This is a genomic window from Nocardioides silvaticus, assembly GCF_003160695.1.
In the GTDB taxonomy this organism is placed as follows: Bacteria; Actinomycetota; Actinomycetes; order Propionibacteriales; family Nocardioidaceae; genus Nocardioides; species Nocardioides silvaticus.
The window spans coordinates 108,309-219,482 of sequence record NZ_QGDD01000006.1 but is presented as its reverse complement, the minus strand read 5'-3'; the positions used below and the strand labels follow the sequence as shown (position 1 = coordinate 219,482).

Genomic DNA, 111,174 nt, shown 5'->3' with positions numbered 1-111,174 from the left:
CCAGCTCGAGGACATGCTCCGCAAGGCCGAGGTCGGCGAGACGCCCCCGGACGACGGCGTCGTCGAGCCCGGCATGGTCGTGACCTTCAAGTTCGAGGGCGATGCCGACGACGAGGCGATCACCTTCCTGCTGCTCGGCGCGCGCGAGGTCGAGCCCGAGGGTCTGACCGTCTACACCCCGCAGTCGCCGCTCGGCGAGGCCATCAACGGCCGCAAGAAGGGCGAGACCGTGACCTACGAGGCCAACGGCAAGCCGCAGACGGTCGTCATCCTCGACGCGAAGCCCTACACCGGCTGAGCGATCGGGGCGGTCAGCCCCGGTCCACGACCTTGTAGCCGTGCTCGCGGAGGCGGTCGATGACCGCCTCGGCGTGCGGCTCGCCGCGCGTCTCGAGCTGGAGGTGCACGTCGACCTCGTCGAGCAGCAGGCTCGGTGAGATCCGTTCGTGGGCGACCTCCATGACGTTGGCGCCGGCGGCCGCGACCTCGGCGAGCATCCGCATGAGCCCGCCGGGAACGTCGGGCAGCGTGACCTGCAGGTTGAGGTAGCGCCGGGCGGCGGCCATGCCGTGCCGGATCACCTTGCCGAGCAGCAGCGGGTCGATGTTGCCGCCGGAGAGCACCACGACGACCGGACCGGTGAAGCGATCCGGCTCCACCGCCAGCGCGGCGGCGGCGGCCGCACCCGCCGGTTCGACCACCAGCTTCTCCCGCTCGGCCAGCGCGAGCAGCGCGCGGGACAGGTCCTCCTCGGAGACGGTGATGAGGTCGTCGACGTACTCCTTGACCAGGCGGAACGTCAGCTCGCCCGGCCGGCCCACCGCGATGCCGTCGGCCATCGTCGCCATCTGCGGCAGCCGCAGCGGGCGGCCCTCGGCGAGCGACGGCGGGAACGCGGCCGCGCCGGCGGCCTGCACCCCGACCAGACGGACGTCCGGGCGCAGCGACTTCACCGCGATGGCGACCCCGCCGAGCAGTCCGCCGCCGCCGGTCGGCACCATGACCGTCGCCGCGTCCGGCACCTGCTCGACGACCTCGAGGCCGAGGGTGCCCTGCCCGGAGACGATGTCGCAGTTGTCGAACGGGTGGATGAGGACGGCGCCGGTCTCCTCGGCGAACTCCGTCGCCGCGGCGAGGCAGTCCTCCAGCGTCCCCTTGCGGAACCGCACCTCGGCGCCGTAGCCGCGGGTCGCCCGCTCCTTGGGGATCGGCGCGCCCTCCGGCATGAAGACGGTGGCCGGGATGCCGTGCTGCTGGGCCGCGAGCGCAACCCCTTGCGCGTGGTTGCCGGCGGACGCGGCGACGACGCCACCGGCGCGCTCCGCCTCCGAAAGCCGGGCGATCCGCACGGCCGAGCCGCGGACCTTGAACGACCCGGTGCGCTGGAGGTTCTCGCACTTGAGGTGCACCGGGTAGCCGGCGACGGTCGTGAGCCAGCGCGACTCCACCATCGGCGTCCGCAGCGCCACCTCCTCGACCAGCGGCCGGGCGGCCTGGATGTCCTCGAGGGTGACGGTGGCGAGCTCCTGCTCGGGCTGATCGGGCTGCTCGGGCTGGTCAGGCATGGCTCGTCTCCTCCGGTGGCACGATCACTTCGTCCTCCAGCTCCTCGGCGGCCTCCTCGACCGGCATCTGGGCCAGCTCGGCGAGGTGCAGGACCACGGCGTTGGCGGCGGCGGCGAGGGGTACGGCGACCAACGCGCCCACCACGCCCGCGACCAGCACCCCGCCCGCGATCGCGAGGATCACGCCGAGCGGGTGCAGCGCCACCCAGCGGCCGAGCAGGAACGGCTGCAGGACGTGGCCCTCGAGCTGCTGCACGCCGATGATCACGGCGAGCATGATCAGCGCCTCGACCGGGCCCTGGTCGACGAGCGCGACCAGCACCGCGACGGTGCCGGCGATCGTCGCACCGATCAGCGGCACGAAGGCGCCGAGGAAGACCAGCACTCCGATGGCGAGCACGAACGGCACGTTCAGGATCGCGGCGCCGATCATCACGCCGACCGCGTCGACGGCGGCGACGATCACGGTGGCGCGCACGAACTGGACCAGCGAGATCCAGGCGACCTTGCCCGAGCTGTCGACCCGCTCGCGGGCGGCGCGCGGGGCGAGCCGCACGACCCACGACCAGATCCGGTCGCCGTCGGCGAGGAAGAAGTAGGTCGCGAAGAGGGTGATGAAGAACCCCGCCACCACGTGGCCGACGGCCGAGCCCACCTCGGTCACCCGGCCGACGATCTCCCCGTCCTGGGACCGCTCGGTGATCATGTCCTGGGCGTTGCCGATCCAGTCGTTGATCTGGGAGTCGCTGGCGTTCACAGGCCCGTCGCGGAGCCACTCGCGGATCTCCTCGAGCCCCTGCACCGTGGAGTCCGCCAGGTCCGAGGCCCCGGTCGCGACCTGCTGTCCGGCGAACGTGAGCAGCGCCCCGACCGCTGCGAGCCCACCGAGCACGACGAGCAGGGCGGCGAGGCTCTTGCGGATGTGGAGCCGGGTGAGCAGGTGCACCAGCGGCCACGACAGCGCGCTGATGAGCAGCGCCACCGCGATCGGGATGGTGATGACGGAGAAGTAGCCGACCAGCCACAGCGTCAGGTAGCCGGCGGCCGCGATGACCAGGAACCGCCAGGCCCAGGCCGCGGCGAGGTCGAGCCCCCACGGGACCTCGGCCCGCCCGGTCCGTGACGGACCGGTCAGGATCGGCGCCGGGCCGCCCCGCCGCTCCTCCCGCACGAGCGCCCACTGGTGGGCGAACCGCTGCAGCACCGTCTCGACCTCGGAGTCGAGCTCTTCCTCGCTCCCTCGACGCCGCCGTGGGAAGCGGTGTCGACGGTGCTCGTCCTGCGGCCCCTCCGGTGGCCCGGCGGACGGCGCTGCCGGCTCTTCGGCGGGCGTCTCCGTCGACGCCTCGGCCGGCGTTCCCTCCGGCTCCCCGACCGGGTCTTCCTCAGTCACGCGCCCACCCTAGGACCTGCTCCCGGCCAGCGACATCGCCAGCCGGTAGGCCACGTCGGGATGATCCCGGGCGAGCAGCCCGACCGCCATCAGGAGGTACTGCTCGTCCACGACGATCCGGGCCCGCTCCGGCAGCTGCCAGCCCTCCGGGTCGTCAGCCGTCACGATGCCGCCGAGCACCCGCTCGGCCACCCCCGGGCGTCCGTGGCGGAGCACCCCGCCACTGCCGATGACCAGCGCGACCTCGCGAAGGTCGACGCCGCTGCGCTCGACCACCCGCCCCTCGGGGGAGAGGACGACGCGGGAGCGGCCCGCGTGGCGTCGTACGGCGGTCGCGGCTGCGGTGCGGGCGATCTCCTCGTCGGCGGCGTACTCCTCGTCGGTCCCGGGCACGAAGGACGGCGGTAGTCCCGCCGACTCCCGCATCCCGAGGTCGGCCTCGACCGTGCGCGTCGCCGCGGTCGGTGCGACCACCTCGTGCGCCAAGCCGTCGTCGGAGCGCTCGGCGTCGAGGGTGACGACGGAGTAGACGTCGGTCGTGGCCCCCCCGACGTCGACGACGGTGACGTCGCCGATGCCCGGGCGCGCGTCGTCGATGCCGTAGGCGAGCATCTCCACCCCGGCCAGCACCACGTCGGGCGTCGGCCCGTGCACCAGCCGGGCCAGCTCGTCGCCGCGCGCGGTCAGCCCTTTTCCGGCGATCACGTGCTGCAGGAACTGGTCGCGCACCGCCGCCCGCGCGCTCTCCGGTGCGAGCACCCCGATCCGCGGCACCGCGTTGTCGGCGAACACGTGCGGCACCCCGGCCAGGACCGCCGCGACCTCGTCGCGGGCGTCGGCGTTGCCGGCGACCACGACCGGTCCGGTGAACCCGGACCCCGCCACGACCCGCGCTCCCCCGACCAGCGCGTCCCGGTTTCCGCCGTCGGTCCCGCCGGTCAGGAGCACCAGGTCCACGCCCGCGCGAGTCGTGTGCCCCGCGACGTCGGACATGGCGTCCTCAGGCACCCGACCCGCCGTCGCGACCACCCCGACCACCTTGCCGCCGCTGGACAGGGCGACCCGGCGGCCGGCCTCGGCCGTCACCAGCGCTTCGAACCCGACCACCGCGATCCGCAGCCCACCGCCCGCGCTCGAGCAGGCCAGCACCGCGGCATCCGCAGCCCGCGGATCGGTGGCGGCCAGGTCGGCCCGGCAGCCGTCGACGGCGTCCATCACGTCGCCCGTGGCGAGGGTCGGCCGTTGTGCGCCGGCGACCACGGTCGCGGTGGTGAGGTCGACCAGGAGGGCCTTCGTGTAGGTCGAGCCGATGTCGACGCAGAGGACGACGTCGGCCCCGGACCGGTCAGCCAAGCGCCTGCTCCAGGTCGGCGACCAGGTCGTCGGCGGTCTCGATGCCGACGCTGAGTCGCACCAGGTCCGCGGGCACCTCGAGGTCGGTGCCGGCGACGCTCGCGTGCGTCATCCGGCCGGGGTGCTCGATGAGCGACTCCACTCCGCCGAGCGACTCCCCGAGCGTGAACACCTCGGTCCGGTCGCACACCTGCAGTGCGGCCTCCTCTCCCTCGGTGCAGCGGAAAGACACCATGCCGCCGAAGCGCTTCATCTGCCGCTGGGCGACCTCGTGCCCGGGGTGCGTCTCCAGCCCGGGGTAGATCACGTCGCCGACCTTCGGGTGGCTGGCGAGGAAGTCCGCGATCCGCTCGGCGTTGTCGCAGTGCCGGTCCATCCGGACCGCCAGCGTCTTGATGCCGCGGTGGGTGAGGAAGCTGTCGAACGGCCCGGGCACCGCGCCCATCGCGTTCTGGTGGAAGGCGACCTGCTCGGCGACCTCGTGGTCGCGCACGACGAGCGCTCCGCCGACGACGTCCGAGTGGCCGCCGACGTACTTGGTCGTGCTGTGCACCACGACGTCGGCGCCGAGACGCAACGGCTGCTGGAGGTAGGGGGAGGCGAACGTGTTGTCGACGACCAGCAGCGCGCCCGCGTCGTGGGCGACGCCGGCGAGCGCCTCGATGTCGCCGATCGAGAGCAGCGGGTTGGTCGGGGTCTCGACCCACACGACCTTGGTCTCACCGGGGCGGATCGCGGCGCGGACCGCGTCGACGTCGTCGACCGGCGCCGGGCTGTGGTTCAGCCCCCACGGCACCGCGACCTTGTCGAAGAGGCGGAAGGTGCCGCCGTAGGCGTCGTCCGGGATGACCGCGTGGTCACCGGGCCGGCAGATCGCTCTCAGCAGCGTGTCCTCGGCGGCGAGCCCGGAGGAGAACGCGAACCCGCGCTCCCCCTCCTCCAGCGCCGCCAGCGCCCCCTCGAGGGCGGTGCGGGTCGGGTTGGCGCTGCGGCTGTACTCGTACCCGCCGCGCAGCCCGCCGACCCCGTCCTGCTTGTAGGTCGACGTGGCGTAGATGGGCGGGATCACCGCTCCGGTCGTCGGGTCCGGCTCGTACCCCGCATGGATGGCGCGGGTCTCGAAGCCGCCTTTGGCTGAGTGCTCCTGGCTCATCCGGCGAGCCTAGTCCGGCGGCTTGGCGCGGAATACCCGGCCGACCGGGTATCCCGCGGGTTGTCAGCCGTTGCAGAGGCGGACAACCCGCGGGAGAGGCGGACAACCCCGGGCAGGACCCCGCGTCGTAGCCGTTGGAACCCGTTCTCGTTGGACCCTGATGTGACGTCCTTGCTGCGTGCTGTCCTCGGGTTCCTCCTCGCCCTGGTGCTGGCCGCCGTGCCGCTCTCCCCGGCCTCGGCGGAGGACCTCGGCAACCCGAGCTACCCCGACGACCCGGACCCGCTCCGCGGCCTGGTGCTCCCCCCGCTCGATTCGCTGATCGGGCTGCTGCCGCCGCTGCCGGTGCCCGGGGCGGAGTACGCCGGCGACCTGTGCCGCTCGGGCGGTGACGAGTGCATCGACGAGGTGATCGAGCGGATGGAGGCGCGGCTGGACCGGCTGGTCAGCACCTGCTCGCACAGCGCCGTCTTCTCACTCGCCTACCTGCGGGTGACCGAGAACGTGCGCGACGCCGTCCGCTCCGGCTACTTCGACGACGCGAAGTGGCTCAACCGGGTCGACACCGTCTTCGCGGACCTCTACTTCGACACCACCAGCGACTGGGAGGCCGGCCGCCGGGCGAACATCCCGGCCGCCTGGCGGATCGCGCTGCAGGCCGAGGACGACCGCGCCGTCAGCGGGCTCGGCAACTTCATGCTCGCGATGAACGCCCACATCAACCGCGACTTCCCCTACGTGCTCGCCAAGGTCGGCCTGACCGACCCCGACGGCACCAGCCACAAGCCCGACCACAACGCCTACAACCAGCGCCTCGACAGCCTCTACGCGCCGGTCTTCGCTGAAGAAGCCGCGCGGTTCGACCCGACGTTCGACGACGTCAACTTCGGCACCCTCGAGGAGACCGCGGCCGGCGTCATCATGCGCGGCTGGCGCGAGATGGTGTGGCGGCACGCGGAGCTGCTCGCGCTGGCCAAGGGCCCGGTCCAGCGGTCGCTGGCGCAGAAGCAGGTGGAGACGTACGCCGCGCTCCAGGCGCTCGGGATCCGGCAACTGTTCCAGGTCCAGAGCAGTGAGCGACGCGACGCCTGGTGCGCCCTGCACGGGGCGGGTTGATCGCCGTACCGACGCCGGGTTAAGAAGTCCCTGAGAGGGGCGTACCGCTTGCGCGCCGGGGGAGAATGAAGGCATGTTCACCTCCCGCCGCAAGACCGAGATGGTCGACCCTGCCGAGGCGTTGCCCGGCCGCCCGCAGCCCGGGTTCACGCTGCCCGAGAAGCATGCCGTGCTCGACGCGCCGATCGTCACCGACGACGTCCCCGACGGCCTCGAGGTCGCCGAGTTCGGCCTGGGCTGCTTCTGGGGCGCGGAGGAGATCTACTGGCAGCTCCCGGGGGTCTGGTCGACCTCGGTCGGCTACTCCGGCGGCGTCACCCCGAACCCGTCGTACGAAGAGGTCTGCAGCGGCCGCACCGGCCACACCGAGGCCGTCCGCATCGTCTTCGACCCCGACCGGGTCTCCTACGCCGACCTCGTCAAGAAGTTCTTCGAGGTGCACGACCCGACCCAGGGCATGCGCCAGGGCAACGACGTCGGCACCCAGTACCGCTCCGCGATCTACTACCACTCACCCGAGCAGGAGCAGACCGCCCGCGAGCTGACGAAGATCTACGGCGACGAGATCGCCCGCCGCGGGTACGGCGAGATCACCACCGAGATCGCCCCCGCCGGCGAGTACTACTACGCCGAGGCACACCACCAGCAGTACCTCCACAAGAACCCCTACGGCTACCGCTGCCACGCGAACACCGGGATCCCCTTCCCGGGAACGTCCTAGCCGGACACGGCTGCCAGGAGTGCGACGTCGAGCAGGGCGATCGCGATCGCTGCGTGGAAGGGAGCCTTCCCTCGACCTGCGAGCGTGACGGCCGCCAGCACGAGAACCACGCCGAGGGCTGCCCACGTCCCCGCCGAGGGGCGGCCGGGCGCGCCGATGACCGCGACCGCGGAGGCGGCGACCAGCAGGAACGTCGCCAGCACACGGGTGACCCTCGCACCGAGTCGGTGGGGCAGTCCCTGGATGCCCGTGGCGGCATCGGCGGCGAAGTCGGGCAATGTGTTCAGCAGGTGTGCTGCGACACCCAGTCCGGCTGCGGCGCTCACCATCCACCAGGGCGGAGCGTCCGGAGTGGAGCCGGCCAGCGTGACGGCGGCCGGGAGCGACCCGAACGCGACCGCGTACGGAAGCCAGGAGAAGACAGTGGCCTTCAGGCCGAGGTTGTAGGCGTGGCCCGCTGCCACACCGAGCAACAGGTGCACCAGACCACTGCGCCAGCCGGCGGCCAGCGAGAGGGCCACGCAGGCAGCGCCGGCCACGACCAGGCAGGCTGCTACCAGGGCCGGCGACAGCTCGCCGGTCGCTACTGGCTTGTCGGTACGACCCACCAGCCGGTCCCGCCCAGCATCCAGCAGGTCGTTGCCCCAGCCGACCGTGAGCTGTCCGGCGAACGCGCCCGCGGTGAGGAAGACCGCCGTCGCTGCTGACAGGTCGTGAGCCGCGGAGAGCACGCCGACCACGGTGGTCACCGCAAGACCGGGTCCGATGTGAGCCGCGGTCAACAGGGCCACCGGCCTGAACCCGACGCCAGGTCCCGTCGACTGCGTGGTCATGCGACGGTTCTGGTCCTCAGGGCTGCTCCTGGGTCCTCACCGGACCCTGCCGGAGAGCGGTGCGCAGCTGCACGGCGGCCGAAGGTGGTGGCTACCCGCATGATCCCTCCGCCCCAACGCGACCGGTTGCCGATACCCGGATCCGCGTGCCCCAGACCTCGTCGGACGTCCCTCGGCTGCTCCTACCGCTACCGCTGCCACGCGAACACCGGGACCCCGTTCCCCGCGACCAGCTGACCGCGCCTGCTCGAGGCCGTGCTGCCGAACGACGCTACGCGCTGATGAGCGTCCTGTTCGGTCCCGCGTCGTCGCGCAGGCGGATCGAGGACTCGCGGCGCGCGCGCAGGACCGGCCAGGCCGAGTGCAGAGCAGCGCCTGCCCAGACCAGGTTCGCCGTGACGCTGGGCCACGCGCCGTACGCAGCGCTACCGGCGGCGCACAGCAGGCCGCCGATGACGTTCATCGCGCTGTAGCGGAGCGACGCCGCGTGCCAGTGGCCGCGGGTCAGCATCAGATAGGCACCGATCGTTCCAATCGTGCCGATCCACCCCAGGGCCGCTGCAAGCATGTGACCAATCCTGGGTTGTCTCTGCGATTAGCACAATCGCACTCTCATACACTCTGGGTTTAGCATTGCTGAATGGACGTGGACCCCCGCCGATTGCGGTTCCTCCTTGCCGTCGCGCGGTACGGCGGCGTCCTCGCGGCAGCCGACGAGCTGCGCGTCACGGCCTCGGCGGTCTCCCAGCAGATCGCGCGACTCGAGGACGAGGTGGGCCGGTCGCTGATCACCCGCACGCCGACCGGGAGCGTGCTGACGCCGGCAGGGCTGGCGCTCGCCGAGGCCGCCGAGGACGTCGAACGCGCCCTCGCCGTGGCACGCACCCGACTGCTGCAGGACGAGGAAGGCGTGTCCGGCACCGTCCGGGTCGGCGGCTTCCAGTCCTTCCTGGCCTCGATCCTGGCGCCGGCCCTCCCGAGCTGGCGCGAGCGCCACCCGGGGCTGCGGATCGAGACCTTCGAGGCCGAGGAGGACGACCTGATGCGGAGCCTGCGCGCGGGCCAGCTCGACGCGATCGTCGTCGAGCTCGACGCCGACGCCGACGCGTTCAGCGCTCCTCGCGGCACTCTCGACACCCCGCTCCTCGACGACCCGTGGAAGCTCGTGGTCCCGTCCGGCGCGCTGCTCTCGACCGAGGTGATCGACTTCGGGCGGATGTCCCTACCCTGGTTAGGGGTCGACCCCAAGGCCGCGAACGCCCAGGCCATCGGGCGCGTCCAGGCGGTCCTCGGCGGCGAGAGCTCCGCCGCCCACACCTACTACAGCTTCGACTACGGCCTGGCGCTGGTGCGGGCCGGCGTCGGCGTCACCCTCGCGCCTTCGCTCGCGCTCGAGCGACTGACCACCGAGGGCATCGACATCTTCGACATCCCTGGCCTGGGCTCGCGCCGCATCGTGCTCCGGACCCTCAAGCGTGCTTCCGGACGCACCGTGGACACGGTCGTGGCGATGGTCCGCGAGACGTCTGCGTCGTTCTCCAGGGAGACCGACTCCTGAGCGGAAAGCCCTGTCGGCGAGCCCCTGGCAAGGCGCGCACGCGGGTGCGATCCTTCAGCGATGAGCCACGTGAACGACAAGGTCTCGTCCCTCACCGACCTCACCGGGGACCTGGCGGGCACCTACCCCCGCACGGCCAGCAGCGGCGCGGCGGTCGACGAGGACGTCGTACGCACTGACCTGGCGGCGGTCGAGCGGGACGGTTACGTGATCCTGCCCGACCTGCTCTCGTCGGCGGAGCTGGACGCGATCCGGGCGGACGTGACGCCGCTGCTCGACCGCACCGGGCGCAACAACTTCGAGGGGCACACGACGCAGCGCGTCTACAGCGTGCTCAACAAGACGCGCACCTGCGACGTGATCGCCGACCACCCGCGGGTCCTGGCCCTGCTGGACCGGCTGTTCCTGCCCAACTACCTGCTCTCGATGCTGCAGGTCATCAACATCCTGCCGGGCGAGCAGGCGCAGCTGCTGCACACCGACGACAGCTTCTACCCGATCCCCCGGCCCCGGGCGCCGCTCGGCGCGGCGACGATCTGGGCTATCGACGACTTCACCGCCGAGAACGGCGCGACCGACGTCGTCCCCGGCAGCCACACCTGGGACGACCGCGTCCCCGACGAGTCCGTACGACGGGAGCCCGTGGTGATGAGCGCCGGGTCGTGCGTCTTCTTCGTCGGCACCCTCTGGCACGGCGGCGGCGCCAACCGGTCGGACGCCCCTCGTCTCGCGCTCACCGCCCAGTACTGCGAGCCGTGGCTGCGGCCGCAGGAGGCGTTCACCCTCTCCACGACCCGCGACACCGTACGCGCGGTGTCGGAGGACATCCGCCGGATGCTCGGCTACAGCATCCACCCGCCGTTCATCGGTCAGGTCGACGGCATGCACCCCAAGCGGCTGCTCGAGCCGGGAGCCCCTCCGGTCTGAACCACCGACGACCACCCGGCGAGAAAAGTTGGTGAGACGTCACCTATCTCGGGTACGCTCTCCCTGTGGAGGTGCAGGTTCTCGGACCCGTCGAGGTCCGTGACGACGAGAAACCGGTCGCGCTGGGTCCGCCCAAGCAGCGCGCGATCCTCGCTGCCCTCGCGCTCTCGCCCCGGACCGTCGTCCCGATCGACCGTCTCGTCGACCTGGTCTGGGGCGATGCGATGCCGGCCGCCGTGGTCCCCTCCGTCCAGTCCTACGTCTCCCGGCTGCGCCAGGCGCTCGACCCGCTCCGCCCCGACCGCGTGAGCCGGCCCGTGCTGGTGACCCGGACCGGTGGCTACCTCCTCGACCTTGCCGACGACGAGCTGGACGCCCGCCGTTTCGAGGCCGAGGTGACTGCGCTGCACGACGTCGTCCGGTCGCTCCCGGAGTCCGGGCCCCCGCCGCTCACGGCGGAGGAGCTGGCCGCGGCCGAGGCCCGGCTCGTCGGGGCACTGGGTCGCTGGCGCGGCATGCCGTACGCCGACCTCGGCGACTCGACGACGGCCTCGGCCGAGCGCGGCCGGCTCGCCGACCTGCGCGACCTCGCCCTGGAGGACCAGGTCGCGCTCTGGCTGGCCCTCGGCGACCACCGCCGCGCTGCTCTGCAGCTCTCCTCGCTGACGACGACCCACCCGCTCCGGGAGCGGCTGTGGGGCCTCCGCGCCATTGCGCTCACGCGGGACGGCCGCCAGGCCGACGCGCTCGACGTCCTCGCCGTGCTGCGACGGACCCTGCGCGAGGAGCTCGGGATCGAGCCGTCGCCGGAGCTGCAGCGACTCCAGGCCGCAGTGCTGAGGCAGGAGGAGTGGCTCAAGTGGACGCCCCTGCGCCAGGCGGTCGCCGCGGTCGCGACGGGAACACCGGCACCGACCACCGCCGCGCCGGGGATCTGGCCGGCCTTCGAGCGGGAGCGTCACGCCGCCGACCTGGACGCCGCCCTCGCGCTCGCCGCCACCGGGCAGACCACGTTCGCGGCGGTGACGGGCGAGGCCGGCATCGGGAGGACGCGGGTGCTCACCGAGCTCGCAGTGCGCGCCGAGGCGGCGGGGTTCCGCGTGGGGTGGGGCCGGTGCTCCCAGGACGAGGACGCCCCTCCCCTGCACCCGTGGCAACGGCTGCTCGCCGACCTCGGGCTGCCCGACGACCCGGAGCCGACGAAGGCCGACCCGTTCGACCGCTGGGGTCACCTCGTCGACGTCGTCCTCGACGCCGCGGCCGAGCAACCGCTGCTGCTGGTCCTCGACGACCTCCACTGGGCCGACGGGCCCACCCTGCGCGTGCTCCGCCTCCTCGCCGAGGCTCCCGACCCGCGCCCCCTGCTGGTGGTGACGTCGTGGCGCAGCCCCCACGCGCGGCCGACGAACGCCCTCGGCGACCTGGCAGCCAATCTCGGCCGCCGCCACGCACTGCGCATCGAGCTCGAGGGGCTGTCGGCCGACGGCACCCGCGCGCTCTGCGCTGCGGTCGCGGGGCGACCGGTCACGTCCGCGGAGGGCCGCGCGGTGCACGCGCGGACCCACGGTGTGCCCTACCTCGTCGTCGCCTACGCCCGGGAGGCGGCGCGCACGGGAGCCTCCTTCACCGACGTGGTCGCCTCCGTGCCCACCCCGGTCGCCGAGCTCGTGCGGCGACGGCTGGCCCTGCTGCCGCCGGAGACCTGGGACGTCCTGGCCGTCGCTGCAGCGCTGGGTGAGGCCGACCTGGCGCGGGTCGCCGACGTGGTCGGCAGCGGGCCCGACGTGGTCCTCGACCGGCTCGAGCCGGCGCGGGCCGCAGGAATCGTCCAGGAGATGGAGTTCGACCGGGTCACTTTCACCAGCGCGATCGTCCGGGACATGCTCCGTCAGCAGGTCCCCGCGTCCCGCGCGGCCTGGCGGCACGGCCGGCCACGGCTCGCGGTCGCTCACGCGTAGCGGAACGCCCGCGCCTCGCGACGCGCAAACCGCCCACGCGTCAGTCGCCACAGCACCTTGAACGCGGCACCTCCGGGCGCCGCGAAGACTCGCTCCCGCACGTCGTCGGGCACCCCGTCCAGGGCCCACGGGACGACCACCAGCACGTCGGTGAGCCGAGACTCCTTCCGCAGCTCCTCCTTCTCGAGGCGCCGCCACTCCTCGAGGGGGATCCGGCGCTGGATCACCGGGATCGCATCGGTCTCCTCGTGCCCGAGGTGCTCCCCGAGCACGTTGCGCGCGGCTTCGAGGGTCGCACGCAACGCCGTACGTCGCTCCTCGCTCGCGGCCTCGGTCATGCTCTCGAGCCCGTGGCGGCAGGCGGCCAGCAGCGGGTCGATCCGGCCGTGCTCGGCCTCCATCTCCGCCAGGACCCGCCGCTCGGCGTCGTCCACGCGGCCGGCGAGGTAGGGCCAGATGTACCTGTCCTCGCTGCGGTGGTGATCGTGCAGCGCCTTGGCGAAGACGTCCCAGCGCCGCACGAGCCGGTGCCAGGTGCGCCGGTCGTCGGCCGGGGTGCGGGTCGCCGCGGCGACGAACCGGTCCAGGTCGCGCCGGAAGGCGTGGTGCATCAGGTACATCGGGTACATGTCGATCGGCCCGTCGGGCGCCGCGGCCTGGCCCGGCAGCCGCACCTGGTCTGGATGAGGGGTTGTGGTCATGGCTAGGGCTCCGTGGGTGTCGTCTCGGCTCGGACCCGCCCACCATGACCCTTCGCCCTTGGCGCCCGCTTGTTGCCGCCGCACGCAGCGAGCCGTGCAACGCCAAGGATCCGCCAAGCCCGTTCGGCCACCCTGGGAGCTCGAGCAACGAGCCCAGGAGGTCCGCATGAGAGCCGCCGTCACCAACGTCGATCCCGCCGCCCCGCCCGTCGAGGTGCGGGAGGTGCCGCCGCCGAGCCCCGCACCGGGGTGGGTGACCGTGCGGCTGCAACGGGCGGCCCTCAACCGGCTCGACGCGATGCTGCTGGCGGCCCGCACCGAGGAGAAGCCCGACACGGTGTACGGCGCCGACGGGGCCGGCCTCGTCCATGAGGTCGGACCCCCGGTCGCCGGCCACGACACCGACGTCGCTCCGGGAGACCGGGTCATCATCTGCCCGTCGTTGCACTGGGGCGAGGACGAGCAGGCCCCCGGCGCCTCCTACGAGATCCTCGGCTCCCCCACGGACGGGACGCATGCCGAGCTGGTCGCCGTACCCGCCGCCAACGTGCACCGGGTGCCGGCTCACCTCTCCTGGGAGGAGGCGGCAGCGCTGCCGCTGGCCGGCCTCACCGCCTGGCGCGCGTTGGTGACCCGCGGTCGGCTCAAGGGCGGCGAGACGGTCGTCGTGGGCGCGGCCTCCTCCGGGGTCGGCAGCATGGCCGTCCAGCTGGCCCACGCCCACGGGGCTCGGGTCGCCGCGGTCACCTCAGGACCCGCGAAGGCCGCGGCTGCGTCGGCCCTGGGCGCGGACGCGGTCGTCGATCGCAGCCGCGGCGCCGTCGCCGAGCAGCTGCGCGCGCTGGTGCCCGAGGGCGCCGACCTCGCGCTGGACCCGACGGGGGCGCTGTGGCAACCGTTCGTCGACGCGCTGCGCCCCGGCGGCCGGCTCGTGGCGGTCGGCAAGATGGCCTCCGCCACCGCCGAGCTCCGGGTGCAGTCGGTCTACTGGAAGCAGGTCGACGTGCTCGGCTCGTCCATGGGCAGCCCCCGCGACTTCCGCGACCTGCTGCGCCACGTCGAGGAGCACCGCTGGGCTCCCCTCGTCGACTCGGTGTTCGGACTCGGCGACGTGGCGGCGGCGTACGCGCGCCTCGACGCCGACGACCGGATCGGCAAGGTCGTCCTCGACACCACGCGCTGACGTCGTCAGCGCGGCCGCTCGTCCTCCTCACGAAGGCGGGAGACGAGCCCGGAGAGCACCTCGCCCAGCAGGGCGACCTCCCGCGCGCTCAGCGGCTCGAACATCAGCCGCCGGACGGTCCGCGCGTGACCGGGCGCCGCTCGCTCGATCGACCGTCGTCCGCCCGCGGTGACCACCACCTGGGCGCCGCGGCCGTCGCTCGCGCACTCCTCCCGCCGCACCAGACCGCGCGCCTCCATCCGCTTGACGTGGTGGGAGACGCGGCTGCGCTCCCACTGCAGGGCTCGCGCGAGGTCGCCCACCCGCATCTGTCTGCCCTCGACCTCCGAGAGCTCACTCAGCACCTCGAAGTCCGGGAAGGACAGGTCGGAGTCGGCCTGCAGCTGCGCGTGCAGCGCGACGGGCAACAGGGCGGTCGCCTGCAGCCAGTCGCGCCAGACGCGCTGCTGCTCATCGGTCAACCACGGGCTGTCAGCACTCATGCGAACGATCTTAAGCGAAGTGATTGACACATCACCAATCTTGGGTTCACGATGTACGTGACACATCACCAATCATGGAGGTTCCCATCATGACCACCCTCTCCACCTCACCGGACCTCGCCGGCCTGCAGGGCGACTACGTGCTCGACGCCGACCACACCCGGATCGGGTTCGTCGCCCGGCACGCGATGGTCACCAAGGTCCGCGGCGCGTTCACCGCATTCGAGGGTCGCGCTGCCATCGCCGGCGACGACCTGTCCGGGTCGCGCGTGGCGCTGACCATCCAGGCGGCCAGCATCGACACCCGCAACGCGCAGCGCGACGAGCACCTGCGCAGCAACGACTTCCTCGCGATGGACCAGTTCCCGACGATCACGTTCGTCTCCACCGAGGTACGCCGGTCCGGCCCCACCACCGTCGCGATCACCGGCGACCTCACGATCAAGGACGTCACCCGCTCGGTCACCGTCCCGTTCGAGTTCGGCGGCGCGGCGACGGACCCCGACGGTGACTTCAGGATCGGGTTCGAAGGGTCGGTCGTGATCAACCGCAAGGACTTCGGCATCACCTGGAACGCGGCGCTGGAGACCGGCGGCGTCCTCGTCGGCGACAAGATCGTCCTGGAGCTCGACGTCGCTGCGGTCCGCACGGCCTGAGGGAGGTGCGGCGGTGAACAGGCACCAGCTGGACCGGCGTCGGATGGAAACGGCGCGGTCCGAACGCCTGGTCGTGGCCGGCGTGACGCTCAGCATCGCTCCGCTCGAGCACGGCGACGTCGCCACCGTCCGGGCGGTCTTCGACCAGCTCGGCGAGCTGAGCCGCACCCGCCGCTACCTGAGCCCGGTGCCACGGCTCACCACCGCTGCCGCCACCGCCCTCGCGGACGCCGACGGGTTCCGGCACCACGCCGTCGTCGTCCGCGAGGGTCCGGGCCGGCCGGTCGCCCTCGGCCGGCTGGTGCGCACCGAGGCCCGACGCGCCGAGCCGGCCCTGGAGGTGGTCGACGACTGGCAGGGTCGCGGCCTCGGCCGGCTGCTCCTCCGCCGGCTGCTGGCCGACGCCCGGGAGCTCGGGATCGCGTCGCTCGAGGGCACCGCGAGCGCGGACAACCGCCCGGTCCTGCGGCTGATCCGCCACGAGCTGTGCCCCAGCGAGATGACGTACGACGACGGCGTCGTCTCGTTCACCGCCTGGGTGCCGTCCCGGGCTCACCACACCCCGTGCGGGGAGCGCCATATCGCGTGAACAGCTTGCTGCGAGCGCCCCCGCCGGGTTGGTGCGATCGGCGAGAATGACGCCATGGCCGACCTCCCACGGACCGCTGCTGCACGCACGGCACGACTCGCCGCCCTCCCCCTCGGGTACGCCGGTCGCACCGCGCTCGGGTTGGGCAAGCGGCTCGGCGGCAAGCCCGCCGAGACGGTGATGACCGAGATCCAGCAGCGCACCGCCGAGCAGCTCTTCCGCACCCTCGGGGAGCTCAAGGGCGGGGCCATGAAGTTCGGCCAGGCACTGTCGATCCTCGAGGCGGCACTGCCGGAGGAGATGGCGGCGCCGTACCGCGAGCACCTGACGAGGCTGCAGGACTCCGCGCCGCCGATGCCGACCCAGACCGTGCGCGACATCCTCGCCGCGGACCTCGGCCCGGACTGGAAGACGAAGCTGGTGTGGCTCGACGGTGGGCCGAGCGCGGCCGCCTCTATCGGGCAGGTGCACAAGGGCCGCTGGCACGACCCGGAGACCGGGCAGTCGCGCGAGGTCGCGGTGAAGGTGCAGTACCCCGACGCGGGCGCCGCGATCGAGTCCGACCTCAAGACCCTCGCCCGCGCAGCCCGCACGATCGCGCCGCTCATCCCAGGCGTCGACATCAAGCCGCTCATCGAGGAGGTCCAAGCCCGGGCCAAGGAGGAGCTCGACTACCCGCTCGAGGCCGAGGCGCAACGCACGTTCGCGGCCGCGTTCCACGGCGACCCGGAGATCGTCGTACCCGAGGTCGTGGCGGTAGGACCGCGCGTCCTCATCACCGAGTGGCTCGAGACGCCGGCCTCGCTGGCCTCGATCATCACCAACGGCACGCGCGAGGAGCGCGACCACTACGGCGAGCTCTACGTGCGCTTCCTCTTCTCCGGCCCGGCGCGGACGGGGCTGCTGCACGCGGACCCGCACCCCGGCAACTACCGGATCATCCCGAACGCCGACGGGTCGCCCGGCCGGCTCGGGGTGCTGGACTACGGCGCGGTCGCGCGGCTGCCCGAGGGCGGCCTGCCACGGCCGTTGGGGCGGTTGGTCCGGCTCTGCGCGGACGGCGACAGCGAGGCGCTGCTGACCGGCATCCGCGAGGAGGGCTTCATCAAGGACAAGATCCGGATCGAGCCCGAGCTGCTGATGGACTACCTCAACCCGTTCGTCGAGCCCAGCCGGCACGAACGGTTCCGGTTCACCCGGGCGTGGATGCGCGAGCAGTTCCAGCGGATCAACAACCCGAAGGACCCGACCTACACGGTCACGATCAAGCTCAACCTGCCGCCGTCGTACGTGCTCATCCACCGCACCTGGCTCGGCGGGGTCGGCGTGATGAGCCAGCTCGAGGCGGAGGCGCCGTTCCGGGCGATCATGGAGGAGTTCCTGCCCGGCTTCGCCGACACGGAGGGCTAGTCGCCGACCTGCCCGTCGATCGACTCGCGGATGAGGTCGGCGTGGCCGTTGTGCCGGGCGTACTCCTCGACCATGTGCAGCAGGATCCACCGCAGGCTGTAGGCGTTGCCGGAGCGACGGCTGGTGCGGACCGAGAGCGTGTCGAGCCCGTTCGGCCCGGCGAGCGCCGCGTCGATCAGCTTGTCGGAGCGAGCGACGGCCTCGTCGAAGAGCGCGAGCAGCTGCTCGGGGGTGTCGTGGACGGCGGAGTCCCAGTCCCAGTCGCGGTCGGCGTCCCAGTCGATCGCATCGAACGGCGGCATCATCAGCTCCGCGCCGTCGAGCACGACCTCGAACCAGTTCGACTCGACGAGCGCGAGGTGCTTGACCATGCCGCCGAGGGTCATCGTGCTCGGCGGGAGGGTCCGGGCGAGCTCCTCCTGGGTGAGTCCGGAGACCTTCCAGCGCAGGGTGTCGCGGTGGTAGTCGAGGAAGGCGCGAACGGTCGTCGCCTCGTCGGCGGCCAGCGGTGTGTGGGTGCGGGCGTCGGGGTCCATGCCGGCGACGCTAGTCCGTCGGCGGCTTCGGAGGCACTCCGGTCTCGGGGTCGCGGTCGGTGATGCAGTAGCGGCGTCCGAGCGGGTCCGTCAGGACCGTCCAGTGCTCACGCACCTCCTGCACGGTCGCGCCGACCGCGACGTGCCGGTCGGTCTCGGCGGGACGGTCGGTCGTCGCCCAGTCGAGGTGGGCACGGACGGTGCCGGACTGCTCGCCGAGGCGTTGGAGGAGCAGCCGCACCGGCTGACCCTCGGGCCGCACCAAGGACGAGAACTCCGGCGAGACCGACGACTCCCGCTGCTCCCAGCCGGTGAGGTCGCGCCAGAACGCCCGCTCGCTGTCGTACGACGACGCCGGGATGTCGATGCAGACCTGGTCGGCCAGCGAGGAGTGCCCGCCGGGCCAGGCCGTCGGCGCCGGCCGGACGCCGGCCGGGTGGTCGACGAAGCAGAGCTCGAACCCGCCCGGGGACCGCATCACGACGTAGCCGTCGTCGGCGAAGTCGGCGACCTCGGTGGCGCCCAACCCCACGGCGCGGTCCGCGGCGGAGCGGGGGTCGGACACGTGAAGGTCGAGGTGGATCCGGTCCTCCCCGTCCCTGAGCCGCTGGACGCGGAGGAACGCGTCGCCGTCGCGCGGCACGAGGGTCGCGAACTCGCCGACCTTGCCACGGCGCGGACTGACGTCGTACGTCGTGAGGGCTGACCAGAAGCGCAGCCCGTCGTCGAAACCGTCGGCGCTGAAGTCGAGGAACGCGGTGATCCAGAAGGGGCTCACGCCCCCACGATAGGGCTCACCACACCCCGAAGACGTCGCCACCGATGCGGACGATGAACGCGGACACCACGACGATGAAGAAGACGCGGACGAACTTCGCGCCCTTCTCCACCGCCGTGCGGGCGCCGAGGTAGCCGCCGGCGAGGTTGCACACGCCCATCACCAGACCGACCTGCCAGAGCACGGCGCCCGTGGGGATGAAGAGCAGCAGCGCGCCGAGGTTGGTGGCCCAGTTGGCCAGCCGCGCCTTGGCCGAGGCCTCGAGGAAGTCGTAGCCGAGCAGCCCGACCAGGGCGAACACGAGGAAGCTGCCGGTGCCGGGACCGAGCGCGCCGTCGTAGAACCCGATGACCGCGCCCACGGCCATCGCCGCAGCGAGGTGTTGGCGCCCGGCGAACCGCAGCAGCGTCTTCTCGCCCACCTCGGGCTGCAGCACGACGTAGGCGCCCAGGACCACGAGCACCACCAGCACGATCGGCTCGAACGCCTCGCGCGGGATCTGCGAGGCGACCAGCGCACCGGCGAACGACCCGACGAGGGCACACACCATCAGCGGCCCGAAGGTGCGGGGATCCGGCCGGACCCGCCTGTAGTACGTCGCCGCGGCCGCCGACGTGCCGCAGATCGACGCCACCTTGTTGGTCGCGAGGACCTGCACCGGCGTCGCGCCGGGCAGCCCGATGAGCAGCGCCGGCAGCTGGATCAGGCCGCCGCCTCCGACCACCGCGTCCACGAACCCGGCTGCCAGCGCGGCCAACCCGAGCAGGACCAGGACGGTCAGGGTGGGCTCGGACATCGCCTCCATTGTCCCCACTACTGTCGGGACGTGCGGATCGTGTCCCTGCTGCCCTCCACCACCGAGATCCTGTTCGCCGTCGGTGCTGGCGACGACGTGGTCGGCGTGACCTTCGAGTGCGACTACCCCGCCGACGCCCGGCAGCGGCGCGTCGTCTCCACGTCCGCGATGCCGGAGGGCCTGACCCCGCACGAGATCGACGAGTACGTCGCCGACGCGATGCGTCGCGGTGAGGATCTCTACCACCTCGACGCCGGTGCCCTCGCCGACCTCGACGCCGACCTGGTGGTGACCCAGGACCTCTGCGCCGTCTGCGCGGTCGACGTGTCCGTCGTCGACGACGCGCTGGCCCACCTGGGCTGCACGGCCGAGGTGCTCACCTGCGACCCCCACACCCTCGACGAGGTCCTCGACTCGATCCTGCTGCTCGGCAAGGCGGTCGGGCGGGAGGCGGTTGCCGAGGAGCTGGTCGCCTCGCAGCGGGCCCGCCTCGAGGCGGTGGCCTCACGGGTCGCCGGACGGCCGCGGCCCCGCGTCCTCCTGCTCGAGTGGACCGATCCGCCGTTCGCGCCCGGCCACTGGATCCCCGAGATGGTCGAGCTGGCCGGCGGACACTGCGTGCTCGGCACCGCCGGCGAGAAGTCGGTCCGCACCACGTGGTCCGACGTCGCGGCCGCCGAGCCCGACCTGGTCGTCGTGGCTCCCTGCGGCTACGACCGGCCGGCCGCCCAGGAGCTCGCCGACGACGTCGTACGACGTGGGCTGTTGCCCGCCGGTGTCCCCGTCCACGCCGTCGACGCCAACGCCTCTTGGGCCCGCCCCGGCACCCGCCTCGTCGACGGCGTCGAGGAGCTGGCCGGCGTGCTGCACGGGTCGTCATTGCCAGCGTGAACCATCGCCCTCGCTGGCAAGGACGACCCCACTGACGAGGCTGGTCAGCCCCAGCTTCCCCTGGCCATCGGCGATCTCGCGCTCGATGCGGGCCGCGACGGCGTCCAGTCCGCCGGCCCCGAGGCTGGACTGCCCGCGCACGGCGACCAGCTGCTCGAGCATCACGAGGTGCTCCACGAGCGTTGCCGGACCAGGCGGGAACACACCAGCTCGAACCTCGCCGACGACGTGGGTCACTCCACGCGGGACGTGATCGAGCTGGGCGGCCACCAGCTCCGCGAACTGGTCGATGTCGACGCCCGCGGTCCGCACCAGCTCGAGTGCCCGGAGCAGGCCGAGCTGCGCGTCGTACCAGGCGCCGTAGAGCGCGAGGTCGAGGGTGGCCGCTGCGTCCGGCTCCTCACCGATGAAACGCGGCGTGCCGAGCAGCTCCAGCGTCGGGGCGTGCTCGGCGAACGCCGACGCGGACCCGGAAAGCAGGAGCGTCGCCGCGGGCGTGCCGATCGATTCCGGCGAGGCGTGGATCCCGCCGTCGAGGTAGGACGCACCGGTCGTGCCGACGCGGCGGGCGGCGGCACGGGCATCCTCCGGAGAACCGGTCACCAGCGCGACGACCGCGCGGCCGGCGAGGTCGGTGCTGATCGATGCCTCCAGGAGGGCGTCGACCGCCACGTAGTCGGTGAGGGTCAGCACCGACAGCGGCGCAGCGGCCAGCGCCTCTGCCGCCGTGGCCGCTCGGGCGGCACCGGCGTCCACGAGCGGGTCAGTTCTGGCGGCGGTGCGGTTCCACACGATCACCGGTCGCCCGGACCCGAGCAGCGCGCGGGTGACGGCACTCCCGATCGCACCGGTGCCGAGGACCGCGACAGGATCATCACTGGTAGCCATGCCTCCACCCTGCGACTTCAAGTGCGGTTGAGATCAAGCTCGGGCGCGGTCGTCATTGCCAGCGAGGTCCATCGGCCGCGCTCGCCATGACGACCTAAGCGGCCGGGACTCCGAGCCTGCGAAGGTCGGCGGCCACTGTCCCCGGCTCGTCGCGCAGTTCTCGGGAGGTACAACGGACGACCAAGCGGCCCGGCGTGGTGAGGGCGCGCTGCCGCGCGAGATCGTCCTCCCAGTGCTCGACCTCCATGTGGAAGCCTCCGTCGACCTCGAGAACGAGGATCCTCCCGTCCGGGAGCCGCCACTCGCAGTCGGTGAAGTGCACGCGACCTGTTGCGTCCCGCCGCTTCACCTGACGGAACGGCGGCGCGAGGGAGTAGCGCCGGCACATCCGCCTGACGTCGATCTCCGACACCGACTGAGCTCCGCCCGCGATGTCATCCAGCACGCCCTTGAAACGCTTGGACCATCGGAGCGGCTTCATGCGGTCGACCCAGTTCGAGAGCGACTGCGGACTCGTCAGTCGCTGTTGCACGACAGCCGCGAGGACGCCCTCGGCAGTCCGGGTCGACCGCTGGTAGGCCGCGAAGCGGAGCACGGCAGGCTCGACCATCGCTACCGGGAGGTGGGATCCGCGGTGGCGGAGCTGGGCAAGCGGTCGCCTCGTCTCCACGAACCGGACTCCTGGGATCGGTTCGTCTCCCACGTCGAGCCCCCGTCGCACGAGCACCGTCACCTCGTCCCGGTGCCAGTTGCGCAGCCCGTGCACCTCGGCGGCCGTCAGGTCGCCCACGATCGAGTCACCGCCTGCGTGCAGGACCCCGAGCCACATCTGCTGCTCGCGCGTGAGGACACCGGTCGTCGTGCTGACCACGGTGGAGCTGAGACCGCGCCACCGCTCTGTCGCGATCCGGTGATTGACCGCCCACCTCTCGAACCCGAGCCCTCGCAGCTGCAGCCGGGTCAACAGACCCGCCTGTTCGGCTGCTCGGCGCCGCCACCGTTCGTCCTGCACCCGAGGAGAATGCCCGCGGCGAGCCGATCACGGGCCCGTCCTCCACAGGGACGAGAGTCGTCATTGCCAGCGAGGGCTATGGACCACGCTGGCAATGACGACCGCGGCTTCAGCCGACCCAGAAGCCCCGGCCGCCGAAGAAGTCCCCGTACGAGCCGGCGCCGAAGCGGCTGCGGGGGCCGCGGGAGCCGAGGTAGGAGCCGACCACGGCGGCTCCGAGGTCGTCGGACTCGGGGGCGATGACGGTGCCGTCGGCGCGACGGGCCATGGAGTCGATGAAGCGGGCTAGGCCGGGGTCCTCGCCGAGGCGGAAGAACGTCGTCTGCGCGCCGAGACGGCGGGCGTTGTCGAGCTCGCGTACGGCGAGCGCGATGGTCATCGGGTGCGGCGGGTAGTCGAAGAACACCTCGCCGTTCGGCTCGAGGTGGGAGGTCGGCTCGCCGTCGGTGACGATCAGCAGCACCGGCTGGGCGTTGGGGTGCTTGCGGAAGTGGCGGTTGGCGAGCAGCAGGGCGTGGTGGAGGTTGGTGCCCTTGGCCCAGCGCGCGTCGAGCGCGGTGAGCTGCTCGATGTCCATCGTCTCCGCGTGCCGGCCGAAGCCGATCAGCTCGAGCGAGTCACCGCGGAAGCGGGTGCCGATCAGGGTGTGCAGCGCCAGCGCGGTGCGCTTCATCGGCACCCAGCGTCCGTCCATCGCCATCGAGAAGGAGGTGTCCACGCACAGCGCGACGGCGGCCTGGGTGCGGGCCTCGGTCTCGGCGACCTCGACGTCCTCGATGGACAACCGCGGCCCCGACGGGTCGCCCGCCCGGCGGAGCACGCCGTTGAGCATGGTGCGCGGGATGTCCCACGGCTCGGTGTCGCCGAACTGCCACTCCCGGGTCGCACCCGACAGGTCGCCCGCAGCACCGGCCTGGCGCAGCTCGCGCTGCCCCTGCCGGCCGGACAGCCGCTGGGCGACGTCTCGCAACAGCGCCTTGCCGAGCTGGCGCATCGCCTTCGGGGTGAGCCGCAGCTCGCCGTCGAAGCCGCGCTCCATCGCGCCGGACTTCCTCAGCGCCCGCTCCAGCTCCTGGAGCCGGCGCGCGTCGACCGCGGCCTGGTCGCCGAGCTGGCGGGCCAGCTTGTCGAGGTCGACGTCGTCGAGCCGGGCGCCGCCGTACGACTGCGAGAGCTGGTCGGCCAGCGCGTCCAGCTCGGCGAGGTCCTGCAGCATGCCGGTGCCGTCACCGAGGCCGACGCCCTGGTCGCCCTGGAAGCTCTCGCCACCGCCCCAGTCCTCGCTGGGTCGCAGCGACTGCAGGTTGGCGTCCATCCGGGCGAGCTGCTCCATCAGCTGCGGCGAGCCGAACGCCTGGGCGGAGAGCTCCATCAGCTCCTGCCGCTGCTCCGGCGTCATCGAGTTGAGCATCCGCTGCGCCGCAGCGGAGCGCTGCGCCATCGCGTCGATCAGCTCGTCGACGGATTGCGGGTTCTCGGGGAAGAAGTCCCCGTGCTTGGCCATGAAGTCGTCGAAGTCCTGCTGGGTGTCCTCGCCGCGCGCGTGCTTCTCGAGCAGCTCGTTGAGGTCCGAGAGCATCTCCTGGATCGCGGCGCGGTCCTCGTCGGTCGCCCCCTCCAGCGCCTGCTTCATGCCGGCGAACCGCTGGTCCAGCAGCTCGCGGCCGAGGAGGTCCTTGATCTGCTCGTAGGCCTCGCGGGCCTCCGAGGACTGCCAGTCGTAGTCGGAGAGCTCGGTGACGGCGGCCGCGGTCGAGTCGGGGAGGTTGTCGAGCCGCATCTCGCGGAACGCCCGGTCGCCGTCGTCCATCATCGCGTCGCGGGCGAGCTGCTTCCGTTCTTCGAGTACGGCGCGCTCGAGCAGCTCGCGCACCTCCGTGAGCGTGCCGTCGAGGTTGTGCCGTTGCAGGATGTCGCGCCGGCGCTCGGCCACCCGCCGGGCCAGGTCGTCGAGCCCGGCGCGGTCCTCGCCACCGCGGCGGAGGAACTCGCGCATCGCCCGCTCCGGGCTGTAGCCGGCCATGACGTCCTCACCGATGGCGTCGAGGGCCTCGGCGATGTCGACGGGCGGCGCGAGCGGGTCGCCGCCGTCGTACTTCCGATAACGGCTGCTCATCGGTGATCGAGCCTGTCGAGATCAGCCATAGATCGTCTCGCTCCCGTCGGAGTCCTTGCCGATCTTGCGGGCGAGGAACAGGCCCTCGAGGGCGAGCTCGATCGCGCAGGCGCGCTCGCCGTCGGTCTGCCCGCCGCCGGGGCCGAGCACCCGTTCGCAGACCTCGTCGTAGAGCTCCGACTCCCCCAGCACCGGCAGCCCGGCCAGCACGTCGCGCGCCGAGACCGCGGCGCCGGTCACGACCGTGGCGCCGCCCTCGATCGCGTCGACGAGCAGCGCGAAGTCGAGGCCGCGGAAGTGCTGCCGCACCGTCTCGGCCGTGGCCGTGCGGAGCAGGTGAGTCAGGATCTCCTCCTCGCGGCCCTCCTCACCCGACTCGAACTCGATCTTGCCGCCGAGCACGTCGACCGCCGTCTCGAGGTCGACGACGCGGGCCACGGCCCGGTCCTCGCCGAGCACCGTCGCCCGGCGCAGCGCGGAGGCGGCGATGGTCTCGGCGCCCGCGATGGCGAACCGCGCGGAGACGCCGGAGCGCTGGTCGACCGCGGTCGACTCGCGCAGGTTGCGCGTGAACCGCGCCAGCACCTCGAGCAGCGGCTCCGGCACGTCGGCGACGAGGTGCGCCTCCTGCCGGATGACAGCCATCTCGGCCTCGAGCTCGGACGGGTAGTGGGTGCGGATCTCCGCGCCGAACCGGTCCTTCAACGGCGTGATGATCCGGCCGCGGTTGGTGTAGTCCTCGGGGTTGGCCGACGCCACGACGAGCACGTCCAGCGGCAGCCGCAGCACGTAGCCGCGGATCTGGATGTCGCGCTCCTCCATCACGTTGAGCATCGCGACCTGGATCCGCTCGGCGAGGTCGGGCAGCTCGTTGATCGCGACGATGCCGCGGTGGCTGCGCGGGATCAGGCCGAAGTGGATGGTCTCCGGGTCGCCGAGCGAGCGGCCCTCGGCGACCTTCATCGGGTCGACGTCGCCGATCAGGTCCGCCACCGAGGTGTCGGGCGTCGCGAGCTTCTCCGCGTAGCGCTCGGTGCGGTGCCGCCACGAGATCCGCAGGTCGTCGCCGTGCGCGGCCACGGCCGACTGCGACGCGACGGTGATCGGCTCGTAGGGGTGCTCCCCCAGCTCCGAGCCGGAGATGACCGGGGTCCACTCGTCGAGCAGGCCGACGATGGTGCGGAGCAACCGGGTCTTGCCCTGCCCCCGCTCCCCGAGCAGTACGACGTCATGGCCGGCCAGGAGCGCCCGCTCCAGCTGGGGCACCACGGTGTGCTCGAAGCCGTGCAGCCCGGGCCAGGGGTCCTCCCCCGCCGCGAGCATGCTGAGCAGGTTGTCGCGGATCTCCTCACGCAACGTCTTCTGGACGTGCCCGGAGGCACGCAGCTCGCCGAGGGTGGACAGGGTGGGAGCGCCGATTTCGTTGGCCACCCCATCACGCTACTCACTTCATCAATACAGTGACGGCGTGACGATCGTGCTGGGTGCCCTGTGCGTGGTGCTCCTGGGCGTGGTGGCAGGCCTGGCGGTCGTCGTACGCCGTCAGCAGGCGGAGCTCGCCACCGCCGAGCAGCACGTCGCGGAGCTCGAGGCGGACCTGGCCACCGCGCTCCGCCCGCCGCCGGCGCAGAAGCCGGCCGAGCGCGCGATCAGCCGGGTGATCCGTACGGCGAGCAGGGTGCGCGAGCAGGGCATCACCGGTCTGATCCAGAGCACCCTGGAGGACCTCTCGGCCTGGGCCAACGAGGAGCAGGCCGAGATCGTGCACATGGCGGCCCCCGACGGCACCGTCACCTTGTTCTTCTCCGACATCGAGAACTCCACCCACCTCAACGCCCGGATGGGCGATCGCAACTGGGTGCGGGTGCTCGAGGCCCACGACCAGGTGCTGCGGAACCGGGTCACGCAGTACCGCGGGCAGGTCGTCAAGACCGCCGGCGACGGCTTCATGGTCGCCTTCCGCGACGCCGAGGCGGCCTGTCGCGCGGCGGTCGCGATCCAGAGCGACCTGCGCCGCCCGACGGAGCAGCTCCGGCGGCACGGGAAGATCCGGGTCCGGATCGGGATCCACACCGGTCAGGTCGTGGCCAAGGACGGCGACTACTTCGGCGAGAACGTCGCCATGGCGGCCCGGGTCACCGACCTGGCGTCGGGTGGCGAGGTGCTGTGCAGCGACGCCGTCCGGGCCGCCCTCGAGGACGACGCGCAGGTCCGGCTGGTCGACCCGACCGACCCGATCGAGCTCAAGGGACTTCCTGGCACTCATGTCGTCTGGCGTGTGGTGCCTCCGGTGTGAGGCGTGGTGCCACCTTCTAGGATCGGCGGCATGCTGAAACGACCTCTGGCGCTCCCCCTGGCCTCGCTCCTCCTCGTCGGCTCCCCGCTCCTCGCCGCGTGCAGCGGCGACGACGACAGCGGGGACGGCGACGGGGGGAACGGCTCCGGCGAGGCCGTCGAGGGTGTCGGCGCCAAGCCGGGCGAGGAAGGCGTGCCGGGGCCCGATGAGCCCAACGAGCTGCCGGCATCGTGCCCGTTCGGCGAGAAGGCGCTGAACGAGGAGCTCGGCACGCAGTTCGAGCTGGAGAAGAACTCGTGCGTGTTCGCGTCCAAGGACGGCGCCCGGATCTCGGTCAGTCTCGCCCCGGCGGTCGACAACAAGACCTACGAGGAGACCCGCGCGTCCTACGAGGAGACCGCGGACCAGTTCGCCACGCTCGAGGTGCCCGGCCAGGCGTACGCCGCCTGGAGCGAGGACGAGCTCAACATCACCGTCGGCTACCTCGACAACGCCGGTGAGTACCGCTTCGAGGTGCGGGCCCTGCTTCCCACCGACGCCGGCGCCGAGAGCGTCGAGGACCTCGCCGAGAGCCTCGTCTCCCTCACCGTCGACAAGCGCGACGAGGGGTAACGGGCGCGCTCGGCGCCCCGACGCGCCACGCCAGAGTGGTGGTCGATCTGCATCGACCCGCCGACTCGTGGTGGAATACCCGTGGCACGGTCCGGACCAGTCATCTCGCAGCGACAGGAGAGTTGGCCCGGACCGTGTCCCTTTTGCTGGTCGAGCCTGTCGAGACCCGCTCAGCGCAGACGCAGGACCGGTGACCGCCCAGCGTTGGTGCTAGCCGTCCTGGCGACGACTGCCCGGTAGCGCGTGATCCCGCGACCGTTGCGGTCCTTCACCGCGAACGTCGCCCTGCCGCTCGGGCTGAGCACGCGGTCACGCTGCCGCTTCAGCTCGACCCACCGCCCGTCCCGAAGCGCCTTCAGGTGGACCGGCACCCCTCCGAGCGGGTGGATCGAGGTCGCAGCGACGGTCACGATGTCGCGGTCGCCGTCGGTGGAGTTCGATCTGTTCAGGGACACCGAGACCGCGCATTTGTTGAAGGGGATGGTGGTCATCAGCACGTCCATGACCGGACCGCTCGCGCTGCTCCGGACGACGGCGGTGACGGTCTCTTCCTCCCCGCACTGCTCGTCGGTGCCCTGGAACACATACTGCGCTCGGCCATTCTCCTCGGTGGCGGACGTGTGTGCGTTTCCGGTGTCGGACGCGCGGACGAAGGTGACGGAGAAGGCCGCGAGCGGGTCGCCCTTCCAGTCCATTCCCTCCACCGTCAGCACGATCGGCTCTCCCACCGGCACCGGGGCGCTCGGGTTCAACGGGTCGATCGTGAACCAGCAGCATTCAGGCCAGCCGACGTCGTAGAACGCCTGCTGGAAGCGGGTGGTCGGATCTGCCGGGCTCGGCGTCAGCGAGTCGTCGTACCTGCTGGTGGCGGGGGCGAGGGTCTTCGCGGCGTACTCGAACGTTCCGGCTTCGTCACTGTGGACAACGGCGTCACCGAGGTCGTCCAGGTCGGACGTGGCGATGACCGCGACCGACGGATAGTCGCACAGCTCGTCGTCACCGAGCTCCAGCACGCACTCGATCTCGACATCGACCCCCGCTGCCGGGTTGCCGAACTGGTCCCCCGCGACGATGTCGAATAGGACGCCGCCGAGCGGCACGGGAGAAGGATCCAGCTCGCCGGGGGCGCGGACCACGCTGATCTCGCTCACGTTCAGCGGGTCCGACGAGTCCCACACGAGCGAGTCGCTGGCGTGGAGTCCGTCGAGCTCCGCGTGCACGACCTGGGTGGCGAAACCGTCGTCGTCGAAGCCCAGGTCGCGGCCGATGGTGGTGGTGAAGTCCGCGCTGCCCGCGGCGTCGGTCGACACGGTGATCGTGGCGCCCGAGTCCTCCGGAGTCGGCACGTAGTCACCCATTGCGGGGGCCTTGTCGCCGTTCGAGAAGAACCCGGTTCCGAGAAAGAGCTCGACCTGGACGCCGGCGACGGCATCCCCGAAGGCGTCCTCGACGTGGACGGCGCCGGACTGGTGGGTGCCGGCTGGACCTGCTGTGGCGTTGTCGAAGCTGATGTCCAGTGTCGCGGGGTCGGTGGCCCGGTCCGGGGCGACTGCCGCCCCAGCTGGCGGACCGCTCAGAGCAGCGAACGCGACGACGATCGCCATGATCGGGACGGTTGCAGTGCTGCTCCTCATCGGATACCTCCGGAGCCAGGATCACGGCCCGGGCCCGGGTTGTCACGAGATCGCCCCAAAAACCGGGGCGGTCCGGACCAGGTCATCTCGCAGCGACAGGAGAGCTGGCCCGGACCGCGTCCAGGTTGCACCGGGGTGCAGGTGGAACCTGCCCCGGGTGGCCCGCTAGCTCATCGGGTCCACCCGGGACGGTTCCTGTTGTGACTAGCGGCGCCGCAGGACCTGCGACTGCGCCGAGGCGGTCTTGCTGCCCTCGTCGACCACCGCGCGGTACTTCGTGACCTTGTTGCCGTTGGTGTCCTTCACCGAGAAGGTCGCCGTGCCGGCAGCGGTCAGCACGCGGTCGGCCTGCGGGGTCAGCTCGACCCACTTGCCGCCCTTGCGGGCCATCAGGTGGACACCGACGCCGGTGAGCTTCTGCTCAGCGGTGGCGGTCACCTTCAGGACGTCGCGCTTGCCGTTCTTGGAGTTCGAACCCTCCAGCGAGACGTCGACCTCGCACTTCTCGAAGGTGATCTTCGTGACGAGCGTGGTCACGACCGGACCGTTGACGCTCTCCCGGACGACGGCCGTGACGGTGTCGTTCTCACCGCACTGGTCGTCGCGACCCTCGAACACGTACTGCGCGATGCCGTCCGCGTCGGTGACGAACGTCTGGTCGTTGTCCGAGTCAGAAGTCCGGACGAACTGGACGAACAGCCCCGAGAGGGGGTTGCCCTCCTGGTCATCGGCCTCGACCGTCACCGTGATCGGCTCGTCGACCGGCACCGGGGTGCTCGGGTTCTCCGGGTCGATCGTGTAGGTCGCGCCCTCGGCCGGGTTGACCTTCGGCTCGTACCAGGTCTCCTGGAAGGTGAACGTCGGGTTGTCGTTCACCAGCACCAGGCTGTTGTTGTAGACCTGGGTGTTCGGGCTGGTCGCCTCGGCGAGGTACTCGAACGTGCCCGGCTCGTTGCTGACGAGCAGAGCGTCGCCACCGTTGTCGAGGTCGGACTCGGTGATGATCGGAGCGCCCGTCGGGCACAGGTCGTCGTCACCGAGCTCGAGCGTGCACTCGATGCTCACGTCGACACCCCGCACCGGGTTGCCGAACTGGTCCCACGCGTAGACGTCGTAGAGCACGCCGCCGTTGGTCGGGGCGGGGTCGAGCTGCCCAGCAGTGCGGGTCACCTCGATCTCACTGACGTTCAGCGGGTTGGCCGCGTTCCAGTCGATCGAGTCGCTGTCGGTGGCGCTGTCCGCCTCACCGGTCACCGTCGCGATGACGTGGTTGTCGTCGTCGAAACCGTTGTCACGACCGATCGAGCCCTGGAAGTCGGCGTTGCCGTTGGCGTCGGTCGACACGATGATCGAGTCGCCCAGGCTGTCCGGGGTCGGGTCGTAGTTGCCCGCCGCCGGACCCTCGTAACCGTCGGTGAAGAAGCCGTGGTCCAAGGTCAGCTCGACCTGGACACCGGCGAGGTCGTCACCGAAGGCGTCCTCGAGGTGGAGGTCGCCGTTCTGCAGGTTGCCCGCCGGGCCACCCGTGGTGTTGTCCCACTCGACGTCGAGCACCGCACCGTTCGGGACCTGGGTGGTCACGAAGTCGAGGAAGTGGTCGAACGGACCGTCGTTCCAGTCACCGTCGGGGCTCGGGCCGGCCGCCGGGAGCGACGTGGCGCGGAGGCGAGCACCGAGCTCGGACTCGCTGAGGTCGGTGGACAGGTCCTCGATCTGGGCGCTGAACGAGCCGCCCGCACCGGTCGTCACCTGGTCGTTGCTGACCAGGACCGCGTCACCGGCACCGGTGGGGCCGTCCTCGTCGTACTCCGTGCCGGCGTTGACGTCGAGCTGGATCCGGCGACCGACCAGGCCGGTGCCGTCCTCGAGCACGAGGTTGCCGTTGACCGTCGGGGTCGAGCCGATCTCGGCGACCGTCTTGGCGACGTCGTACTCCACCGCGGCCTCGCCGGCCTTGACGGTCAGCACTCGCTTGGCCGCCACCGGGTGACCCGTGCCGCCGTCGCTGAGCGAGGCCCACAGCTCATAGGTGCCGCTCGGCAGCTGGTTGTCCGGGAAGTCGGCCGGGTCCAGCACCGGGATGTCGAAGAGACCGTTGGCCTCGTTCGCCACCACGTGGCTGTCGCCGTCCTCCGGCTCGACGCTCGGGTCGAACGGGATCCGCTTCCAGAAGTAGGTCAGGTCCTGGTTCACGGCCTGGACGTCGAAGTTGTTGCCGCCCTGGTCCTTGACCTGGACCTTGATGTCGTTGGCGTCGTTCTCGTCGAAGTCGAACGCGAGACCGTCGTTGGACGAACCGGTCAGGTCCGAGGCGAAGCCCGCACCCAGCGTCAGCGGGGTCAGCAGGTCGTTCAGGCCCGGGTCGTAGGCGAACTGGTTGCCCGCGGCGACGTTGGCCACGTACTGCACCGTGCCGTCGTTGACCGACTGGTTGGTGGTCACCTGACCATTGGCGTTCGTCACACCCGTGTTCGTGAAGGTGCCGGGGGCGAGCAGCTCGTCATCGAGGATCCGCACGCCCGCGATCGGCTTGTCGAACTGGTCCAGCGCCGTGACCGTCACCGGAACGTTCTGGTTCGGGTCCGCCGGGTTCGTCGGGTTCGCCGTCACCGTCAGCTTCGTCAGCACCTGGTCGTAGAGGGTGATCGCCTCGGTGTCGCCTGCCGTCGGGTTGGCGTTCGAGGTCGTGGCGCTCAGGACCAGCTCGTCAGGAGCGTTGTACTGGAAGTTCGCCGAAGACATCACCGGAGCGATGTTGTAGACGGTCTTCCACTCGCCACCGGCGATCGGGACGTTGGCCACGTTGATCCGGGTGCCGGTGACCGGCTCGCCCACACCGAGGGTGCCGTTGCCGTTGTAGGAGGCTCGGCCGTTCACGATGATGTTGTGCGCACCGCCCGCGGCCTTCCAGACGCCCACGTCGGTCAGGGGCGCGATGGACATGACGTCCTGGGTGTTGGTCAGGGTGACCGGGACGCCGGCGCCCGGGTGGTTGTTGCCGTCCAGGGTCGAGTGGCCGTTTGCCCGCACGAGCAGGCCCGCCGTCGGGATGCTCAGCCCGGAGTCGGCGACCGGGTTCCACTCACGCGCGAAGGTGCCATCGGCGTTGGGCGAGGTGATGACGCCACCGATGTTGATCCACGTCGCACCGCCGTCAGTGCTGTACTGGAAGCGCATCGTGTCGATGTCGGACGTCCCACCGGCCTCGAGGCCGACGGTCGTGTTGTAACCGTCGTTCTTGACCGTGATCTGGTCCGCGCCGGGGTGGGGACCGTAGAGGGTCACCTTCGCCCCGGCGGGGAAGGCGCTGTCCATCTGATCCATGATCTCGTTCGCGTTGGCTGCCAGTGGCGCCGCCACCGCGACCAAGGCGGAGACGGCCGCTACGGCCAGTCCGCGCCTGATGCCGCTGCTGTTCATTGATTTCCTTTCGCTTCCGCGTTGTTGCGCACGGACGAAAGGGCCGGACCTCGAGGCCGGCTCTTCCCTCCCCAAGGGGAACTCCCTGATCCCCTCGCCGACGGGACATGAATGTCCCGCGCACGGTCGCGATCCTTCGGGATCCGGAGGGGGTCCCGCTATTTGTTGCGAGTTTCTTCCGAGCACTGAATCAATGCACGGCCGACTCAGTTATCAGAGTTGGAAACGCGGCGGCGCGCGCCGGCCGGTGAGCCGATCGACGCGCGCCGAAAACGAGAGCGGTCCGGGCCAAGTCATCTCGCAGCGACAGGAGAGTTGGCCCGGACCGCGTCCGAGTTGCACCAGGTGTGGAGCTGGCCCCCCAGCCGGCCCAGACGCCTGGTGCGTACGCCCAGGGCTGACCGACAGGTCTACCGAGAATGGGGGGTCATGAGTGGGGGACCCCTGACGGGGTCAGGCAAGGACCCTGTCCCGGGTGACCACTGGATCGTGGGTCCACCCGGGACGGGGCCTTGTCGTTACCGGATCAGCGGCGCCGCAGGACCTGCGACTGTGCCGAGGCGGTCCTGTCACCCTCGTCGACCACCGCGCGGTACTTGGTGATCTTCTTGCCGTTGGTGTCCTTCACGGAGAAGGTCGCCCGGCCGGCGGAGGTGAGCACGCGGTCGGCCTGCGGGGTCAGCTCGACCCACTTGCCGCCCTTGCGGGCCATCAGGTGGACCGGGACACCGGTGAGCGACTGCTCAGCGGTGGCGGTCACCTTCAGGATGTCGCGCTTGCCGTTGGCCGAGTTCGAGCCCTCCAGCGACACGTTGACCTCGCACTTCTCGAAGGTGATCTTCGTGACCAGCGTGGTCACGACCGGGCCGTTGACGCTCTCCCGGACGACGGCCGTGACGGTGTCGTTCTCACCGCACTGGTCGTCGCGACCCTCGAACACGTACTGCGCGATGCCGTCCGCGTCGGTGACGAACGTCTGGTCGTTGTCCGAGTCAGAAGTCCGGACGAACTGGACGAACAGCCCCGAGAGCGGGTTGCCCTCCTGGTCATCGGCCTCGACCGTCACCGTGATCGGCTCGTCGACCGGCACCGGGGTGCTCGGGTTCTCCGGGTCGATCGTGTACTCCGCGCCGTCCTGCGGGCGGGGCGACGGCGTGTACCAGGTCTCCTGGAAGGTGAACGTCGGGTTGTCGTTCACCAGCACCAGGTTGTTGTTGTAGACCTGGGTGTTCGGGCTGGTCGCCTCGGCGAGGTACTCGAACGTGCCGGCCTCGTTGCTGACGAGCAGAGCGTCGCCACCGTTGTCGAGGTCGGACTCGGTGATGATCGGAGCGCCCGTCGGGCACAGGTCGTCGTCACCGAGCTCGAGCGTGCACTCGATGCTCACGTCAACGCCACGGACCGGGTTGCCGAACTGGTCCCACGCGTAGACGTCGTAGAGCACGCTGCCGTTGGTCGGGGCGGGGTCGAGCTGCCCAGCAGTGCGGGTCACCTCGATCTCACTGACGTTCAGCGGGTTGGCCGCGTTCCAGTCGATCGAGTCGGTGTCGGTGGCGCCGTCGGCGTCACCGGTCACCGTCGCGATGACGTGGTTGTCGTCGTCGAAACCGTTGTCACGACCGATCGAGCCCTGGAAGTCGGCGTTGCCGTTGGCGTCGGTCGACACGATGATCGAGTCGCCCAGGCTGTCCGGGGTCGGGTCGTAGTTGCCCGCCGCCGGACCCTCGTAACCGTCGGTGAAGAAGCCGTGGTCCAAGGTCAGCTCGACCTGGACACCGGCGAGGTCGTCACCGAAGGCGTCCTCGAGGTGGATGTCACCGTTCTGCAGGTTGCCCGCCGGGCCACCCGTGGGGTTGTCCCACTCGACGTCGAGCACCGCACCGTTCGGGACCTGGTCGGTCACGAAGTCGAGGAAGTGGTCGAACGGACCGTCGTTCCAGTCACCGTCAGGGCTCGGGCCGGCCGCCGGGAGCGACGTGGCGCGGAGGCGAGCACCGAGCTCGACCTCGCTCGGGTCGGTGGACAGGTCCTCGATCTGGGCGCTGAACGAGCCGCCCGCACCGGTCGTCACCTGGTCGTTGCTGACCAGGACCGCGTCACCGGCACCGGTGGGGCCGTCCTCGTCGTACTCCGTGCCCGGGTTGACGTCGAGCTGGATCCGACGACCGACCAGGCCGGTGCCGTCCTCGAGCACGAGGTTGCCGTTGACCGTGGGCGTCGAACCGATCGGCGAGATCGTCTCGTCGGTCGCGTACTCCACCGCGGCCTCGCCGGCCTTGACGGTCAGCACTCGCTTGGCCGCCACCGAGTGACCCGTGCCGCCGTCGCTGAGCGAGGCCCACAGCTCATAGGTGCCGCTCGGCAGGTCGTTGTCCGGGAAGTCGGCCGGGTCCAGCACCGGGATGTCGAAGAGACCGTTGGCCTCGTTCGCCACCACGTGGCTGTCGCCGGTCTCCGGCTCCTCGCTCGGGTCGAACGGGATCCGCTTCCAGAAGTAGGTCAGGTCCTGGTTGGCAGCCTGGACGTCGAAGTTGTTGCCCGCCTGGTCCTTGACCTGGACCTTGATGTCGTTGGCGTCGTTCTCGTCGAAGTCGAACGCGAGACCGTCGTTGGACGAACCGGTCAGGTCCGAGGCGAAGCCCGCACCCAGCGTCAGCGGGGTCAGCAGGTCGTTCAGGCCCGGGTCGTAGGCGAACTGGTTGCCCGCGGCGACGTTGGCCACGTACTGCACCGTGCCGTCGTTGACCGACTGGTTCGTGGTCACCTGACCATCGACGTTCGTCACGCCGGTGTTCAGGAAGACGTTGGGGGCCGCGTCGTCATCGAGGATCCGCACGCCCGCGATCGGCTTGTCGAACTGGTCCAGCGCCGTGACCGTCACCGGAACGTTCTGGTTCGGGTCCGCCGGGTTGGTCGGGTTCGCCGTCACCGTCAGCTTCGACAGCACCTGGTTGTAGAGCGTGAAGCCCTCACCATCGGAGCTTTCCGGCTGCGCGGTGTTGGTGAACGCGGTGATCGCGATCTGGTCGGGCTGGTTGTAACCGAACGGAGCGCTGTTGTAGGTCGGCTCGATGTCCAGGACCGTCTTCCAGCTCGTGCCCGCCGCGAAGTCCTCGCTCGCACCGATGAAGCCGCTCGGCAGGCCCACGCCCACCTCGACGGTGCCGGGGTTGGAACGCGTGCCGCGCAGGATGACGTTGTGGTCGCCGTTGGCGGCCTTCCACACACCCAGGTCGCTGCCCGGCGTGATCGCCACCGAGTCGAACGTGTTGTTGATCTGGGTCAGGAAGTTCGCCGGACCCGGGTGGTTGAGGCCGTCGAGGGTCGAGTGACCGACGGCGCGAACGTCGATCCCGACGACCGGCAGGGTCAGACCGCTGTCGGCGACCGGGTTCCACTCGCGCGAGAACAGGCCGTCGTCGTTCGGCGAGGTGATCACACCGCCGATGTTGATCCAGGTCCCACCACCGTCGGTGCTGTACTGGAACCGCATCGTGTCGATGTCCGAAGAGCCGCCCGCCACCAGCGAGATGGTGGTGTTCTGACCGTCGTTCCGCGTCGAGCCCATGTCGGCGACTCCGCCCAGGCTGTAGAGCGTGACGTGGCTCGGACCGAAGGCATTGTCCTGCTGATCCGTGATCTCGTTCGCATTGGCTGCGAGCGGGAGGAGCCCCACCACAGCCATGGCGCCGACGGCGGCTACTGCCACCCCGCGCCTGATGCCGCTGCTTCTCATTGCTTTCCTTTCGGTTATCCCCGTATGGACGCGCGAAGCCGGGAACACCCGACAGCTGGGAGCGCGCCGTCTCCATCAGGACACAGACGTCCCGAGGGTTCGCCGCGATCTTGGTGGACCGGTGGACGGCTCATCCATTTGTTGCAAAAACGGGCAAAGCCGTGAATCAATCCCGGATCGGGGTGTGTCATGGGAGCCTCTTGCCGCATCGCTCCCAGCACCGCCCGATCAAGAGAGGGACTCGCGTGGCGTCACCCCCCAGCGCTGGCGACCGTCGCTCCCGTGGCCGGCCCCAGCGGCTCCCGAACGACGCGTCACCGATTGCGAGCGACGACTACGAGGGCAACAAACGCCTGGCCTGGTTGCTCGCGACCAACCGGATGCTGGGCCCGAAGACGCGGACCTGCACTCGCGCGGAGTTCGTCGCGATGATGAAGGACCGCGGCATCCGGATCGACTCCAGCCGGATCTCGCGTTGGGAGTCCGGCCTGGAGTACATCTCCCCCACGCTGGTCGAGGCCTACGAGACGGTGTGCGGGCTCCAGCCCGCGCAGATCGGGGCGGTACGACGCGTGCTTGCTCGTGAGGGCAGGCTGCTCACCCGGTCGTCCGAGCGCAACGCGGGGTCGGCCGCCCCGGAGCGGATCGACGAGCTGCTCGACGGCCTGGAGTCCGGTCGGATCCGCGGCGACCAGTGGATCTGGCTGGCCGACCAGCTGCGGCGGTTCCAGAGCATCTACCTGCACCGGCGCACCTGGCAGGACCTGGCTGACCAGCTGGTCGACGAGCTGTCGCGGTCCTCGAGCATCGCCTACCTCGCGCGCTACGAAGCCGCAGCGGCGCTGATGAAGTCGCCGCAGGCGCAGCCCTACCTGTCCAAGAGCGTCGGCCGTTACGTCCTCGACCCCGAAACCCAGGTCATCACCCCGGTGCTCCAGGTTCTGAGCGAGGTCCGCGAACCCGGGGCGAGCGACGTGGTGCTCCGCCTGGTGGGCGCCTCCAACGTCAAGCTGCGCCGCAGCGCGGCGATCGTCGCCGCGGCGATGATCCGGCGCGGCAACCTCGCCCCTGACCACAAGGACCTCGAGCGGCAGGTCGGCCGCGACCTGCTGGACGCGCCGGGGCGCCCGTCGGTCGTCACCCTGGACCTTGCTTCCCGGATGACCGACGCCCAATTCGACCGGCTACGCAGGTCCACCAAGGACGATCGGGTGCGCGCGACCCTGCAGCAGGCCCGCGCCAACCGCGAGCTGGTCGAGCCCGAGCAGGCCCGCCTGCTGGCCGACCACATCGGTCTCCACGCCGAGCTGTTGTGTGCGCGCGCCGCTGCCGACCCCGACCAGATGCTGCGCCGGCTGATCCGCGAGGCCCTCTTCCACGTGCACCGGAGCCGCCGCCACCTGGCGTCCGCGCTCCTGCTCGCCAGCCCCTATGCCGCGGCCATCGGCGAGGTGGTCCTGCGGCTGACCAGCCATGCCGACGAGCGGGTCGCGTCGCCGTGCTGGTCGCTGGTGGGGCGGATGACGCCGGCGATCAGCACCACCGAGCTGGCCGACCTGGTGGCCGCAGAGACCCGACACGAGCTGCTGCCCCGCGCCACGGCGGCCCTGATGTGGGTCGGCTCCGACCTCCCCGAGACCGGGGTCGAGGCGCTGCTCCGCGCCGTTCACAACGGCAGCGGCGATGCGGCGTACGCCGCAATCCTGACGCTCGGCCTTGCCGACCGGCAGCAGGAGCTCGCCGAGATCGCCGAGCGCGGCCCCGACCACCTCGGGCCGTTGGTCCGGTGGGCGGCGGCGCGCGGTCCGGTGGTGACGGAGGGCTGACGGGTGCGGGCGTCTCGATACGTCTGATGGTCGTCGAGTAGGAGCGAGCGCAGCGAGCGTCGTATCGAGACGGCCCAAGCCGAACACCAGGCCCGGGCGTCTCGATACGCCCTCGGCTAGCGCCTCGGGCTACTCGACGACCGAAGGGCTCAACTCGACGACCGAAGGGCTTGACCCGGTCGTCGAGGAGTAGAGCGAGCGCAGCGAGCGACGTATCGAGACGGCGCATGCCGACCGACGACTGGGTCCTCAGCGGGCCAGCAGGACCGAGGAGCCGTGGCCGAAGAGGCCTTGGTTGGCGGTGATGCCGACGCGCGCGCCGTCGACCTGGCGGCCGGTCGCCTGGCCGCGCAGCTGCCAGGTGAGCTCGCAGACCTGGGCCAGCGCCTGGGCCGGCACCGCCTCGCCGAAGCAGGCCAGGCCGCCCGACGGGTTGACCGGGATCCGGCCGCCGATGGTGGTGTCGCCGGCGCGGAGCAGCACCTCGGCCTCGCCGCGCTTGCACAGGCCGAGGTCCTCGATCCAGTCGAGCTCGAGCGCCGTGGAGAGGTCGTAGACCTCGGCGACGTCGACGTCGTCGGGGCCGATCCCCGCCTCCTCGTAGGCCGCCTGGGCGATCGACTCCTTGAACGTCCGCTCCGGTGCTCCGCCGGCGGCGTGGTCGGTCGCCAGCAACGGCATGTCGATGACGGTGTTGGGGAAGGTCGGGGTCACCGTCGAGACGGCCTCGACCCGGACCGGATCGACGAGACCGTGCTTGCGTGCGTAGTCGAGCGAGGTCAGCACGACGGCCGCAGCACCGTCGGAGGTGGCGCAGATGTCCAGCAGGTGCAGGGGATCCGAGACGATCGCCGACCCGAGGACGTCGCCGACCGAGACCTCCTTGCGGTAGCGGGCGTAGGGGTTCTCCAGCCCGTGCTTCGCGTTCTTGACCTTCACCTGCGCGAAGTCCTCGCTGGTCGCTCCGTAGAGGTCCATCCGCCGCCGCGCGTAGAGCGCGAAGTAGGCCGGGTTGGTCATGCCGAGGAGACGAAACCGCAGCCAGTCGGGATCGGTCCACCGCTCCCCCGCGTTCGGCGCGAGGAAGCCCTTGGGCGTGGTGTCGGCGCCGACCACCAGCGCGACCTCCGACAGACCGGCGAGGATCCGTGCCCGCGCGGTGTCGAGGGCCTGGGCGCCGGTGGCACAGGCGGCGTACGACGTCGCGATGCGCGCGCCGTTCCACCCGAGGGCCGAGGCGAACGTCGATCCGGCCACGTAGCCGGCGTAGCCGTTGCGCACGGTCTCCCCGCCGACCACGAAGTCGACGTCGCTCCAGGCGACGCCGGAATCGGCCAGCGCAGCACGGGCCGCGTGCACGCCGTACTCGACGAACGGGCGCCCCCACTTGCCCCACGGGTGCATGCCGACGCCGGCGACCGCCACTGCTGTGCTCACTGGTCGGCCTCCTCGCCGAGCTCCACCACAGGCTTCCAGCGCCAGATGGTGCGCTCACCCGACTCGTCCGCGTAGAGCGTCTCCACCACCAGCTCGGCCTCGGCGCCGACCGCGAGGTCGGCGACGCCGTAGCCGGCAGCGACCTGACCGAGCACGACCAGCCCTTCGGGCAGCTCGACCGCGGCGAGCGCGAACGGCTCGAACGGATCGGTCGTCGGGACGTACGGCGCCGGCGGCTGGTACTGCGCGTCGGTGTAGGACCACACCCGTCCGGTGCGGGACAGCTCGGCGGGCTCGTGGGTCTCCCCGTCGCACGCCGGGTTGCGGCAGAAGCTCGCAGCCTCGGGTGGGGGCGGCGGGAAGACCAGGGTCCCGCAGGTGGTGCAGCGCGACGCGACGAGCCGCGGGTCGTCGCCGGTCGTGAACCAGCCTGCGACCGCGGGCGTGGAAGTCGTCGTCATCGCCTACCTCGGAAAACTAGAACGTGTTCTCATGCTACCGGATGCCGATTTCCCCACCGGGACGGCGTTCGGGCCCTAGCGTGACCCCGTGGCCAACGAGTCCGAGGTGCCGCCGTCCGACTGGCTGCCCGACGCGCGGGCCCCGCGAGGCGGGTCGGCGTCGGAGGAGCAGCGGGACCAGCCGCCGTACGTGAGGATCCTGGTGGTCTACGGCTCGGTCCTCGCTACCGGCATGGGCCTGGCGTGGGCGTTCCTCGCGATGCGCGCGGTTGCCGGCGTCGGCGGCAGTTGCGGGAGCGACGGCACCTACGTGGCAGCGGCGCCATGCCCCGACGGGAGCTGGCTGATCGCGATCGGCATCCCGCTGATGCTGATCGCGATGTTCGTGGGGTCCGGGGTCGGGATGTCGATCGGGGCGCCCGCGCTGCTGCTGCCGATGTGGGGTCTGTTGTTCGGGTCGCTCGGTTGGAACTTCCTCGAGTTCGGGTTCGGCGTCGGCGCCAACGAGGTCGACGTCGGCTTCATCGTCTGCGGCGTGCTCTTCTGGGCGATGGCGCTGCCGGCCTGGTGGGCGATGGCGGTGGCGCTCAAGAAGAACGTGCGGCAGAAGCTGGGCCTGCAGAAGCCGGAGAAGGTCTCGAAGAAGGTCGCGAAGGAGCGCGCCGCCATGTGGAAGGGAGGCTCACTCGAGGGCAGCCTCTGGTGGTGGCTGATCTACACCGTGCTGCTCGCCGGCGGCGCCCTCTTCGGCGCAGCGATCTACGCAGCGGCTGCGTGACCGTTCAGTTCCCCTGGCCCGGCGGCGGTCCGCAGACCACCGAGTCCGCAGCGGTGTAGGCCGTGTGGAACTTCTCGGTGTGGTCGATCTCGCTCTCGCCGTGCTTCCGGAAGATCCGGGTCACGTCGACGTCGAAGCCGGAGTAGCCGGTGAACGGCTCGCAGTCGGGGGTCTGGAGGTAACGAGTCGACGGTGCCCGGTAGTTGTAGCGGCCGCTGGTCTCCGACTCGATGTCCCAGACCTTCGTCGAGAACATCTGCACGTTCACGACGCCCTGGGAGGAGTAGGTGCCGGGCGTGACGGTGGCGTGGATCAGCACGCCGTAGTCGGTGTCGTTGCGGAAGCGCAGGTCGACCGTCGGCCAAGCCACGGTGGCCTCCCGGCCCTCCGGATAGCGGTCGATGTAGAACGAGTGCGGCTTGTGCTCGATGTCCTCGAGGCCGGCGAAGAACATGGCGTTGAACGTCGTCGTCGCCATCTGGGAGACGCCACCGCCGTAGTCCTTGACCAGGACGCCGTTGGAGATGACGTAGCCGATGGTGAAGCCGTTCTCGGCCGTCCGCTCGCCGACGGTCTCGTTGAGCGAGAACGTCTCGCCCGGCTTGAGGATGGTGCCGTCGATCAGCTCCGCGGCGCGACCGATGTTGACGTTGCGGTACTCCGCGTAGGGGTAGTAGGTCGTGAACTCCGAGATCTTGCGCTTGATGCCCAGCGCCTTCGCATCCTTGGTGGTGAAGTCGGCCTCGCGCACGGTGGCCTCGACCTCGCCGGTGCGCTCGCCCTCCGGCGCCGCGAGCAGACCGGTGAAGACCTCCACCACGTCCTCGGGCTCGAACTCCACACCCGGCTTGGCCGGGATCACCTTGGGCTTGCCGTCGACGAGCTCGACGGTGGCGTCGACCGGCTCACCGCTGGACGTCGCGCCCTTGACCAGCTTGGTGATCCGCTTCGCGTCCACCTCAGGCACGAGCTCGCCGTCGGACGGCACCATCGAGAGCGCACCGGCGTACTGCTTCGGCTGGAGCCGCACCTCCGACTTGCCGAAGACCAGCGTCACCGAGGCGGACATCGCCGGGTTGGCGAAACCGTCGAGCGCCTCCTGGACGTCGTCCTCGTCGATGTCGGGTTGTGCGGACGTCACGGTCAGCTCGGCGGAATCCTCGTCGCCGAGGAACGCCGCGGTGATCGCGTCGGCGGCCGCGTCGATGTCGACCGCCTCGCCGGGGACGGGGTCGACCACGTCGACCCGCCCGTCCTCGAAGGTGATCTGCCCGTCCTGGGGCGGGACGCCGAGGCCCTCGGTCAGCTCGGCCAGTCGCTCGGAGAGCAGGGTCTCGTCGACGTCGACGATCGCCTCGATGTCGTCACCACCGGTGAAGTAGTCCCACTGACGGCCGGGGCTCCAGCTGTCGCCGGCACCCGCCGCGTCGACAGTGGCGGCGTAGTCGATCGCCAGGCCGATCTCGTCGGGGCGCACGTCGGCCCCGCGCGTCTCGGACCCTGCCGCCGAGTCGGCGACCTCGACGCGGATCGGTTCCGCGGCCCGGGACCCGAAGGCGTCCTCGAGCTCGGCGATCGCGTCGGCGCGGGTCAGACCTCCGATGTCGACCCCGGATACCGTCGTGCCGCGGGGCACCTTGTCGCCGGCGATCTGGTGGGCCAGCGCGTAGCCGCCGGCCACGAGCAGGAGGAGCAGCACGATCACCAGTACGACGATCTTGCCGCCCATCCGCTCACGCTGCTGCGGGGGCGCGGCGGGCGCCTGGGGCGGGGTCGGCACGGTCACGCTGTGCATCCTAGGAAAGCGGACCAGGCCTCGTGGTAATCGTCGGCTCGGTGGACGGGTGCCGTCGCAGGCCCACGATGCCGCCGCAGAGCACGACGACGCAGCTCGCGAGCAGCAGGTAGCCGAGGGTGTCCGAGGCCACCAGGTAGTCGCCCTCGGGCCGCTCGAAGGACAGGCCGAGCACGGCGGCGTCCCAGCCGATCGCGATCGGCAGCCGTCGCCACCAGCCGCCGGGGACGGCGACCAGGCAGGCGATCGTGGCGGCCACCCCGAGGGCCAGCCCCCACCAGTAGCTGTGCAGGAAGAGCACGCACGTGCCGAGCAGCCCCCCGCCGAGGAGGGCGAGCACGGCGACCGCCGTCCGCCCGACGACTCCCGAGGTCACTCGGCGGGGATGCCGGCGAACAGGTCGGACTCCCAGCCGTCGTCCTCGACCGGCCCGAGCGTGCCCTTCACGAGGCGGAACATCTCCAGGCCCCAGACCTGCTGGCCCTCGTTGTTCGACAGCGCGAAGAACGGGCCGTCGGTCGCGACCTGAGTGGCGTGTGCCCTGAGGGCGGCCATCTTCCGCTCGGTGTAGGCCGAGGCGTCGACCTGGGTGGTGATGTCCTCGTCGTCGAGGAAGAACGGCGGGAGGTAGCCGTCGGGGTCCATCCCCTCGAACGACGTCTCGTCCCCGGCGTCGCGCAGGCGGCGGAGCCCCTCACGGAACCGGCTCTTCGACATCGCCGCCCAGTAGACCTTGGCGATGTCCCAAGCCTCCCCCAGGTCGCGGCGGTACGACGGCGCCGCGGCCAGGAGCGCGGCGTACATCGCGACCCGGTGGGCCTGGATGTGGTCGGGGTGCCCGTAGCCGCCGAACTCGTCGTAGGTCACCAGCACCTGAGGGCGGACCTCGCGGATGACCGGGACCAGGTGGTTGGCGGCCTCGGTCAGGTCGGCGTGCCAGAACGCGTTGTCGTGGATGTCATCCGCAGGGATGGCGTGGCCGTCGTCGTGCCACTTCATGCCGGAGTCGCGGTAGGTGCCGAAGCCCCCGAGGAACCGGTGGTCGGTGACGCCGAGCTCCTTCATCGCTGCATCGAGCTCGCCGCGCCGGTGCTCGCCGAGGCCGTCCTCCTTGTCGGCGGCCAGGTGCTCGAGCTCGGGCACCAGGATCTCGCCCATCTCCCCCGCGGTGCAGGTCACCAACGTCACGCCGCGGCCCTCGTCGACGTACTTCGCCATCGTCGCGCCCTGGCCGATCGTCTCGTCGTCGGGGTGCGCGTGGACGAGCAGGAGCCGGTGTGCCGCGACGTCACTCATGTGGTGCAGCGTAATGATGAGCACCATGCGTCCCGGCCCCCACCTCCGCCGTCCGGTCGTCCTCGTGGGCGTCGCGCTGGTCCTGCCCGCCCTCGCCGGGTGCGGTCTCCTCAGCGGCGGCTCGGAGGTCGAGGAGTCGTTCGAGTACCTCCCGGCCGACGCTGCCCAGGTGCGGTTCGCCGTGAGCGGACTCGACGAGGACGTCGACCAGAGCGAGCTCTCCGCCTACGCCGAGATCCTCGAGGATGCGCCGTTCAACGCCGACGCCGTCGAGTGGGAGGCCGCTGTCACGTGGGACGACGGCGCCGCGACGGTCTGGAAGGTCGACGACGACCTCGACTTCGGCGCACTGGCCGACGACCTCGAGGAGAAGGGCTACACCACCAGCAGTGCCGGCACGATGCAGGTCTACACGGTCGACCTCACCGCGGCCGATGTCGACGGCACCGTCGGCGGGACCTATCCCGTGCCGCTGATGCTCAACGTGCTGCTCGCCGAGGACGAACAGATCGTCGCCACGGCCCGTGGCAAGGCGCCGCTGCTCGACGTCGCAGCGGTCATCGCCGACGACGAGGACTCCCTCGCCGACGACGGCGGGTTCGAGGACCTGCTCGACGCCGCGGAGGACGATCCCGACATCGCCTGGCTCGCACGGGACGGCGACGCGCTGTGCGACGGCATGGTCGCGCGCGGCCTCTTCCTCGCCGAGGAGAAGGACGTCCGCCTGGTCCTCCAGTACGACGACGAGGGCGCGGCCGACGACGACCTCGACGCGCGTACCGAGCTGATCGAGGAGGGCGTCGACCCGATCACCGCTCGGCCCTTCGACGAGCTCGGCGAGTTCGACCTCGAGCGCGACGGCGACCGGATCGTCGTCGAGGAGGACTGGGACGGCGGCCCCCGCGTCGCGTTCCAGGCCGAGCAGCAGCGCGGCGGACCAGGCGCCTGCACGTCCGCCCCGGTCGTCGAGGAGTAGAGCGAGCGCGCTCGACCCTCACCGCGTCTCGATACGCCCTCGCCTAGCGGCTCGGGCTACTCGACGACCGATGAGCGCGGGCTACTCGACGACCGATCCGCTAATTCCGGTCGTCGAGTAGGAGCGAGCGCAGCGAGCGACGTATCGAGACGCCGCAACGAGCCGCTCACCGCAGGCTCCGACCTCACCGCGCCTCGATACGCCCTCGCCTAGCGGCTCGGGCTACTCGACGACCGATGAGCTCGGGCTACTCAACGACCGATGAGCTCGGGCTACTCGACGACCGATGAGCTCGGGCTGCTCGACGACCGATCCGCGAATTTCGGTCGTCGAGTAGGAGCGAGCGCAGCGAGCGACGTATCGAGACGCCGCAACCGAACAGCTCACCGCAGGTTCCGACCTCACCGCGTCTCGATACGCCCTCGCCTAGCGGCTCGGGCTACTCGACGACCGGGAAGCTCGGCTCGGTCGTCGAGTAGGAGCGAGCGCAGCGAGCGACGTATCGAGACGCCGTGGCGTACCGCGTCTCGATACGCCCTCGCCTAGCGGCTCGGACTACTCGACGACCGATGAGCGCGGGTGCTCGACGACCGATGAGTGCGGGCTATTCGACGACCGGGTCGACCGGCGGGCGCTTGATGCGCTTCGGCTGGTCTGGGAGGGGGAGGGGGGCGGCGGGGGTCTCGTCGTCGAGGTCCAGCCAGCCGTCGTACGTCTCGACCAGCATCTCCAGCTGGATCATCGGGGCGTCGGTGACGACCGCCCAGGGGTGGTCCTCGTCGTCGTCCTCGCCGGCCAGCCGCTCGCGGACCACGGTCGCCTCGAACCCGCCGCGGGCGAGCACGAGGGCCGCGGCGCGCGCGTCGTCCTCGTCGAAGAAGATGCCCCTCACGGTGACATCATCTCCTCCGTGGAACAGTCCGCGCCCTTCGGCGTCCACCTGACGCGGTCGGAGGAGAACGTCGCCGAGATCGACGCGCTCGCCGACCTGCTGGCCGAGCACGGCGGCGGCCGGGTCGGCATGACCGGGCTCCTCGGCGACCTGGACCGGCGGATGCGGCGGACCTACCTGCCCTCCACCCGGTTGCTCGGCCGCTTCGTCGACCGGGCGTTGACCTGGGAGCGCCGCGACCGGCGCGACCTGTTCTGGTATCCCCAGGGCATCACGACCTCGGTGCGCACCGATGTCGAGCGGGACGTGCTGGCGACGTCCTGGTACTCCAAGCGCAGCCACGGCTCCCGGATCAGCTTCATCGACCTCGACCGGAAGCGGTACCGGCACGTGCTGCTCGTCGAGCCGACGCTCACCGACCCCTCGACCGGCTCAGGGACCACGGTGGCGCTGAAGCCACTGAAGGCGCACGCCGGCGGGATCGTCTGGCACGGGCCCTACCTCCACGTCGCTGCGACCGGCCGCGGCTTTCTGACCTGTCGCACCGAGGACGTGATGCGGGTGCCTGCGGGGGCCGGGCTGGAGACGTTCGGCTACGAGTACGTGCTGCCGGTGCGGTTCGCCTACCGCTCCGCCAACGACGAAGGCGTCACCCGGCTGCGGTTCTCGTTCATGACGCTGGACCGCAGCACCGACCCGCCGTCGCTCGTCGTCGGCGAGTACGGCAACAGCAAGCAGACCCGGCGGCTGGCGCGCTTCCCGACCGACGCGGCGACCGGTCTGCTCGCCGTCGGCGAGGACGGGATCTCGCGCCCGGCCCTCGACGGCGAGGACCAGCTGACGCGGATGCAGGGCACAGCGGTGGTGAACGGCACCTACTTCGTCACCTCGTCGCACGGGCGGACGTCGTACGGGCACCTGCACGTCGGAAAGCCCGGCGACTTCGCGACGCACCGGTGGGCGACGCCTCCCGGGCCCGAGGACCTCGTCTACTGGCCGAGCACCGACCTGCTGTGGTCGCTGAGCGAGCACCCGGGCCTGCGCTGGGTCTTCGGGATGAACCGGACCCGCCTCCTGCGCCGGTAATCGCCCCTGCAACGTCCGTTTCGGCGTACCTTCACTTCCCGGACCATCATTTCGGCAGGGTTGTCGGGAGTCTCGGGCACGAGGAGGGCGACGGGTTGCGCATCGAGGACTTCAACGGGTTGCCCGCGGACGACGCGGCGGCCCTGGTCCGGGCGTGTGCGGACATCGACGCCTGGGTGGACGCGATCATCGCCCGACGGCCGTACGCCGACGTGGACGCGCTGGTCCTGACTGCCGAGCAGCTCTCCGAGCGGTGGACCGACGCCGACGTCGACCAGGCCCTGAGCCACCACCCCCGCATCGGGGAGCGCGCCACCGGGGCCGGGGCGTCCGCCTCTGCCCGGGAGCAGGCCGGCGTCGATCCCGCCGACGCGGTGCTCGCCGACGAGCTGCGCGCCGGCAACACGGCGTACGAGGAGAAGTTCGGGCGGATCTACCTGGTCCGCGCCAAGGGACGCTCGGGCCCCGAGCTGTTGTCCCTGCTGCAGGAGCGGCTCACCCACGATCCGGCGACGGAGTACGGCGTCATGGTGGGTGAGCTGCGTGAGATCGCGGTCCTCCGCGTGAAGGAGCTGTTCGGATGAGGCGGAACCCATGAGCACCTGCTCGACCCACGTCCTCGACGCCGCGCGGGGGCGACCGGCGTCCGGGGTCTTCGTCACCCTGAGTGACGCCGACGGCAACCAGATCGGGGCCGCCACCACCGACGTCGGTGGCCGGGCGCGTTTCGACCCCGACCTCGGGCCCGGCGTCTACGAGCTCACGTTCGCCACCGGGCAGTGGTTCGAGGAGCAGGACCGGGAGACCTGGTACCCGGTGGTGACGCTGCCCTTCACCGTCGTCGAGGGAGAGACGCACTACCACGTGGCACTGCTGCTGAGCCCGTTCGCGTACACGACCTACCGAGGGTCGTGATGGCCGACCACGTCCTCTCCGACCTCCAGCACGGCAAGGCCGAGTGCCGGGTCGTCAAGGTCGATCGGGCGAGCGAGGTCCATGTGCTGCACGACCTCAACGTCACCACGCAGCTGCGGGGCGACTTCGCGACCGCCTACACCGAGGGCGACAACACCCACGTCCACGCGACCGACACCCAGAAGAACTCCGTCTACGCACTGGCCCGCGAGCACGGGATCACCTCCCCCGAGGCGTTCCTGCTCGTGCTCGCCGAGCACTGGGCCGCGCAGCCGTGGGTCACCGGCACCTGGTTCGCCGCCGAGCAGTTCACCTGGGAGCGGCTCGCTGCCAACGGGCACTCGTTCGTGCGGTCAGGACAGGACACCCGTACCGCCTGGGTGCAGACGTACGGCAGCGTCGATGGCGAAGCGTTCGTGCTCGGCGGCCTGAAGGACCTGGTCGTGCTCAAGAGCACCGGCAGCGAGTTCCACGGCTTCCCGCGCGACCGGTTCACCACGCTCGCCGAGACCGACGACCGGATCCTCGCCACCAGCGTCTCCGCGACCTGGCGGTACGGGTCTCGACAGGCTCGACCTTCACAGGAACAGGCTCGATCAACGGAGGACATCGACTTCGACGCCGCCTACGACGCGGTGCGCGCCGCGCTCCTCGACGCCTTCGCGACCACGCACAGCCTGGCGCTCCAGCAGACGATCCACGCGATGGCGACGGCGGCGCTGGACGCGTGCGCCGACATCGACGAGATCAGGATCGAGTGCCCCAACAAGCACCACTTCCTCGTCGACCTGGCGCCGTTCGGGCTCGACAACCCGGGCGAGGTGTTCTTCGCCGCCGACCGCCCCTACGGGCTGATCTCCGCGACCGTGACCCGCAGCGGCGCCGAGGCCGAGCCGCGCGCGTGGGTGGGCGTCGGGTGACGTGATGGACGTGGCGGTGGTCTCGGGCAGGCAGGTGCTGGTCGACGGGGAGCTCCGTCCGGCCACGCTGCTGGTCGAGGACGGCCGGATCGCCGAGATCCGCCCGTACGACGCCGACGCGGGCGGCTGGCAGGCCCCGGAGGCGTCGTACGTCCTGCCGGGGGTGGTCGACACCCACGTGCACGTGAATGAGCCCGGCCGCACCGAGTGGGAGGGGTTCGTGACCGCCACGCGCGCGGCCGCGCTCGGCGGGGTGACGACGCTGGTCGACATGCCGCTGAACTCGCTGCCGCCGACGACGACGGTCGAGGCGCTCGAGCTCAAGCGGGCCGCCGCCACCGACGAGCTCGCGATCGACGTCGGGTTCTGGGGCGGCGCCGTACCCGACAACCTGGGCCGGCTCGCGCCACTGTGGGAGGCCGGCGTGCTCGGCTTCAAGTGCTTCCTGGCACCGTCCGGGGTGGACGAGTTCCCGCCGCTCGACGCGGTGCAGCTGAAGGCGGCGTTGGCCGAGGTCGCCGCGCTCGACGGGCTGCTGATCGTGCACGCCGAGGACGCGGGCGAGCTGGAACGGGCGCCGCACCCGCCGAGCCCGGCGTACGCCGACTTCGTGCTCAGCCGTCCCGACGCCGCCGAGACCGAGGCGATCCGGCAGCTGGTCGACGGCGCGCGCGAGACCGGCTGCCGGGTGCACGTGCTGCACCTCGCGAGCGCCCGCGCCCTGGACCTCATCAAGAGCGCGCGCGACGAGGGGCTGCCGCTGACCGTCGAGACCTGCCCGCACTACCTCTGCTTCGCGGCCGAGCAGATCCCCGACGCCTCGCCGCAGTTCAAGTGCTGCCCGCCGATCCGCGACGAGGGCAACCGCACCGCGCTCTGGCAGGGCCTCACCGACGGCCTCATCGACGCGATCGTCAGCGACCACTCGCCCGCGACGGCCGAGGTCAAGCTCGCCGGCGGCGGCGACCTCCAGCAGGCCTGGGGCGGCGTCGCGGGGCTGCAGGTCGGCTTCACCGCGGTCGCGCACGAGGCCCGCGACCGCGGCATCGGCATCGCCGACGTCAGCCGCTGGATGTCGCGTCAGACCGCCGATCTCGTGGGGTTCACCCGGAAGGGACGGATCGAGGTCGGCGCCGACGCGGACCTCGCGGTCTACGACCCCACCACGGAGCTCGTCGTCGACGTCGACCGGCTCGCGCACCGCAACCCGATCTCGGCGTACGACGGACGGACGTTCCGCGGCTCGGTCACCCACACCACCTCCCGCGGGCGGCTGCTCGACCCCGATCGTCCCGACCACACGTGGGGACGCATGCTCAGGAGAGAGGCGCCATGAGGATCGACGAGCGGATCGCCGAACGCCACGACGGGCTCACCCCGCAGGAACGACGCGCGGCCGCGACCTTGCTCGAGCACCTCGACGACCTGGCGACCTACCGGGCCGCCGAGCTCGCCGAGCTCGCGGGCGTCAGCCGGGCGACGATGAGCCGGCTGTTCCGCAGCCTGGGGTTCGAGGACTTCGACGAGGTCCGCGAGCACCTCCGGGCACTGCGCAGCGCCGGCGAACCGCGCCGGATCGACGGCGCGCCCAACGCGGCGGCGCTCGCGACGATCGAGCAGGGCGCGATCCTGCGGGCGATCGAGCACCCACGGATCCCCGAGGTCGCCGGACTGGTCGCGATGGCGGAGAAGGTGCTCGTCGTCGGCTGGCGCAACAGCTACCCGGTCGCGCTGCACCTGCGCGAGCAGCTGGTGCAGGCACGCGACGACGTCCAGGTCGGACCGGTGCCCGGGCAGACGACCGGCGAGGAGGTCGTCGGGTTCGGACCGGCCGACGTGATCGTCGTCGTCGGCTTCCGGCGGCGGCCCAAGGGCTTCACGGACTTCCTGGGCGTCGCGCTGGCGACGGGTGCGACCGTCGTACTCATCGGCGACCCGACCGCGGTCGCGCATGCCTCCCAGGTGTCGATCTGGCTCGAGTGCCCGCTGCAGCACTCGCTGGCCTTCGACAGCTACGCCGCCCCGATGGCGCTGGTGAGCGTGCTCGCCGATGCCGTGCTGGGCGCCTGCGGACGGGCCGGCAGCCGGCGCGTGCGTGCGATCACGGAGGCCTACGAGCGGATGAGCGAGGTGGAGTGATGACGACCCTGGATGGACGGGATGGACGTGACGGACGGGACGGACCCGACGGGACCGAGAGCTGGCTGTCCCGCGCGGTCGAGCTCGCGACGGCCAACGTGGCGAGCGGCGGCGGTCCGTTCGGCGCCGTCATCGTGCGCGGCGACGAGCTGGTCTCGACCGGGCAGAACCGGGTCACCCGCGACCTCGATCCGACCGCGCACGCCGAGGTGGTCGCGATCCGTACGGCGTGCTCGGTGCTCGGCGACTTCAGCCTCGCCGGCTGCACCCTCTACACCTCCTGCGAGCCGTGCCCGCTCTGCATCTCCGCCGCCCTCTGGGCCCGGCTCGACCGGGTCGTCTACGCCGCCGACCGCCACGACGCCGCCCGCGGCGGCTTCGACGACCGTGAGTTCTACGAGCTCTTCGAGCGCCCCCGCGACGGCTGGGAGATGAAGGTCGAGGCGGGCTCGTCCGCCGACGACTTCGCCCCCTTCGCCGCGTGGCTCGCCAAGGAGGACCGGGTCAGCTACTGACCGACGCAACGGGGAATTTCGTCGCCACCCGCTCGAGTTCGCGACAATTTCCCCCGGTGCGTCAGCGGGGCAGCAGAGCGAGCTGGCGGGACTGGGCGACCAGCCGGTCGGCGGAGTCCCAGACCTCGCAGTCCTCCTCGAAGAACCCGCCGGCGATGTTGCGGGTGCGGTGACGCAGGCGCAGCCAGCCGGGCGCGGGCTTGGCGCGGACGTGGGCGGTCAGCTCGACGGTGGGCGCCCAGCCCATCATTCCGAGGTCGAAGGTCACCGGCGGCAGCGCGTCGACCGCCATCAGCAGCGACAGCGGGTCCGGCTCGCGCTCGTCGGCGAGGCGGAACCAGGCGCTGATCTGCCCGCGGCCGCTGGGCTTGCCGACCGCCCAGCCGACCTCGTCGGGGTGGAAGAGCATCTCGAACCGCTGGGTGAACGGCGCCATCTCCTTGATCTCGTCGGGCGCCAACGTGTTCGGCACGCACTGGTCGCGGGGCGGGAGGTCGACGGGCTCGGCCGTGGTGCGCACGTCGGACGGGAACGCGTCGAGGTCGCCGTACGTCGCCAGCACGCTCAGCCGCACGTCACTGTCCTGCTGCAGCTCGGCGGCGACGGTGGCGGTGCGGCCACCCACCCGCTGCGGACGTACGACGACCGTGGCGGGCCCGGCGACGGCCGGGGAGATGTAGTAGGCGCTGACCGCGACCGGGTCGGGGTGGTCGGGAAGCGCGGCTCGGATCGCGTTGCCGATCATGGAGAGCTGGTAGCCGCCGTTGAGGCCACCACCGACGCGCCAACGATCCGCCATCTCGCCGGCGAACCCGTCGCCGTCGGCCCAGACCGCGATGTCGTGGTCGAACTCCGAGGTGGATCCGGTCTCGTCCAGGGTCAGCTCGCTCGTCACCGTTCGAGCGTACTGACCGCCGCGCCCACCATCGCCAGGACCTCGACCGTGACGGAGACCGCAATCACCGCCGGTGCCTTGCCGGAGACGCCGGTCACGGCCGGGTCGCCGATCGGGGTGCGGACCCGGTCGACGACCTCCTGGGCGTGGCCCAGGTCGGCGAGCTTGGCCCGGAACCGGGTCCACTTCGCCGAGGAGCCGATCAGCCCGATCGTGCCCGGGACGTCGGAGCGGAGCAGCGCGTCCAGGAGCGCCAGGTCCTCGGCGTGGTCGTGGGTCAGGACGAGCACGTGGGTCCCGGGCGGGAGGTCGGCGACCACCAGCTCGGGCAGCACCGGCACCTGGTGCACGCGCACGTCCGCCGGCCCTGCCAGGACCGGAGCCAGCCGCTCCCCGTCCAGCTGGTCGGCACGCGAGTCGACCAGGTGCAGCTCGAGCGGGTGCCGGCTCAGCAGCAGCGCGATCTCGTAGCCGACGTGCCCCATGCCGAACACCGCGACAGCCGGTCGCACCGGGATCGGCTCGAGCAGCAGGGTCACGTCGCCGCCGCAGCACTGCACGCCGTGCTCGACCGGCACCTTGTCCGACAGCGTGTGCCGCTCGGTCACCGGCGCGGTGGCGCCGGTCAGGGCCAGCCCGCGCAGCAGGCCGCGCGCGCGTCGTACGGCCGCCTCCTCGAGGTTGCCGCCGCCCACGCTGCCCCAGGTGTGGTCGTCGCTGACGACCATCTTGGCGCCGGCCTCGCGCGGCGCGTGGCCGCGCACGTCGGTGACGGTCACCAGCACGCAGGGCGTACGACGCTCCCGGCACTCCTGCAGCGCCCGCAGCCAGTCCATCCCCGACCCGTCGGCCACCTCAGGCTCCTCGCGCCCGCTCGATCGCCCAGTAGACCGCCTCAGGCGTCGCCGGCGAGTCCAGCTCGACCGACGGCTTGGTGCCCCCGGTCCCTGAGCCTGTCGAAGGGGTCGAGACCCCGAACGCCGCCACCGCCTCCCGCAGCGCCTCGCGGACGGCGAAGGCGAGCATCAGCGGCGGCTCGCCGACGGCCTTGGACCCGTAGACCGCGCCGTCCTCGGTGGCCCGCTCGAGGAGCGCGACCCGAAGGTCGGTCGGCATCTCCGAGAGGCTGGGCAGCTTGTAGGTCGACGCCGCCTGGGTGGCCAGCCGGCCGCGGTGCGGGCCGTCGGAGGCGTCCCAGCGCAGGTCCTCGAGGGTCAGCCAGCCGACGCCCTGCACGAAGCCGCCCTCGATCTGGCCGATGTCCACCAGCGGGGACAGGCTGTCGCCGACGTCGTGGACGATGTCGACCCGGTCGACCCGGTAGGCACCGGTGAACCCGTCGACGGTGACCTCGGCCGCCGCGACGCCGTACGCGAAGTACTTGAACGGCGAGCCCTGCACCGCCGCCGCGTCCCAGGTCAGGCCCTCGGTCTTGTAGAAGCCGGCCGCCCAGAGCTGGATCCGGTCGAGGTAGGCGGTGCGCACGACGTCGTCCCACGGCGCCGCGGCGCCGAGCTTCTCGCGCACCGGCTCCAGCCGGGCGAGGATCTGCTCGCACGCGTCCTTGACCGCCGCCCCGTTGAGGTCGGCGCCCGAGCTGGCCGCGGTCGCCGAGGTGTTCGGCACCTTGTCGGTGCGCGTCGGCGCCAGCCGGACGCGTTCGATCGGCAGCCCGAGCGCGGTCGCCGCGACCTGGAGCATCTTGGTGTGCAGGCCCTGGCCCATCTCGGTGCCGCCGTGGTTGATGAGCACCGAGCCGTCCTTGTAGACGTGCACCAGCGCCCCGGCCTGGTTGAACGAGGTGAAGTTGAACGAGATGCCGAACTTCACCGGAGTGATCGCCAGACCCCGCTTGGAGTGGGGGTTCTCTGCGTTCGCGCGGTCGATCGCGGCGCGCCGTTCGGCGAAGTCGGAGGTGGTCAGCACCTGGTCCCACGCGAGCCCGAGCCGCTCGGCGTGCCGCACCGGCTGGCCGTACGGCGTCGCCTGGCCCTCCTCGTAGAAGTTGCGGCGTCGCAGCTCGGCCGGCTCGATGCCCAGCGACGGGGCGCACCGACCGAGGATGTCCTCGATCACGAGCATCCCCTGCGGCCCGCCGAACCCGCGGAACGCGGTCTGCGAGGTCTTGTGGGTCTTCGCGACCCGGCCGTCGACGCGGACGTGCGGGATCCAGTAGGCGTTGTCGATGTGGCACAGCGCCCGCGAGAGCACCGGCTCGGACAGGTCGAGGCTCCAGCCGCCGTCGGAGGTCAGCGTGGCCTCGAGCGCCTGCAGCCGACCGTCGTCGTCGAAGCCGACCTTCCACGACGCGTGGAAGCCGTGCCGCTTGCCGCTCATCGTCATGTCCTGCTGGCGGGTGAGCCGCACCCGCACCGGTCGCCCGGTCAGCCGCGCACCCAGCGCCGCCACCGCGGCGAACCCGTGCGGCTGCATCTCCTTGCCGCCGAAACCGCCGCCCATCCGCACGCACTGCACGGTGACCTGGTGGCTGGACAGCCCGAGCACGTGAGCGACGATCTCCTGGGTCTCGGTCGGGTGCTGGGTGCTCGACTGGATGAACACCTGGCCGTCGTCGTCGACCGTCGCCAGCGACGCGTGGGTCTCCAGGTAGAAGTGCTCCTGCCCGGCGAAGTCGAAGTCCCCCTCGAACACGTGCGCCGCGCCCGCGAGCCCGGCCCCCACGTCGCCGCGCTCCAGCCGCGGCTGCGCGCCCTGGAAGCTGCCCTGCTCGATGGCCTCGACCACGGTGATGATCGAGGGCAGCGGCTCGTAGTCGACCTCGACCGCCGCCGCGCCGATCCGCGCCGCCTCGAGCGACTCGCCGAGCACCCACGCGACTGCGTGGCCGTGGAACATCACCTCGGTCGGGAACAGCGGCTCGTCGTGCTTCGTGCCGGCGTCGTTCACGCCGGGCACGTCGTCGCCGGTCAGCACCCGGACCACGCCCGGCACGTCGTAGGCGGGCTTGGGGTCGAGGCGAGTGACGCGCGCGTGCGCGTGCGGTGCGTTGACCGGGTGGGCGTGCAGCAGGTGCGGGGTGCGCAGGGCGACGTCGTCGGTGTAGAGCGCCCGGCCGGTGACGTGGAGGGCGGCGGACTCGTGGGGCCGGGCCGCGCCGACCTCGGCGGTCGTGGGGCGTTCGGAGAGCCGGCTCATGCGACCGCCTCCTCGTGGAAGAGGCGGCGCAACGCCTGACCGAGCATCGCCCGCCGGAACGCGGCGCTGGCACGATGGTCGTCGATCGGGGTGCCGGCCGACGCGAGCGCGTCGGCGGCGCGGTGCACGGTCGCCTCGTCCCACGCCCGTCCGGCGAGCAGCTGCTCCGCCTCGGTCGCACGGACCGGCGTGGCCGCGACGCCGCCGAGCCCGATCGCGGCGCGTTCGACCCGGCCGTCGGCCACGTCGATGGCGAACGCGACCGCTACCGACGAGATGTCGTCGAAGCGGCGCTTGGCGATCTTGTGGAACGCCGTGATGCTCGCGAGCGGCAGTGGGACCCGCACCCGGGCGATCAGCTCGCCGGGCTGCAGCACGGTCTCGCGGTAGCCGGTGAAGTAGTCGACCAGCGGCACCGTCCGCTCCCCCGCTGCCGAGACCAGCACCAGCGAGGCGTCGAGCGCGAGCAGCGCGGGCGGCAGGTCGCCGATCGGCGAGGCGGTGCCGAGGTTGCCGCCGATCGTGGCGCCGTTGCGGATCAGCCGCGACGCGAACTGCGGGAAGACGTCGTCGAGCAGCGGTACGGCGCCGTCGAGCCGGCGCTCGATCTCCGTCAGCGTCAGTCCGGCCCCGAGGTCGACGTACGACGTGCCGACCTCGAACGCCCGGAGCTCCGGCAGGTGGTCGATCGCGACGAGCAGCCCGGGCCGGGAGCCGCGCAGGTTGTTCTCGACCCCGAGGTCGGTCGCGCCGGCGAGCGGCACGGCGTCCGGCTCGGCGAGCAGCGTCAGCGCCTCCGCGAGCGTGTCGGGGCGGGCGTAGCCGGGCACCCGGACCGGTGGCGGCGTGGGCGGCGGCGCGGTCGTGCGGAACGCGAGGTGGTCGCCCTCCGCGGGCGCCCCGAGCGCCTCAGCCGCCTCGACGATCGGCCGGTAACCGGTGCAGCGGCAGAGGTTGCCGGACAGGGCGTGGTGGTCGAAGACGCCGTTCTCGCAGCGGGCGGGCCGGTAGAACTCGGCAGCCATGCTGCAGACGAAGCCCGGGGTGCAGTAGCCGCACTGCGAACCGCCCCGGACGGCCAGCTCCTGCTGCACGGGGTGGAGTGCGTCCGGCGTACCGAGTCCCTCCGCCGTGACGACCTCCTGGCCTGCGAGCGCGGCGGCCGGGACCAGGCAGGCGTTGATGGCGGTCCACTCGGTCGGCGCGTCGACGCCGGCCCGGGCGATCAGCACCGAGCACGCTCCGCACTCCCCCTCGGCGCAGCCCTCCTTGGCGCCGGTCAGACCGATGCCGCGCAGCCAGTCGAGGGCGGTCGTGGGCGGCTCGGCGGCAGCGAGGCTGCGGGACTCACCGTTGACGGTGACCTGCGGCTGATCCATACGGTGAACCGTACGTCGCGCGGGCCGCCGAGACACCCGGTTAGGAGCGTCAGACGCCGGCCAACCGTCGGGTCCACCAGGCGAGCACCAGCTTGGCGTGCTGCACCCGCTCCGCCACCAGGTGACGGGCCCCCGTTGCTTCGTGCTTCCTTCGCATCGCGACCTCCTCGGGCCGTCCAGATACCCATTACGACGCTCGGGAGACCCGGAAAGTTGCACGGTCAGCGACCGCGCCGCTCGTTGCCCCTTCGGTAGTTGCCGGTCGCCGGAGTGTCCTACGACCTGCTAGCGTCCTCACAGATTGCGTCCGATCGGTCGCAAAGATGGTGAGGAGGCCCGATGACCATCCCCTACGAGCCGCTGCTCGAGGACCGCATCGACATCGCTGCGCCACCGGCCGCGGTCTGGGCCCTGGTCCACGACGTGCGCCGGATGTCGGAGTGGAGCCCTCAGGTCACCTCGACCCGCCTCCGCGCCGGCTTCGAGCGGTGCGAGCTCGGCGCCGAGTTCACCAACCGCAACCGCGAGGGCGAGCTCGAGTGGACCACCCACGGCACGGTCGTCCGGTTCGAGGAGGACCGCGCGCTGGCGTTCCGGATCGCCGAGAACTACGTCGTCTGGTCGTTCACCCTCGACCCCTCCCCCACCGGCACCCTCCTCACCCAGCGCCGCGAGACCCCCGACGGCCTCTCCGACCTCTCCCTGGAGTGGACCGACGCCTTCCTCGGCGGCCAGGTCGCCTTCACCGACCTGATCCGCACCGGCATGCGCCAGACCCTCGAACGGATCAAGGCCGCCGCCGAAGGCTGATCCCCACCACCGACGTCGAATCCCCCCTCGTGGTCAATCGATTCGTCTGTCGTGGCGTGTTGATTCCTGCCTGGTGGCGGGTTCATTCGTCCCGGGTGGTCCGCCCTGCGCCACGAGGGCGGACTCAACTGACCACGAGAGCGGATTCAACTGACCACGAGGGCGGAATCAACCGACCACGAGGGAGGAATCAGGCGTCGCCGCGGAGGAGGGGGCGGGCGAGCTTGCGGCCGTGATGGATCTGGGCCTTGATGGTGCCGAGGGGGACGCCGACGAGGGTGGCGATCTCGTCGTACGGCAGGCCGTAGACGTCGCGGAGCATCAGCGGCTCGACGTACTTCGGGTGGTCGCGCTCCAGCGTCTCCATCGCCTCGAGCAGGTCGAGGCGGGTGCCGGCGATGACGCTGGTGGTGCGGGGGTCGGGGCGCTCGAGCGGTGCGGTCTCGACCGGGACGGCCTGGTTCTTCAGGCGGCGGTACGTCGACCGGGCGGCGTTCACGGCCACGACGTGCATCCACGTGGTGAACCGGCTCTGACCGCCCCACGAGCCGATCTTGCCGGCGATGTTGATCAGCGCCTCCTGGCAGGCGTCCTCGGCGTCGGCCAGGTGCGGCAGGACGCCGCGGCACACGCGCAGCGCGCGCGGCTGCACCGCGGCGAGGAGGTCCTCGAGGGCGTCCCGGTCGCCCGACTGGGCGCGCCGCGCGAGGTCGTCGATCTCGTCGGCGGTCAGCCCCTCGGTGCTCATGAGGACCATAGGTACCACCCATAATGCTCGGGTGTCTGTTCCGGCCCGTCTCGGGCGCTACGTCGTGCGCCGCAGGATCGGCTCCGGCGCGTTCGCGACCGTCTGGCTCGCGTTCGACGAGCAGCTCGACTCGCCGGTCGCGGTGAAGGTGCTCGCGGAGAACTGGAGCGAGGACGACCACGTCCGCCGCCGGTTCCTCGAGGAGGGCCGGATGCTGCGCAAGGTGGAGTCGCCCCACGTCGTCACGGTGTACGACGCCGGCGAGCTCGACGACGGCCGTCCCTACCTGGTGATGACCTACGCCGACCAGGGCACGCTCGCCGACCGGCTCGAGGTCGACGGCCTGACCGCCGCCCAGGCGCTCGAGGTCATCCGCCAGGTCGGGCTGGGGCTCCAGGCCCTGCACACGCGGTCGATCCTGCACCGCGACGTGAAGCCGGCCAACGTGCTGTTCCGCACCGTCGACGGTCGGGTCCGCGCGATGGTCGCCGACCTCGGCCTCGGCAAGTCCCTCGACGTCTCGTCGCGGTTGTCGGTCATCGCCGGGACGCCGTCGTACGTCGCGCCGGAGCAGGCGCAGGGCGAGCCGCTCGACGCCCGGGCCGACCAGTACTCGCTGGCCGCGCTGACCTACCTGCTCCTCGCCGGGCGGCCGCCTTACCAGCACGCCTCGCTCGCCGCCGCCGCCGAGCCCGACCAGCCGCCGCCGCTGTCCAGCACCGAGCGACCGGTGCCGACCGCGGCAGAGGCGGTCGTGGTCCGCGGGCTGGCGGTCGACCGCGAGCAGCGCTGGCCCGACGTGGCGTCGTACGTCGAGGCGCTGACCTCGGCGCTCACGCCGCTGCCGCCCGACGACCGCCCGGCCGAGCCCTGGTTGCCGGTCGACCCCGACCTCACCCAGCCCGGGGCGCGGCCGAGCCTGGCGGGCACCGAGGAGCCGCTGCCCGACCCGCCCTCACCGCGCCACCGCTTGCGCCGGGGCGCCGCCGTCGGGCTCGCCGTCGCCGCGATCGCCGGCGGCGGCCTGGCCGGCTGGCTCGTGGCCGGGGCGGGAGGCGACGACTGGACCGAGGTGCAGGACGACACCGGCTCGCTCGGCGTGAGCGTCCCCGCCGACTGGGACCGGGCGGTGGCGGCGGACGGCTGGCGACCGCCGGAGGCCGAGCGCGACTACCCGGCGCTCTCGGTCGGGACCTCCCGTGACTGGACCGAGGACCCCGACGGGCACGGGGTCTTCCTCGGCCTGCTCGCGGGCTCCGACCTCCCCGAGCAGGTGCCTCAGCACCCCGAGTGCGGCGAGCCCGGAGACCCGGTGACGGACAGCTCCGACGACGGGCCGGCGATCACGGTCGTCTACCCCGACTGCCCCGGCGGGATCGTCGTCGAGCGCGCGGTGCAGGTGACGGACGACCAGCTGCTGTGGGTGCAGGTGCGCAGCAGCGACACCGCGACCGCCAACCGGGTGCTCGACTCGGTGGCGGCCTACGGGTTCCGGTAGTCGGGTCCGACTCGCGCCGAGTCGCTGATCCGCCGGATCAGGTCGGTCATCCCGGCGCGGTCGACCTCACGCCCGACGAGTCCGATCGAGGCGAACACGACGTCCGCGCCGGGCTGCGTCACGAAGGTCTCCATCGTCACCCGACGGTGGCCCTCGCTGACGTAGTTGGCGACGAACCTGTCGGTGTCCTGGGACTCCAGGTGGAAGTCCCTGACGCCCTGCGCGTCGGCGAGCGCCTCGATCCGCGACTCGACCATCCCCTCGACGCCCCCGTGCTGGTTGCCGATCAGCCGGACGCGGAGGAAGTAGGTGTTGAGGACGTCGCCCGGCGGCGGGTGCCACTTCCACTCGCTCGCCGACGACTCGGTCCGGATCCACTCCCCCGGGACCTCCAGCCGCAGGTCGAAGGGCTTCGACCCGACGATCTCCACGCGCATCGGGAGGCTCGCCAGGAGCGGTGGGAAGTCCGGGTCGGGCAGGAGGTCGAGCGGCTCGACGGGATAGCTCGGCGAGACCGCGACGACAGGAGCCGGACCGTCGTACGACGTAGCGTCGCCGTCCCGCTCGGAACGGATCAGGTAGCCGCCGGTGGCCGCACTGGCCACCAGGAGGCCCACGAGACCCACCGCCCACACCCGCATGCAGGAACCGTAGCGGCCGAGCCCGACAGGTTGTTCAGACCGGGTCGAGCTCGCGCTCGTCGGCAGGTCGGCGCGGTCGCTCGACCGTGATGACGATCGCGACCGACGCGACGATGACCAGGCCACCGGTGATGACGGCGCTGGTGATCGCCTCCTCGAGGATCAGCCAGCCGAGGAAGACCGCGACGACCGGGTTGACGTAGGCGTAGGTCGAGACCAGGCCGATCGGCGCGTTCGACAGCACCCACACGTAGGCGCTGAACGCCAGCGTCGAGCCGATCACCACCAGGTAGGCCCAGGCCAGCCAGGTGCGTCCGTCGTACTCCAGCGGCGCGTAGTGCTCGCCGCGGACCAGGCCGACCGTGATCATCAGGACGCCGCCGGTCCACATCTCGTGGACGGCCAGCACGAACGGGTTCTCGGGCAGCGTCAGCCGGGGTTGCACCCAGGACCCGAACGCCCAGAAGCCGCTCGCCATCAGGACGATGAGCGCACCGGCGACCGGGACGTCGCCCTGGTCGCGGCCGCCCAGCACCAACCACGCGAGACCTCCGAAGCCGAGCAGGACACCCAGCACCGACCAGGTCCGCGGCCGGTCGCCCGAGGCGATCCGGTAGACCGTGACGAACAGCGGGACGGCCGCCACGAGGAGTGCGGCGACACCGCTGGGCGTGCCCATCTCCTCGCCGATGGCGACCATCCCGTTGCCGAGGAAGGGCAGCAGCAGCCCCAGCACCGCCGCGCCGGCCAGCTGCGCGCGGCTGACCCGGAGGTCGACGCCGCGAAGAGCCAGCAGCCCGCCCAGGAGCAGCCCGGCGGCGACGAACCGGGTGCCCATGCCGACCAGCGGCGGCATCTCCTCGACGACGATGCGGATGCCGAGGTAGGTCGAGCCCCAGACGACGTAGACGATCAGGAGCGCGACGACGACCAACCCGGCCCGTGCTCGTGTGTCCATCAGCTGCCGCCTCCTGTCCGGTCGGGACCCTATGGGGGCGCAACGACAGCGGGCGACGGCTTTGTTGCCGGGCTGCGCGGGGGTGGCGGGGACTCGACGGAATCTGGCAGTTCTTCGCGCCGACGCGCCGCGCCGTCCTCGGACGGGAGCTAGAGGGTCAGCCCCACGTGGCGGTTGACGTCCTTGTAGAGCAGGTACCGGAACTGCCCCGGGCCGCCGGCGTAGCAGGCCTGCGGGCAGAACGCGCGCAGCCACATGAAGTCACCGGCCTCGACCTCGACCCAGTCCTCGTTGAGGAGGTAGACGGCCTTGCCCTCCAGGACGTAGAGGCCGTGCTCCATGACGTGGGTCTCCGGGAACGGGATGGCGCCGCCGGGCTCGAAGGTGACGATGTTGACGTGCATGTCGTGGCGCAGGTCGGCCTGGTCGACGAACCGCGTCGTCGCCCACGCCCCGTCGGTGTCGGGCATCGGGATCGCGTCGACGTCCTGCTCGCGGGTGACGAACGGCTCCGGCACGTCGATGCCGTCGACGCGCTGGTAGGCCTTGCGGATCCAGTGGAAAGTGGCGGTCGCGTCGCTGTGGTTGCGCAGTGCCCAGGGCGTCGCCGGCGGGAGGTAGACGTAGGACCCGGGGCCCAACGCGTGCTCCGTCCCGTCGAGGTTCAACGTCAGCGACCCGTCGACGACGAACAGCACCGCCTCGGCGTCGACCTCGTCCTCGACGTCGGTGTTGCCGCCGCCCGCCGCGACCTCGACGACGTACTGGCTGAACGTCTCCGCGAACCCCGAGAGCGGGCGCGCGAGCACCCACAGCCGGGTCTGCTCCCAGTGCGGCAGCCGCGAGGCGGTGATGTCGCTGAGGGTGCGGGCCGGGATGACGGCGTACGCCTCGGTGAACCGCGCCCGGTCGGTCGTGAGCGCGGACTGCGGCGGCAGTCCTCCTCGGGGGACGTGATAGCTCATCAGCTCTCCTGGTTCACCGCGTTGTGAGTTGTGTCAGCCGGTCCGACCCGAGACCCGCGCCCGCCTCGACCTCGGCCTCGTCGACGGCGCCGCTCTGCACGCCGCGCAGGACGTACGACGCCAGCGCCCGCGCCGTCGCCGGCTCGTCGGCGATGCCGCCCATGGTCTGTTGGGTGTAGGCGGCGAGCCGCTCGAGGGCGCTCGGCAGGGCATCGCGGTAGAAGGCGTACGTCGCGGCGAAGCGGGTCGGGAGCTGACCCGGGTGGAGGTCCCACCCCTGGTAGAAGCCGCGCTCGAGCGAGCGGCGCACCAGGCGGAGGTGGTTCTCCCACGCCGCGACGACCTCGCGCTCCCCGCCCACGGGAAGGATGTTCGTCGACCCGTCGCTCAGCCGGACGCCGGTGCCGGCGGCCGCCGCTTGCATCACCAGCTTCGCGTGGTCGGTCGCGGCGTGGTCGAGCGCCTGGTACTCCGCGGCGATCCCGCACGACGCGGAGTAGTCGTAGGTGCCGAAGTGGAGGCCGGTCAGCCGCTCGCCGCCGGCGTGCACCATCCGGGCGATCGGGGCGGTGCCGTCGGCGCCGATGATCGACTGCGGCGTCTCGACCTGGATCTCGAACCGCAGCTCCCCCTCGGCGAGGCCGAGGCCCTGCTCGAGCCGCGCGCAGGTCTCGACCATCGCCTCGACCTGCTCCACGCGGGTGACCTTGGGCAGCGTGACGACCCAGCCGTCGAGGTCGCCGTCGTGCTCGCGGAACGCCGACAGGAAGGCGGTCAGCGTGCGGATCGACCGCCGGCGCGTGGCCGCTTCGAAGCACTTGATGCGGATGCCTCCGAACGGCGCGGCCATCCGTGCCTGCTGGCTCTCCGCGAGCGCCCGAGCGGCCAGCACGACGTCCTCGTCCTCCTCGACGTCGCTCCTCCCGACGTAGCCGTCCTCGAAGTCGACCCGGAGGTCCTCGACCGGTTCGGTCGTCAGCTTGGCGCGGACGCGCGCGACGACGTCCGGATCGCCCACGAGCGCGTCGAAGGCCGGGGCGTGCTCGTCCAGCAGCCAGAGCGCCGCGGCGCCGTACGACGGCACCACGTGGGCGTCGTACCGGTCTGCCGGGACGTAGACGGTGTGCACCGGCTGGCGCCCGGGCCGCTCCCCCGGGTAGCCCGCCGCGAGCTCGGCGTCGGCGGTCGCCAGCAGCTCGTCGAGCCGCTGGACCACCCCGATCGCGAGGTCTTCAGGTGTCGTCACGCGGGCTCCGCCTTCTTCGCCCGCCGGCTGCGGTGCAGGATCGGTTCGGTGTAGCCGGACGGCTGCGAGCGGCCCTCGAGGACCAGCGCACGGGCGGCGCGGAACGCCTCGCCGTCGTACGACGGGCCCATCGGCCGGTAGCCCGGTCCGTCCTGCCGGGACTGCTGCTCGTCGACGACGTCGGCCATCCGGCGGAGCGCCTCCTCGACCTCCTCGAGGGTGACGATGCCGTGGTGCAGCCAGTTCGCGACGTGCTGGCTGGAGATCCGGCAGGTCGCGCGGTCCTCCATCAGCGCGGTGCCTCGGATGTCGGGCACCTTCGAGCAGCCGATGCCGTCGTCGATCCAGCGCTTCACGTAGCCGAGGATCCCCTGCAGGTTGTTGTCGAGCTCGGCCCGGCGATCGTCGGCCGACCACCGCGACTGCTCCGCAGGGTCGGCGATCGGCACCGTCAGCAGCTGCTCGAGCGTGGCGCGGCCGGTCGGTCGGGCTGCGAGCTCGCGCTGCCGCGCGGCCACGTCAACCTGGTGGTAGTGCAGCGCGTGCAGCGTCGCCGCCGTCGGCGACGGCACCCAGGCGCAGCTCGCACCGGCCTCGGGGTGGCCGACCTTCTGCTCGAGCATGGCGGCCATCTCGTCGGGCATCGCCCACATGCCCTTGCCGATCTGGGCCCGGCCGCGGAAGCCGCAGGCGAGGCCGATGTCGACGTTCCGGTCCTCGTAGGCATGGATCCAGGACTGGGCCTTCATGTCGCCCTTGCGCACCATCGGTCCGCCGAGCATGGAGGTGTGCAGCTCGTCCCCGGTGCGGTCGAGGAAGCCGGTGTTGATGAAGGCGACCCGGCCGCGGGCGGCGTGGATGCAGGCGGCGAGGTTGGCCGACGTCCGCCGCTCCTCGTCCATGATGCCGAGCTTGATGGCGCCGCGGTCGAGCCCGAGCAGGTCCTCCACCCGCGCGAACAGGTCGTTGGTGAACGCGACCTCGTCGGGGCCGTGCATCTTCGGCTTGACGGCGTACATCGACCCGGTGCGCGAGTTGCGCAGCGCCCCGCGACCCTGGAGGTCGGGCAGGCTGCAGAGCGCGGTCATCACGGCATCGAGGATCCCTTCGGGCACCTCCCGGCCGTCCGCGTCGAGGATCGCGTCCGTGGTCATCAGGTGCCCGACCTGGCGCACGAAGAGCAGCGAGCGGCCGGGGAGGACGACCGGGCCGGCCGGTCCGTCGTACTCGCGGTCGGGTGCGAGCGTCCTCGCGAACGACGTGCCGTCCTTGGTGACCTGCACGCTGAGCGTGCCCTGGTTGAGGGAGAGCCAGTTGCGGTAGGCCGCGACCTTGTCGGCGGTGTCGACGGCGGCGACCGAGTCCTCGAGGTCCATGATCGTGGAGACCGCCGCCTCGACCAGCAGGTCCTTCACCCCGGCGGCGTCGTCCCTGCCGATCGGGTGGTCGCGGTCGACCTGGATCTCCACGTGCAGCCCGTGGTGCTCCAGCAGCACGCCCTCGGGTGCGGCCAGGTCGCCGCGCCACCCGACCAGCTGCGACGGGTCGGCCAGCGTCGGCGTCAGCGCCCCGCCCTGGATCGCGTAGCCGGTCACGTCGGCGTGGCTGCCGTCGGCGAGCGGGAAGTGGGCGTCGAGGAACGCGCGGGCGCGGGCGACGACCCGGGCGCCGCGGCGCGGGTTGTAGGACGTGCCGCGCTCGCAGCCGTCGTCCTCCGGCAGCACGTCGGTGCCGTAGAGCGCGTCGTAGAGCGAGCCCCACCGGGCGTTGGCGGCGTTGGCGGCGAACCGCGCGTTGAGCACGGGTACGACGAGCTGCGGGCCGGCCTGGACGGCGACCTCGTCGTCGACGTCGCGGGTCTCGATCTCGAACGGCTCGGGCTCCTCGACGAGGTAGCCGATCTCGCGGAGCATCCGCAGGTAGGCCGGCTGGTCACGGACCGGGCCGGGGTTGCTGGTGTGCCACTCGTCCAGCTGACGTTGCAGCTCCTCGCGACGCTCGAGCAGCGCGCGGTTGCGCGGCGTCAGCTCGGCGAGGATCGCCGCCACCCCGCTCCAGAAGGCGCCCTCCTCGAGGCCCGATCCCGGCAGCGCCTCGTCCCGCACGAACGCGTGCAGCTCGTCGGCGACCTGGAGCCCTTCGACCTCGATCCGCTGCGGCATCTGGACAGACTAGGAGGTCGGTCGAGATGCCGCGCGGTTCTGGTGCTCGAGCCCCACCGCTGGTCGAGCCCCGCCGCTGGTCGAGCCTGTCGAGACCTAGAGGATCAGGCAGGTCGTCGTGCCGTGCGCGATCAGCCGGCCCTCGGCGTCGTACAGCTTGCCCTCGGCGGTGCTCTGCCGCCGGCCGCGGTGGACGACGGTGCCGGTCGCCCGGACCTTTCCCATGCCGGGCTGCATCGCCCGCAGGTAGTGGAGGTTGAGCTGGGCGGTCGTGTAGCCCTGCCCGGGCTCGAGCGTCGTGTGCACCGCGCAGCCCATGCAGGAGTCGAGCAGGGTCGCAGCGATGCCGCCGTGCACGGAGCCGATCGGGTTCATCATCCGCTCGTCCGGCGTCATCTCGAACACGGCGAGACCCTCGTCGACCTCCACCGGCGCCATGCCCAGCAGCAGGGCGATGGTCGGCGGGGGCAGCTCCCCGGCGGCGACGGCGCGCATGGTCTCGAGCCCGGTCATGCGGGCCAGGTCTTCTCCGGTGAGGGTCATGCGGCTTCTCCGATCGGTGCGACGGCAGGCTCCAGAGTGGGAGCGGGGGCGGGGGCACGGGCGGCGCGTGGCAGCGCCAGCGCTGCGGCGGAGGTCAGCACGCCGCAGACCACGAGCATCCACCAGACCTCGTGGAAGGCGTCGAGAACGGTCGCCGGCGTGACCGACCCCAGCAGCGCAACGGTCAGCGCGACCCCGAACGTCGCGCCGAGCTGCCGGGTGGCCTGGTTGACCGCGGACCCGGCGGCGAGCTGGTCGGCGGGCAGGCCCTGGACGGCGGCGCTGGTCAGGTGCGGGATCACCAGCGCGACGCCGAGGCCGGCGAGCAGCGCGCCCGGCAGCATCTGGCTGGCGTAGTGGGGCGTCACCTCGACCTGGCTGATCAGCCAGACGCCGGACGCGGCGTAGACGAGGCCGCCCGGCACCAGCAGCGTCCGTTGCCCGACCCGGCCGGCGAGCCGGCCGAAGTACGGCGCCAGCACCATCACGACCACCGGGCCCGGCATCATCGCCACGCCGGTCTTCACGATGCTGTAGCCCCACACCTCGGTCAGGAAGATGACCTGGGCGAAGAACATGGCGGTGAAGCCGATCGTGAAGGCCGCGGTCGCGATGTTGGCCCACCTGAAGGACCGCGCTCCGAAGAGCGTCAGGTCGAGCGCAGGGTGCGGGTGGCGGAGGGTGCGGACGACGAAGACCGCGAGGACGACCAGCCCGGCCACCAACGCACCGATGGTCCGCGCCGAGACCCACTCCCACTGGTCGCTCTGCACGATGCCGAGCGCGAGCAGGCTGAGCGCGCCGGTCAGCAGCAGGATCCCCACCGGGTCCGGGAACCGGGTCCGCGCGACCTCGCGCGACTCCGGCACCGCGCGGGCCGCGAGCACCAGCGCCAGCGCGCCCACCGGCAGGTTGACGAGGAACACCGCGCGCCAGCCCCACCCGTCGACGAGGAGGCCGCCGATCGTCGGGCCGATCGCGGCGGCGAGGGCGGCGATCGCGCCCCAGATGGCGACGGCGGCCGGCACCTTGGACGTCGGGAAGACCGACAGCACGATCGCCAGCGACGCCGGCACCAGCGCCGCCGCGCCGACCGCCTGCAGCACGCGGAAGAGCACCAGCAGCGCCGGCGTGGTGGCGACCGCGCAGAGCAACGACGCCAGGGTGAAGGCGACCAGCCCGGCCAGGAACGTCCGCTTCCGCCCGAACCGGTCGGCCATCCGGCCCGCCGGGACGAGCAGCGCGGCGAGCGCGATCGTGTAGGCCGACAGCGTCCACGACATGGCCGCGAACGACACCTCCGGGAAAGAGGCGCGCATGTCGTCGAACGCGACGAACAGCACCTGGGTGTCGAGGAAGACCATGAACGACGCGAGCGAGGCGATGCCGAGGACGGCGTACGGCTGCACCGCTGGGGGCGGGTCGACCGGTGGCGCGTCGGGAGGGACGGAGGACATGGCGAGCACCCTAGCGACGACCGGTTTATAAAAACAACCACTTAGTTTCAAATCACAAGCACTTGCACAGTAGAATGGCGCCGTGCCCACGAAGAGCTACGAGCAGTACTGCACGATCGCGACCGCGCTCGACATGGTCGGCGACCGGTGGGCGCTGCTGGTGCTGCGCGAGCTCTCCTTCGGCGAGCGGCGGTTCACCGACCTCAAGGCCGGCCTCCCCGGCATCGCCACCAACCTGCTGACCGACCGGCTGCGGTCGCTGGAGGAGCACGGGCTGGTCGAGAAGCGCGAGCTCCCCGCGCCCGCGGCGCGCACGGTCTACGGCCTGACCCGCGCCGGCACCCGGATCCGCCCGGTGCTGCGCGAGATCGCGCGGTTCGGGATGCCCTACCTGGCGACGGCCGAGGAGGGCGAGGTCCGCCCGCTGATGGCGGTGTACGGCGGCGCCGGCGCACTCTTCGACCCCGTGGCTGCCGCGGGGATCGACCTCCGCGTGCGGTTCGTGCTCGACGGGGAGGAGCACTGGCTCGAGCTCCGGGACGGCCGGCTGCGTCGCGCCGACACCTCCCAGTCGCCGGACCTCACGATCACCGGCAGCGCTGCTGCGCTCTTCGAGCTGAGCCGCGGCACCGACCCCCGAGCCCTGGCCGACCGACTGACGATCGAGGGCCCGGCGGCGGCTCGACGTACGTTCGCCCGCTGCTTCCCGCCGGTCGGCTAGGCCGGCCGCACCGCCCACCAGCTGTCCGTGCGCTGGACCGCGGACGCGTCCGGGCCCTCCTCGAGCACCCGTCCGAGCCGGAACAGGTAGGCCGCGATGCCGGCCGCGCCCTGCATCCACCCGACGCCCGGGTCCAGCAGCGGCTGCTCGGCCCGGTGCTCGACGAACTGCCACCAGCGGTGCTCGTCGTCGCCGCACGCCCTGGCGACGAGGGCGTCGCCCAGGATCCTCGCGAACCGGAGGTCCTCCTCGTCGCCGTACCGCTGCCAGCGGTCGAGGGCGAGGTCGCCGACGCCGGCCGTGCCGCAGCAGCGACCGTCGTTGTCCCAGAACCCGGGCTCCAGCCGCTCGGGCAGTCCGGACGACCGCACCGCCAACCAGGCCGCGGCGCCCCACGCGTGGGGCGAGCGGCCGGCGACGTCGTCGACGCCGGCGAGCTCCAGGGCGGGGAAGACCTGCGCGGTGCCGGCGGCGCCGTGGCACCAGCCGAAGGAGACCGGGTCGTCGCCACTGGGGAGCTGCGGCACGTAGCGGGGTACGACGAACGTCCCGTCGGCGTGCTCGCCGATCGCGACCAGCCGCTCCGCACCACCGCGGGCCGCGTCGCGCAGGTCGTGCCGGTCGAGGACGGCGCCGGCCACGGCGAGCGCGGCCGTGATCCCGGCCTGGCCGTGAGACCAGCCCGGCATCTCCGTCGGCGGCGTCTCGCGGAAGCGGCGCGGCACGAACAGCCAGCGGGGCCCGTGCTCGGTCTCCTCCGCCTCGCGCAGCAGGACGCCGGCCGCGCAGCTCGCGAGGTCCGCCGATCCCGGCACGCCGACGCGCAGCGCCCACACCGCGCCGAGGAGCACACCCGCGGTGCCGAGGGTGACGTCGTTGATGCGCGCGTCGTCGGAGTACGTCGGCGGGCCGGCCCAGGGCGTCGCCCAGCCGTCGCCGGTGGCCAGCTCGAGCAGCCGCGCGACGACCGCGTCGGCTCCTGGCTCTCCGAGTGCCAGCAGGACGGTCAGCGCACTGACCAACCCGTCGAAGTACGACACCTCCGTCTCCGTCGCCGTCCGCGCGCGGACCTGGCTCGCGATGCCGGCCGCCAGCTCGGCTTCCTCGCCGGTCCAGTCCCGACCGAGGCGGATCTCGGCGAGCACGAGCGCGAGTCCTCCGATGCCGCTGTGCAGCCCGGTCCGCAGCTCGGGCGGTTCGGTCGCGCGCGGACCGTCCAGCACCACCGACTCGGGGATCCACGGACCCTCGGAGTCCCACCGGACCTGCCGGAGGACCCAGCTCCAGGCTGCCTCGGCGCGCTGCACGTACGCCGCCGCGGACGTCAAGGCTGCTGGACCGAGTCGGGAGCGAGGAGCGACGGCGGCAGGGCTCGGCCGGGAGCGAGCTCGGCGACGAGAGCGCGGACACGGACGTCGAGGTCGGCGACGATGCGTCGGACCGTGGCGTCGTCCTGGCCCTTGGGGTCGTCGACGGGCCAGTCGACGTACTTCACACCCGGGACGTACGGGCACTCCTCGCCGCAGCCGAGCGTGATGGCGAGGTCGCTGGCGGCGATCATCTCCCGGGTGAGGTGCTTCGGAGCCTCACCCGAGGTGTCGAGGCCGAGGTCCTCGAGGACGCGGGCGACCTCCGGGTGGATCTGGTCGCCCGGATCCGTCCCGGCCGAGAGCGCGACGACGGCGTCGCCGGCGTAGTGCTGGGTCAGCAGGCGGGAGATGACCGAGCGGCCACCGTTCTTGCGACAGGCGAACACGACCTGCGGTCGCGCGGTAGGGGCGTTGCTCACGAGGCCTCCCGGTGGGGACGGTGGGGGACGACGGCGTCGCGGGCCGCGGCGGCGACGCCCGGGTAGAGGTAGACGACCAGGAGGAGACCGAGGGCTCCACCGACGACCTGGGCTGCGATGAACCCCGGCACGGAAGCAGGATCGATGCCCGCGAAGGTGTCGGAGAACATCCGGCCCACGGTCACCGCCGGGTTGGCGAAGGACGTCGACGACGTGAACCAGTAGGCGGCTCCGATGTAGGCGCCGACCGCAGGGGCGGCGAGGGCTCCGCGGTGGGTGCGGGCCAGCGCGAAGATCACCGCGACCAGGCCCGCCGTGGCGACGACCTCCCCGAGGAGCAGCGGGGCGCCCGTGCGCTCGGTGGTGGCGACCTCGGCGACACCGACGTCGAACATGAGGTTCGCGAGCACGGCGCCGAGGAAGCCGCCGACGGTCTGCGCAGCGGCGTAGGCGATCACCTCGCGGCCGACCAGGCCGGTGCCGGCCCGCCGACCGAGCAGCCAGTCCGCCGCGGACACCACCGGATTGAGGTGGGCACCGGAGACCGGGCCGAACAGGAGGATCAGGACGGTCAGGCCGAGGAACGTCGCCATGGAGTTCTGCAGGAGCTGGAGCCCGACGTCGTCGGGCGAGAGTCGCTGGGCGGCGATTCCGGAGCCGACGACGACCGTCACGAGCAGCCCGGTGCCGATCAGCTCCGCCGTCAGCCGGCGGTGGAGGTCCGGTCCCATCGGGTCAGTCGGTCGCACGGCGGCGCTCGAGCAGGACCGTGTCGCGCCACTCACCGCCGAGCTTGGCGATCCGCGGCCGCACGGCGAGCGTGCGGTAGCCGGCCGAGTGGTGCAGCGCGAGGGACGCGCGGTTCTCGGGGAAGATCGACGTCTGCAGGGTCCAGAGTCCGTTCGCGTCCGCCTCGTTGACCTGGCGGAACAACAGTGCCTTGCCGACACCCGCGCCCCGGGCGGGCTCGCTGACGTAGACGCTGGTCTCGCCGACGCCGGCGTAGCACTCCCGCTCCGAGACCGGGCTGACGGCGGTCCAGCCGACCAGCACGCCGTCGCGCTCAGCGACCCACCGGTGACCGGGCAGCCACTTCTCGGCCAGGTCGGCGAGCGAGGGCACCTCGGTCTCGAAGGTGGCATTGCGGGTGGCGATGCCCTCGGCGTAGATCTCGCGGACGATCGGCAGGTCGGCGTCGACCATCGCCCGCGTCGTGACGTCGGCGGGAAGGTCCTCAGGACAGCACGGCACCGCGCTCAACGAGCCCATCACGACGTCGGCCGCGTGCGGCAGCCCGGTGCAGCAGGTGGGGTTCACCGACACCATCGAGGTGCGGCCGACCTTGTCGACGACGACGAAGCCGACCTCGGCGAGCTTGCGCACGTGGTGGGAGCAGGTCGACTGGCTGATCCCGAGGGCCTCGGCGAGATCGCCGACGGTGATCGAGCCCCGGGGCGCACTCGCGACCCCGTGCAGGAGGCGCACCCGGGTCGCGTCGGACAACGTGGCGAACCACTCGGCGTACCGAGCAGCGGCGTCGGCCTCGAGCAGAGCTGACTGGGCCGCCGCTGCCGGCGCGCAGAGATCCTCCGCAGAGCCGGTGGCGACGGCGCCGGAAGGGGGGATCTGGAGCTCGGTCGTGGTCACGAGACGACTATACATCGAAGAACTTCGATGATTCACTTGCTTCCATCGAAGTTCTTCGATTATTGTCCGAGCATTCAATCTATCGAAGATCATCGATCTATTCGTCCGAGAGGAAACCAGCTCATGTCCGCTGTCACCCACGACGCCCCGCTCGTCATCATCGGCGCCGGACCGATCGGCCTCGCCGCCGCCGCCCACGCCCAGGGTCGCGGCCTGCCCACCGTCGTCCTCGAAGCGGGCGAGGGCCCCGCCGCCGCCGTGCGAGAGTGGGGGCACGTGCGCCTGTTCTCCTCCTGGAACGAGCTCGTCGACCCCGCCGCCGAGGCATTGCTCACCCGTGCCGGTTGGCAGCGTCCCGACCCCGCGTCCTACCCGACCGGGAACGAGTGGGTCGATGCCTACCTGGCTCCCCTGGCCGCGGCCCTCGACGCGACCGGCGAGGTCGACGTCCGTCTCGGCCACCGCGTCGTCGGCGTCGCCAAGCAGGGCCGGGACCGGTTGGTCGACTCCGGCCGCGAGGACGCCCCCTTCACCGTCCACGTCCGGACCCCGGCGGGCATCCACCTGCTCACCGCTGCGGCCGTGATCGACGCCTCCGGGACCTGGGGTGGCCCGAACCCGCTCGGCGGCGACGGCCTGCCCGCACCGGGCGAGCGCGAGAACGCCGACCGCATCACTTACGGCATCCCGGACTTCACCGACGCCGCGACCCGTGCCCGGTACGGCGGCAAGCGGGTGCTGGTCGCCGGCCGCGGCGCGTCCGCGCAGAACAGCCTCGTCGGCCTGACCTCGCTCGCCGCGGAGGCCCCGGGCACCGAGATCGTCTGGGTGCTCCGACGGCCGGGCGTCGACGACGCGTTCGGCGGCGGTGACAACGACCAGCTCGAGGCGAGGGGCGCCCTCGGCAAGCGCGCACAGGCCGCGGTGGCGTCCGGACCGGTCCAGACGGTGACCGGGTTCCGCACCGCCGTGGTCGAGAAGGACTCCGGCGACTCCGGGCGTCTGGTGGTCGCCGGACTCGACGGTCGCCGGATCGAGGTCGACGAGGTCGTCGTCGTCACCGGGTTCCGGCCGGACCTGACCGTGCTCGACGAGGTCCGCCTCGACCTCGACCCCGTTCTGTCCGCACCGACCAAGCTGGCGCCGCTGATCGACCCGAACGTGCACTCCTGCGGCACCGTCTACCCGCACGGAGCCGCCGAGCTGGCACAGCCGGAGCAGGGGCTCTACCTGGCCGGCATGAAGTCCTACGGCCGAGCGCCGTCGTTCCTGGCGCTGACGGGGTTCGAGCAGACCCGCAGCATCGTCGCGGCGATCGACGGCGACCTGGAGGCCGCTGCCCGCGTCGACCTGGTTCTCCCTGAGTCCGGTGTCTGCGGCGGCTCCGGGGTGTTCGACGGCCAGCCCACCGAAGCGAGCGGGGGCGCCTGCTGCGCCCCGTCCGATCAGCTCCTCACCATCGGCGGTGAGCGCGGCTCCACCTGTGGCTGACACGGCGCGGGCCGATGTCCAGGGTGCGGTCGAGCCGCTCCCGGACAGAGCCCTGCGCCGAGTCACCCTCGTGCTGTGCGTCAGCCAGATCACCACGTGGGGCGTGCTGTTCTACGCCTTCCCCGTGCTCGCCACCCGCATCGCGGAGGAAGAGGGCTGGTCGCTCACCACGATGATGGCCGGCTTCACCGCGGCGCAGGTGACGGCGGCACTCCTCGGGCTCCGGGTGGGCCGGCACCTGGACCGCCGTGGGCCGCGCGCGGCGATGGCCGTGGGGTCGGCCGTCGGCGTCGCCGCGATCCTGGGGTTCGCTGCCGCCCCCACGCTGTGGTGGTTCCTGGCCGCATGGGCACTGGCGGGGACCGCGATGTCCGCAACCCTGTACCCGCCCGCCTTCGCCGCCGTCACGCACTGGGGCGGCGACCGCCGGCTCGGCGCCCTGACCGCCATCACCCTCGTGGGCGGCCTCGCCTCGACCGTCTACGCGCCGCTCGCCGCCGTGCTCGAGCAGGCGGGCGACTGGCGCACCGCCTACCTGGTCCTGGCGGTCCCGCTCGCCCTGACCGTTCCGCTGCACTGGTACGGCCTCGGCCACCCCTGGACGAGGACCACCGCAGAGCCCGCGGCCACGGACGACCCACCGGCGAGTGACCGCGACCCACTGCTGCGCACCCCCACGTTCCTGCTCCTCGTGCTCGCCATGACCATGGCCGGCCTGGCCATCTACGCCGGCGTGGTCAACCTCGTCCCGCTGCTCGCCGAGGACGGGCTCTCGATCCAGGTGGGCGCAGTGGCCCTCGGCATCGGCGGCGTCGGGCAGGTCGCCGGACGTCTCGCCTACGCCCCGACGCTCGGACGGCTCGGGCCCGACACGCGCCTGGTCACGGTCCTGGCCGTGACCGGTGCCCTCACCCTCGCCCTCGCCGCGGTCCCGCGGCCGCTTCCCCTGCTGTTCGCGATCGCGTTCCTCGCCGGCACCGCCCGGGGCGCCTTCACCCTGATCCAGGCCTCCGCCGTCAGCGACCGGTGGGGCACCAGCGGCTACGGCGCCCGGAGCGGCGTCCTCTCCGGCGGTGTCGGTCTCGCTGCAGCCGGCGCACCTTGGCTCGGAGCCGTCGCTGCGACGACGCTCGGAGGCTACGACGCCGCGTTCGTCGTGCTCGCCGTGTCAGCCTTCGTCGCGGTCGGCGTGGTCGCGGGCTCGCCCGCTCGGACCAGCCTCAGACGCTGAGGCGAGACTTGTCCCGCAGAGGCCAGACGAGTGTCGGCGCGGGGGCGCACCTCCGCTCCCCCGCGAGGCAGCGAAGCAGACAGACGGCTGCGCTCCGCACGCCGGGATCGCGGGTGGCACGGCGGGCGAGCCGGACCAAGGTCCCGATCACGGCTGCTGGTCGACGGTTTGGTGCATCCCTGAGCCGTGCTCGGGGGCGGGGTGGTCGTCGTCTTCGAGCTCGGCGGCGATCGAGACGGTGAGGCCGCCGAGGAGGAAGCCGATGACGGCTGCGGCGAGGGTGTTGGTGTTCATCACAGGTGCTCCTGTCGGCGATGGGGCTGCTCGGCCGCACCGTGACTCGTCGAGCTCTGGTGGTCGCGGTCGGCGCCGTGCGCGGAGTGGTCGCTGCCGTGGTGGTACTGGTGGGTGAGGGCGTGACCCTTGCCCTTGTCGATGAGGTACCGGTTGACCGGGAACGCCGCGATGAAGGCGGCCGTGAGGGCGATCATCATGCCGACCCAGAAGATGGGGTTGACGAGCCCGGAGTCCATCGCGCCGGGGATGACGGCCATGACGAGGTTGTCGACCAGCTCCATGGTGGCGATGGACAGGGTGTCGGCGGCGAAGACGACACTGAGCGCGGCACCGAAGCTGAGACCGGCTTTGATCAGCGGCAGGGTCGACAGCGCGTAGCCGAACAGGAAGGCCAGGCCGACGGCGAGGGCGATGGTGACTCCGGCGCTGAGGCCAAGCGCGGTGCCGATCATCAAGCCGGTGATCTCTCCGATAGCGCAGCCGGTGAGGCAGTGCAGGGTGGCGTTGGCGGCCATGGTGTTGCGGGGGTTCATCTCCTGGTTCCTCTCTGTGTGTCTCCACGGTCCATCGGTGAGGGTGGAGCTCAACCTGGCGGCACCGCTGCGGGGGCAGCGGTGCCGCCGGGGTCAGGCGGCGATGCGCTCGGGCGTCTCGGCGTCGGCCTCGGCCGCAACGGGATTGCGGAAGAGGACGAGCGTGCCTAGTGCGCCGACGGCGGCGACGACGGCAGCGCCGATGAAGGCGGCGGAGAACCCGTCGGTGAGAGCGGACTTGTCGCCGAGCTGGTCAGCACCGTTCGCGGCCGCGATCGCAGACATCACGGCCAGCCCGAGCGCGGAGCCGATCTGGTAACTGGTGTTGACGATGCCCGACGCCAGACCGCCCTCTTCCGGCCGCGCCGCGGAGATGGCGGTGCCGAGGGTGGGGATGAAGGCAAGGGCCATGCCGAGCGCCGCGACCAGCGAGGCGGGCAGCACGTCGACGGCGTAGGAGCCGTCGGGGTCGATCAGTGCGAGCCAGGCAAGGCCCGCGGTGAGGAGCACCAGACCGGTCACAGTCGCGGCCTTCGGGCCGACCGCGGCGAGGACCCGCGGGGCCAGCGCGATCATGCCGACCATGATCAGGGCGGTCATCGGCAGCAGCGCGGCGCCGCTGGGGAAGGCGGTGTAGCCCAGTACCTGCTGGAGGTAGAGGTTCAGGAAGAACCACATCGGGATCCAGGCCGCACCGAGCAGGAGCTGCGCGATGTTCGCGGCCGCTAGGTTCGGCGACCGGAAGATCCCGAGCCGCACCAGCGGCTCCCGCCGCTTGGCCTGGAGGGAGACGAAGCCGGCGAGCAGCGCGGCGGCCGCCGCGAGGACGCCCCAGGTCTGGCCGGTGTCCCAACCGACCTCGGGGGCCCGCACGACGCCGTAGACCGCCGCGGCGAGCCCGGCAGTGACGGCGACCGCACCGAGGAGGTCGACGCGGCGTCCGGCACCGGCGGCACCGGCCGGCATCACGGCGGGCACGAGCGCGATGACGACCAGTGCGATCGGGATGTTGATGCAGAAGACCCACGGCCACGACAGGTACTCGGTGATCACGCCACCGAGGAACACCCCCGCCGTGCCTCCCGCAGGGGCAGCAGCGCCGTAGAGCGCGAGGGCCTTCGGCAGCTCCTTGGGGTTGGCCCCGAAGAGCATGAAGAGGAGGGTGAGCGCGGAGGGCGCGATCAGCGCAGAGCCAGCGCCCTGCACGGCGCGGCCGACGAGCTCGGTCTCGACGTTCCCGGCAAGGCCGGCGATGAGCGACCCGGCGAGCAGGACGACCCAGCCGGCCGAGAAGACCCGCCGCGCTCCGAGCACGTCGGAGAGCTTGCCGCCCAGCAGCAGCAAGCCTCCGAGGGCCACGACGTAGGCGTTGAAGACCCACGACAGGTTCTCCTGGGTGAAGCCCAGCTCGGCCTGCATGCGCGGGAGGGCCACCCCGATGATCGAGGTGTCCATGATCACCATGAACTGGGCTGCGGCGATCACCGCGAGCCCTAGCCAACGGCGGTTGCCCGCTGCGGCCTGTGTTGACGTTGACATCTGCTTCTCCTCAGAGACGGAGACCCGGCTTGTCCAGGACTTCTGACTAGTCTGCAATACCCTAGGGGGGTATTGTATTGCCGAATAACAGACGCTAGCACGAAATACCACCGGGGGGTACCCTCGGCGTACACCGAACCACCAGAAGGGCCAAGTCCATGAGCGAGACCCCTCAGCCAGAAGCCGTCGCCTCCGACGCCGACGACGGCCACGCCGAGCACCAGCACAGCTACATCGCCAACGACACGAAGACGGACTACCTCAAGCGGCTGCGGCGCATCGAGGGCCAGGCCCGCGGCCTCCAGCGGATGGTCGAGGACGAGAAGTACTGCATCGACATCCTCACCCAGATCGCGGCGATGACGAAGGCCCTTGAGGCCGTCGCGCTCGGGCTCCTCGACGAGCACATGGCCCACTGCGTGGTCGACGCCGTCGCGGCAGGCGGCGACGAGGCCCAGCTCAAGCTCAAGGAAGCCTCGGACGCGATCGCCCGTCTCGTCCGTTCCTGACGCTCGACAACCTCACCACCATCGCCCGGGCCGGAACCTACGCCGACCCGAAGATCGCCAAGACGTCACGGTGGCTCACGAGGTGTACCGGGATTCCACGCGTCAAGCAACCGGGACGAGTCCTGGGATCAGGACTCCAGCAGGGACTGCATCTGGTCGATCTCGTCCTGCTGGGTGTCGACGATGGTGCCGGCGAGGTCGATGGCGTCAGGGTATTCGCCGTCGGCCTGTTCGGTCTCCGCCATCTCGACGGCGCCCTCGTGGTGCTCGATCATCATCTCGAGGAACATCTGCTCGAACTCCTCGCCCTGGGCGGCCTCGAGCGCTTCCATGTCCTCGGCACTCATCATGCCGGGCATGTCGTGGTCCATCTCCATTTCCCCGTCACCATGCGCATTGACGTGGTCGCGCGGCGTCTCGGGGATCGGCTGGTCCCAGTCGTTGAGCCAGTCGACCATGAGCTCGATCTCCGGCCCCTGAGCCTGGCGGATCTGCTCGGCGAGCTGGGTCAGCCCAGGTGAGAGGTCCCGGCCGACCGTCAGGTCGACCATGGAGAGGGCCTGGGCGTGGTGCTGGATCATGTCGGTGGCGAAGTCCACGTCGGCCTGGTTGAAGTCCTCGCTCTCTGCGATGTCGGACGAGGACGAGTTGTGCCCGCCGTGTCCCTCGTCTTCGGAGCAGGCAGCGAGGCTGAACGAGGTGGCTAGTGCGAGCACCAGCGCGACGAGGTTCTTCATGTCGGTTTCCTGTCGTGAGTCGGCGGTGCTGTTCGGGCGTGCTCGTGGCGCGGTCCACGTCCTGGTCGGACGGACCGTGCCGACGGGCCGCTCAGCACCATCGGACCGAGAGCGCGCCGCGCGCCGGCATGGCGCCCATGCTGGACGGCACTAGACGTTGAAGCGGAACTCGACCACGTCGCCGTCCTGCATGACGTAGTCCTTGCCCTCCATGCGGACCTTGCCGGCCTCTCGGGCCTTGGCGACCGAGCCGAGGGCGACGAGGTCGTCGTACGAGATGATCTCGGCCTTGATGAAGCCCTTCTGGAAGTCGGTGTGGATCACCCCGGCGGCCTCGGGCGCGGTCGCGCCCTTCTTGATCTCCCAGGCGCGGACCTCCTTGGGTCCGGCGGTGAGGTAGGTCTGCAGGCCGAGGGTGTCGAAGCCGACGCGCGCCAGCACGTCGAGGCCGGGCTCGGTGATGCCGACCTCGGCCAGCAGCTCGCGAGCCTCCTCGTCGTCGAGCTCGACCAGCTCGGACTCGAGCTTGGCGTCGAGGAAGATCGCCTCCGCCGGCGCGACCAGTGTGCGCATCTTGTCCTTGAGCTTCTCGTCGGCGAGCTCGTCGGTGTCGCAGTTGAAGACGTAAAGGTAGGGCTTCGCGGTGAGCAGCGACAGCTCGCGGAGGAGGGTGCGGTCGATCGAGGTGGCGATGACCGGCGTGCCGGCCTCCAGCGCGACCTTGGCCTCCTGCGCGGCGGCGAGGACCGGCACCAGGTCCTTGCTCTTGCGGGACTCCTTCTCCAGCCGGGCGATCGCCTTCTCGACGGTCTCGAGGTCGGCGAGGATCAGCTCGGTCTGGATGGTGGAGATGTCGTTGGCGGGGTCGACCTTGCCGTCGACGTGGGTGACGTCCTCGTCGCGGAAGACCCGCGTCACCTGGCAGATCGCCGCCGCCTCGCGGATGTGCGCGAGGAACTTGTTGCCCAGGCCCTCGCCCTGGGAAGCGCCGCGGACGATGCCGGCGATGTCGACGAACTCGACGGTGGCGGGCAGCATCTTCTGGGAGCCGTAGATCTCGGCGAGCCTCGGCAGCCGCTCGTCCGGCACGCCGACCACGCCGACGTTGGGCTCGATCGTCGCGAACGGGTAGTTCGCCGCGAGCACGTCGTTCTTGGTCAGCGCGTTGAAGAGCGTCGACTTGCCCGCGTTCGGGAGACCGACGATGCCGATGGTGAGAGCCACGGGCGGGCAGTCTACGAGGGCAGGTGCTCCGTCCGTGAATCGCGCAGCGGGGCCTCCTGCCGGTCGCGACGCTTCACCCGCGACCGGACGATGAAGGCGGCACCGCCCAGCATCAGGATCAGGCCCAGCACGCGGACGTCGAGCCACGAGGACTCCGCCCGCAGCGCGAAGGTGAAGATCGCTCCGACGATGATCAGGATGATTCCGGGGACCATGGGCGCGGCGGTACCCACCACCCGTCGGCTTATCGCACCGGCAGCACGCGCAGGTCAAGGAGGTTGCACGAACCAGCAGAACGGCGGACGCGCGCGGATGCACGCCACCCGTTCCCCGGCTGGTCCCCCTGGAGCAAGCAATGGAGAAACGGGCGGCGTGCCGTCTGACGGACGAATCCGTCGGACGCCGGAGAAAACGCGCCGCCGATCCGCGCTCGCGCGGGATCTGCACCCATGTAAACCTCCGACCTCACGTCCTCACAAGCATTTGCTCGCCTCAGAAATAGGCAAGCCTTAGTACTGCACAAACATGCAACGAAATTCGACGTCGAAGCGGGCGCTAAGGTCGTTCATCGTGCGCATCGCGACCTGGAACGTCAACTCACTTCGCTCGAGGATCGACCGCGTCGAGGCACTGCTCGACCGCCACGAGATCGACGTGCTGGCGCTCCAGGAGACCAAGGCGCGCGAGGACCAGCTGCCGCTGATGGGCCTCCAGGCCAGGGGGTACGACGTCGCCGCCGCCGGCGTGAACCAGTGGAACGGCGTCGCGCTGGTCAGCCGGGTCGGCCTCGACGACGTCCAGGTCGGCTTCCCCGGCATGCCCGGCTGGGGCGATCCCGTGGCGCCGGAGTCCCGCGCGATCGGCGCGACCTGTGGCGGCGTGCGGATCTGGAGCCTCTACGTGCCCAACGGCCGCAAGCCCGACGACCCGCACTACCGCTACAAGCTCGACTGGTTGGCTCGGCTCCGCGCGTCGGCGCACGCCTGGCAGGACACCCCGACCGCGCTCGTCGGCGACTGGAACATCTGCCCCACCGACGACGACGTCTTCGACGTCGCCCAGTTCAAGAACTCCACCCACGTCACGCCCGCGGAGCGGGCCGCCTTCCAGGCGCTGCTCGACGACGGGTGGGCGGAGGTCACCCGCTCCTACGCGCCCGGCTACACCTACTGGGACTACTACCGCCAGCGGTTCGAGCGCGACCGTGGCCTCAAGATCGACTTCGTGCTCGGCTCCCCCGGCTTCGCCGAGCGGGTCACCGGCGCGTTCATCGATCGCGACGAGCGCGCCGGCAAGGGCGCGTCCGACCACGCCCCGGTGGTCGTCGACCTCGACTGAGTCCCCCCGAGCGAGGACTCCTCAGAGGCCCTGCCAGTCCGGCTTGGCGTCGTAGACCTCCCGGTAGTGCTCGCGCCGGGCGAGGCCGGTGGCGGCCTCGGGGTCGACGAGCACCGAGGCGTGCGGGTGCAGCTGGACCACCGAGGCCGGGCAGCTCGCGGACAGCGGGCCCTCGACGGCAGCCGCGACCGCCTCGGCCTTGGCCGCTCCGGTCGCCAGGAGCAGCAGGTGCCGGGCGCGCAGGATGGTGCCGAGCCCCTGGGTCAGCACGTGGCGCGGCACGGCGTCGACGGAGCCGAAGAACCGCGCGTTGTCCTGGCGGGTCTGCTCGGTCAGCGTCTTGAGCCGGGTCAGCGACGCGAGGGAGGAGCCGGGCTCGTTGAACGCGAGGTGGCCGTCGGTGCCGATGCCGAGCACCTGGACGTCGACGCCACCGGCCGCGACGAGCGCCGCTTCGTACCGCTCCCCCGCCGTCGGCAGCCCCGCCCCGTCCGGGTCGGGCCCCTGCACCCGCTCGGGCGGGATGCCGAGCGGGTCGGTCAGCTCGCGCGCGATGGTCGCGCGATAGCTCTCCGGGTGGCCGGGCGGCAGCCCGACGTACTCGTCGAGAGTGAAGCACCGCACCTCGTCGTACGACGGACCGGCGCCGGCCCGATGGCGGCGGATCAGCTCCTGGTAGGTCAGCAGCGGGGTCGACCCGGTCGCGAGCCCGAGCACCGTCGCCGGCCGGGCGCGGACGGCGGCCTCGATCGTGTCGGCCGCGAGGGCGGCGACGTCCTCGGCGGACCCGCGAGGGACGACTTCCATCGGCTCATCCTTGCCTATCCGAACGGGTGGTGGGCGTCGGCGCCGGCGAGCAGGGCGGCGCCCAGCGCGGCGACGGGGACGCCGCCGGGCAGCAGGAGCACGCGGCCGGCGAGGTCGAGCGAGCTCAAGAACGGCGACGTCGCCGCCTGCACCACGAGCGCCCCGGCGACCGCGACGCGGAGCCGCTCGCCGACCTGGGCGACACCGCCGCCGAGCACGACGTACTCCGGGTCGACAGTGAGGCTCACGAGCCGGACCGCGTCGGCGACCCGTGCCGCGAACCGGTCCCGAACCTCCACCGCCCGGGGGTCACCGGCCTCTGCGGCGTCGAAGAGCGCCTGCGCCGGGGGCACGCCGGAGACCGGCCAGGCCTCGGCGACCGCCGAGCCGGACGCCGCCGTCTCCAGGCAGCCGACCTGACCGCACTGGCAGGGTCGCCCGCGCGGGTCGACGGGCACGTGCCCGATCTCGCCGGCCGCGTGCCGGACGCCGCGACGCAGCCGTCCGTCGAGGATCGACGCCGCGGCGAGCCCGGTGCCGAGGCTGAGGTAGACGAGGTCCTGGTGCCCGGTCACCTGGGCGGCGCCGAGGGCGGCCGCGTTGACGTCGTTGTCGACGACGACCCGCATGCCGGTGCGCTCGCCGAGCCGGTCGGCGATCGGGAACCAGTCGTCGACGCCGAGGTTGACCGCGTGCTTGACCGCGCCGTGCGCGGCGTCGACCAGGCCGGGCACGCCGACGCCGACGACGTCGTCGATGGCCCCGTCGACCTGGCTGCGCAGCCCCGCCACCACCTCGGCCGCCGCCGTCACCACGTCGTCGCCACCGGTCGGCGTGGCCGCCAGCACCTCGGCGAGCACCGCCCCGTCGGCAGTCGCCGCGACCCCGTGCATCTTCGACGCACCGATGTCGAGGCCGACCCGGACCGTCGCGGTCATCGGGACCACCCCGCGCCCCGCAGGACGTCCTCGACGGCCGCGACCATCGGCCGCGAGCTGCCGCGGGTGCAGATCCGGGCGGTGGCGCCGTCGTACGGTCCCGGCCAGCCCCACTCGACCACGACCGCTGTCGGCGGCAGCGCACCGATCATCGCAAGCACCTCGGGCCTGCGGTGTGCGTCGCGGACCTGGACCACCAGCGGACCGTCGGGCAGCGCCCCACCAGGAGCTACGACGACGTCGGGGTCGATCCCCCAGGGCACGTCACCGACCGCGATGTTGGCCGGGGTGTCGAAGCTGACGACACGCGCCCCTGCCAGGTCCGGCAGCCCACCCTCGACCACGACCGCCCGTCGAGCCACGGCTGGGTCGGCGGTCGAGCAGTCCGAGCCCCCGGTGGTCGAGTAGTCCGAGCCGCTGGGCGAGGACGTATCGAGACCCCGCGCGCCGACGACCAACCGCAACCCCTCGACCCGCCGAGCCGCATCCGCCACCCGCTCCTCGGTCAGCCGCCCCTCGCGCACGGCGTCGACGATCGCGGTCTGGATCTCCCGCACCAGTGCGGCCTCCTTGTCGGGTCCGATGCAGAGCAGGTCGGCGCCGGCAGCCAGGGCCAGCACCGCGGCAGCGGGGATCCCGCGCCCGCCGGAGGCGCCCGCCATGTCGAGGGCGTCGCTGACGATCGCACCCTCGAACCCGAGCTCCTCCCGCAACGTCGCCAGGACCGCGGCGCTGAGCGTCGCGGGGAGGTCGGGGTCGAGCGCCGGCACGGAGATGTGCGACGTCATCACCGCGGCCACGCCTGCGTCGACGGCCGCCGCGAACGGCGGCAGGTCGCGGGAGCGCAGCACGTCGACGGGGTCGTCGAGCAGCGGCAGCGTCAGGTGGCTGTCCTGGGCGGTCGCTCCGTGGCCCGGGTAGTGCTTGACGCACGCCGCGACGCCGCCCGCCTGGAGACCGGAGACCCAGGCGACGACGTGGCGGGCGACCAGACCGGGGTCGGAGCCGAAGCTGCGGGTGCCGATGACCGGGTTGTCCGGGTGGCTGTTGACGTCGGCGACCGGGCCGAGGTCGAGGTCGATCCCGGCGGCGACCAGGTCGGCGGCCACCGCGCGGCCGGTCGCGGTCGTCAGCGCCGGGTCGTCGACCAGGCCCAGCTGGGCGGCGCCGAGCACCGGACTGCGGGTCCGCGCATGGAGGCGGGTGACGTCGCCGCCCTCCTCGTCCACGGCCACCAGCGCACCGGGCCGCGCGCGTCGTACGGCGTCGGTGAGGGCGCGGGCGTCCTCGGCCCGACCGGTCAGGTTGGAGCCGAACAGGCAGATCCCGCCGAGGCCCTCGCCGAGCAGGCGGGCCCACTCCTCGGGCAGGGTCGGGCCGGCGAACGACGGCAGCAGCACCCGGAGCGCCAGCGCCTCGAGGCTCATCCCTTCACCGCGCCCGCGGTGAGCCCCGAGACCATCCGGCGCTGCACGATCAGGAAGAAGACGATGACCGGGATCGTGATCAGCGTGGAGGCCGCCATGATCGCGCCCCAGTCGACGCCGCGGCTGCGCGACTCCGAGAAGCCGACCAGCCAGACCGGCAGCGTCTCCTTGGCCGGGTCGGTCATCACGACCAGCGCGAGCGTGAACTCGTTCCAGGCCTGGATGAACCCGAACAGCCCGGTCGCGACCAGGCCCGGCGCCAGCAGCGGCAGCGTCACGGTGAAGAACGCCTTGACCCGCGAGCAGCCGTCCATCATCGCCGCCTCCTCGAGCTCGCGCGGCACGCCGTCGACGAAGCCGCGCAGCGTCCAGACGGTGAACGGCAGCACGCTGGCGACGTAGACGAACGTCAGCCCGATGACGGAGTTGAGCAGGCTGACGCCCTCGAGCATCTTGTACTGGCTGATGAAGAGGCCCTCGGCCGGGATCATCTGGATCAGCAGCAGGGTGAGGATGAACGACGTCCGCCCGCGGAAGCGGAACCGGCTCACCGCCACGGCCGCGAGGAAGGCGAACAGCAGCGCCACGCCGACGGTGAGCAGCGTGACCGAGAGGCTGGTCGTCAACGCGTTGCGGAAGCCGTCGCCCGACAGCACCCGGTCGTAGTTGGAGAGGGTGCCGTCGGTCGGCAGCCAGACCTGCTCGTCGCTCCTGATCCGGTTGCGCGGCAGGAACGAGCGGCTGACCATCCAGTAGACCGGGAACACGCTGACCACCAGGACGACCAGACCCAGGCCGTTGGCGAGGAGCCGCGCGGGTGTCGGCGTACGACGAGCGGACATCAGTCCTCCTCCTGGCGGAACATGATGCGCAGGTACGGCGCGGTGAGCAGCACGGTGAGCACGAGCATGAACATCGCGGCGGCCGCGGCCGTGCCGAAGTCACCGCCCTTGATGCCGAGCGAGTAGATGTAGGTGCCGAGCAGGTTGGTGTCGCGGGTGATGCCGCCCGACTTCTGCAGCGTGTAGATCTGCGTGAACACCCGCAGGTCCCAGATGATCTGCAGCAGCAGGACGACGAGCAGCACCGGGCGGACCGTCGGCACCACGACGTGGAGGAACCGCTGCCACGCGCCGGCACCGTCGATCTCGGCTGCTTCGATGACGTCGTCGGGCACCTGGGTCAGTGCGGCGTACGTGGTGAAGACCACGAACGGCACGCTCATCCAGACCACGATCATCGTCGCGATGGAGAAGAACGAGATCGGCTCCGCCAGCCACGAGTGGCCGTCGTGGTCGGATCCGAGCGCGGTGAGGACGGAGTTGACGACGCCGTACTGGGTGTCGAAGAGGAACTGCCACACGATCATCGCCGCGACGACCGGCGTCGCCCAGGTGAGCAGCAGCCCCGCCTGCACGAGCACCCGCACCCACGTGCTCATCCGGGTCATCAGAAGCGCGATCCCGACGCCGATGCCCATCGTCAGGCCGGCGTTGACGAAGCAGAACAGGACCGTGCGCAGGACCACGGTCCACAGGTAGGAGTCGCCGACCAGCGCGCGGTAGTTGTCGAGGCCGATCCACTCCGGGGGCTGCCCGAACTGCTGGGCGAGGCCGAACTCCTGCAGCGAGAGCACGACCTGCCGCACGAGTGGGTAGCCGAGCGCCAGGACCAGGAGTGCGGCTGCTGGGAGAACCAGCCCGAGAGGCAGTGCGTTCGGTCGTACGGCGGAACGACGGCGGGCCATGCTCGATTCTCCTTCCCGAGGCGCGCGGATGTGACCGCGGAGTGGCGCGGGTCGCGCGCCACTCCGCGGAGCGGGTCTGCCGATCAGTTCAGCTCTTCGGTGATCCGGTCGTCGGCCTCGGCAGCGAGCTCCTCGACGTCACCACCCTGGGCGATCTGGCTGAACAGGTCCTCGAGGATGCGGGTGCCCTCGACCGTGGCCCAGTTGGCCGCGGCCGGCGTGAGCTTGGCGTTGGACGCGGCCTCGATGGTGGCCTGGGCGTACTCGTCGTCTCCGAGCAGCGTGGCCAGCGACTCCCGGGCGGGGGTCAGGCCGTTCTCAGCGAGGATCCCCTGGTACTCGTCGCTCAGCATCAGCGCGACGATGTCGCGGGCCAGGTCCTGGTTGGGCGACTTGGCGGCGATCGCGATGTCGGAGCCGCCGAGCAGCACCGGGGCCGGTTCACCGGTGGAACCGGGGAGGGCGAACACGCCGATCTGCTTCACCAGGTCCGGGCAGCCGGCCTCGGGGTCGGACAGCAGACCGAGGACCCAGCCCGGCCGCGACATCATGCCGATCTTGCCCGCGCAGAACGGGGTGACCGGGTCGGACTCGTTCGCGTCGGCCGGCGCACCCGAGGCCTGCTCGAACAGGGTCTGGAACGTGGTCAGGCCCTCGATGCTCTCCGGCGAGGACAGGGTGCCCTCCCACTCGTCGCCGTCGCCGGTCGCGAAGTCACCACCAGCGTCCCAGAGGAAGGCGGCGCCGTCGCGCCAGTCCTGGCCGGGCAGCCAGTAGCCGGAGAAGTCGGCCTCGCCGCTGTCCTGCTTGAGCGCGACCGCCGTGTCGATGAACTCGTCCATCGTGGTCGGCACCTCGAGGCCGGCCTTGTCGAAGAGGTCCTTGCGGTAGAACACGTAGGTCGACCCGGCGTAGTAGGGCACGGCGTAGGTCTTGCCGTCGACCGTTGCGCCCTCGACGAAGCCGGGCAGCAGGTCGTCACCGCCCAGGTCGTCGAGCTCGTCGGTGAGGTCGCTGAACGCACCCGCCGTCGTGAAGGTCGGAGCCTGGGTGTTGCCGACCTCGACCACGTCGGGCGTCTGGTCCTCCGAGGAGAGCGCGGTGGTCAGGCGCTCGACCAGGCCGTCCCACTCCTGCTCCTCGATGGTGAGGGTGGACCCGGGGTGGTCCTCCTCGAACGTCTTCTTCAGCCAGTCCCGCGCCTCCTGCGGGGTGTCGGCCCCGTTGAGCCAGACGACCATGTCGGCTTCCTCCGGCCCCCCGCCGGTGGCCGGGTCGTCGTCGTCGGAGCCGCACGCGCTGGTCACGCCCAGCAGGGCGGTGATGGCCGCGAAGGCCAGGATCTTCTTCTTGCGCACCACTAGTTCCTCTGCTTCCTCTGGGCGGACCCGTTCCGGGTCACGGTGGCGGGGGTGGTCACGAGACCCCCAGCTCGGCGGCGAGGACCAGACCGGTCGCGCCGACGAGGACTCCGTCGTCGCCGAGCGCGGTGGCCCGGACGACGAAATGCTCCGCGGAGACCGGCATCACCCGGTCGCAGATGAGCGGCGCGGCGATCCGCGCCAGCGGCTCGACGAGGTCGAGCGGTCCGCTGAGGACCAGCTCGCCCAGGTTGAGCGTCGCGACGACCGGCGACAGCGCGGCCGCGAGGTACGACGCCGCCTCGGCCAGTACCGCGTCGGCATCTCCGGCAGCATCTCCGGCACCATCGGCGATCCGCCGGCGCAGCCGGGGCACCGCCAGGTGGGTCTCCAGGCAGCCCCGGCGACCGCACGCGCAGTCGTCGCCCTCGGGGTCGACCTGAACGTGCCCGATCTCGCCCGCGGCTCCCCCGTGCCCGTGCAGCAGGTCGCCGCCGAGCACCAACCCGGCGCCGACACCGGTGCTGAGCCGCATCAGCATCAGCCCGCCCTCGGCACCACCGCCGAAGGTGAACTCACCCAGCACGGCGATGTTGGCGTCGTTGGCGACGTACACCGGCTGGTCGAGCTCCTGGCCGAGGATCTTGGCCAGCGGCACGTCGCTCCAGCCCAGGTTCGGCGCGTCGACGACGACGCCGTCGGGGCTGACCACGCCAGGGCTGGCGACCCCGACGCCGAGCAGGGGCGCGGTCGAGGTCGTGATCAGGTCGGCGGCGAACGCGCGCACGGCCTCAACGGCCTCGTCGCCGCGCCGGCCCTCGAGCGGGCGGGCGTCCCGGGAGATCACCTCGCCGGCGAGGTTGAGCACGGCGCCGACGACCTGGTCGTCGACGGAGAGGTCGATGGCGAGGATGTGCTTGGCCGAGGGCACCAGGCCGACCAGCGTCGGCGGCTTGCCGACCCTGCTCTCGGCGCCGGTCCGCTCGGGCGCGCCGAGCTCCTCGACCAGTCCCTCGGCCAGCAGCTCGGCGATCAGCTCGGAGACGGTCACGCGGGTCAGCCCGCTCGCCCGAGCCAGGTCGGCGCGGCTGGCCGGCCCCTGCCCGAACAGCTCCTGGAGCAGCATCGACCGGTGGTGCCGACGGGAGTCGGCCCGGTGGAGCTTGGTCCGGCCGCGGTGCGGTCGGTCGGTCGGGCTGCGCCAGGACATGTTTGTTAGTTCAGCATACTTACATATAGGCTGTCTAGGTATGACGCGCATCACGTTCGAAAGTGCCCAGCGCTGGTACGCCGGGACCGAGCGGCCCGCCGTGCCCGGGATCGACCTGGAGGTCGCCGACGGCGAGTTCCTCGTCCTCGTCGGCCCGTCCGGCTGCGGCAAGACCACGACGCTGCGGATGCTGGCCGGTCTCGAGCCGGTCGACGACGGCAGGATCCTCATCGGTGAGCGCGACGTGACGCGGGTGGCGCCCAAGGACCGCGACATCGCGATGGTCTTCCAGAGCTATGCGCTCTACCCGCACAAGTCGGTGCGCGACAACCTCGGCTTCGCGCTGCGGATGGCCAAGGTCCCCCGTCCCGAGCGCGACGAGCGGGTCGACGCGGTGGCCGCGATGCTCGGACTCACCGAGCACCTCGACCGCAAGCCGAAGTCGCTCTCCGGCGGCCAGCGCCAGCGGGTCGCGATGGGGCGGGCGATCGTGCGGCAACCGCAGGTGTTCTGCATGGACGAGCCGCTCTCCAACCTCGACGCGAAGATGCGGGTGCAGACCCGCGGCGACATCGCCCGGCTCCAGCGTGAGCTCGGGGTGACCACGGTCTACGTCACCCACGACCAGGTCGAGGCGATGACCCTCGGCGACCGGGTCGCGGTCATGCACGACGGCGAGATCCAGCAGGTCGACACTCCCCTGGCGCTCTACGACCGGCCGGCGAACCTGTTCGTGGCCGGGTTCATCGGCTCCCCGCAGATGAACCTGCTCGACCTCCGCCGCGACGGCGACGCGCTGTTCCTCGGTGGCCACCGGCTGGCGTTCCCCGCCACCGGCGGTGTGCTCGCCGCCGAGGGGATCACCCTCGGCGTCCGGCCCGAGGGTTGGCAGGTGGTGGGCGACGGCGCCGGGCTGCCGGTCCGGGTCGACCTGGTCGAGGAGCTCGGCTCCGACAGCTACGCCTACGGCACGGCCGACCTCGGCGACCGGACCGCAACGGTCGCCGTACGCCTGCCGGTGCGTGACTCCGCCGCTGCTGGCACCGTCCTCCACGTCACCGTGCCGGCCGGCTCGGCGCACCTCTTCGACACGGCCTCGGGCGACCGGGTCGACCCGTAGGCAGCTCCGTCGACAACTTCTGCACAGGTCCCCGCGTCTACCTTGAGGACAACGAACCTCGAGCGAGCGGAGCCACCATGCGCACGCACCTGCGGACCCTGACCCTGCTGACGGCCACGATGGCCGCCGGAGCGACCTTGCTGGCCGGTGCCGGCCCGGCCGGCGCGGACGTGACCGCGCCGGACTTCCCGGGCGTCACGCAGATCACCGAGGTGCTGCCCTCCTACGAGGACGCGGACCGGCACATCAAGGACGACCACCCGATCTGGGTCTTCCGCGACGACTGCCAGTCCTACGAGAACGGCCCGAGCGGCAAGGTCCGCAAGTGGGCCTACTACCAGTCCCACGCGGAGCAGGAGTCCTACCCGCGGGTCCACGTGCAGGAGTTCGCCGGCGTGGCCGCCGCGAAGCGGGCCATCCGGACCATCCGGCGCAACATCGAGGGCTGCTACGGGACGATCCGCGAGCCGCGCATCGACGGGGTCTTCATCAAGCGCCCGGCCGACGTGCCCGACCTCGGCGACGGCCGCCCCGTGGCCTGGAAGATGAACGACCACTGGACCCAGGGGCGCGACGGCCTCGAGCGGGTCTACTACAGCCGCCGGATCTGGATGCGCGAGGGCGAGACCGTCATCGGCATCGACCTGTGGGGCGAGGTCGCGCAGTCGCGGGCGACTGCCATCGCGTTGGCCGAGCTCGCGCTCGAGACCGTCGACTGACGGCAGGCCCGCGACTGCGCGCCGCGCTCAGCGCCGGAAGAGCAGGTCGAGGACCACCCCGGCGTGGTCGGAGGGCCAGAGCCCGGTCGCCGGGTCGCGGTCACGGAGCCGGTCGCCGGTGACGTCGCCGGACCGCACCCTGAACGCCTTGCCCGACGCGGTCCGGCCGAAGACGAAGTCGATCCGGTGGTCGAAGCCCTCGGCGGTCTCGTCGTCGACCGTCTCGCTCAGCCCGGACGTCCAGCCCTGATCCGCCGGCGCGAAGCGCAGCCACTGGTCGTGGAAGCCGCTGGCGACGACGGCGTCGTACGCCGCCTTGTGCTCGACCCCGCTGTCGTCGACGGTCGAGCTCAGCGGGTCGGAGTTGAAGTCGCCGACCAGGATCGTGTTGCCCTGGTACGACGCCGGGCCGGCCAGCAGCTCCTCGACCTGCTGCAGCGCGAGGCCGGAGCTGAACGCCTCGAGGTGGGTCGTCACGAACCGGAAGCGCTGCTTCCCTGCCGTGGCGGTGACCCAGGCGAAGCCGCGCACGAAGTCCACGTTCACACCGGCGAGGCCGAGGGACAGCCGCGCGTCGTACTGGCCGCCTCCGGACTTGAGGATCCGCACCGGGGAGGCCTTGCGCTCGAGGACGACGTCGCTGATCGTGACCCGCACGTCCTCGGCGTCGGTCATCGGGTTCTGTGGATCGAGCGGGTTGCCCAGGAAGCTCGGCACCTCGACGTCGGACTCCACCTGCTGGGCGACGGCCTGGTAAGGCGTCCCGGCCTTCTTCAACGCCCGCAGCAGGATCTTGAGGAAGTCCGCGTCGACCTCCGTGGCGTTGGGGACGCCGACCTGGGGCGGCAGGAACTCGACCGGTCCGCTGCGCCACTTCGCGACCTCCTGGAGGCCGATCAGGTCGGGCTTCTTCCGCGAGATCTCGCGCGCGAGGAGCCGGGCACGCGTGCGGAAGTCGGTGCGGGCGAGCGTCTCCTCCATCGCGTGGGCCTCGTGCGCGACCGCGAGCAGCGCCTCGAGCCCCTCCTTCCCGGCGGCCGCCGCGAGCGGCCGGGTGACGTCGACGCCGAGGTAGATGTTGCGGCTCATCACCTCGACGGCGGGCGGCCGGGCGTCCTGGCCACGGTCCGGCGCCGACCGCGACGGCTGGTCCGCAGCGGCGACGTCCGTCGTGACGGCGCACAGGGTGAGCGCGGCGATCGCCAGCGCGATGGGTCGTTTCATTCGGTTCCCTCCCTAGGGGTTCTCCAGCAGAGGCACGCGCCGCCCTCCCAGCGGTCCACTACGGCGTGCCGCGCTCACCGTACGCCCTGATCGACCTAGCGTGGAGGAGTGACGAGCGTCGCGCGCACCCTCGGGGAGGGGGAGGAGCCCGGCCACGAGGTGGCCGCGCTGGCGGTCGCGCTGCTGTTGACGGCGACGACGATCGACCTCGCCCTGGCCGACGAGCTCGGGCTGCTGTTCGACCTGACGTTCGTCACCGTGTGCGCGCGGGCCGCGCTCATGGTGCGACCCGAGAGTTTCTTCACCGTCGGCGTGCTGCCGCCGCTGGCGATGCTCGTCCCGATCGTGCTGCTGGCCTTCGCCGAGCCGGCCGCCATCGCGCACGCGCAGGACGGCGCGGTGCAGGCCACGATCTCCGGGTTGTCCGGCCACGCGGTCGCGCTCGTGATCGGCTACCTGCTGTGCCTGGGGATCCTCGCCGTGCGCAACCAGGTTCAGGCGAACCGGTCCGGGTCGCCGGCGCCGCGCCGCACCAGCTCGGGATAGCCCTCCGACCAGTCGATCACGGTCGTCGGCTCGGCCGGCGTCTCGCCGGCCTCGACCACGATGTCGACCTCGTGGTCCAGCTCCTCCTTGATCTCCCAGCCGAGGGTGCGCGGCTCGGTCTCTCCCGGCAGGATCAGCGAGCTCGACAGCAGCGGCTCGCCGAGCAGGTCGAGCAGCTCGCGGACCAGCGCGTGGTCGGGGATCCGGACGCCGACGGTGCGCTTCTTCGGGTGCAGCAGCCGGCGGGGCACCTCGGGCATCGCAGGGAGGATGAACGTGTAGGGGCCGGGCGTGGCCGCGCGGATCGCGCGGAACGCGGCGTTGTCGACGTGGACCAGCTGGCCGAGCTGGGAGAAGTCGCGGCACACCAGGGTGAAGTGGTGCCGGTCGTCGAGGCCGCGGATCCGCAGGATCCGGTCGCGACCGTCACGGTTGCCGACGCGGCAGCCCAGCGCGTAGCCGGAGTCGGTCGGGTAGGCGATCAGCGCGTCGTCGTGCAGTGCGTCCACGATCTGCTGGAGCAGGCGCGGCTGCGGGTTGTCCGGGTGGACGTCGAGGTACCTGGCCATGGGAGCGCGTGCCGGCGGACGGCTACGGCCGGCCCGCAGCCTTGAGGTCGCGGTGCAGCTCCTTGGGGAGCGAGAACGCCAGCGTCTCCTCCGCCGTCTGCACGGCGCGGGCGTCGGGGTAGCCCTTGTCCGCGAGGTAGGCCAGCACCTCCTGCACCAGGTGGTCCGGCACCGAGGCACCCGAGGTGACGCTGACGGTGCGCACCCCGTCGAGCCAGGCCTCGTCGAGCTCGGTCACGTCGTCGATGCGGTACGACGCCTTCGCGCCCGCCTCGAGCGCGACCTCGACCAGGCGGACCGAGTTGGAGGAGTTGGCCGAGCCCACGACGATCACGAGGTCGGCGGTCGCGCCGATCTCCTTGACCGCGACCTGGCGGTTCTGGGTGGCGTAGCAGATGTCGTCGCTGGGCGGGTCCTCCAGCTGCGGGAACTTCGCCCGGAGCCGTCGTACGGTCTCCATCGTCTCGTCGACGCTGAGCGTGGTCTGGGAGAGCCACGCGAGCTTGGCGTCGGCGGGGAAGTCCAGCCGGTCCACGTCGTCGGGGTGCTCGACGAGCACGGTCTGCTCGGGGGCCTCCCCCGCCGTGCCCTCGACCTCCTCGTGACCGGCGTGGCCGATCAGCAGGATCGTGTAGCCCTCGCGCGCGAACCGCACCGCCTCCCGGTGCACCTTGGTCACCAGCGGGCAGGTGGCGTCGATGGTCTTGAGCTCCCGCTCGGCGGCCTGGCGGTGCACCGCCGGCGAGACGCCGTGGGCGGAGAAGACGACGGTCGCGCCGACCGGGACCTCGTCGAGCTCCTCGACGAAGATCGCACCGCGCTTCTCGAGGTTCGACACCACGTGCTTGTTGTGCACGATCTGCTTGCGGACGTAGACGGGCGCGCCGTACAGGTCCAGCGCCTCTTCGACCGTCACCACCGCCCGGTCCACCCCCGCGCAGTAGCCCCGCGGGTCGGCCAGCAGCACCTGCCGCTCGGCGTCGTCCGGCGACAGCACGCGCGGGTTGCCCAGGTCGATGCTCATGCCTCCAGTCTAGGTGCGCGGCTCCCCACACCCGAATCCCGCGACCCGTCGCAAACTCGCACGTCAACCCCGCCGACCCGTCGCGAACTCGCACGAAAAACACGCCGACCCGTCGCAAGCTCGCGACGGGTCGGCGGGAAGCCGGAGCGGTCAGGCCTTCTCGTCGGTCTCCTCGACCTCGGCAGCAGGCTCCTCGGCAGCCTCAGCGGCCTCGTCCGTGGTCTCGGCCGTCGACTCCGCCTCGGCGGTCTCGACGTCGGTGGCCTCGGTGGAGAGCACCTCGGTGTCGCCAGCCTCGTTGGTCGCCTCGACCTCGGCCGGGGCGGCCTCGTCGGCCTTGGTGACCTCGACCGGAGTGACCTTCGCCTCCGCCTTCTCGGCCTTCTTCGGCGTCGAGGCCTTGGGCTCGTAGGCCTCGTTCACCAGCTCGATCACGGCCATGGGGGCGTTGTCGCCCTGGCGCGGACCGATCTTGGTGATCCGGGTGTAGCCGCCCGGACGCTCGGCGTAGGCCGGCGCGATCTCGGTGAAGAGGTGGTGCACCACACCCTTGTCGGTGATGCTCTTGAGCACCTCGCGACGGTTGTGCAGCGGGTTCTCACCCAGGTGCGCCTTCTTGGCCTTGGTGATCAGCTTCTCGGCGTACGGCCGCAGGGTGCGGGCCTTGGCCTCCGTGGTCGTGATCCGGCCGTGCTCGAAGAGCGCGGTGGCCAGGTTGCGGAGGATGAGCCGCTGGTGGGCCGGGCTACCGCCGAGGCGGGGGCCCTTCTTGGGCTTGGGCATTGCTGTCTCTCATTTCTCCCCGGCCGTACCAGGTACCGGGGTAGTGGGTTCCGGAGGATCCGGAATCGCTCAGTACTGTTCGTCTTCCACGAAGGTGTCGTCGTCGTCGTCGCCGTAGGAGGCGAGGGCGGCGTGCGGGTCGAAGCCCGGCGCGCTGTCCTTGAGGGACAGGCCCATCTCGACGAGCTTGGCCTTGACCTCGTCGATCGACTTCGCACCGAAGTTGCGGATGTCGAGCAGGTCCTGCTCCGAGCGGCTGATGAGCTCACCCACGGTGTGGATGCCCTCGCGCTTGAGGCAGTTGTAGGACCGGACGGTGAGCTGCAGGTCCTCGACCGGCAGGGCCAGGTCGGCGGCGAGCTGCTCGTCGACGGGCGACGGGCCGATGTCGATGCCCTCGGCCTCGACGTTGAGCTCACGGGCCAGGCCGAAGAGCTCGACCAGCGTCTTGCCGGCCGACGCGATGGCGTCGCGGGGCAGGATGGACGGCTTGGTCTCGACGTCGATGACGAGCTTGTCGAAGTCGGTGCGCTGCTCGACACGGGTGGCCTCGACCTTGTAGGTCACCTTCAGCACGGGGCTGTAGATCGAGTCGACCGGCATCCGGCCGATCTCGTTGTCGGCACCCTTGTTCTGGACGGCCGAGACGTAGCCGCGACCGCGCTCGACGACGAGCTCCATCTCGAGCTTGCCGGCCTCGCCCAGGGTGGCGATCTTCAGGTCGGGGTTGTGCACCTCGACACCGGCCGGGGGCGCGATGTCGGCCGCGGTGACGTCACCGGCACCGGACTTGCGGAGGTACATGGTCACCGGCTCGTCGTGCTCCGAGGAGACGACGAGACCCTTGAGGTTCAGGATGATCTCGGTGACGTCCTCCTTGACGCCCTCGATCGTCGAGAACTCGTGGAGCACGCCGTCGACCTTGATGCTGGTGACGGACGCGCCCGGGATGGACGACAGGAGGGTACGGCGGAGCGAGTTGCCGAGCGTGTAGCCGAAGCCCGGCTCCAGCGGCTCGATGACGAACCGCGACCGGAACTGGTCGACGGTCTCCTCTGACAGGGTGGGGCGCTGTGCGATGAGCACTTGTTTCTATCCTTTCCGGACCGACCGCTATATGAAGGCCCAGACGTGGTGCTTGGACGGTTGAAGCTGGGGTGAGGAGCGGGGGCCGCGCGGACGCGACCCCCACCCGCGTCACTTCTTGGAGTAGTACTCCACGATGAGCTGCTCCTGGACCGGGATGTCGATCTGCTCCCGGACCGGCAGCTGGTGCACCAGGATCCGCATGCGGTTCGGCAGCGCCTCGAGCCAGGCCGGCACGACCCGCTCGCCGTGGGTCTCGCGGGCGACGATGAACGGCGTCATCTCCAGCGACTTCTCGCGGACGTCGATGATGTCGTACTGCGTCACCTGGAAGGACGGGATGTCGACCTTCTTGCCGTTGACCAGGAAGTGACCGTGGGTCACCAGCTGGCGGGCGTGGCGGCGGGTCCGGGCGAAGCCGGCGCGGTAGACCACGTTGTCCAGGCGGCACTCGAGCAGCTGCAGCAGGTTGTCACCGGTCTTGCCCTGGCGACGAGCAGCCTCGACGTAGTACTTGTGGAACTGACGCTCCAGCACGCCGTAGGTGAAGCGCGCCTTCTGCTTCTCCTGCAGCTGGTTGCGGTACTCGCTCTCCTTGATCCGCGCGCGGCCGTGCTGGCCCGGCGGGTAGGGGCGCTTCTCGAAAGCGGCGTCCCCGCCGATCAGGTCGACACCGAGACGGCGCGACTTCTTGGTGATGGGGCCGGTGTAGCGGGCCATATCTGTTCGCTCTCCTTCTTCGGTGTCGGGTCAGACGCGCCGGCGCTTGGGCGGGCGGCAGCCGTTGTGCGGGGCGGGGGTCACGTCCTGGATGGTGCCGACCTCGAGGCCGATCGCACCGAGGGACCGGATCGCCGTCTCGCGGCCCGAGCCCGGGCCCTTGACGAAGACGTCGATCTTCTTCATGCCGTGCTCCATCGCCCGACGGCCGGCGGCCTCGGCGGCCATCTGCGCGGCGTACGGGGTGGACTTGCGGGAGCCCTTGAAGCCGACGGTGCCGGCGGACGCCCAGGAGATCACCGCACCGGTCGGGTCGGTGATCGTCACGATCGTGTTGTTGAACGTGCTCTTGATGTGGGCTTCGCCCTGAGCGACGTTCTTCTTCTCCTTGCGGCGGACCTTCTTCGCGCCCGCGCGAGCCTTGGGAGGCATCTATTTACTCCTTGAGAAAGACTGGTCTGAGGCAGCAGTGCCGGGTCTCGGTCCGCCCTCGCCTAACGGCTCGGGCTGCTCGACCACCGGCTACTACTTGGCCTTCTTCTTGCCGGCAACCGTGCGCTTCGGGCCCTTGCGGGTGCGAGCGTTGGTCTTGGTGCGCTGCCCCCGGACCGGAAGGCCCTGGCGGTGGCGGCGACCCTGGTAGCTGCCGATCTCGATCTTCCGGCGGATGTCCGCCTGCACCTCACGGCGCAGGTCACCCTCGATCTTGTACTCCGCTTCGATCGCGTCGCGGAGCTTGACCAGCTCCTCGTCGCCCAGCTGGTGGACGCGCAGGTCGGGGTTGACCCCGGTCTGGGCCAGCAGCTTCTGGGCGCTGGTACGGCCGATGCCGTAGATGTAGGTGAGTGCGACCTCGATGCGCTTGTCGCGCGGCAGGTCGACACCAACAAGGCGTGCCATGAATGGCTTTCCCTTCGATTCACGGTGGTGTGGTCGTGATGCGTCCGAGGTGTCCGACCTCAGCCCCGGCCATCCGCTCCGGAGGTGGTTCGGCCTCGCTCGTCGACCCGGGGGTCGAGCCTCGAGACCTAAGCGATCACGTTGTCGTCGTATTCAGTTGTCGGGGTTGTCGTCCGTCTTACCGGATTTCGACGCGCCCGTTCCGGCTTCGCAAGCTCAGCCGGAGGACTTGCTCAATCTGCGGCCGAGACGCCCGCGCTCCTTCGTCGCGCGTGCTTCAGCCTTGGCGCTGCTTGTGGCGAGGGTTCTCGCAGATCACCATGACGCGGCCGTGGCGACGGATCACCTTGCACTTGTCACAGATCTTCTTGACGCTCGGGTTGACCTTCATGTCAGCCCTTTCTGGTAGCGGCTTGGCGGCCGGCAGCGTGTCGGGAGCAACTCTTTCGGAAGCTTGCTTCCTCCTGAAGTTGCGGAGACACGCTCGACCAGTTCTATCTACTTGTAGCGGTAGACGATCCGGCCCCGGCTGAGGTCGTACGGCGAAAGCTCGACCACGACCCGGTCCTCGGGGAGGATCCGGATGTAGTGCTGGCGCATCTTCCCGCTGATGTGAGCGAGGACCTTGTGGCCGTTGCTCAGCTCGACGCGGAACATCGCGTTGGGAAGGGCCTCCACGACGGAGCCCTCCATCTCGATGACGCCTTCTTTCTTCGCCATGCCGTCCTTCGGGTTGGGAATCGTTACCGGTGGCCCGGGAACCTCCACCCCGGCGGGGTGGTGGACCTCGTGCAGCCGTGCCGCCGCGCTCAACCCCGCCGGAACCGAGGTTCCGTCAGAGCAGCCGCGAGCATGACGACACAGACCCACGTTGGGCCGACACGCCAGTTTAGGGGACGTCGTTCACAAACTCCCAATTGAGGCGGAGCCGACCGGGACCGTGAGCAGCTCGAGCGTGCGCTCGCGCGCCGGCGAGGCGGTCGCGGCGGTCCCCGCCACGGCACCCGCGACCGGGTTCACCATCACCTCGTCGACGCCGTACGACGCCGCGAGCCGCTCGATCTCGGCCTGCGCGCCGGACGCGTCGCCGATCACCCACCGCTCCCGCATCGCCTCGACGAGGCCGGCGTGGCTCTCGGGGAGCCCGGCAGCGATGATCTGCTCGGCCTCCTCGACGGTCCGCAGGGCGGTGAGCGGCTGGCCGGTGCGGAGCGCGACCATCTGCAGCAGCTGCGGCAGCGCCAGCCGGTGCGCCTCCTCGGCGGTGTCCGCCACGGCGGCGTTCACAGTCAGGAAGGTGCGCGGCTCGTCCAGCTCGGGCGAGGGCTGGAAGGTGCTGCGGTAGAGCTCCAGCGCCTCGGCGGTGCCGGAGCCGGAGAAGTGGTGGGCGAAGACGTAGGGCATGCCCTTCTCCGCCGCGAGCCGCGCGGAGTAGTCCGAGGAACCGAGCAGCCAGATCTGCGGGACCGAGCGCGCCGACGGGGTGGCCCTCAGCACGTGGGTGCGACCGCGCAGGGCCAGGCCCACGCCGCTCGGCTCCATCATCGCGAGCACGTTGTCGACGTACTCGGGGAAGCGGTTGACGGCCTCGTCGTCGACGCCGCCGGCGCCGTGGCGGAGCGCCCAGCTCGTCACGGGGTCGGTGCCCGGCGCCCGGCCGATGCCGAGGTCGACCCGGCCCGGGAAGGCCGCCTCGAGCAGCGCGAACTGCTCCGCGACGACCAGCGGGGCGTGGTTCGGCAGCATCACGCCGCCGGAGCCGACCCGGATCTGCGAGGTCTGCGCGCCGATCAGGCCGATCAGCACAGGTGGGTTGGTCGCGGCGACGGCCGGCATGTTGTGGTGCTCGGCGACCCAGTAGCGCCGGTAACCGAGGCGGTCGGCGGTGCGCGCGAGGTCGATCGTGGCGCCCACGGCGTCGGCGGAGGTCTGGTCGGAGCGGACGGGCACCAGGTCCAGCACGGAGAGCGAAGGAGAAGACATCTCTACCTCCAAGGCCCCGCGGCGCCCCGGCATTCCCGATGAGAGCCAGATGAGAGCCTCATAGTCACCTCATTCTGGGTACCTAGCGTCAGTGACATGAACGACGCGAACGCGCTCCTCGCCCGGACGGCGGTGGTCTCCACCGGCGTGCTGGCGCTGCTGGCCATGGTCGTGAGCAACCAGTGGTCGCCGCTGATGGCGCTCGACGACGGCATCGCCGTCGCCGCTCACCAGGCAACGTCCGGGCACGACCTGATGATCGACACCTGGAGCGCCGTCTCCTCGTGGGCCGGACCCGACGTGCTGCGGCAGCTGATGATGGTCGTCGCGGTCGGGCTGGTCCTGGGCCGGCGCTTCGTCGCCGGCGCCTGGCTCTTCGGCCTGGCGGTCCTGGAGTCGTACGCCGCCCCGGCCGCCAAGCTGGTCCTCGAGCGCCCCCGACCGGAGTGGTCGGACCCGATCACGACCGCCGGCGCCACGTCGTTCCCCTCGGGCCACGCGACCGCCGCTGCCACCGCGGCGGTGGCCCTCGTGCTCGTCGTCCTCGGGCTGGTGCGGTCGCAGCGGGTGCGCCGGTTCGCCATCGCGCTCGCGGTCGCGACCGTGGCCGCCGTCGGCGCCAGCCGGATCTTCCTCGGCGTGCACTACCTCTCCGACATCGTCGGTGGCATCGCCTTCGGGACGCTGCTGACGGTGGCGACGGCGTGGGTCGTCGGGCTGCTGCGCCCCGGCTTCCTGTCAGTCGTCTCCGACGGAGCTGCGGTGGGTCAGCCAGAGGCCGATGCCCGTCGCGGTCAGGAACAGGGCGCCGAGCACGCCCATGTCCATCAGGTAGTGGCCGGCTCCGTCGAGCGCGATCCAGTCCTCCTCACCCGGCGGTAGCCCGCGTCCCAGGCCCATCGCGGAGGAGGAGGCGGCGTACGCCCACCGCGACGGTGCCAGCCACGCGACCTGCTCGAGCACCGGTCGCCCGGCCACCGCGAACAGCGACCCGGACAGCACCAGCTGGAGCATGATCACGCCGACCAGGGTCGGCATCGTCTGCTCGGTGCTGGTCACCAGCGCCGATATCGCCAGCCCGGCGACGGCCATCGTGACGGCGAGCAACGCGATCGCCGCGGCGAGCCGGATCGTCCCCGCGTCTCCGTCCGGTCCGGGCAGGCCGACCGTCGCCAGGAACGTGACGAGCAGGCCTTGCAGGAGCGCGGCGGTGCCGAGCACCAGCACCTTGCTGAGGAAGTAGATGCTGGGCGACAGGCCGACGGCGTACTCCCTCCGGAAGATCGGCCGCTCCCCCACCAGCTCGCGGATGGCGATCGCCGTGCCCATCAGGCACGCAGCCACGAGGAGGACGATCAGCCGTTGTCGCGCCTCGCCCTGGTCGAAGACCATCTGCACGACGTTGCCGACCGGCATTCCGTCGCGCATCAGCTGGCACTTCCCCTCGCCGACGCGCTCGGTCTCACCGGGACAGAACAGTGAGGCGTCGAGGGAGAAGCCGTTCTTGCCGGGAACCAGCCGGCTGAGCCCACCGAGGATCAGCGGCAGCAGCACCAGCATCCCGAGCAGGAGCCGGTCCGAGACCACGACCGCGGCGTTGCGGCTGATGAGCGTCGACAGCTGCCGTCCGAGCGACTGCTGCGGCGGCGCGGGTACGGCGGACACCGCCGCCGGGAGCGCCCCCGTCGTGGCGGCCAGCGGGGCCTGGGCGGGGATCCGCTGCCACAGGTCGGGCTCGTCGAGCAGGTCGAAGACCTCGGGATAGCTCGCGCACCCGAAGTGCTCGAGGACACCCGACGGCGGCCCGAAGTAGGCGATCCTGCCGCCCGGCGCCAGCACCATCACGTTGTCGCAGACGTCGAGGGCGAGCACCGAGTGGGTGACCACCATGACCACCCGTCCACCGTCGGCGAGGCCGCGCAGCTGCTTCATCACCTCGAGGTCGAGGCCGGGGTCGAGACCCGAGGTCGGCTCGTCGAGGAAGAGCAGCGGCGGCGCGGTCAGCAGCTCGGTGGCGATCGACACCCGCTTCTTCTGGCCGCCGGAGAGCTGGGTGCCGATCCGGTTGTCGAGCCGGGCGGTGAGCTGGAGCTGGTCGGCCACCTGGGCGACGCGCGCGTCCTGCTCGGCGCGCGTGGTGTCGGGCGGCAGGCGGAGCCGGGCGGCGTACCGCAGCGCCTGGCGCACCTTGAGCTGCGGGTGCTGGATGTCCTGCTGCGGCACCAGGCCGATCTGGAACCGGAGCTGGTCGTAGTGCGCGTAGAGGTCGTGCCCCTGCCAGATGACGCGGCCGTGGGTCGCCGGCCGCAGGCCGGTGAGCGCGCCCAGCAGCGTCGACTTGCCGGCGCCCGACGGGCCGATGACGGCGGTCAGGCTCGACGGCTTGAGCTGGAAGGACGCGTTCTGCAGGAGCTGGCGCCCGTCCGGGAGCGCGACGGTGAGCCCGTCGGCGTACAGCGTGAACTCGTGGGTGGTCGCCGACGCCAGCAGCTGGGTGCCGTCCCAGCGGAACGTCTGGTTGCCGATGATCACCTCGTCGCCGACGGTGAGCTGCGCCTTCCCCTGGATCCGGTGACCGTTGACGAAGGTGCCGTTGAAGCTCCTCAGGTCCTCCAGGACGGCGACGCCGCCCGGGGCGCCGGGATCGAGCCGCGCGTGCTGCCGGCTGACCAACGGGTCGTTCAGGACCACGTCGTTGCCGTGCTCGCGACCGATGGTGAGCGCCCGGCCGGCCGCGACCTGCTGCGGCAGGACGACGGAGTGGTTGTGCTGGAGCTGGCCCGGCGGTACGACGTTCTGCGGCTCCCAAGCGTCCACCGGCGCCGCCTGGGCGGGCAGCTGCGGTGGCGGCAGGTTGCGCCACCACTCCGAGGCCGGGACGTCCGGTGCCTGCGGTGCCTGCGGGGAGGGCGGGGCCGGCCGGGCCGACTGCGGCGGCAACGGGCGCGAGCCCTGCGGCACGGGCGCCGGAGCGACGGGGTTCGTGGCGGGCAGCAGGGTGACCAGCACGGCCTCGGCCGCCGGGCCGCCGAGGTGCAGGCTCAGCGGGTTGGCGGGTACGGCGATCCGGCTGATCCGCTGCCCGCCGACGAACGTGCCGTTGCTGCTGGTGTCGACGACGACCCACGCGTCACCCTCCCGCTGGAGGACGGCGTGGTGGCGGGAGGCGAGGGGCTCCTGGACGACGACGTCGCAATCGGTCTCGCGGCCGATGACGACGCGGTCGCCGTCGTACGTCCGGGTCGCCCCTGCCCACTCGACCTGGAGACGGTCGCGACCGCCGCCGGGCGTGCTGGGTGTGTTGGTCAACGGGCCTCGTCGGGGTCGGGAGCGGGAAACGGCACGAGAACTTTAACCGTGCCCCGCGACCCGCGTGGTCACTCCCGCCAGTCAGGCCCGGGAGTGTCGTCGGTGTCGACGTGGTCACCGGCCTCGGCCAGGACCTCCTCCTTGGCCTCCGGGTCCTTCGACGACTTGACCAGGCTCGCCACCGCCGTGAGCACGAGCGTCACGATGATCACGCCGAGGCTGACGAGCGAGGAGATCTCCGGCGCCGACTTCACGTGCTCACCGCCGTTGATGAAGGGCAGCTCGTTCTCGTGCAGCGCGTGCAGGAAGAGCTTCACCCCGATGAACGCCAGGATGAACGCCAGACCGAGGGACAGGTAGACCAGCCGCTTCAACAGTCCACCGAGCAGGAAGTAGAGCTGTCGCAGACCCATCAGCGCGAACACGTTGGCCGTGAAGACGAGGTAGGGCTCCTGGGTGATGCCGAAGATCGCCGGGATCGAGTCCAGCGCGAACAGGATGTCGGTGACGCCGAGCGCGATGATCACGATCACGATCGGCGAGACCACCCGGGCGCCGTTCTCGTGGTACCAGAGCTTGAGGCCGTGGTACTTCTCGCCCACGTTGAGGTGGCTGCGGGCGAACTTCACGATGCGGTTGTCCTCGGGGTGCTCGTCCTCGTGCGAGCGGTAGGACCGCACCAGCCCGTAGGCCGTGTAGACCAGGAACGCACCGAAGATGTAGAAGACCCAGCTGAAGTTCTCGATGAGCGCGTAGCCCAGCGCGATGAAGATGCCGCGGAAGATCAGCGCGAGCACGATCCCGACCAGCAGCGCCTCCTGCTGGTACTTCCGGGGCACCTTGAGCGCCGACATCAGGATGATGAAGACGAAGAGGTTGTCGATGGACAACGAGTACTCGGTCAACCACCCCGTGTAGAACTCGATGCCGTAGTCATGGCCGTGGTGCAGCCAGACGAACAGGCCGAACGCGATCGCCGCTCCGATGTAGAAGCAGAGCGCGACCGCGCACTCCTTCATCGTCGGCTCGTGCGGGTCGCGTGCGATGACGACGACGTCGAAGAGCAGCACGCCGACGGTGGCGGCGAGGGTGATGGTCCATTCCAGGGTGGTGACGTCCACAGAGGGCCTCTCGGTGATACGGGGTCGTTCGGACTCCCGAGGTCTCTTCCGTCGCCCGCCGGCGACCCACGCTCCCGGACCGGCCTGGTCGGGCACCGGTCGTGATGACGAGAACGCGGCGGAGGAATACTCCCCTCTGGTGTACCCATCCTTCCACAGGGGCATCCGGTTGCCGCATCGTGGGACCGCGGAGCCGCTGCGCTGAGCCCGCGCCACACCCGGCTCCACGACGGGGTGGATGTGGTTTCGATGTGCCACGTGGCCGGTCACCGGCGAACACGACAGGTGAGGCCCACCCACCCCGAGGGGTCGGTCGTGCTCGCCGGGCGGTGGGGCCGGGAGGTCCAGGTCAAGCGGGAGGGTCGCGCCGGCGGGGCGTGGATGGGTCTGGCTCCGTCGCCCAGCACCGCGGGAGCGAAGCGACCGCGCTGCTGGGGGACGGATGTGGTTGCCCCGCCGGCGCGAGCCCTCCCGCGCAGGCCGAGGACCTCCCGGCACCACCGCCCCACCCGCGCGGCCCCCACATCAAAGCCAGCGCAGCGCCTAGCCCAGTCCCGCGACCTTCGTCATCGTCTCGAGCTTCGCTCCGGTCTCGCGGACCTCGGAGTCGGGGTCGGAGCCGGCGACGATGCCGGCACCGGCGAACAGCCGCATCCGGGGGCCGTCGATGACGGCCGCGCGGATGGTGATGGCGAAGACGCCGTCGCCGGAGCCGTCGACCCAGCCGACGCAGCCGGCGAAGTAGTCGCGCAGGTCGCCCTCGAGGTCGGCGATGGCCTCGGCGGCGGCCGCGGCGGGGACGCCGCCGACGGCGGGAGTCGGGTGCAGCATCTGGGCGAGGCGGAGCGCGCTGGGGCCGGTGGCCGGGTCCTCGAGCCGCGCGGTGATCGGGGAGGCGAGGTGCCAGACGGTGTCGGTCGCGAGCAGCTCGGGGCCGGTCGGCGGCTCGACGTCGACACAGACCTCCTTCAGCGCGTGGACGATGGCGTCGACGACGAAGGCGTGCTCGGCGAGGTCCTTCTCGGAGGCGGCCAGGGATCCGGCTCGGCGTGCGTCCTCGTCGGGGTCGGGCGAGCGCGGGACGGAGCCGGCGAGCGGCGTGCAGCAGATCCGGTCGCCCTCGCGGCTGACGAGGAGCTCGGGCGAGGCGCCGACGAGGAGCGGGCCCTCGTCGAGGGTCTCGGTCAGCGGCACGGAGAAGACGTAGCGGCCGGGCCGGGTGACGAGCAGCCGGTCGATGATCTCGGCGGGCTCGAGCGGCGGGTCGCTGATGACGTCGAGGCACCGGCCGATGACGACCTTGCGGACCACGCCGGCGGCGATCTTGTCGAGGACGGCACGGACCATGTCGGCGTACGCCTCGGCGCTGGGGAACTCGCGCACGTCATAGGAGCGGTTACGCGGCGGGGTGGCGGGCCGGTGGAGCGGCCGCTCGGAGCCGGTGACCTGGTGCAGGATGCCCGGCGCGCCGGCGGCGAAGGAGAGGGCGCCGATCGCGCGCTCCCCCGGCTGGAGCGCGGCGACGACGCCGTCGGCCCAGGCCGGGTCCGCCCAGTCCGGGGAGCTCCAGGTGCGGTGGACCCGGTCGGCAACGTAGGCGTCCTCGCCGGAGGCGAAGAGCAGCGGTCGCGCGGGAAGGGCCATGCTCGATGATAGGTCGCGGCCGTCGGCGATCACGCGGGGCCACCGTACGGAGCGCCGAGCCGCTCGAGCGCGGCCCGGCCGCCGTCGTGGGCGGTCAGCACCCAGACGCCGGTGTCGGTGAGGGCGAAGGTGTGCTCGAAGTGAGCGGCCACCGAACCGTCCGTCGTCAGGACGGTCCACTCGTCCTCGGCGACCCGGGTGTCGGCGGAGCCGATGGTGACCATCGGCTCGACCGCCAGGGCGAGGCCCTTCTTCAGCCGGGGGCCGCGACCGGCACGGCCGTAGTTCGGCACGTCGGGCGGCAGGTGCATCTCGGTGCCGATGCCGTGACCGGTGTAGCCCTCGACGATGCCGTAGTCGCCCTGCGTGTCGACGTGGTGCTCGACCGCGTGGGAGATGTCGCCCACCCGGCCGCCGACCCGGGCGGCGGCCAGCCCCTGCCAGAGCGCCTCCTCGGTGACGCGCATCAGCTCGGTGACCCTGGGGGGCACGGCACCGACGGCGACCGTGATCGCCGCGTCACCGTGCCAGCCCTGCCCGGACCCGTCGGCCACGATCGCTCCACAGTCGATCGAGACGACGTCGCCCTCGGCCAGCACCTGTGCGCCGGGGATCCCGTGCACCACGGCGTCGTTGACCGACGCGCAGATGGTGGCGGGGAACGGCGGCTCGCCGTACCCCAGGAACGACGGTGTCGCTCCCCTCGACCGGATCAGGTCCTCGGCGACCCGGTCGAGCTCGGCGGTCGAGACGCCGGGACGTACGGCGTCGCGCACCGCCGCCAACGCATCGGCGACGACGAGCCCGGCCTCCCGCATGAGCAGGATCTGCTCCGGGGTCTTGATCTCGAGGTTGGTGTTGAACAACGAGCGGGCGGATCTAGCTCTGCTCGATGTTGTCGAGGGCCTCGAAGATGCGCTTCGTGACGTCCTCGACGGCGCCCATCCCGTCGATCTCGTGGACCAGGCCACGGTCGCGGTAGACGGCGATCAGCGGCTCGGTCTCCTCCAGGTAGATCTCCTGGCGGCGGCGGATGACGTCCTCGGTGTCATCGGCGCGGCCGTCGGTCTTCGCCCGCGCCAGCAGGCGCGCCACGAGCTCGTCCTGGTCGCACGTCAGCACCACGACCGCGTCGAGGCGGTGGCCGGTGTGCGCGATCATGCCGTCGAGCTCCTCGACCTGGGCGAGCGTCCGCGGGTAGCCGTCGAGCAGGAAGCCGGTGTCGGCGTCCGGCTCGTCGATCCGGTTGCGCACCATCCGGTTGGTGACCTCGTCGGGGACGTACTCACCGGCATCCATGTACTTCTTCGCCTCGACGCCCAGGGGCGTGCCCTGGGAGACGTTGGCGCGGAAGATGTCGCCGGTGGAGATCGCCGGGACCCCGAAGTGGTCGGCGACGAACTTGGCCTGGGTGCCCTTGCCGGCGCCCGGGGGGCCCATGAGAATCAGCCTCAACGCAGGAATCCTTCATAGTTGCGCTGCTGGAGCTGGCTCTCGATCTGCTTCACCGTGTCGAGCGCGACGCCCACCATGATCAGGATGGACGTGCCGCCGAACGGGAAGTTCTGGTTGGCGTCGATCATCACCAGCGCGATCAGCGGGATCAGCGAGATCAGGCCCAGGTAGAGAGCACCCGGCAGCGTGATGCGGGAAAGGACGTAGGACAGGTAGTCCTGAGTCGGCTTGCCCGCCCGGATCCCGGGGATGAAGCCGCCGTACTTCTTCATGTTGTCGGCCACCTCTTGCGGGTTGAAGGTGATCGACACGTAGAAGTAGGTGAAGAAGATGATGAGCAGGAAGTAGGTCGCCATGTAGAGCGGGTGGTCACCGACGACGAAGTAGTCGGCGACGAACTTCACCCACGCCGAGTCGCTCGTCTGGTTGAACTGCACCGCCATCGCCGGCAGGTAGAGCAGCGAGGAGGCGAAGATGACCGGGATGATGCCGGCCTGGTTGACCTTCAACGGGATGTAGGTCGAGCTGCCGCCGAACATCTTGCGGCCGACCATCCGCCGCGCGTACTGCACCGGGATCCGGCGCTGCGCCTGCTCGATGAAGATGACCGCGGCCACGATGACCAGACCGATGGCGATCACGACGCCGAAGGTCCACCAGCCCTGGCTCTTCTGGACCGCCCACAGCGAGGCCGGGAAGGTCGCGACGACCTGGGTGAAGATCAGGATCGACATGCCGTTGCCGATGCCACGCTCGGTGATGAGCTCGCCGAGCCACATGATCACCGCGGTGCCGGCGGTCATGGTGATGACCATGACCAGGAACGTCGTCGTGTTGTCCTGGTGCAGCAGCGGATAGGTCTCGGTGTCGCAGTTCTGCAGCAGGCTGCCGGTGCGCGCGAGCGCGACGATGCCGGTCGCCTGGAGCACCGCGAGGCCGAGCGTGAGGTAGCGCGTGTACTGCGTGATCTTCGTCTGACCGGCCTGGCCCTCCTTTTTGAGGGCCTCCAACCGCGGGATCACGACCACGAGCAGCTGCAGGATGATGCTGGCCGTGATGTACGGCATGATCCCGAGCGCGAAGACGGTGAGCTGCAGCAGCGCCCCGCCCGAGAACAGGTTGATCAGGTTGTAGATCCCGGTGTTGTTGGCCTCGTCGCCCAGGCAGTGCTGGACGTTGGAGACGTGCACCCCGGGGGCCGGGATCTGGGAGCCCAACCGGAACACGAAGATGATGAACAGGACGAACAGCAGCTTCCGCCGCAGGTCCGGAGTCCGGAATGCGTTCACGAACGCGGTGAGCACTGAAGGTCCTCTTTCTTCACGGGGCCGTCGACACCTTGAGGGCCGTCGGGAAGCCTAACAGGATGCGAGAAAGGCGCGGCCGCCCTGCCAGATGATGCTGTCAGGGCGACCGCGCCTCACTCACGAGTCGGTCACAGAACAGGTCACAGGACGGTGACGCTGCCGCCCGCGCTCTCGATCTTCTCCTTGGCGGAGGCCGAGAAGGCGTGGGCGGAGACAGCGGCCTTGACCGTCAGGTCACCCTGGCCGAGCACCTTGACGAGCTCGCCCTTGCGGACGGCGCCGCGGGCCACGAGCTCCTCGGGGGTGACGTCGCCACCGTCCGGGAACAGCGCGCTGATCTTGTCGAGGTTGACGACCTGGTAGGTCACCTTGAAGGGGTTCTTGAAGCCCTTCAGCTTCGGCAACCGCATGTGGATCGGCATCTGGCCACCCTCGAAGGCGACCGGGACCTGGTAGCGGGCCTTGGTGCCCTTGGTGCCGCGACCCGAGGTCTTGCCCTTCGAACCCTCACCGCGACCGACGCGGATCTTGTCCTTCTTGGCACCGGGCGCGGGGCGCAGGTGGTGCAGCTTGAGCGTCATTTCACTTCACCTCTTCGACCGTCACGAGGTGACGGACGGTCTGGACCATGCCCCGGATCTCGGGACGGTCCTCCTTGACCACGACGTCGCCGATGCGCTTGAGGCCGAGCGAGCGCAGGGTGTCGCGCTGGTTCTGCTTGCAGCCGATCGACGACTTCTTCTGCTGGACCTTGAGCTGCGCCATCAGGAGCTCACCCCTGCGGCGGCCTTGGCGGCGGCAGCAGCCTCCGCCTCGCCCTCGGCCTTCGCCTTGAGGAGCGCCGACGGGGCGACGTCCTCGACCGGGAGGCCACGGCGCGAGGCCACGGTCTCCGGCATCTCCAGCATCTGGAGGGCGGTCACGGTCGCGTGCACGATGTTGATCTGGTTCGACGAGCCCAGCGACTTGCTGAGGACGTCGTGGATGCCGGCGCACTCGAGGACGGCGCGCACCGGGCCACCGGCGATCACACCGGTACCGGGCGCCGCCGGCCGCAGGAAGACGACGCCTGCCGCCTTCTCACCCTGGACCGGGTGCGGGATGGTGCCCTGGATGCGGGGGACGCGGAAGAAGTTCTTCTTCGCCTCCTCGACACCCTTGGCGATCGCCGCGGGCACCTCCTTGGCCTTGCCGTAGCCGACGCCGACCAGACCGTCACCGTCACCGACGACCACGAGGGCGGTGAAGCTGAAGCGACGACCACCCTTCACGACCTTGGCAACGCGGTTGATCGCGACGACCCGCTCGACGTACTGGCTCTTGTCCGCACCGCCGCGCCGGTCGTCACGACCGCCGCGTCCGCCGCGGTCGCCGCCAGAACGCTGTCCGCGCTGGGGTCCGCTCATGATTTCTCCTCAGTCCTTGCTTCGCGATCAGAAGGTCAGGCCGCCCTCGCGGGCGCCATCTGCTAGGGCCGCGATGCGACCGTGGTACTTGTTGCCGGCCCGGTCGAACACGACCGACTCGACGCCGAGCTCCTTGGCCCGGGCCGCGACGAGCTCGCCGACCTTCTTCGCCTTCGCGGTCTTGTCGCCGTCGAACGTCCGCACGTCGCCCTCCATGGTGGAGGCGTACGCGAGCGTCTTGCCGACCAGGTCGTCGACGACCTGGACCGTGATGTGCTTGCTCGAACGGGTGACCACCAGGCGCGGACGCTCGGCGGTGCCGTTGATCTTCTTGCGGCCACGGATCTGGCGGCGCAGGCGCGACTGCGCGCGCGCCGAGAGGTGCCGCTGGTGCTTGAGGGTGATCGCCATGGTCACTTACCAGCCTTTCCGACCTTGCGGCGGACGTGCTCGCCGGCGTAACGGACGCCCTTGCCCTTGTAGGGCTCGGGCTTGCGGAGCTTGCGGATGTTCGCCGCGACCTCGCCGACCTGCTGCTTGTCGATGCCGACGACACCGAGCTTGGTCGGGCCATCGACGGTGAAGGTGATGCCCTCCGGCGCGTCGAAGATGATCGGGTGCGAGTAGCCGAGCTGGAACTCCAGCTGGGTCGGGCCCTTTGACAGGACGCGGTAGCCCACGCCGACGATCTCGAGCTTCTTCTCGTAGCCCTCGGTCACGCCCACCACCATGTTGTTGATCAGGGTTCGGGTGAGGCCGTGGAGCGACTTGCTGACCCGCTCGTCGTCAGGACGCTTGACGTCGAGGACGCCTTCGCCCTTCTCGACGACGATGGGGGCAGCCACGGTGTGGGTGAGGGTGCCCTTGGGGCCCTTCACCGTCACGACGGGGCCGTCGAGGGCCACGTCGACGCCGGTCGGGACCGGGACGGGGAGCTTGCCGATGCGCGACATTGCTGTTCCTCTCTTCCTGGTCTCGTCACCAGACGTAGGCGAGGACTTCCCCACCCACGCCCTTCTGGTTTGCCTGGCGGTCGGTCAGCAGGCCCTGGCTCGTCGAGATGATCGCGACGCCCAGGCCGCCGAGCACCTTCGGGAGACCCGTGTGCTTGGCGTAGACCCGCAGGCCCGGCTTGCTGATGCGGCGGACGCCGGCGATCGAGCGCTCACGGTTGCGGCCGTACTTGAGCGTGATCGTGAGCGTCTTGCCGACGCCGTTCTCGTTGTCCGCGACGTCGAAGGAGGTGATGTAGCCCTCCTGCTTGAGGATCTCCGCGACGCCCTGCTTCAGCTTGCTGTACGGCATCGACACCGCGTCGTGGTACGCCTGGTTGGCGTTGCGCAGACGAGTCAACATGTCTGCGATCGGGTCGGTCATCGTCATGATGTGTGTTCCTTCTGCTGCGGTTTCCGCCCGCACCCGGGCGAGTGGACCTTCAGCTGTTAGTGGTGGTTACCAGCTCGACTTGGTGACGCCGGGGAGCTCGCCGCGGTGGGCCATCTCCCGCAGGCAGATCCGGCACAGGCCGAACTTGCGGTAGACCGACTTGGGCCGACCGCAGCGCTGGCAACGGGTGTAGCCGCGCACCGCGAACTTGGGCTTGCGGGCCGCCTTGACCTTGAGCGAAGTCTTCGCCATGTCAGTTCTCCTTGAACGGGAAGCCGAGCTGCTTCAGCAGCGCGCGACCCTGCTCGTCGTTCGTCGCAGTGGTGACGATCGTGATGTCCATGCCGCGGCTGCGGTCGATCTTGTCCTGGTCGATCTCGTGGAACATGACCTGCTCGGTGAGACCGAAGGTGTAGTTGCCCTTGCCGTCGAACTGCTTCGGGCTCAGGCCGCGGAAGTCCCGGATCCGGGGCAGCGCCAGCGACAGCAGCCGGTCGAGGAACTCCCACATGCGGTCGC

111 protein-coding genes and 1 pseudogene (2 of these 112 running past the window's edge) are annotated in these 111,174 nt (G+C 71.2%); 34 read left to right on the top strand and 78 right to left on the bottom strand.

Features of this window, described 5'->3' with window-relative positions; genetic code table 11:
- Positions 1–298 carry the 3' portion of a transcription elongation factor GreA gene (gene greA, locus DJ010_RS14535; RefSeq protein WP_109694979.1) on the top strand. The gene continues 200 nt to the left of window position 1, outside the view, so 298 of the gene's 498 nt are visible here — the last part of the coding sequence; the start codon falls outside the window, past its left edge; its stop codon occupies positions 296–298.
- Positions 299–311: 13 nt separating this feature from the next.
- Here greA and ilvA read toward each other — a convergent pair whose 3' ends face one another.
- Genes ilvA through DJ010_RS14515 form a run of 4 tightly spaced genes read right to left on the bottom strand, consistent with a single transcriptional unit; the run spans position 312 to position 5,464 of the window.
- On the bottom strand, positions 312–1,565 hold the full coding sequence (gene ilvA, locus DJ010_RS14530; protein WP_109694977.1) for a threonine ammonia-lyase: 1,254 nt from the start codon (positions 1,563–1,565) through the stop codon (positions 312–314).
- Positions 1,558–2,958 carry an AI-2E family transporter gene (locus tag DJ010_RS14525; RefSeq protein ID WP_245927569.1) on the bottom strand — a complete coding sequence of 467 codons (1,401 nt, stop codon included), beginning with the start codon at positions 2,956–2,958 and terminating at the stop codon, positions 1,558–1,560. Before DJ010_RS14525 ends, ilvA begins: the two co-directional genes overlap by 8 nt.
- A gap of 9 nt (positions 2,959–2,967) precedes the next feature.
- Positions 2,968–4,311, bottom strand: coding sequence for a glutamate mutase L (locus DJ010_RS14520; RefSeq protein WP_109694974.1), 1,344 nt, complete (start codon positions 4,309–4,311; stop codon positions 2,968–2,970).
- Positions 4,304–5,464 (bottom strand): cystathionine gamma-synthase, encoded by a 1,161-nt coding sequence (locus tag DJ010_RS14515; RefSeq protein ID WP_109694972.1) that lies wholly within the window; start codon positions 5,462–5,464, stop codon positions 4,304–4,306. Before DJ010_RS14515 ends, DJ010_RS14520 begins: the two co-directional genes overlap by 8 nt.
- Before the next feature lie 171 nt (positions 5,465–5,635).
- On the opposite strand from DJ010_RS14515, the gene DJ010_RS14510 reads away from it, so the two are divergent.
- Positions 5,636–6,580 carry a DUF5995 family protein gene (locus DJ010_RS14510; protein WP_211318799.1) on the top strand — a complete coding sequence of 315 codons (945 nt, stop codon included), beginning with the start codon at positions 5,636–5,638 and terminating at the stop codon, positions 6,578–6,580.
- 73 nt (positions 6,581–6,653) lie between these two features.
- The gene (msrA, locus tag DJ010_RS14505) at positions 6,654–7,301 is read left to right on the top strand and encodes a peptide-methionine (S)-S-oxide reductase MsrA (protein WP_109694968.1); all 648 of its coding nucleotides are present in this window, start codon (positions 6,654–6,656) and stop codon (positions 7,299–7,301) included.
- On the opposite strand, the gene DJ010_RS14500 is transcribed toward msrA, so the two are convergent.
- Both DJ010_RS14500 and DJ010_RS14495 read right to left on the bottom strand, forming a co-directional pair.
- Positions 7,298–8,134 carry a UbiA family prenyltransferase gene (locus DJ010_RS14500; RefSeq protein WP_109694966.1) on the bottom strand — a complete coding sequence of 279 codons (837 nt, stop codon included), beginning with the start codon at positions 8,132–8,134 and terminating at the stop codon, positions 7,298–7,300. The genes msrA and DJ010_RS14500 overlap by 4 nt on opposite strands.
- A 271-nt stretch (positions 8,135–8,405) precedes the next feature.
- Positions 8,406–8,702, bottom strand: a complete 297-nt coding sequence (locus DJ010_RS14495) for a CBU_0592 family membrane protein (protein WP_109694965.1) — start codon at positions 8,700–8,702, stop codon at positions 8,406–8,408.
- Positions 8,703–8,774: 72 nt separating this feature from the next.
- On the opposite strand from DJ010_RS14495, the gene DJ010_RS14490 reads away from it, so the two are divergent.
- The 3 genes from DJ010_RS14490 to DJ010_RS14480 all read left to right on the top strand — a co-directional run bounded on the left by DJ010_RS14490 (position 8,775) and on the right by DJ010_RS14480 (position 12,577).
- Positions 8,775–9,692, top strand: a complete 918-nt coding sequence (locus tag DJ010_RS14490; protein WP_109694963.1) for a LysR family transcriptional regulator — start codon at positions 8,775–8,777, stop codon at positions 9,690–9,692.
- Positions 9,693–9,752: 60 nt separating this feature from the next.
- Positions 9,753–10,619 carry a phytanoyl-CoA dioxygenase family protein gene (locus tag DJ010_RS14485; RefSeq protein WP_109694961.1) on the top strand — a complete coding sequence of 289 codons (867 nt, stop codon included), beginning with the start codon at positions 9,753–9,755 and terminating at the stop codon, positions 10,617–10,619.
- 65 nt (positions 10,620–10,684) lie between these two features.
- Positions 10,685–12,577, top strand: a complete 1,893-nt coding sequence (locus DJ010_RS14480) for an ATP-binding protein (RefSeq protein ID WP_109694958.1) — start codon at positions 10,685–10,687, stop codon at positions 12,575–12,577.
- Here DJ010_RS14480 and DJ010_RS14475 read toward each other — a convergent pair.
- Positions 12,568–13,278: a hemerythrin domain-containing protein gene (locus tag DJ010_RS14475; RefSeq protein ID WP_109694956.1), complete on the bottom strand. Its 711-nt coding sequence runs from the start codon at positions 13,276–13,278 to the stop codon at positions 12,568–12,570. The two genes, DJ010_RS14480 and DJ010_RS14475, sit on opposite strands and share 10 nt — an antisense overlap.
- Before the next feature lie 166 nt (positions 13,279–13,444).
- Between DJ010_RS14475 and DJ010_RS14470 the strand changes: the two genes are divergently transcribed.
- On the top strand, positions 13,445–14,461 hold the full coding sequence (locus DJ010_RS14470) for a zinc-binding dehydrogenase (RefSeq protein WP_158283025.1): 1,017 nt from the start codon (positions 13,445–13,447) through the stop codon (positions 14,459–14,461).
- 5 nt (positions 14,462–14,466) lie between these two features.
- Here the strand turns inward: DJ010_RS14470 and DJ010_RS14465 are convergent, their stop codons facing one another.
- On the bottom strand, positions 14,467–14,943 hold the full coding sequence (locus DJ010_RS14465) for a MarR family winged helix-turn-helix transcriptional regulator (RefSeq protein ID WP_109694951.1): 477 nt from the start codon (positions 14,941–14,943) through the stop codon (positions 14,467–14,469).
- 89 nt (positions 14,944–15,032) lie between these two features.
- Here DJ010_RS14465 and DJ010_RS14460 point away from each other — a divergent pair, with 89 nt between their 5' ends.
- From DJ010_RS14460 to DJ010_RS14450, 3 genes are read left to right on the top strand one after another with little or no spacing between them, the layout of a single operon-like run.
- Positions 15,033–15,599 (top strand): YceI family protein, encoded by a 567-nt coding sequence (locus DJ010_RS14460; RefSeq protein ID WP_109695165.1) that lies wholly within the window; start codon positions 15,033–15,035, stop codon positions 15,597–15,599.
- 13 nt (positions 15,600–15,612) lie between these two features.
- Positions 15,613–16,188 carry a GNAT family N-acetyltransferase gene (locus DJ010_RS14455; RefSeq protein WP_146207358.1) on the top strand — a complete coding sequence of 192 codons (576 nt, stop codon included), beginning with the start codon at positions 15,613–15,615 and terminating at the stop codon, positions 16,186–16,188.
- A 54-nt stretch (positions 16,189–16,242) separates the two neighbouring features.
- A complete protein-coding gene (locus DJ010_RS14450; RefSeq protein WP_109694947.1) occupies positions 16,243–17,598 on the top strand; it encodes an ABC1 kinase family protein in 1,356 nt (451 codons plus the stop codon).
- Here the strand turns inward: DJ010_RS14450 and DJ010_RS14445 are convergent.
- The 3 genes from DJ010_RS14445 to DJ010_RS14435 are packed head-to-tail and all read right to left on the bottom strand — an operon-like array spanning position 17,595 to position 19,708.
- Entirely contained in the window at positions 17,595–18,134 is a 540-nt protein-coding gene (locus tag DJ010_RS14445; protein WP_109694945.1) for a DinB family protein, read from the bottom strand. The two genes, DJ010_RS14450 and DJ010_RS14445, sit on opposite strands and share 4 nt — an antisense overlap.
- Positions 18,135–18,144: 10 nt before the next feature.
- Complete coding sequence (locus tag DJ010_RS14440) at positions 18,145–18,912, bottom strand: VOC family protein (RefSeq protein ID WP_109694943.1); 768 nt, start codon at positions 18,910–18,912, stop codon at positions 18,145–18,147.
- Positions 18,913–18,928: 16 nt separating this feature from the next.
- Entirely contained in the window at positions 18,929–19,708 is a 780-nt protein-coding gene (locus DJ010_RS14435) for a sulfite exporter TauE/SafE family protein (protein WP_109695163.1), read from the bottom strand.
- 30 nt (positions 19,709–19,738) lie between these two features.
- On the opposite strand from DJ010_RS14435, the gene DJ010_RS14430 reads away from it, so the two are divergent.
- Positions 19,739–20,599, top strand: coding sequence for a cobalamin-binding protein (locus DJ010_RS14430; protein ID WP_109694941.1), 861 nt, complete (start codon positions 19,739–19,741; stop codon positions 20,597–20,599).
- Here the strand turns inward: DJ010_RS14430 and DJ010_RS14425 are convergent.
- From DJ010_RS14425 to DJ010_RS14410, 4 genes are all read right to left on the bottom strand, one after another.
- A complete protein-coding gene (locus tag DJ010_RS14425) occupies positions 20,585–21,487 on the bottom strand; it encodes an NAD(P)-binding domain-containing protein (protein ID WP_109694939.1) in 903 nt (300 codons plus the stop codon). The genes DJ010_RS14430 and DJ010_RS14425 overlap by 15 nt on opposite strands.
- A gap of 94 nt (positions 21,488–21,581) precedes the next feature.
- Positions 21,582–22,451: a putative endonuclease domain-containing protein gene (locus tag DJ010_RS14420; RefSeq protein WP_109694937.1), complete on the bottom strand. Its 870-nt coding sequence runs from the start codon at positions 22,449–22,451 to the stop codon at positions 21,582–21,584.
- 157 nt (positions 22,452–22,608) lie between these two features.
- On the bottom strand, positions 22,609–24,615 hold the full coding sequence (locus DJ010_RS14415; RefSeq protein ID WP_109694935.1) for a vWA domain-containing protein: 2,007 nt from the start codon (positions 24,613–24,615) through the stop codon (positions 22,609–22,611).
- 21 nt (positions 24,616–24,636) lie between these two features.
- The gene (locus DJ010_RS14410; RefSeq protein WP_245927568.1) at positions 24,637–26,046 is read right to left on the bottom strand and encodes a MoxR family ATPase; all 1,410 of its coding nucleotides are present in this window, start codon (positions 26,044–26,046) and stop codon (positions 24,637–24,639) included.
- A 37-nt stretch (positions 26,047–26,083) separates the two neighbouring features.
- Here DJ010_RS14410 and DJ010_RS14405 point away from each other — a divergent pair, with 37 nt between their 5' ends.
- Both DJ010_RS14405 and DJ010_RS14395 read left to right on the top strand, forming a co-directional pair.
- Positions 26,084–26,911 carry an adenylate/guanylate cyclase domain-containing protein gene (locus DJ010_RS14405; protein ID WP_158283024.1) on the top strand — a complete coding sequence of 276 codons (828 nt, stop codon included), beginning with the start codon at positions 26,084–26,086 and terminating at the stop codon, positions 26,909–26,911.
- A 30-nt stretch (positions 26,912–26,941) separates the two neighbouring features.
- On the top strand, positions 26,942–27,523 hold the full coding sequence (locus tag DJ010_RS14395; RefSeq protein ID WP_158283023.1) for a hypothetical protein: 582 nt from the start codon (positions 26,942–26,944) through the stop codon (positions 27,521–27,523).
- Positions 27,524–27,693: 170 nt separating this feature from the next.
- Here DJ010_RS14395 and DJ010_RS14390 read toward each other — a convergent pair whose 3' ends face one another.
- The 3 genes from DJ010_RS14390 to DJ010_RS14380 form a co-directional block, all read right to left on the bottom strand.
- A complete protein-coding gene (locus DJ010_RS14390; RefSeq protein WP_109694931.1) occupies positions 27,694–29,127 on the bottom strand; it encodes a hypothetical protein in 1,434 nt (477 codons plus the stop codon).
- Positions 29,128–29,361: 234 nt separating this feature from the next.
- Entirely contained in the window at positions 29,362–32,577 is a 3,216-nt protein-coding gene (locus DJ010_RS14385; protein WP_109694929.1) for an Ig-like domain-containing protein, read from the bottom strand.
- 526 nt (positions 32,578–33,103) lie between these two features.
- A complete protein-coding gene (locus tag DJ010_RS14380; protein WP_146207356.1) occupies positions 33,104–36,262 on the bottom strand; it encodes an Ig-like domain-containing protein in 3,159 nt (1,052 codons plus the stop codon).
- Positions 36,263–36,558: 296 nt separating this feature from the next.
- On the opposite strand from DJ010_RS14380, the gene DJ010_RS14375 reads away from it, so the two are divergent.
- Complete coding sequence (locus DJ010_RS14375; protein ID WP_146207355.1) at positions 36,559–38,139, top strand: hypothetical protein; 1,581 nt, start codon at positions 36,559–36,561, stop codon at positions 38,137–38,139.
- A gap of 249 nt (positions 38,140–38,388) precedes the next feature.
- Here the strand turns inward: DJ010_RS14375 and DJ010_RS14370 are convergent, their stop codons facing one another.
- Both DJ010_RS14370 and DJ010_RS14365 read right to left on the bottom strand, forming a co-directional pair.
- A complete protein-coding gene (locus DJ010_RS14370) occupies positions 38,389–39,576 on the bottom strand; it encodes a lipid-transfer protein (protein WP_109694923.1) in 1,188 nt (395 codons plus the stop codon).
- Positions 39,573–40,037: a Zn-ribbon domain-containing OB-fold protein gene (locus tag DJ010_RS14365; RefSeq protein ID WP_109694921.1), complete on the bottom strand. Its 465-nt coding sequence runs from the start codon at positions 40,035–40,037 to the stop codon at positions 39,573–39,575. Before DJ010_RS14365 ends, DJ010_RS14370 begins: the two co-directional genes overlap by 4 nt.
- 88 nt (positions 40,038–40,125) lie before the next feature.
- On the opposite strand from DJ010_RS14365, the gene DJ010_RS14360 reads away from it, so the two are divergent.
- A complete protein-coding gene (locus DJ010_RS14360) occupies positions 40,126–40,815 on the top strand; it encodes a hypothetical protein (protein WP_109694919.1) in 690 nt (229 codons plus the stop codon).
- Positions 40,816–40,819: 4 nt separating this feature from the next.
- On the opposite strand, the gene DJ010_RS14355 is transcribed toward DJ010_RS14360, so the two are convergent.
- From DJ010_RS14355 to mshB, 3 genes are read right to left on the bottom strand one after another with little or no spacing between them, the layout of a single operon-like run.
- The gene (locus DJ010_RS14355) at positions 40,820–42,601 is read right to left on the bottom strand and encodes a VanW family protein (RefSeq protein ID WP_158283022.1); all 1,782 of its coding nucleotides are present in this window, start codon (positions 42,599–42,601) and stop codon (positions 40,820–40,822) included.
- 10 nt (positions 42,602–42,611) lie between these two features.
- Positions 42,612–42,986 carry a hypothetical protein gene (locus DJ010_RS14350; RefSeq protein ID WP_109694915.1) on the bottom strand — a complete coding sequence of 125 codons (375 nt, stop codon included), beginning with the start codon at positions 42,984–42,986 and terminating at the stop codon, positions 42,612–42,614.
- Complete coding sequence (mshB, locus tag DJ010_RS14345; RefSeq protein ID WP_109695156.1) at positions 42,983–43,906, bottom strand: N-acetyl-1-D-myo-inositol-2-amino-2-deoxy-alpha-D-glucopyranoside deacetylase; 924 nt, start codon at positions 43,904–43,906, stop codon at positions 42,983–42,985. The genes DJ010_RS14350 and mshB overlap by 4 nt, the downstream gene beginning before the upstream one ends.
- A gap of 25 nt (positions 43,907–43,931) precedes the next feature.
- Between mshB and DJ010_RS14340 the strand changes: the two genes are divergently transcribed.
- Positions 43,932–44,882 (top strand): hypothetical protein, encoded by a 951-nt coding sequence (locus DJ010_RS14340; RefSeq protein WP_109694913.1) that lies wholly within the window; start codon positions 43,932–43,934, stop codon positions 44,880–44,882.
- A 604-nt stretch (positions 44,883–45,486) separates the two neighbouring features.
- Here DJ010_RS14340 and DJ010_RS14335 read toward each other — a convergent pair.
- Complete coding sequence (locus tag DJ010_RS14335; RefSeq protein WP_109694911.1) at positions 45,487–45,774, bottom strand: hypothetical protein; 288 nt, start codon at positions 45,772–45,774, stop codon at positions 45,487–45,489.
- An 18-nt stretch (positions 45,775–45,792) separates the two neighbouring features.
- Between DJ010_RS14335 and DJ010_RS14330 the strand changes: the two genes are divergently transcribed.
- The 7 genes from DJ010_RS14330 to DJ010_RS14300 all read left to right on the top strand — a co-directional run bounded on the left by DJ010_RS14330 (position 45,793) and on the right by DJ010_RS14300 (position 51,349).
- The gene (locus DJ010_RS14330; RefSeq protein WP_109694908.1) at positions 45,793–46,860 is read left to right on the top strand and encodes a hypothetical protein; all 1,068 of its coding nucleotides are present in this window, start codon (positions 45,793–45,795) and stop codon (positions 46,858–46,860) included.
- A gap of 95 nt (positions 46,861–46,955) precedes the next feature.
- Positions 46,956–47,444 (top strand): 2-oxo-4-hydroxy-4-carboxy-5-ureidoimidazoline decarboxylase, encoded by a 489-nt coding sequence (uraD, locus tag DJ010_RS14325; RefSeq protein WP_109694906.1) that lies wholly within the window; start codon positions 46,956–46,958, stop codon positions 47,442–47,444.
- Positions 47,445–47,454: 10 nt separating this feature from the next.
- Entirely contained in the window at positions 47,455–47,775 is a 321-nt protein-coding gene (gene uraH, locus DJ010_RS14320; protein WP_109694904.1) for a hydroxyisourate hydrolase, read from the top strand.
- Complete coding sequence (pucL, locus tag DJ010_RS14315; protein WP_211318798.1) at positions 47,775–48,695, top strand: factor-independent urate hydroxylase; 921 nt, start codon at positions 47,775–47,777, stop codon at positions 48,693–48,695. Before uraH ends, pucL begins: the two co-directional genes overlap by 1 nt.
- Before the next feature lie 4 nt (positions 48,696–48,699).
- On the top strand, positions 48,700–50,031 hold the full coding sequence (gene allB / locus DJ010_RS14310; protein ID WP_109695154.1) for an allantoinase AllB: 1,332 nt from the start codon (positions 48,700–48,702) through the stop codon (positions 50,029–50,031).
- The gene (locus DJ010_RS14305) at positions 50,028–50,834 is read left to right on the top strand and encodes a MurR/RpiR family transcriptional regulator (protein WP_109694900.1); all 807 of its coding nucleotides are present in this window, start codon (positions 50,028–50,030) and stop codon (positions 50,832–50,834) included. Before allB ends, DJ010_RS14305 begins: the two co-directional genes overlap by 4 nt.
- The gene (locus DJ010_RS14300) at positions 50,834–51,349 is read left to right on the top strand and encodes a nucleoside deaminase (RefSeq protein WP_109694898.1); all 516 of its coding nucleotides are present in this window, start codon (positions 50,834–50,836) and stop codon (positions 51,347–51,349) included. Before DJ010_RS14305 ends, DJ010_RS14300 begins: the two co-directional genes overlap by 1 nt.
- Positions 51,350–51,410: 61 nt before the next feature.
- On the opposite strand, the gene DJ010_RS14295 is transcribed toward DJ010_RS14300, so the two are convergent.
- From DJ010_RS14295 to DJ010_RS14280, 4 genes are read right to left on the bottom strand one after another with little or no spacing between them, the layout of a single operon-like run.
- Entirely contained in the window at positions 51,411–52,244 is an 834-nt protein-coding gene (locus tag DJ010_RS14295) for a thioesterase family protein (protein ID WP_245927566.1), read from the bottom strand.
- On the bottom strand, positions 52,241–53,098 hold the full coding sequence (xdhC, locus tag DJ010_RS14290) for a xanthine dehydrogenase accessory protein XdhC (protein WP_245927565.1): 858 nt from the start codon (positions 53,096–53,098) through the stop codon (positions 52,241–52,243). The genes DJ010_RS14295 and xdhC overlap by 4 nt, the downstream gene beginning before the upstream one ends.
- Position 53,099: 1 nt before the next feature.
- Positions 53,100–55,400: a xanthine dehydrogenase molybdopterin binding subunit gene (xdhB, locus tag DJ010_RS14285; RefSeq protein WP_109694896.1), complete on the bottom strand. Its 2,301-nt coding sequence runs from the start codon at positions 55,398–55,400 to the stop codon at positions 53,100–53,102.
- Positions 55,397–56,779 carry a xanthine dehydrogenase small subunit gene (locus tag DJ010_RS14280; RefSeq protein WP_109694894.1) on the bottom strand — a complete coding sequence of 461 codons (1,383 nt, stop codon included), beginning with the start codon at positions 56,777–56,779 and terminating at the stop codon, positions 55,397–55,399. Before DJ010_RS14280 ends, xdhB begins: the two co-directional genes overlap by 4 nt.
- A 339-nt stretch (positions 56,780–57,118) precedes the next feature.
- On the opposite strand from DJ010_RS14280, the gene DJ010_RS14275 reads away from it, so the two are divergent.
- Positions 57,119–57,589, top strand: a complete 471-nt coding sequence (locus DJ010_RS14275) for an SRPBCC family protein (protein ID WP_109694892.1) — start codon at positions 57,119–57,121, stop codon at positions 57,587–57,589.
- Positions 57,590–57,779: 190 nt separating this feature from the next.
- On the opposite strand, the gene DJ010_RS14270 is transcribed toward DJ010_RS14275, so the two are convergent.
- Entirely contained in the window at positions 57,780–58,337 is a 558-nt protein-coding gene (locus DJ010_RS14270; RefSeq protein ID WP_109695148.1) for an RNA polymerase sigma factor, read from the bottom strand.
- Positions 58,338–58,368: 31 nt separating this feature from the next.
- Between DJ010_RS14270 and DJ010_RS22480 the strand changes: the two genes are divergently transcribed.
- Positions 58,369–59,835, top strand: coding sequence for a serine/threonine-protein kinase (locus DJ010_RS22480; protein ID WP_211318797.1), 1,467 nt, complete (start codon positions 58,369–58,371; stop codon positions 59,833–59,835).
- Here the strand turns inward: DJ010_RS22480 and DJ010_RS14260 are convergent.
- The 7 genes from DJ010_RS14260 to DJ010_RS14230 form a co-directional block, all read right to left on the bottom strand.
- On the bottom strand, positions 59,820–60,476 hold the full coding sequence (locus DJ010_RS14260) for a hypothetical protein (RefSeq protein WP_109694890.1): 657 nt from the start codon (positions 60,474–60,476) through the stop codon (positions 59,820–59,822). The two genes, DJ010_RS22480 and DJ010_RS14260, sit on opposite strands and share 16 nt — an antisense overlap.
- A 34-nt stretch (positions 60,477–60,510) precedes the next feature.
- Positions 60,511–61,434, bottom strand: coding sequence for an EamA family transporter (locus DJ010_RS14255; RefSeq protein ID WP_211318796.1), 924 nt, complete (start codon positions 61,432–61,434; stop codon positions 60,511–60,513).
- Between the two features lie 149 nt (positions 61,435–61,583).
- The gene (locus DJ010_RS14250) at positions 61,584–62,399 is read right to left on the bottom strand and encodes a bifunctional allantoicase/(S)-ureidoglycine aminohydrolase (protein WP_109694888.1); all 816 of its coding nucleotides are present in this window, start codon (positions 62,397–62,399) and stop codon (positions 61,584–61,586) included.
- A 13-nt stretch (positions 62,400–62,412) separates the two neighbouring features.
- A complete protein-coding gene (locus DJ010_RS14245) occupies positions 62,413–63,645 on the bottom strand; it encodes a DUF6986 family protein (protein ID WP_245927564.1) in 1,233 nt (410 codons plus the stop codon).
- Positions 63,642–65,807: a malate synthase G gene (locus DJ010_RS14240; RefSeq protein ID WP_109694886.1), complete on the bottom strand. Its 2,166-nt coding sequence runs from the start codon at positions 65,805–65,807 to the stop codon at positions 63,642–63,644. The genes DJ010_RS14245 and DJ010_RS14240 overlap by 4 nt, the downstream gene beginning before the upstream one ends.
- A gap of 96 nt (positions 65,808–65,903) precedes the next feature.
- Positions 65,904–66,350, bottom strand: coding sequence for a PaaI family thioesterase (locus DJ010_RS14235; RefSeq protein ID WP_109694884.1), 447 nt, complete (start codon positions 66,348–66,350; stop codon positions 65,904–65,906).
- Entirely contained in the window at positions 66,347–67,807 is a 1,461-nt protein-coding gene (locus DJ010_RS14230) for a DHA2 family efflux MFS transporter permease subunit (RefSeq protein ID WP_146207354.1), read from the bottom strand. The genes DJ010_RS14235 and DJ010_RS14230 overlap by 4 nt, the downstream gene beginning before the upstream one ends.
- 82 nt (positions 67,808–67,889) lie before the next feature.
- Between DJ010_RS14230 and DJ010_RS14225 the strand changes: the two genes are divergently transcribed.
- A complete protein-coding gene (locus tag DJ010_RS14225; protein ID WP_109694881.1) occupies positions 67,890–68,528 on the top strand; it encodes a winged helix-turn-helix transcriptional regulator in 639 nt (212 codons plus the stop codon).
- Here DJ010_RS14225 and DJ010_RS14220 read toward each other — a convergent pair.
- Genes DJ010_RS14220 through DJ010_RS14205 form a run of 4 tightly spaced genes read right to left on the bottom strand, consistent with a single transcriptional unit; the run spans position 68,525 to position 71,964 of the window.
- Entirely contained in the window at positions 68,525–69,856 is a 1,332-nt protein-coding gene (locus DJ010_RS14220) for a lanthionine synthetase LanC family protein (protein WP_211318795.1), read from the bottom strand. The two genes, DJ010_RS14225 and DJ010_RS14220, sit on opposite strands and share 4 nt — an antisense overlap.
- Positions 69,853–70,317, bottom strand: a complete 465-nt coding sequence (locus DJ010_RS14215) for an arsenate-mycothiol transferase ArsC (protein WP_109694879.1) — start codon at positions 70,315–70,317, stop codon at positions 69,853–69,855. Before DJ010_RS14215 ends, DJ010_RS14220 begins: the two co-directional genes overlap by 4 nt.
- The gene (locus tag DJ010_RS14210; protein ID WP_109694877.1) at positions 70,314–71,048 is read right to left on the bottom strand and encodes an aquaporin; all 735 of its coding nucleotides are present in this window, start codon (positions 71,046–71,048) and stop codon (positions 70,314–70,316) included. The genes DJ010_RS14215 and DJ010_RS14210 overlap by 4 nt, the downstream gene beginning before the upstream one ends.
- Before the next feature lie 4 nt (positions 71,049–71,052).
- A complete protein-coding gene (locus DJ010_RS14205; protein WP_245927562.1) occupies positions 71,053–71,964 on the bottom strand; it encodes a helix-turn-helix domain-containing GNAT family N-acetyltransferase in 912 nt (303 codons plus the stop codon).
- A gap of 123 nt (positions 71,965–72,087) precedes the next feature.
- Here DJ010_RS14205 and DJ010_RS14200 point away from each other — a divergent pair, with 123 nt between their 5' ends.
- Positions 72,088–73,455, top strand: coding sequence for an NAD(P)-binding domain-containing protein (locus DJ010_RS14200; RefSeq protein ID WP_109694873.1), 1,368 nt, complete (start codon positions 72,088–72,090; stop codon positions 73,453–73,455).
- Complete coding sequence (locus tag DJ010_RS14195) at positions 73,448–74,686, top strand: MFS transporter (protein ID WP_109694871.1); 1,239 nt, start codon at positions 73,448–73,450, stop codon at positions 74,684–74,686. The genes DJ010_RS14200 and DJ010_RS14195 overlap by 8 nt, the downstream gene beginning before the upstream one ends.
- Before the next feature lie 147 nt (positions 74,687–74,833).
- Here DJ010_RS14195 and DJ010_RS22475 read toward each other — a convergent pair whose 3' ends face one another.
- From DJ010_RS22475 to DJ010_RS14185, 3 genes are all read right to left on the bottom strand, one after another.
- A complete protein-coding gene (locus DJ010_RS22475) occupies positions 74,834–74,980 on the bottom strand; it encodes a hypothetical protein (protein ID WP_211318794.1) in 147 nt (48 codons plus the stop codon).
- A complete protein-coding gene (locus tag DJ010_RS14190; RefSeq protein WP_245927560.1) occupies positions 74,980–75,516 on the bottom strand; it encodes a DUF4396 domain-containing protein in 537 nt (178 codons plus the stop codon). Before DJ010_RS14190 ends, DJ010_RS22475 begins: the two co-directional genes overlap by 1 nt.
- A gap of 93 nt (positions 75,517–75,609) precedes the next feature.
- Positions 75,610–77,055: an MFS transporter gene (locus tag DJ010_RS14185; protein ID WP_109694869.1), complete on the bottom strand. Its 1,446-nt coding sequence runs from the start codon at positions 77,053–77,055 to the stop codon at positions 75,610–75,612.
- Between the two features lie 158 nt (positions 77,056–77,213).
- Here DJ010_RS14185 and DJ010_RS14180 point away from each other — a divergent pair, with 158 nt between their 5' ends.
- Positions 77,214–77,564, top strand: a complete 351-nt coding sequence (locus DJ010_RS14180; protein WP_109694867.1) for a metal-sensitive transcriptional regulator — start codon at positions 77,214–77,216, stop codon at positions 77,562–77,564.
- Between the two features lie 128 nt (positions 77,565–77,692).
- Here the strand turns inward: DJ010_RS14180 and DJ010_RS14175 are convergent, their stop codons facing one another.
- From DJ010_RS14175 to DJ010_RS14165, 3 genes are all read right to left on the bottom strand, one after another.
- Positions 77,693–78,301, bottom strand: coding sequence for a DUF305 domain-containing protein (locus DJ010_RS14175; RefSeq protein WP_109694865.1), 609 nt, complete (start codon positions 78,299–78,301; stop codon positions 77,693–77,695).
- A 150-nt stretch (positions 78,302–78,451) separates the two neighbouring features.
- Entirely contained in the window at positions 78,452–79,525 is a 1,074-nt protein-coding gene (ychF, locus tag DJ010_RS14170; protein ID WP_109694863.1) for a redox-regulated ATPase YchF, read from the bottom strand.
- A gap of 11 nt (positions 79,526–79,536) precedes the next feature.
- On the bottom strand, positions 79,537–79,740 hold the full coding sequence (locus tag DJ010_RS14165) for a hypothetical protein (RefSeq protein WP_109694861.1): 204 nt from the start codon (positions 79,738–79,740) through the stop codon (positions 79,537–79,539).
- Between the two features lie 355 nt (positions 79,741–80,095).
- On the opposite strand from DJ010_RS14165, the gene DJ010_RS14160 reads away from it, so the two are divergent.
- Positions 80,096–80,863 (top strand): exodeoxyribonuclease III, encoded by a 768-nt coding sequence (locus DJ010_RS14160; RefSeq protein ID WP_109694859.1) that lies wholly within the window; start codon positions 80,096–80,098, stop codon positions 80,861–80,863.
- Positions 80,864–80,884: 21 nt separating this feature from the next.
- On the opposite strand, the gene DJ010_RS14155 is transcribed toward DJ010_RS14160, so the two are convergent.
- The 7 genes from DJ010_RS14155 to DJ010_RS14125 form a co-directional block, all read right to left on the bottom strand.
- Positions 80,885–81,670, bottom strand: coding sequence for a glucosamine-6-phosphate deaminase (locus tag DJ010_RS14155; protein ID WP_109694857.1), 786 nt, complete (start codon positions 81,668–81,670; stop codon positions 80,885–80,887).
- Between the two features lie 14 nt (positions 81,671–81,684).
- Complete coding sequence (locus DJ010_RS14150) at positions 81,685–82,608, bottom strand: ROK family protein (protein ID WP_109695139.1); 924 nt, start codon at positions 82,606–82,608, stop codon at positions 81,685–81,687.
- A complete protein-coding gene (locus tag DJ010_RS14145; RefSeq protein WP_109694855.1) occupies positions 82,605–84,035 on the bottom strand; it encodes a glycoside hydrolase family 3 N-terminal domain-containing protein in 1,431 nt (476 codons plus the stop codon). The genes DJ010_RS14150 and DJ010_RS14145 overlap by 4 nt, the downstream gene beginning before the upstream one ends.
- Positions 84,032–84,877: a carbohydrate ABC transporter permease gene (locus DJ010_RS14140; RefSeq protein WP_109694853.1), complete on the bottom strand. Its 846-nt coding sequence runs from the start codon at positions 84,875–84,877 to the stop codon at positions 84,032–84,034. The genes DJ010_RS14145 and DJ010_RS14140 overlap by 4 nt, the downstream gene beginning before the upstream one ends.
- A complete protein-coding gene (locus DJ010_RS14135; RefSeq protein WP_109694851.1) occupies positions 84,877–85,782 on the bottom strand; it encodes a carbohydrate ABC transporter permease in 906 nt (301 codons plus the stop codon). The genes DJ010_RS14140 and DJ010_RS14135 overlap by 1 nt, the downstream gene beginning before the upstream one ends.
- A gap of 83 nt (positions 85,783–85,865) precedes the next feature.
- Complete coding sequence (locus DJ010_RS14130) at positions 85,866–87,140, bottom strand: extracellular solute-binding protein (RefSeq protein WP_109695137.1); 1,275 nt, start codon at positions 87,138–87,140, stop codon at positions 85,866–85,868.
- A gap of 58 nt (positions 87,141–87,198) precedes the next feature.
- Positions 87,199–88,353, bottom strand: a complete 1,155-nt coding sequence (locus DJ010_RS14125) for an ROK family transcriptional regulator (RefSeq protein ID WP_109694849.1) — start codon at positions 88,351–88,353, stop codon at positions 87,199–87,201.
- A gap of 40 nt (positions 88,354–88,393) precedes the next feature.
- Here DJ010_RS14125 and DJ010_RS14120 point away from each other — a divergent pair, with 40 nt between their 5' ends.
- Positions 88,394–89,473 (top strand): ABC transporter ATP-binding protein, encoded by a 1,080-nt coding sequence (locus DJ010_RS14120; protein WP_109694848.1) that lies wholly within the window; start codon positions 88,394–88,396, stop codon positions 89,471–89,473.
- A 77-nt stretch (positions 89,474–89,550) separates the two neighbouring features.
- Positions 89,551–90,192: a hypothetical protein gene (locus DJ010_RS14115; protein WP_109694846.1), complete on the top strand. Its 642-nt coding sequence runs from the start codon at positions 89,551–89,553 to the stop codon at positions 90,190–90,192.
- 27 nt (positions 90,193–90,219) lie between these two features.
- Here the strand turns inward: DJ010_RS14115 and DJ010_RS14110 are convergent, their stop codons facing one another.
- The gene (locus DJ010_RS14110) at positions 90,220–91,416 is read right to left on the bottom strand and encodes an endonuclease/exonuclease/phosphatase family protein (protein ID WP_109694844.1); all 1,197 of its coding nucleotides are present in this window, start codon (positions 91,414–91,416) and stop codon (positions 90,220–90,222) included.
- Between the two features lie 108 nt (positions 91,417–91,524).
- Between DJ010_RS14110 and DJ010_RS14105 the strand changes: the two genes are divergently transcribed.
- Entirely contained in the window at positions 91,525–91,962 is a 438-nt protein-coding gene (locus DJ010_RS14105) for a DUF6542 domain-containing protein (RefSeq protein ID WP_109694842.1), read from the top strand.
- Here the strand turns inward: DJ010_RS14105 and DJ010_RS14100 are convergent.
- From DJ010_RS14100 to DJ010_RS14055, 10 genes are all read right to left on the bottom strand, one after another.
- Positions 91,911–92,531 (bottom strand): L-threonylcarbamoyladenylate synthase, encoded by a 621-nt coding sequence (locus tag DJ010_RS14100; RefSeq protein ID WP_109694840.1) that lies wholly within the window; start codon positions 92,529–92,531, stop codon positions 91,911–91,913. The two genes, DJ010_RS14105 and DJ010_RS14100, sit on opposite strands and share 52 nt — an antisense overlap.
- A gap of 22 nt (positions 92,532–92,553) precedes the next feature.
- Positions 92,554–93,555 (bottom strand): 4-hydroxy-3-methylbut-2-enyl diphosphate reductase, encoded by a 1,002-nt coding sequence (locus DJ010_RS14095; RefSeq protein WP_109694838.1) that lies wholly within the window; start codon positions 93,553–93,555, stop codon positions 92,554–92,556.
- Between the two features lie 150 nt (positions 93,556–93,705).
- Positions 93,706–94,338 carry a 50S ribosomal protein L17 gene (rplQ, locus tag DJ010_RS14090; RefSeq protein WP_109694836.1) on the bottom strand — a complete coding sequence of 211 codons (633 nt, stop codon included), beginning with the start codon at positions 94,336–94,338 and terminating at the stop codon, positions 93,706–93,708.
- A 69-nt stretch (positions 94,339–94,407) separates the two neighbouring features.
- Positions 94,408–95,424 carry a DNA-directed RNA polymerase subunit alpha gene (locus DJ010_RS14085; protein ID WP_109694834.1) on the bottom strand — a complete coding sequence of 339 codons (1,017 nt, stop codon included), beginning with the start codon at positions 95,422–95,424 and terminating at the stop codon, positions 94,408–94,410.
- Positions 95,425–95,535: 111 nt separating this feature from the next.
- Positions 95,536–96,144: a 30S ribosomal protein S4 gene (rpsD, locus tag DJ010_RS14080; protein ID WP_109694832.1), complete on the bottom strand. Its 609-nt coding sequence runs from the start codon at positions 96,142–96,144 to the stop codon at positions 95,536–95,538.
- 30 nt (positions 96,145–96,174) lie between these two features.
- Entirely contained in the window at positions 96,175–96,576 is a 402-nt protein-coding gene (gene rpsK / locus DJ010_RS14075) for a 30S ribosomal protein S11 (protein ID WP_038681087.1), read from the bottom strand.
- 93 nt (positions 96,577–96,669) lie between these two features.
- Complete coding sequence (rpsM, locus tag DJ010_RS14070; protein WP_109694830.1) at positions 96,670–97,044, bottom strand: 30S ribosomal protein S13; 375 nt, start codon at positions 97,042–97,044, stop codon at positions 96,670–96,672.
- 277 nt (positions 97,045–97,321) lie between these two features.
- A complete protein-coding gene (gene rpmJ / locus DJ010_RS14065; RefSeq protein ID WP_008361054.1) occupies positions 97,322–97,435 on the bottom strand; it encodes a 50S ribosomal protein L36 in 114 nt (37 codons plus the stop codon).
- A 107-nt stretch (positions 97,436–97,542) separates the two neighbouring features.
- The gene (gene infA / locus DJ010_RS14060) at positions 97,543–97,764 is read right to left on the bottom strand and encodes a translation initiation factor IF-1 (RefSeq protein ID WP_028656368.1); all 222 of its coding nucleotides are present in this window, start codon (positions 97,762–97,764) and stop codon (positions 97,543–97,545) included.
- Positions 97,765–97,947: 183 nt separating this feature from the next.
- A complete protein-coding gene (locus tag DJ010_RS14055) occupies positions 97,948–99,027 on the bottom strand; it encodes an LLM class flavin-dependent oxidoreductase (protein WP_109694828.1) in 1,080 nt (359 codons plus the stop codon).
- A gap of 96 nt (positions 99,028–99,123) precedes the next feature.
- Here DJ010_RS14055 and DJ010_RS22980 point away from each other — a divergent pair.
- Positions 99,124–99,729, top strand: a pseudogene (locus DJ010_RS22980) (phosphatase PAP2 family protein); the annotation flags it as partial.
- 36 nt (positions 99,730–99,765) lie between these two features.
- Here the strand turns inward: DJ010_RS22980 and DJ010_RS14045 are convergent.
- The 14 genes from DJ010_RS14045 to rplE all read right to left on the bottom strand — a co-directional run.
- Positions 99,766–102,336, bottom strand: a complete 2,571-nt coding sequence (locus DJ010_RS14045; protein ID WP_109694824.1) for an FHA domain-containing protein — start codon at positions 102,334–102,336, stop codon at positions 99,766–99,768.
- Positions 102,337–102,404: 68 nt separating this feature from the next.
- On the bottom strand, positions 102,405–103,457 hold the full coding sequence (locus DJ010_RS14040; RefSeq protein WP_109694823.1) for a TerC family protein: 1,053 nt from the start codon (positions 103,455–103,457) through the stop codon (positions 102,405–102,407).
- Positions 103,458–104,000: 543 nt separating this feature from the next.
- Positions 104,001–105,101 (bottom strand): isochorismate synthase, encoded by a 1,101-nt coding sequence (locus tag DJ010_RS14035; RefSeq protein ID WP_109694821.1) that lies wholly within the window; start codon positions 105,099–105,101, stop codon positions 104,001–104,003.
- Between the two features lie 29 nt (positions 105,102–105,130).
- Positions 105,131–105,967: a type I methionyl aminopeptidase gene (gene map, locus DJ010_RS14030; protein WP_109694819.1), complete on the bottom strand. Its 837-nt coding sequence runs from the start codon at positions 105,965–105,967 to the stop codon at positions 105,131–105,133.
- Positions 105,968–105,980: 13 nt separating this feature from the next.
- Entirely contained in the window at positions 105,981–106,556 is a 576-nt protein-coding gene (locus DJ010_RS14025) for an adenylate kinase (RefSeq protein WP_109694817.1), read from the bottom strand.
- Positions 106,553–107,860: a preprotein translocase subunit SecY gene (secY, locus tag DJ010_RS14020; RefSeq protein ID WP_109694815.1), complete on the bottom strand. Its 1,308-nt coding sequence runs from the start codon at positions 107,858–107,860 to the stop codon at positions 106,553–106,555. The genes DJ010_RS14025 and secY overlap by 4 nt, the downstream gene beginning before the upstream one ends.
- Positions 107,861–108,003: 143 nt before the next feature.
- Positions 108,004–108,444 carry a 50S ribosomal protein L15 gene (gene rplO / locus DJ010_RS14015; RefSeq protein ID WP_109694813.1) on the bottom strand — a complete coding sequence of 147 codons (441 nt, stop codon included), beginning with the start codon at positions 108,442–108,444 and terminating at the stop codon, positions 108,004–108,006.
- A gap of 1 nt (position 108,445) precedes the next feature.
- On the bottom strand, positions 108,446–108,628 hold the full coding sequence (rpmD, locus tag DJ010_RS14010) for a 50S ribosomal protein L30 (protein WP_109694811.1): 183 nt from the start codon (positions 108,626–108,628) through the stop codon (positions 108,446–108,448).
- Positions 108,628–109,269, bottom strand: coding sequence for a 30S ribosomal protein S5 (gene rpsE / locus DJ010_RS14005; protein WP_109694809.1), 642 nt, complete (start codon positions 109,267–109,269; stop codon positions 108,628–108,630). Before rpsE ends, rpmD begins: the two co-directional genes overlap by 1 nt.
- A 27-nt stretch (positions 109,270–109,296) precedes the next feature.
- Complete coding sequence (rplR, locus tag DJ010_RS14000; protein ID WP_109694806.1) at positions 109,297–109,680, bottom strand: 50S ribosomal protein L18; 384 nt, start codon at positions 109,678–109,680, stop codon at positions 109,297–109,299.
- 2 nt (positions 109,681–109,682) lie between these two features.
- Complete coding sequence (rplF, locus tag DJ010_RS13995) at positions 109,683–110,222, bottom strand: 50S ribosomal protein L6 (protein ID WP_109694804.1); 540 nt, start codon at positions 110,220–110,222, stop codon at positions 109,683–109,685.
- 25 nt (positions 110,223–110,247) lie between these two features.
- Positions 110,248–110,652, bottom strand: coding sequence for a 30S ribosomal protein S8 (gene rpsH / locus DJ010_RS13990; RefSeq protein ID WP_109694802.1), 405 nt, complete (start codon positions 110,650–110,652; stop codon positions 110,248–110,250).
- A gap of 69 nt (positions 110,653–110,721) precedes the next feature.
- Entirely contained in the window at positions 110,722–110,907 is a 186-nt protein-coding gene (locus DJ010_RS13985) for a type Z 30S ribosomal protein S14 (RefSeq protein ID WP_056599702.1), read from the bottom strand.
- 1 nt (position 110,908) lies between these two features.
- On the bottom strand, positions 110,909–111,174 hold the 3' portion of the coding sequence (rplE, locus tag DJ010_RS13980) for a 50S ribosomal protein L5 (protein ID WP_109694799.1). The gene runs 316 nt beyond the window's last position; the window shows 266 of its 582 coding nt (coding positions 317–582); its start codon lies off the right edge, out of view; its stop codon occupies positions 110,909–110,911.

Excerpts from the sequence above, each read along its gene's own strand:
- ilvA (WP_109694977.1), bottom strand. The coding sequence starts at position 1,565 with ATGCCTGACCAGCCCGAGCAGCCCGATCAGCCCGAGCAGGAGCTCGCC.
- DJ010_RS14515 (WP_109694972.1), bottom strand. The coding sequence starts at position 5,464 with ATGAGCCAGGAGCACTCAGCCAAAGGCGGCTTCGAGACCCGCGCCATC.
- msrA (WP_109694968.1), top strand. The coding sequence starts at position 6,654 with ATGTTCACCTCCCGCCGCAAGACCGAGATGGTCGACCCTGCCGAGGCG.
- DJ010_RS14500 (WP_109694966.1), bottom strand. The coding sequence starts at position 8,134 with ATGACCACGCAGTCGACGGGACCTGGCGTCGGGTTCAGGCCGGTGGCC.
- DJ010_RS14495 (WP_109694965.1), bottom strand. The coding sequence starts at position 8,702 with ATGCTTGCAGCGGCCCTGGGGTGGATCGGCACGATTGGAACGATCGGT.
- DJ010_RS14490 (WP_109694963.1), top strand. The coding sequence starts at position 8,775 with ATGGACGTGGACCCCCGCCGATTGCGGTTCCTCCTTGCCGTCGCGCGG.
- DJ010_RS14485 (WP_109694961.1), top strand. The coding sequence starts at position 9,753 with ATGAGCCACGTGAACGACAAGGTCTCGTCCCTCACCGACCTCACCGGG.
- DJ010_RS14475 (WP_109694956.1), bottom strand. The coding sequence starts at position 13,278 with ATGACCACAACCCCTCATCCAGACCAGGTGCGGCTGCCGGGCCAGGCC.
- DJ010_RS14470 (WP_158283025.1), top strand. The coding sequence starts at position 13,445 with ATGAGAGCCGCCGTCACCAACGTCGATCCCGCCGCCCCGCCCGTCGAG.
- DJ010_RS14465 (WP_109694951.1), bottom strand. The coding sequence starts at position 14,943 with ATGAGTGCTGACAGCCCGTGGTTGACCGATGAGCAGCAGCGCGTCTGG.
- DJ010_RS14460 (WP_109695165.1), top strand. The coding sequence starts at position 15,033 with ATGACCACCCTCTCCACCTCACCGGACCTCGCCGGCCTGCAGGGCGAC.
- DJ010_RS14450 (WP_109694947.1), top strand. The coding sequence starts at position 16,243 with ATGGCCGACCTCCCACGGACCGCTGCTGCACGCACGGCACGACTCGCC.
- DJ010_RS14445 (WP_109694945.1), bottom strand. The coding sequence starts at position 18,134 with ATGGACCCCGACGCCCGCACCCACACACCGCTGGCCGCCGACGAGGCG.
- DJ010_RS14435 (WP_109695163.1), bottom strand. The coding sequence starts at position 19,708 with ATGTCCGAGCCCACCCTGACCGTCCTGGTCCTGCTCGGGTTGGCCGCG.
- DJ010_RS14425 (WP_109694939.1), bottom strand. The coding sequence starts at position 21,487 with ATGGCTACCAGTGATGATCCTGTCGCGGTCCTCGGCACCGGTGCGATC.
- DJ010_RS14415 (WP_109694935.1), bottom strand. The coding sequence starts at position 24,615 with ATGAGCAGCCGTTATCGGAAGTACGACGGCGGCGACCCGCTCGCGCCG.
- DJ010_RS14395 (WP_158283023.1), top strand. The coding sequence starts at position 26,942 with ATGCTGAAACGACCTCTGGCGCTCCCCCTGGCCTCGCTCCTCCTCGTC.
- DJ010_RS14390 (WP_109694931.1), bottom strand. The coding sequence starts at position 29,127 with ATGGCGATCGTCGTCGCGTTCGCTGCTCTGAGCGGTCCGCCAGCTGGG.
- DJ010_RS14385 (WP_109694929.1), bottom strand. The coding sequence starts at position 32,577 with ATGAACAGCAGCGGCATCAGGCGCGGACTGGCCGTAGCGGCCGTCTCC.
- DJ010_RS14380 (WP_146207356.1), bottom strand. The coding sequence starts at position 36,262 with ATGGCTGTGGTGGGGCTCCTCCCGCTCGCAGCCAATGCGAACGAGATC.
- DJ010_RS14365 (WP_109694921.1), bottom strand. The coding sequence starts at position 40,037 with ATGACGACGACTTCCACGCCCGCGGTCGCAGGCTGGTTCACGACCGGC.
- mshB (WP_109695156.1), bottom strand. The coding sequence starts at position 43,906 with ATGAGTGACGTCGCGGCACACCGGCTCCTGCTCGTCCACGCGCACCCC.
- DJ010_RS14340 (WP_109694913.1), top strand. The coding sequence starts at position 43,932 with ATGCGTCCCGGCCCCCACCTCCGCCGTCCGGTCGTCCTCGTGGGCGTC.
- uraH (WP_109694904.1), top strand. The coding sequence starts at position 47,455 with ATGAGCACCTGCTCGACCCACGTCCTCGACGCCGCGCGGGGGCGACCG.
- pucL (WP_211318798.1), top strand. The coding sequence starts at position 47,775 with ATGGCCGACCACGTCCTCTCCGACCTCCAGCACGGCAAGGCCGAGTGC.
- allB (WP_109695154.1), top strand. The coding sequence starts at position 48,700 with ATGGACGTGGCGGTGGTCTCGGGCAGGCAGGTGCTGGTCGACGGGGAG.
- DJ010_RS14305 (WP_109694900.1), top strand. The coding sequence starts at position 50,028 with ATGAGGATCGACGAGCGGATCGCCGAACGCCACGACGGGCTCACCCCG.
- DJ010_RS14300 (WP_109694898.1), top strand. The coding sequence starts at position 50,834 with ATGACGACCCTGGATGGACGGGATGGACGTGACGGACGGGACGGACCC.
- xdhB (WP_109694896.1), bottom strand. The coding sequence starts at position 55,400 with ATGAGCCGGCTCTCCGAACGCCCCACGACCGCCGAGGTCGGCGCGGCC.
- DJ010_RS14280 (WP_109694894.1), bottom strand. The coding sequence starts at position 56,779 with ATGGATCAGCCGCAGGTCACCGTCAACGGTGAGTCCCGCAGCCTCGCT.
- DJ010_RS14275 (WP_109694892.1), top strand. The coding sequence starts at position 57,119 with ATGACCATCCCCTACGAGCCGCTGCTCGAGGACCGCATCGACATCGCT.
- DJ010_RS14270 (WP_109695148.1), bottom strand. The coding sequence starts at position 58,337 with ATGAGCACCGAGGGGCTGACCGCCGACGAGATCGACGACCTCGCGCGG.
- DJ010_RS14260 (WP_109694890.1), bottom strand. The coding sequence starts at position 60,476 with ATGCGGGTGTGGGCGGTGGGTCTCGTGGGCCTCCTGGTGGCCAGTGCG.
- DJ010_RS14255 (WP_211318796.1), bottom strand. The coding sequence starts at position 61,434 with ATGGACACACGAGCACGGGCCGGGTTGGTCGTCGTCGCGCTCCTGATC.
- DJ010_RS14250 (WP_109694888.1), bottom strand. The coding sequence starts at position 62,399 with ATGAGCTATCACGTCCCCCGAGGAGGACTGCCGCCGCAGTCCGCGCTC.
- DJ010_RS14240 (WP_109694886.1), bottom strand. The coding sequence starts at position 65,807 with ATGCCGCAGCGGATCGAGGTCGAAGGGCTCCAGGTCGCCGACGAGCTG.
- DJ010_RS14235 (WP_109694884.1), bottom strand. The coding sequence starts at position 66,350 with ATGACCCTCACCGGAGAAGACCTGGCCCGCATGACCGGGCTCGAGACC.
- DJ010_RS14230 (WP_146207354.1), bottom strand. The coding sequence starts at position 67,807 with ATGTCCTCCGTCCCTCCCGACGCGCCACCGGTCGACCCGCCCCCAGCG.
- DJ010_RS14210 (WP_109694877.1), bottom strand. The coding sequence starts at position 71,048 with ATGGGACCGGACCTCCACCGCCGGCTGACGGCGGAGCTGATCGGCACC.
- DJ010_RS14200 (WP_109694873.1), top strand. The coding sequence starts at position 72,088 with ATGTCCGCTGTCACCCACGACGCCCCGCTCGTCATCATCGGCGCCGGA.
- DJ010_RS22475 (WP_211318794.1), bottom strand. The coding sequence starts at position 74,980 with ATGAACACCAACACCCTCGCCGCAGCCGTCATCGGCTTCCTCCTCGGC.
- DJ010_RS14190 (WP_245927560.1), bottom strand. The coding sequence starts at position 75,516 with ATGAACCCCCGCAACACCATGGCCGCCAACGCCACCCTGCACTGCCTC.
- DJ010_RS14185 (WP_109694869.1), bottom strand. The coding sequence starts at position 77,055 with ATGTCAACGTCAACACAGGCCGCAGCGGGCAACCGCCGTTGGCTAGGG.
- DJ010_RS14180 (WP_109694867.1), top strand. The coding sequence starts at position 77,214 with ATGAGCGAGACCCCTCAGCCAGAAGCCGTCGCCTCCGACGCCGACGAC.
- DJ010_RS14175 (WP_109694865.1), bottom strand. The coding sequence starts at position 78,301 with ATGAAGAACCTCGTCGCGCTGGTGCTCGCACTAGCCACCTCGTTCAGC.
- DJ010_RS14165 (WP_109694861.1), bottom strand. The coding sequence starts at position 79,740 with ATGGTCCCCGGAATCATCCTGATCATCGTCGGAGCGATCTTCACCTTC.
- DJ010_RS14155 (WP_109694857.1), bottom strand. The coding sequence starts at position 81,670 with ATGGAAGTCGTCCCTCGCGGGTCCGCCGAGGACGTCGCCGCCCTCGCG.
- DJ010_RS14150 (WP_109695139.1), bottom strand. The coding sequence starts at position 82,608 with ATGACCGCGACGGTCCGGGTCGGCCTCGACATCGGTGCGTCGAAGATG.
- DJ010_RS14145 (WP_109694855.1), bottom strand. The coding sequence starts at position 84,035 with ATGAGCCTCGAGGCGCTGGCGCTCCGGGTGCTGCTGCCGTCGTTCGCC.
- DJ010_RS14140 (WP_109694853.1), bottom strand. The coding sequence starts at position 84,877 with ATGTCCGCTCGTCGTACGCCGACACCCGCGCGGCTCCTCGCCAACGGC.
- DJ010_RS14135 (WP_109694851.1), bottom strand. The coding sequence starts at position 85,782 with ATGGCCCGCCGTCGTTCCGCCGTACGACCGAACGCACTGCCTCTCGGG.
- DJ010_RS14125 (WP_109694849.1), bottom strand. The coding sequence starts at position 88,353 with ATGTCCTGGCGCAGCCCGACCGACCGACCGCACCGCGGCCGGACCAAG.
- DJ010_RS14120 (WP_109694848.1), top strand. The coding sequence starts at position 88,394 with ATGACGCGCATCACGTTCGAAAGTGCCCAGCGCTGGTACGCCGGGACC.
- DJ010_RS14115 (WP_109694846.1), top strand. The coding sequence starts at position 89,551 with ATGCGCACGCACCTGCGGACCCTGACCCTGCTGACGGCCACGATGGCC.
- DJ010_RS14110 (WP_109694844.1), bottom strand. The coding sequence starts at position 91,416 with ATGAAACGACCCATCGCGCTGGCGATCGCCGCGCTCACCCTGTGCGCC.
- DJ010_RS14100 (WP_109694840.1), bottom strand. The coding sequence starts at position 92,531 with ATGGCCAGGTACCTCGACGTCCACCCGGACAACCCGCAGCCGCGCCTG.
- DJ010_RS14095 (WP_109694838.1), bottom strand. The coding sequence starts at position 93,555 with ATGAGCATCGACCTGGGCAACCCGCGCGTGCTGTCGCCGGACGACGCC.
- rplQ (WP_109694836.1), bottom strand. The coding sequence starts at position 94,338 with ATGCCCAAGCCCAAGAAGGGCCCCCGCCTCGGCGGTAGCCCGGCCCAC.
- rpsD (WP_109694832.1), bottom strand. The coding sequence starts at position 96,144 with ATGGCCCGCTACACCGGCCCCATCACCAAGAAGTCGCGCCGTCTCGGT.
- rpsK (WP_038681087.1), bottom strand. The coding sequence starts at position 96,576 with ATGCCTCCCAAGGCTCGCGCGGGCGCGAAGAAGGTCCGCCGCAAGGAG.
- rpsM (WP_109694830.1), bottom strand. The coding sequence starts at position 97,044 with ATGGCACGCCTTGTTGGTGTCGACCTGCCGCGCGACAAGCGCATCGAG.
- rpmJ (WP_008361054.1), bottom strand. The coding sequence starts at position 97,435 with ATGAAGGTCAACCCGAGCGTCAAGAAGATCTGTGACAAGTGCAAGGTG.
- infA (WP_028656368.1), bottom strand. The coding sequence starts at position 97,764 with ATGGCGAAGAAAGAAGGCGTCATCGAGATGGAGGGCTCCGTCGTGGAG.
- DJ010_RS14055 (WP_109694828.1), bottom strand. The coding sequence starts at position 99,027 with ATGTCTTCTCCTTCGCTCTCCGTGCTGGACCTGGTGCCCGTCCGCTCC.
- DJ010_RS14035 (WP_109694821.1), bottom strand. The coding sequence starts at position 105,101 with ATGGCCCTTCCCGCGCGACCGCTGCTCTTCGCCTCCGGCGAGGACGCC.
- rplO (WP_109694813.1), bottom strand. The coding sequence starts at position 108,444 with ATGACGCTCAAGCTGCACCACCTGCGCCCCGCGCCCGGTGCCAAGAAG.
- rpmD (WP_109694811.1), bottom strand. The coding sequence starts at position 108,628 with ATGGCGCAGCTCAAGGTCCAGCAGAAGAAGTCGTCGATCGGCTGCAAG.
- rpsE (WP_109694809.1), bottom strand. The coding sequence starts at position 109,269 with ATGAGCGGACCCCAGCGCGGACAGCGTTCTGGCGGCGACCGCGGCGGA.
- rplR (WP_109694806.1), bottom strand. The coding sequence starts at position 109,680 with ATGGCGATCACCCTCAAGCACCAGCGGCACCTCTCGGCGCGCGCGCAG.
- rplF (WP_109694804.1), bottom strand. The coding sequence starts at position 110,222 with ATGTCGCGCATCGGCAAGCTCCCCGTCCCGGTCCCGACCGGCGTCGAC.
- rpsH (WP_109694802.1), bottom strand. The coding sequence starts at position 110,652 with ATGACGATGACCGACCCGATCGCAGACATGTTGACTCGTCTGCGCAAC.
- DJ010_RS13985 (WP_056599702.1), bottom strand. The coding sequence starts at position 110,907 with ATGGCGAAGACTTCGCTCAAGGTCAAGGCGGCCCGCAAGCCCAAGTTC.